Source organism: Thermoanaerobacter kivui, from assembly GCF_000763575.1.
Taxonomy (GTDB): Bacteria; Bacillota; Thermoanaerobacteria; order Thermoanaerobacterales; family Thermoanaerobacteraceae; genus Thermoanaerobacter; species Thermoanaerobacter kivui.
Map to the genome: position 1 here is coordinate 1,947,501 of NZ_CP009170.1, position 115,343 is coordinate 2,062,843.

The following is a 115,343-nucleotide window of genomic DNA, read 5'->3' on the forward strand; positions in this document are numbered from 1 at the left end:
TCTTAACGCCATAAATACGGCGAGTTTTAGTCCGGCTGTAGTGATTTTTAGAGGTCCTAAGGTGTATAATGCCACCCCTCCGGGAGTAAAAAACATATTCAATCCTACTGTAAGCAAAAGAATTATAATTATAGGCCTTAACCCTTTTAAGACATAGCCAAACGGTATTTTTGATATTGAAACTATTAAATATATATATACTAATACAAAGATATACCCTGAAAAGTTACTAATAAGAAAGATTGCTATTATGAATATAAAGGTAATTATCAATTTTATCCTAGGGTCTAAATTGTGCACAATAGAATCGCCCGGAATATACTGGCCAATTGTAATGTTTCTAAACATTTTTAATCCCCCTGAGATAACGGGCTATATACTCTTTTGCTTCTTCCACAGTCAAAACATCCTCTGGCACATCTATGCCTTTTTTTCGCAATTCTCTCGCAAGGTAAGTTATTTGTGGCACCCCTAAACCTATTTTTTCTAATTTCTCTGCTTGCTTAAAAACCTCCCGTGGAGTTCCAATAAGTTCTATTCTACCTTTGTTCATAACTATGATTTTATCTGCAAATTTAGCTATATCTTCCATGCTATGGGAAACTAAAATTGTTATCATGTTGTATTTGTCATGTATCTCTTTAATTTTATTCAATATCTCTTCTTTCCCTTTAGGATCAAGTCCCGCAGTCGGTTCATCTAATATCAAAATTTTGGGCTTCATCGCCAGTATCCCTGCTATAGCAATTCTCCGCCTTTGACCGCCTGACACTTCAAAGGGGGATTTATCAGCTAATTCTCTGCTAACCCCAACAATATCCATTGCTTCATATACTCTTTCTTCTATCTCCTCTTCACTTAAGCCTAAATTGATAGGTCCAAAAGCTATGTCTTTAAAAATAGTTTCTTCAAAAAGCTGATACTCTGGATACTGAAATACCAATCCTACTTCTTTTCTTACATCTTTTAGGCTTACACTCTTATCTGTTATATCTATTCCATTTATATATATTTTACCAGAAGTAGGTTTTAAAAGACCGTTGAGATGCTGTATAAGTGTAGATTTTCCCGAACCTGTGTGCCCTATTATCCCTACAAACTCTTTGTCCTGGATTTCAAAATTTATATCTTTTAAGGCTACTGTTTCATACGGCGTCCCCTCATTATACACAAAGCGCAAATTTTCTACGCGTATTGGCATAAAAATCTCACCATTTCCTCCACAGTCAAGATATCGGTAGGGACGTCAAAGCCTTCTTCTTTTAGTTGATAAGCCAATTCTGTAACCTGGGGCACACTAAGGCCGATTTTTTTTAAAAGTTTTACTTCTTTAAAAACCTCCCTCGGAGTACCATCTAAGATTACTTTGCCATCATCCATCACAATGACCCTATCGGCATTTACAGCTTCCTCCATGAAATGTGTTATTAATATTACAGTAATTCCTTCTTCTTTATTAAGTTTTTTGATTGTGGAGATGACTTCTCTTCTGCCAATAGGGTCAAGCATTGCAGTAGGCTCGTCTAAGACTATGCACTCCGGCTTCATTGCAATAATGCCGGCAATTGCTACTCTTTGCTTTTGTCCCCCTGAAAGCATATGAGGAGCATAATCTTTATATTGCAGCATATCTACAACTTTTAGAGCATATTCTACTCTTTCTCTTATCTCATCTGGAGGAATCCCTAAGTTTTCGGGACCAAAAGCAATATCCTCTTCTACTATAGCTGCTACTATTTGGTTATCAGGGTTTTGAAATACCAAACCTGCTGTCTGTCTTATGTCCCACAAAAGATTTTTGTCTTTTGTATCCATGCCTTTTACGTATACTTTCCCTTCTGTAGGCAATAACAGAGCATTAAAATGCTTAGCCAATGTTGATTTGCCAGAACCATTATGCCCTATTATAGCGATAAATTGCCCCTTTTCAAATTCCAAATTCAAATTTTTTAAGACTAATTGCTGCGTATCCTCGGATGACTGATACTTAAAGGACAAGTTTTTCGTAGTTATTATGTGTTCCATAGGGACACCTTCTTTGCATTGTGAACTTATCTATGAAAAATAGGGATTAAGTTCCGGCCACCAAACTTAACCCCTTTAATTTCTACACCAATTCAATAATTACCAGTGGTGCGCCATCTCCTCTGCGAGGCCCAAGCTTTAGAATTCTTGTGTATCCACCTTGTCTATCTTTATATTTTGGGGCTATTTCGTCAAACAATTTTTTTACAACACTTTCATCTAAGATATAAGCCAATGCCTGTCTTCTTGCGTGTAAATCGCCTCTTTTACCAAGAGTAATCATTTTTTCAGAAATGCTGCGAACTTCCTTCGCTCTAGCTTCTGTTGTTGTTATTCTTCCGTATTTTAAGAAATCTGTTACTAAATTTCTAAGCATGGCTCTCCTTTGGTCAGAAGGACGCCCTAATTTTCTGTAGCCCATATTCAACCCTCCTTCATTCGTCTGCCTTTTTTAAGCTGAGTCCTAATGCTTCAAGTTTTTGTTTAACTTCCTCAAGAGATTTTTTTCCTAAGTTTCTCACCTTCATCATTTCTTCCTCTGTCTTTTGAGTCAATTCCTGCACTGTATTTATACCAGCTCTTTTTAAACAATTATATGACCTGACAGATAGGTCCAATTCCTCAATCGTCATGTCAAGAGGCTTTTCGATTTTTTTTTCCGGCTTATCTACAAAAATATCTGAACTTTTGTACTCTCCAGTAAAAGATATAAATTTTTGGAAGTATTTAATTAACATGTCAGAGGCCATACTAATAGCCTCTTTAGGAGTTACTGTTCCATTAGTCCATATTTCTAGTGTAAGTTTGTCATAATCTGTAACATGTCCCACACGGGTATTTTCTACGTTATAGCTTACCCTTTTTACTGGCGTGAAAATAGAGTCTACTGGAATAACCCCAATTGGCTGATTTGGCTCTTTGTTCTTATCAGAAGGTACATATCCTTTGCCTTTTACAAATACAATTTCCATGTGGAGCTTACCATCATCACTTAAAGTAGCAATATGGTGATTGGGGTTTAAAATTTCCAAATCCCCACCACCTACTATATGACCTGCAGTAACTTCTCCTTTACCTTCAACATCAATTCTTGCAACTACAGGTTCGTCAGAATGTAATTTTGCAGCTACCTCTTTAAGGTTCAATATAATTTCTACTACATCTTCTTTTACTCCTGGTAATGTAGAAAACTCATGTAACACTCCATCTATTTTTACAGATTTAGGAGCAGCTCCAGGAAGCGAAGACAAAAGTACACGCCTTAAAGAATTACCTAAAGTTATTCCATAACCCCTCTCCAGAGGTTCTACTACAAATTTACCGTACGTCCCATCTTCCGTCTGTTCAACAATCTCTATTTTTGGTTCAATCATTTCAAACATAGTGAACCCTCCTTTTGGCTATTTTATGAGGGTAACCGATTATTATTTTACTTAGAATAAAGCTCAACAATCAAGTGCTCTTGGATAGGTAGATCTATATGTTCTCTTCTTGGCATTGATACTACTCTACCTTCGAAGGCATCTTTATCGAGCTCCAGCCAATCTGGCACAGTTCGAGATACTTCTAAATTATTCTTTATTAATTCCATTGAGCGGCTTTTTTCTCTCACTGCTATGACGTCACCTGGTTTTACTAAATAAGATGGTATGTCAACCTTTTTGCCATTTACCTCTATGTGTCCTTGACTTACAAGCTGTCTCGCTTGTGGACGAGATGCTGCAAATCCAAGTCTAAATACTACATTATCAAGACGCCTTTCTAAAAGTTGCAGCAAGTTTTCGCCAGTGATTCCCTTCATTCTTTCTGCTTCTTCATAATATCTGACAAATTGTCTCTCTAAAACGCCATAATACCTTTTTAATTTTTGCTTTTCTCTCAATTGCATAGCGTAGTTTGTAAGCTTCTTTTTGTTTTGTCCGTGTTGGCCTGGAGCATATGCCCTCCTTGTAAAAGGACATTTATCTGTATAACATTTATCACCTTTCAAATATAATTTCATACCTTCTCTTCTGCATAATCTGCATGTAGGTCCTGTGTATCTTCCCATATTTGCACCTCCTCATACTCTTCTTCTCTTTGGCGGTCTGCAACCGTTGTGTGGAATTGGTGTTACGTCTTTTATAAGACTTACTTCAAGGCCAGCCGCCTGTAAAGCTCTTATTGCTGCTTCTCTACCTGCACCAGGTCCTTTTACATACACATCGACAGTCTTCATACCGTGTTCCATGGCTGATTTTGCAGCCGACTCTGCAGCCATTTGTGCCGCAAAAGGTGTAGATTTTCTTGAACCTTTAAATCCTATTGTACCAGCACTTGCCCAAGAAATTGTATTTCCGGCAGGGTCTGTTATGGTTACAATTGTATTATTAAACGTAGAATGGATATGTGCCACTCCGCGCTCTACGTGTTTTTTCTCACGCCTTCTTGTAGCTCTTTTAACTTTTTTAGCCATTAATTTCCCTCCTTATTTTACTTCTTCTTTTTAGCCACAGTCTTTCTTGGCCCTTTTCTCGTTCTAGCATTTGTTCTTGTCCTTTGGCCTCTTACAGGTAAACCTCTTTTATGCCTTATGCCTCTGTAGCATCCTATATCCATTAATCTTTTTATGTTTAAAGCTACTTCTTTTCTTAGGTCACCTTCAACTTTGTATTCTTTATCAATTATCTCTCTGAGCCTTGAAACTTCTTCTTCTGTCAAGTCCTTAACCCTTGTATCGGGGTTTACTCCTGCTTTAGCAAGAATCTCATTTGAACGGGAACGGCCTATGCCATATATATATGTCAACGCAATTTCTATTCTTTTGTCCCTTGGTAAGTCAACACCTGCTATTCTCGCCATTTTTACACCTCCTAACCTTGTTTTTGCTTATGTTTTGGATTCTCACAAATTACCATAACTCTACCTTTTCTTTTTATAACTTTACATTTTTCACAAATAGGTTTTACAGATGGCCTTACTTTCATTTCCAAACACCCTCCTTATCACTTTCCACGCCATACAATTCTTCCTCGACTTAAATCATAAGGAGACAATTCTACTGTTACTCTGTCTCCAGGAAGTATCCGTATAAAATTCATTCTAAGTTTTCCAGAAACATGAGCTAGTACTTTGTGCCCATTATCTAATTGTACTTGAAACATGGCATTCGGTAAAGCCTCTACAACTGTGCCCTCAACTTCAATAACATCATCTTTTGCCAAGGATATCCATTCCTCCTTATTGACTCAGGATTTATAAGGTTCTAAAGCTTTCTTTATTTCTTTATTAGTCAAGTTATCCCCTTTGAGGATTTTGTCTTTAATTTGCGTAAGAACCTCGTTATATCGTTGAAGATGCTTAATCTTTTTCTTTTTTGGTTTTTCTATTTTCCTTAAATCCCCATCTGATATAAGCACATGATTATCGTCAAATTTTCCCACTACTACAAAAACTCTACCTTTATCCCGTCCAGCCTTGCTGCGCACAATCTGACCAATTTGCAAGTCATCCATTAATAAATTCACCTCTTATAAAATGGTCAGTATTTCTGGGTCCCCATCCGTAATAACAATAGTATTTTCGTAATGGGCTGATAAACTGCCATCAACAGTCACTACTGTCCAATTATCTTCTAATGTTCTTACTGCATAATGTCCCGCATTTACCATCGGTTCTATAGCAAGGCACATACCTCTTTTTAATCTAGGCCCTCTTCCAGGGGGACCAAAATTAGGAATCTGTGGATCTTCATGCATTTTTATGCCTATCCCATGTCCAACATATTCTCTTACTACTGAAAAGCCATGACTTTCTACATAAGTTTGTATTGCGTGAGAAATATCAGATAACCTATTCCCTTCTCTCGCGTATTTTATACCCTCAAAAAAGCTGTTTTTGGTTACTTCTATGAGTTTTTGAGCCTCAGCAGAAATCTCCCCTACAGCAAAGGTCCTGGCAGCATCTGCATTATAACCGTTATACGAGGCTCCCACGTCTATACTTATAATATCGCCTTCTTTGAGCTTTCTTAAACTTGGTATACCATGAACTACTTCTTCATTCACTGAGGCGCAAATAGTAGCAGGAAAACCATACAACCCCTTAAAGGCAGGTTTGCAACTATTTTTTATGATAAACTCCTCTGCAATCTTATCCAATTCAATGGTCGTTATCCCTGGCTTAATCTGTTTTTCAAGAATTTCAAACAACTTAGCAATTACCTTGCCAGCTATCCGCATCAATTCAATTTCGTGGTTAGATTTAATATATATCATCTACTGTCGTCTCCTAAAGATCTTTTAATGCTTTCAAACACTTCTTCTACAGATTTGTTTCCATCAATATTTATTAAAATTTTCTTTCTGGTGTAATATTCAATCAACGGTTTTGTTTGACTGTCATAAACTTCCAATCTTTTTAAAACAGATTCTATTTTATCATCCGAACGCTGTATCAATTGAGTACCACATTTGTCGCATACATTGTCCACAGCTGGAGGAGAATTTTTTATATGATATGTCGCACCACAGTTGGGACAAATTCTTCTGCCCGTAATCCTTTCAATTAATACATCTCTATCAACCTCAATATTTAACACACAATTCAAAGAATTGCCTTGCTTTTCCAGGAATCTATCTAATTCTTCCGCTTGAGAAACATTCCTGGGATAGCCGTCCAACAAAAACCCTTTTTTACAGTCTTCTTTTTCTAATCTATCTTCTACTATTCTGTTAGTAACTTCATCGGGGACCAATAATCCTTTATCCATATACTCTTTTGCTAGTTTTCCCAAATCAGTATTGTCTCTTAAGTTTTGTCTGAAAATATCTCCTGTTGATATATGAGGAATGTTAAACTCCTTAGCAATTTTCACGGCTTGTGTTCCTTTGCCAGCACCTGGGGGTCCCAAAAGTATTACTCTCATAACACTTCCCCCTTATTTATTTTAAAAATCCTTGATAGTTTCTCATAATAAGGTGACCTTCAATTTGTTTCATAGTATCGAGGGCCACACCTACTGCAATCAAAAGCGCTGTACCACCAAAGTAAAGCTGTAAACCCGTAATGTTCATCAAAATTACAGGCATTGTAGCAATAAACGCTAAAAACACAGCTCCTACGAAAGTAACTCTGTTTAACACTCTTGTAATATAATCCGTGGTAGGTTTCCCCGGCCTTATTCCTGGTATAAAACCACCATATTTTTTCAAGTTATCTGAAATTTCTACTGGATTAAATATTACTGCCGTGTAGAAATACGTAAAACCTATAATTAGTAAGATATCCAAAATATTGTATATCAAACCATTGGTGCTAAGCCATTTTTGTACAAAGTTGTAAAACGTTGAGCGTGGGAAAAAGGCAGCCACTTGTTGTGGAAATTGTAGTAGTGACAAAGCAAATATAATAGGTATAACCCCTGCCATATTTATTCTTATAGGTATGTGAGTACTCTGACCACCATAAACTCTTCTTCCTACAACTCTTTTAGCATATTGCACAGGAATCCTTCTCTGGCCTTCTGTAGCCAGTATTATCAGCACTATCATCACAAGCTCTGCCAGCACAAAAGCAATAGCCCCAAAAATATTTGCTGTTCCAGCATGTATATACTCTACAGTGAGATAAACCATATTAGGAATTCTTGATACTATCCCTGCAAAAATTATCAGTGAACTCCCATTACCTATTCCATTTTCTGTTATTCTTTCGCCTAGCCACATGAGAAAAGCTGTACCTGCCGTCAAGGTTATAACAATTACGGACAAGTTAAAAAATGTCGGATTGATAACTGCAGCCCTAAGCCCAAAAGTCATTCCTATAGCCTGTATCAAAGCAAGTACTACCGTTAAATACCTAGTATACTGAGCAATTTTCTTTCTTCCTTCTTCTCCTTCCTTTGCTAATTGCTCAAGTGATGGAATAGCTATTGTAAGTAGCTGCATTATAATCGAGGCATTGATGTAAGGTATAATGCTCATCGCAAAAATGGTAAATTCGCGAAAAGCACCACCTGATATTATGTCAAAAAATCCAAACAATTGACCTTGACCAAGTATGTGAGCAATCTGCTTTGGGTCAACTCCTGGCACAGGAATATGAGACCCAAGCCTGAATATTACAAGCATGCCTACTGTATAAAGTATCCTTTTTCTTATATCATCGACCTTCCACGCGCTGACAAGGGTTTGAAACACTCTATATCACCTCTGCCTTTCCCCCAACGGCTTGTATTTTTTCAATGGCACTTTGACTGAATTTATGAGCCCTAACAGTGAATTTTTTGCTTAAATCTCCGTCACCTAATATTTTAACCCCATCTTTTACATCTTTAATTATACCACTTTCTATTAAAATTTCAGGAGTAATTACCGCTCCATCCTCAAACCTTTCTTCTAAAGTTCCAACATTTACAATTGCATATTCTTTTTTGAATATGTTAGTAAAACCTCTTTTTGGGAGTCTTCTTGTAAGTGGCATTTGGCCTCCTTCAAAGCCTGGACGCACTCCACCGCCACTTCTCGCTTTTTGACCTTTTTGTCCTCTGCCTGATGTTTTACCGTGCCCTGAACCGATTCCTCTACCTACTCTTTTTCTCTCACGTCTTGCTCCTTCTGCTGGTTTTAAATCGTGGAGTCTCATCTTTGCACCTCCTACATAAAGTTTGTCGATTTATTCAAACAATTGGCTTACTGGAATTCCGCGTAATCTTGCTACTTCTTCAGCTGTTCTCAATTTTTTCAGCCCTTCTATTGTCGCATAAACCATATTAGTTGCATTAGAAGAACCGAGTGACTTTGTCAAAACGTCTTTTATACCTGCGGACTCAAGAACGGCACGCACAGGTCCTCCTGCAATAACTCCAGTACCTTCTTTAGCAGGTTTTAAAAGTACTTTTCCAGCGCCAAATTCCCCTATGACTTCATGGGGAATAGTAGTACCTACAATTGGAACCTTAATTAAGTGTTTTTTTGCATCCTCTATAGCTTTTCTAATTGCGTCTGGAATTTCTACAGCTTTACCTCTTCCTACTCCTACATAGCCCTTTTCTGCATCGCCAACTACAACTGTGACGCTAAATCTAAAATTTCTTCCGCCCTTCACAACTTTTGCAACACGATTTATGCTTACGACTCTTTCTTTTAAATCGAGCTTAGTCCAATCAACTCGAGCCATTCATTTCCCTCCTCGTTTAGAAATTTAACCCTGCTTCTCTTGCAGCATCAGCCAATTCTTTAACTACACCGTGGTAGAGGTATCCGCCTCTATCAAAAACTACATCTTTTATACCTTTTTCTAAAGCCCTCTTAGCAATTAATTGACCTACCAATTTTGCAGATTGCTTATTTGCTCCTTTAGCAATGCCTCTTAGTTCAGGGTCCAAAGTAGATGCATGAACAAGAGTATGCCCTTTAGTATCATCGATAATTTGCACATAAATGTGTTTCAGACTTCTAAATACATTAAGTCGCGGCCTTTCCGGTGTACCAAAGACCTTTTTTCTAACTCTTAAATGACGTCTTTTTCTTAATTCGTTCCTATTTGGTTTTATAATCATCATCTCACCCCTTACTTCTTGCCAGTTTTACCTTCTTTTAGTCTTACAACTTCGCCTACATATCTAATGCCCTTGCCTTGATAAGCATCAGGCTCACGGACTCTTCTAATATTTGCAGCAACTTGCCCAACTTTTTCCTTGTCACAACCCCTTACGATTATCTTGTTATTCCCTTCCACTATAATTTCAATACCTAGTTCTTCTTCTATTTCTACGGGATGGGAATATCCTACATTTAAGACCAATTTTTTTCCTTGCTTAGCAGCACGGTATCCAACGCCTACTATTTCTAAAGCCTTTTCAAAGCCTTCACTTACACCTTTTACCATATTTGCAATTATCGCTCTTGTCGTTCCGTGAAGGGCTCTTTCTTCTTTATCATCACCATTTCTTGTCACAATGACTTTATTATCTTTTACATCTATATTAACAAGCGGTGAAAATTTCTTCTCTAATGTACCTTTGCTCCCCTTAACAACAACTACATTACCCGGATTTACTTTAACTTCTACTCCTTTTGGTATTTCTATAGGTAATCTTCCTATTCTAGACACTATTCACACCTCCTTACTGAAATTACCAGATGTAGCAAATGACTTCTCCTCCAACTCCTGCTTTTCTTGCTTCTTTATCTGTCATTATCCCTTTGGAAGTTGAAATGATAGCTATACCTAAACCTCCTAATACACGGGGCAATTCGTCGTGTCTTGCATATACTCTCAAGCCAGGCTTACTTATTCTCTTTAAGCCAGATATAACTCTTTCTTTATTTGGTCCGTACTTCAATGTCAATTTGAGGATGCCTTGTTTTCCATCATCTATTTCTTCCACTGCTTTTATAAAACCTTCTTTTAGCATAATCATTGCAATGGCTCTTTTCACATTTGAAGCAGGTATTTCTACGGTCTCATGTCTTGCAATATTTGCATTTCTAATGCGAGTAAGCATATCTGCTATAGGATCTGTCATTACCATTGTACTACCTCCCCTCTTTTACCAACTTGCTTTTTTAACGCCTGGTATCATCCCTTGATGGGCATATTTTCTAAAACATATACGGCACATGCCAAACTTCCTCAAATATGCACGGGGTCTACCACAAATTTTGCATCTGTTATATTCTCTTGTCTTATATTTTTGGGGTTTTTGCTGCTTTACTATCAAGGCCTTTCTTGCCATGTAATTTTACCCTCCTTTACTTTGCAAATGGCATACCTAAAAGTTCTAGTAATCCCTTAGCCTCTTCATCTGTCTTTGCTGTGGTTACAAAGATTATATCCATTCCTCTTATCTTGTCTATTTTGTCATAATCAATTTCCGGGAAAATTAGCTGTTCTTTTATTCCCAACGCATAATTTCCTCTTCCGTCAAAAGACTTCGGAGAAACTCCTTTAAAGTCTCTGACACGTGGCAAAGCTATATTAAAAAGCTTATCCATAAATTCGTACATTCTTTCGCCTCTTAAAGTCACTTTTACCCCAATCGGCATTCCTTGACGAATTTTAAAATTGGCAATTGATTTTTTAGCGCGTGTAATTACTGGTTTTTGTCCTGCAATCAAAGTTAAATCATTAACTGCAGCTTCCAGCGCTTTAGGGTTTTCCTTTGCTTCTCCCACACCTATATTTATAACTATTTTTTCCATTTTGGGAACTTGCATTATGTTTTTATATCCAAAGCGCTCCATCAGCGCTGGTACAACTTCTTTTTCGTACTTTTCTCTCAGCCTTGACATAATTAGCCTCCTTCCCTTTCATATTATAGCGTTTCGTTACACCTCTTGCAGTAACGAACTTTTTCTCCGTTTTCGAGTATTTTTATGCCATAACGAACTCCTCTGCCGCAATTTTCACAATAGAGCATAGCTTTTGAACTGTAAATAGGTGCTTCTTGATGGATTATGCCACCAGGTTTTTGTGGATTAGTTGATTTTCTGTGTTTTGTTACAATATTAACACCTTCAACAATTATTTTACCTTCTTTAGGAAAAGCTTGTAATACTTTGCCCTTTTTGCCTTTATCTTTACCAGAAATTATAACGACCATGTCTCCTTTTTTTACGTGCAATTTATTTCGTGCCATTTTTCAACCCTCCCTTAAAGCACTTCAGGAGCCAAAGATATAATTTTCATGAAGTCTTTTTCTCTTAATTCCCTAGCTACTGGTCCAAAAATACGAGTACCTCTAGGTTGTTTATCATCTCTTATTATTACTGCCGCATTGTCATCAAACCTTATATAAGTGCCATCTTTTCGAGCAATACCTTTTTTTGTTCTGACAATTACAGCTTTAACAACCTCACCTTTTTTCACAACACCACCGGGTGTTGCACTTTTTACAGAAGCGACTATTACATCACCTATATTAGAGAACTTTCTATTTGAACCGCCTTCAAGACGAATGCACATGATTTCCTTTGCACCTGTGTTATCTGCTACTTTTAATCGTGTTTGAGGTTGAATCATGTTAATTACCTCCTTTCAAGTTATTCAGCTTTTTTAATTATTTCAACAAGCCTCCATCTTTTTTCTTTGCTGAGTGGTCTTGTTTCCATTATTTTAACTACATCTCCAACATTGCATATATTATTTTCATCATGAACCTTAAATTTTTTAGTCCTTTTCATCGTCTTTCCGTAAAGAGGATGTCTTACTCTGTCTTCTACAGCAACTACAATGGTTTTTTGCATTTTATTGCTGACAACCGTACCTATTCTAACTTTTCTATGGCCTCTTTCCAATTGAATGCCCTCCTTCCATATGCTTTATTTTACCTAATACCTAATTCACGTTCTCTCAGAATAGTTTTTATTCTGGCAATTGTTTTTCTTACATCTCTTATCCTCATAGGATTATCCAGTTGACCGGTAGCAAGCTGAAACCTCAAATTAAAAAGCTCTGTCTTTAACTCTGAAAGCTTTTGTAACAATTCTTCACTAGTAAGCTCTCTAATCTCTTTAGCTTTCATTCTCTTCACCACCCAATTCTTCACGTTTTAAAAACTTTGTCTTTATAGGCAGTTTATGCTTTGCAAGCCTTAAAGCCTCTTTTGCTACTTCTTCCGAAACACCACCTATTTCAAAAAGCACTCTACCAGGTTTTACAACTGCTACCCAAAATTCAGGAGACCCTTTTCCAGAACCCATACGTGTTTCAGCCGGCTTTTTAGTGACAGGTTTATCAGGAAAAATTTTTATCCAAACCTTTCCGCCTCTTTTTATAAACCTCGTCATAGCAACCCTTGCCGCCTCAATTTGGGTGGCGGTAATCCATCCTGGTTCCAACGCTTGCAAACCATACTCTCCATAAGTTAATGTATTACCACGTGTAGCATTGCCTTTTATTCTGCCTCTCTGCTGTTTTCTGTATTTTACTCTTTTTGGCATTAACATGTTTTTACTTACCTCCTTCCGCGGTTACCTGCTTTTTAGGCTGTGGCAGTATCTCTCCTTTATTTATCCATACTTTAACTCCAATCTTGCCGTAAGTAGTATTTGCTTCTGCAAAACCGTAATCAATGTCTGCTCTCAATGTTTGAAGTGGTACAACACCTTCATGATACCTTTCAGTACGAGCAATTTCCGCTCCAGCCAACCTTCCTGAACATGCAATTTTTATACCTTTTGCGCCTAATTTCATAGCTCTTGCTATAGCTTGTTTCATCGCTCTCCTGTAGGATATTCTCTTTTCAATTTGAGCTGCTATATTTTCCGCTACCAGTTGTGCACTAAGTTCTGGAGTTTTAACTTCAACTATGTTTAAAATAACTGTTTTGTTTGTCATCTTCTCTAATTCTTCTCTCAATTTTTCAATTCCAGCTCCACCTTTTCCAATAACCATTCCAGGTTTTGCAGCATGAATATCTATCTTTATCCTGTTAGAAGCTCTTTCAATTACAATTTTAGGAATTCCAGCTGAATACAACTTCTCTTTTATATAATTTCTTATCTTAATATCTTCTACCAGAGTTTTGGCAAAGTCTTTGTCATCAGCATACCACTTAGCTACCCAGTCTTGAGTAACACCTACTCTTAGTCCATATGGGTGTACTTTTTGGCCCACGCATATCCCTCCTTTATTCTCTTTCCTTAACGACTATTGTAATGTGGCTAGTTCTTTTTCTTATTATATCCGCCCTACCCATCGCTCTTGGAAAAAGTCTTTTCATCATAGGGCCTTCATCTGCCACAGCCTTAGCAACATACAGATTATCTCTGTTCATGCCGTGGTTATTTTCCGCATTAGCAATAGCTGACTTTAACACTTTTTCCACTATACCTGCTGCCCTCTTAGGCGTAAACCTCAAAATGGTCAGCGCTTCATCTACGTGTTTCCCGCGTATCAAGTCAAGGACTAATCTGACTTTTCGTGGGGAAATTCTTACATACCTAGCAATAGCCCTTGCTTCCACACTATCTCCTCCTTCGCCTATTTAACTTTGGAAGTTTTCTCTGTATCAGCATGGCCGCGGAACGTTCGTGTAGGAGCAAATTCCCCTAATTTATGACCCACCATCGCTTCTGTTATATAAATAGGCACATGTTTTCTTCCATCGTGTACCGCTATTGTATGGCCTACCATTTCAGGAAATATAGTTGAACTCCTTGACCATGTCTTGATAACTTTCTTTTCATTCTTTTTGTTCATCTCGATAATTTTCTTAAGAAGTTTTTGGTCGACATAAGGACCCTTTTTTAAAGACCTGCTCAAAGCATTAGCCTCCTTTCCCTAAATTATTTGCGTCTCTTAATAATAAATTTATCCGATGCCTTATGTTTCTTACGTGTCTTGTAACCCAATGCAGGTTTACCCCATGGTGTAAGTGGTCCTGGATGACCAATTGGAGCTTTACCTTCACCACCGCCATGTGGATGGTCAACAGGATTCATCGCCGAACCTCTAACAGTGGGTCTTATTCCAAGCCATCTTGACCTTCCTGCTTTTCCTATTTTAACATTCTCATGGTCTAAATTTGACACCTGTCCAATTGTAGCACGACAGTCTGCACGAATTAGTCTAATCTCGCCGGAAGGCATTCTAACTTGAACATAATCTCCTTCTTTAGCCATAAGCTGTGCAGCCGCACCAGCAGCTCTTACTAACTGTCCACCTTTTCCCGGTGTAAGCTCGATATTGTGAATTATCGTTCCTACAGGAATATTTCTCAAAGGCAAAGCATTACCAATTTTTATATCTACATTTTCGCCGGACTCTATTACATCTCCTACTTTTAAGCCATGAGGAGCTATTATATATCTTTTTTCGCCGTCAACATAATGAATAAGTGCAATATACGCAGTTCTGTTTGGATCGTACTCTATAGCAGCAACCTTACCTGGTATTCCGTCTTTGTCTCTTTTAAAATCTATAATTCTATATTTTCTCTTATGTCCACCGCCACGATGTCTCACTGTAATTCTTCCATACACATTTCTTCCGCCGGATTTGGTCAAAGAAACAACTAAGGATTTTTCTGGTTTGTCCTTAGTGACTTCTTCAAAAGTTAATACCGTCATCTGACGTCTTCCGGGAGATGTCGGCTTAAATGTTTTTATTCCCATTTCTTTCCCTCCTTAACAGAAATTATGCCTGCAATCCCTCAAAGAACTCTATTCCCTTACTATCAGGCGTGAGTTTTACTATCGCTTTTTTATAACTATTTGTCCTACCTTCGTATTTTCCCATCCTTTTGGGTTTCCCTTTGTAATTCATAGTATAAACTTTTTCTACTTTGACTCCAAAAATATCTTCTACTGCTTTTTTTATTTGAATTTTGTTAGCATTTTTGTTGACTATGAAGGTGTATTTCCTCTCACCCATAAGATTCATGCTTTTTTCTGTTATAACTGGTCTTATTATGATATCGCGAGCTTCCATCAAGCATACACCTCCTCGACTATGCCCACGGCGTCTTTCGTTATAATGAACTTGTCATACTTTAAAATATCATAAGTATTCAGGGAATTAGCATATAAAGTCTTGACACCAGGTATATTTCTCGCTGACAATTCAATATTCTTTTCTCCTTCAGGTATTACTATCAAGGCATTGTCAACATTGAAATTTTTAAGAACCTCAACAACTTTCTTTGTCTTTGGTTGCTCTAGCTTAAACTCATCTAATACTATAATTTCATTATCTCTCACCTTAGAAGAAAGTGCAGACTTCAAAGCCAATCTTTTTACTTTCTTAGGTAGTTTGTAGCTATAATCTCTCGGTTTTGGACCAAAGACAACACCACCTTTAATCCATTGTGGTGCTCTTATACTTCCCTGACGAGCTCTTCCTGTGCCTTTTTGTCTCCAAGGCTTTCTTCCGCCTCCACGAACTTCGCCGCGGGTTTTAGTCGAATGAGTGCCTTGTCTTTGATTTGCCAAATAGTTTAACACTGCCTCGTGCATTACAGGAACATTTACAGGGACGCCAAAAACTGAATCTTTTAATTCAATCTCTCCTACTTTTTCCCCTTTTATATTATAAACCGCTACTTTAGGCATCCTTTTTCCTCCTTTCATCACTTGCTCTTCACTGAGTCTTTTATGATAAGCAACGATCCCTTTGGCCCTGGCACCGATCCTTTCACTAACATCAAATTCAAAGACGGATCAACTTTTACAACTTCGAGATTTTGTATAGTAACTCTCTTGTGCCCCATATGACCAGGCATAATTTTGCCCTTAAAGGTCCTTCCAGGGTCTGTAGTAGCACCCATTGAACCTACTCTTCTGTGATATTTAGAACCGTGGGACATAGGTCCTCTGTTAGCACCAAACCTTTTTACAACACCAGCAAAGCCTTTACCTTTTGAAATACCTGTCACATCTACTCTATCTCCTGGCTTGAATATATCTACTTTTATTTCGTTGCCTACTTCATAACCACTTATATCATCAAGCCTAAATTCCCTGAGATATCTCTTGACAGGTACTCCTGCCTTTTTAAAATGTCCTTTTAAAGGCTTTATCACCCTTTTTTCTTTGATATCTCCAAAACCAACTTGGATAGCGTTGTATCCATCTGTTTCAACTGTCTTTTTTTGCACAACAACACAAGGACCTGCCTCAATTACAGTTACTGGAATTACTTCTCCTTTTTCATCAAAAATTTGAGTCATACCGTGTTTTCTGCCTAAAATACCTTTCTTCACCTTTATCAACCTCCTGAAATCAGCGGACGCTTCTGCGTCTTAATTTCTTATAATTTTATTTCAATATCAACACCAGATGGTAAATCAAGTCTCATAAGAGCATCTACCGTTTTAGGTGTAGGATTTAAAATATCTATTAGCCTTTTATGTGTTCTCATTTCAAACTGCTCTCTTGAATCTTTGTACTTATGAGGAGCTCTTAAAATTGTTATAATATCTTTCTCGGTTGGCAATGGAATCGGTCCTGAAACTTCAGCACCTGTCCTTTTTGCAGCTTCCACTATTTTTTGAGCTGATTGATCTAAAACAACATGGTCAAAAGCCTTTAAACGTATGCGAATTTTTTGCTTGGGCATTTTATTTTCCCTCCTTTTATCCATCATAAATCACTTTTATCTATACACATATCCGGGCGTTTAATAGTCAAAAAAAAATCCTAACTTCCTCAACCAACTTTAATATTTTATACTAACTCTCAAATCATTACAAGTCTTGACATACCAATAGTTTTGTGCTAATAGCAAAGGCTATTAGCACAAAATCTTGGTTTTACTCTTCAATTGCTGACACAACGCCAGCACCTACTGTACGGCCGCCTTCTCTTATAGCAAACTTCAAACCTTCCTCCATCGCTATCGGTGTTATTAACTCTACTTTTATCGTTACATGGTCCCCTGGCATTACCATCTCTACTCCCTCTGGCAGGTGTATTACCCCTGTCACGTCTGTCGTCCTGAAGTAAAATTGTGGCCTGTATCCGTCAAAAAATGGTGTGTGCCTTCCTCCTTCTTCCTTCGTCAATACGTACACCTGTGCCTCAAACTTGGTGTGCGGCTTTATCGTCCCTGGCTTCGCCAATACTTGCCCTCTCTCTACTTCGTCCCTCTGTATTCCTCTTAATAACACTCCTATGTTGTCTCCCGCTTGCGCTTCGTCCATCGTCTTCCTGAACATCTCTACACCTGTCACTACTGTCTTCCTTAACTCCGTTGTAAGTCCTATTATCTCTACTTCGTCTCCTACCTTTATCTTCCCTCTCTCTACTCTACCTGTCGCTACTGTCCCTCTTCCTGTTATCGTAAATACATCCTCTACTGGCATTAAGAACGGTTTGTCTATATCCCTCTCTGGTGTCGGTATATAATTGTCTACTTCATCCATTAACTCCCATATCTTGCCGCACCATTGACATTCTCTCTTGCCACATCCGCATTCTAATGCCTTTAATGCTGACCCTACTACTATCGGTGTGTCATCTCCTGGAAAATCATATTCGTTCAACAATTCCCTTACTTCCATCTCTACTAATTCTATTAACTCCTCGTCGTCTACCATGTCCGCTTTGTTTAAAAATACTACTATATATGGCACTCCTACCTGCCTCGCTAATAGTATGTGCTCCCTCGTCTGTGGCATTGGACCGTCTGCCGCTGATACTACAAGTATTGCTCCATCCATCTGTGCTGCCCCTGTTATCATGTTCTTTACGTAGTCTGCGTGCCCTGGACAGTCTACGTGCGCATAGTGCCTCTTCTCTGTCTCATATTCTACGTGGGTCGTGTTTATTGTTATTCCTCTTGCCTTCTCCTCTGGCGCTTTGTCTATTTCATCATATCCCTTCGCTTCTGCCAATCCTATCTTTGATAATACCATCGTTATCGCTGATGTCAATGTCGTCTTCCCATGGTCTACGTGCCCTATCGTCCCTATGTTTACATGGGGTTTCTTCCTCTCAAATTTTTGCTTCGCCATCTTTATCCTCCTTTACTTTTTTTGTAATATTTGATCAGCAATATTTTTTGGCACTTCTTCATAATGATGGAACTGCATAGTGTAAGTTCCTCTTCCTTGAGTTTTTGACCTTAAATCAGTGGCATACCCAAACATTTCAGCAAGTGGCACAAATGCTCTAATAACCTGGGCTCCAGCTCTTGCTTCCATTCCTTCAACTCTTCCACGACGTGAATTTATATCTCCTATTATATCTCCCATGTATTCTTCTGGAACCACAACCTCCACTTTCATAATAGGTTCCAAAAGAACAGGATTTGCCTTTTTCATGCCTTCCTTAAATGCTATAGACCCAGCTATTTTAAATGCCATATCTGAGGAGTCAACTTCATGGTAAGAACCATCTACCAATGCCACTTTTACATCGATAACAGGGTATCCTCCAAGAACACCGTTTTGCATAGCTTCTTGAACACCTGCGTCAACTGCAGGAATATATTCTTTCGGAATAACTCCTCCTACAATGCGATTTTCAAATGTATAGCCTTCTCCACGAGGAGCTGGTTCCATCTCCAACCAAACATGACCATACTGACCGCGTCCGCCGGATTGCCTAATAAATTTCCCTTCAATTTTAACCGGTTTAGTAATAGTCTCTTTGTAAGCAACTTGAGGCTTACCTACATTGCAATCAACATTAAACTCTCTTCTTAGCCTATCAACAATTATCTCTAAGTGCAATTCTCCCATACCAGCTATTATTGTCTGTCCTGTCTCTTGGTCAGTATATGTCTTAAAAGTAGGGTCTTCTTCAGCTAGTTTCAATAAAGCCATAGTCATTTTTTCTTGAGCAGCTTTAGTCTTAGGCTCTATAGCAACAGAAATAACTGGTTCTGGAAAATCCATTGATTCTAAAAGTATTGGATGATTCTCATCACAGAGCGTATCTCCTGTTGTAGTATCTTTTAGTCCAACGGCTGCAACTATATCACCTGTGTATACAGCATCAATTTCTTCTCTGTGATTTGCATGCATTCGCAGGATTCTTCCTACTCTTTCTTTTTTACCTTTTGTAGAATTCAACACATATGACCCCGCATTCAAAGTACCAGAATATACTCTAAAAAAAGCAAGCTTACCTACATAAGGGTCCGCCATAATTTTAAATGCTAACGCTGAAAAAGGCTCTGAATCATCGGCTTTTCTCTCAATCTCCTCACCAGTCCCTAAAGCCATGCCTTTTACAGGCGGTATATCTACCGGTGAAGGGAGATATCTCACTATAGCATCCAACATGGGTTGGATTCCTTTGTTTTTATAAGAAGAACCACAGACTACCGGAACTAATTCACCATTTATTGTACCCTTTCTTAATGCTTTGTGAATCTCTTCTTCTGTTATTTCTTCCCCTTCTAAATACTTTTCCAAAATAATCTCATCTTGTTCGGAAATTGCTTCTAATAACTTTTCTCTATATTCTTGAGCCAAATCCTTTAGGTCATCTGGTATTTCAGCTTCATCCATAACAGTACCTAAGTCGTCTTCATATATTATGGCTTCCATTTTAATTAAATCTACAATGCCTCTGAAGGTATCTTCTTTTCCAATAGGAATTTGTATAGCTACAGGATTAGCTCCCAATCTTTCCTTTATCATTTTTATTACATTGAAAAAGTCAGCACCTATTATATCCATTTTATTTACATAGGCAATTCTTGGAACATGATATTTGTCAGCCTGTCTCCACACAGTTTCAGATTGAGGCTCAACACCCTCTTTTGCAGAAAAAACCGCAACAGCTCCATCTAATATTCTAAGAGACCTTTCAACTTCTACAGTAAAGTCCACGTGTCCCGGCGTATCAATAATGTTTATTTTATGTCCTTTCCAATAACAAGTAGTAGCCGCAGAAGTTATAGTTATACCTCTTTCCTGCTCTTGTACCATCCAATCCATTGTAGCAGTACCTTCGTGGACTTCTCCTAACTTATGAACTTTCCCTGTATAAAAAAGTATTCGCTCGGTAGTAGTGGTTTTCCCTGCATCTATATGCGCCATAATACCAATGTTCCTAACTTTATCTAAGCTGTAGTCTCTTGGCATCTTCCATCCTCCTTTCTTGTACCCTAGATTCACTACCCCCTATAAACAATTACCATCTATAATGAGCAAAAGCTTTATTAGCTTCGGCCATTTTATGAGTATCTTCTTTCTTCTTAACACTTCCGCCAGTATTATTTGCAGCATCCATTATCTCCAACGCTAATTTTTCCATCATAGATTTGCCACTTCTTTGCCTTGCATACTCTACAAGCCATCTTATTCCAAGAGAAAGCCTTCTTTCAGGCCTTACTTCCATAGGAACTTGGTAAGTGGCACCACCTACTCTTCGAGGCCTTACTTCAAGAACAGGCATAACATTATTTAAAGCTTCTTCAAAAACTTCAAGAGGATCTCTTCCTGTCTTTTCTCTTATTATGTCAAAAGCTCCATAACAAATCTTTTGAGCTAAACTCTTTTTGCCATCCCACATTACCTTATTAATTAGTTTGGAAACTTTTTTGCTATTATATACAGGATCAGGAAGGACCTCTCTTCTTTCCACATGACCTTTCCTTGGCATCCTTTTCCCTCCTTTTGTGTAAAAACTTTACAATAATTAACTCTACTAGATACATTATAGTTCCATTTCATCTTTTTTTACTTTTTAGGCTTTTTAGCGCCATACCTTGAACGAGCTTGCTTTCTATTGGCAACACCCGCAGCATCAAGGGCTCCTCTGATAATCTTGTACCTTACACCTGGGAGGTCTTTAACCCTTCCACCTCTTACTAAAACTACAGAGTGTTCCTGCAAATTGTGACCTATACCAGGGATGTACGCTGTAACCTCTGTACCATTTGTTAGCCTTACCCTTGCTATTTTTCTCAATGCTGAATTTGGCTTCTTAGGAGTTGTAGTCTTTACTACAACACAAACTCCTCTCTTTTGAGGATTACCCTCTAAAGCTGGAGCAGCAGATTTAGCTTTCACAGGTTTTCTTCCTTGTCTTACTAACTGATTTATTGTTGGCATTTTTGCACCTCCTTCCAAATAAATCAAGAAATAATTACCCCCTCAAAGGGGTAATTATTTCTTTTCACCTATAATATCCGCAGCAGCGGCAGCATTTACATCAATACCACACATTACCCCAAGTTCCTTCATAGTATCGACGTACACTATTCTAATTGATTTTTCCTCACATAGTTCTTTTATTTTTTTAGTAACATGTTCTTCCGCATCTTTTGCAATGTAGACCTGAAGTACATTGCAATTCATTATTGCTTTTAGAGTCTGCTTCGCTCCAACCACCCGCTTAGAAGGGCAATCTTGTCCCGCCATTCGCCTTCCTCCCATCAGGACAGCGGTTTTTAACACACTTAATAATTTTATCATTAAGCAGTTTAGCTGTCAACAGTAGAATTTCGTTTCAATCTTTAGTTGCTTGCCTTTACTTCTGTTTCTTCTTTTTCTTTATCTTGTCTTTCCTGTTGGTCATTCACTTTTTTTACAACAGAAATATTTCTATAGCGTGACAAACCTGTTCCAGCAGGAATTAGTTTACCTATTATCACATTTTCTTTTAATCCTAAGAGCGGGTCTACTTTACCTTTTATAGCCGCATCTGTAAGCACTCTTGTCGTCTCTTGGAAAGAAGCAGCTGATAAGAAAGAATCTGTTGCCAAAGCCGCCTTTGTAATTCCCAAAAGAGCTCTTCTTCCAGTAGCGGGTCTTAATCCTTTTTCAATTGCTTTTTTGTTTTCATCTTCGAATTTAAACATATCTATAAGCTCTCCAGGAAGCATTGAAGTATCTCCTGGGTCTTCTACTTTTACTTTTCTCATCATTTGTCTTATTATTACTTCAATATGCTTATCATTTATTTCAACACCTTGTAATCTGTAAACTTTTTGGACCTCTTGTAGCAAATAAGTTTGTACAGCAAATATACCCTTTATTTTCAAAAGGTCATGAGGATTTACAGACCCTTCTGTCAGTTCATCTCCTGCCTGTATCACTTGACCGTCATGAACTTTAAGCCTGGAACCATACGGAATAAGGTATGTTTTGGAAATATTATTTTCTTCGTCTGTAACGATGACCTCACGCCTTTTTTTGGATTCATTGATTTTAACAACACCAGAAATTTCAGATATTACAGCAAGTCCTTTTGGTTTTCTCGCCTCAAAAAGTTCCTCCACTCTTGGAAGACCTTGAGTGATATCTGCACCAGCTACACCACCAGTGTGGAAAGTTCTCATGGTAAGCTGTGTACCAGGTTCTCCTATTGCCTGGGCTGCGATAATACCTACCGCTTCACCTATATCAACTGGTTCACCAGTTGCAAGGTTTCTTCCATAGCACATTCTGCATACGCCGTGTCTAGACCTACATGTCAAAAGTGACCTTATTTTAACTCTTGTAATACCTGCTTTTTCAATTCTTTCAGCCTCTTCTTCATTTATCATCTCATTCCTTCTAACAATTATATTGCCTTCGCTGTCTACTATATCCTCTGCTGCAACTCTTCCAATTATTCTGTCTACCAATTTTTCAATGACTTCGTTTCCTTCTCTTATTTCTTCTACATAAATGCCTTCATCAGTGCCACAATCATCCTCTCTAACTATCACGTCTTGGCTAACATCTACAAGCCTTCTGGTCAAATAACCAGAGTCGGCAGTTCTTAAAGCTGTATCTGCAAGACCTTTTCTTGCACCGTGAGTAGATATGAAGAATTCCAAAACATTGAGACCTTCTCTAAAGTTAGACCTTATAGGCAGCTCTATAATTCTTCCTGAAGGGTCTGCCATGAGGCCTCTCATTCCTGCCAGTTGCCTTATCTGATTTTTGCTTCCTCTTGCTCCAGAGTGAGCCATCATAAATATCGGGTTGAACTTATCAAGGCTTGCCATAAGAGCCTCTGTTACTTTTTCTGTAGTCATATTCCATGTCCTTATGACGCTTTCATATCTCTCTTCTTCAGATATGAGACCGCGTCTGAATTGGCTTTCAATTTTACTTACCATTTCATCTGCTTCTTTTAGCAGCTGTTCCTTTTCTTTAGGTATTACCATGTCAGATACGCTTACTGTAATAGCTGCTTTTGTAGAATATCTAAATCCTAATTCTTTAATTTTATCAAGAGTTTCTGCTGTCTTTGTAGGTCCGTGTAATCTATAGACTCTATCAAGAATTTTTCCCAATTTAGATTTATCGACTAAATCATTGACTTCAAGGTCAAAAGCGGTTTCTGGGTTTGTCCTGTCGACATAGCCCAAATTTTGAGGTATAGCCTCGTTAAAAATGATTTTACCGACCGTCGTCTCAATTATCTTCGACCTTTTCACCCCGTCAATTTCTCTTGTCATTTTTACTTTTATTTTTGCGTGGATGTGAATATATCCTAATTGGTATGCCATAATAGCTTCTTCTGGGCTGGAGAAATATTTACCTTCACCCAATACCCCATCCTCATCTGCAGTTAAATAATAACATCCCAAAACCATGTCTTGCGTAGGTGTCATGACAGGTTTTCCATCTTGCGGCTTTAATATGTTGTTTGCTGCCAACATTAAAAACCTTGCTTCGGCTTGAGCTTCCACTGACAGCGGTATGTGAACAGCCATCTGGTCACCGTCAAAGTCTGCGTTATAAGCCGTACACACAAGAGGATGAAGCTTTATAGCTCTTCCTTCTACCAGCACTGGTTCAAAAGCTTGGATACCGAGTCTGTGAAGTGTCGGAGCTCTATTTAAAAGAACAGGATGTTCTTTTATAACTTCCTCCAATACATCCCACACTTCAGGCTTTACTTTTTCAACCATTCTCTTAGCGCTTTTTATGTGCTGTGCCAAACCTTCATCAACTAATTTTTTCATCACAAAAGGCTTAAAAAGCTCTAATGCCATTTCTTTTGGCAAACCACACTGATAAACTTTGAGTTCAGGTCCTACAACTATAACAGAACGACCTGAATAGTCTACCCTTTTACCCAAAAGATTTTGACGGAATCTTCCCTGTTTACCTTTTAGCATGTCTGAAAGAGACTTTAAAGGTCTGTTGCCTGGCCCTGTGACAGGTCTTCCTCTTCTTCCATTATCTATTAAAGCGTCTACTGCTTCTTGAAGCATTCTCTTCTCATTTCTAACTATGATGTCAGGAGCACCGAGGTCTAAAAGCCTTTTTAATCTATTGTTTCTGTTTATAACTCTTCTATATAAGTCATTGAGGTCTGAAGTAGCAAAGCGTCCGCCATCCAACTGCACCATAGGCCTTAAATCAGGTGGTATAACAGGAATAACCTCTAAAATCATCCACTCCGGTCTGTTACCCGAATCTATAAAAGCCTGCACTACTTCTAATCTTCTTATAGCCCTTACCCTTTTTTGGCCTGTAGATTCTCTTATCTCCGCTTTCAGTTCTTTGCTCAATTTTTCAAGGTCAATCTCTTGCAACAACTCTTTTATAGCTTCTGCTCCCATTCCTGCTCTAAACCTATTACCATATTTGTCCAAATATTCTCTGTACTCTTTCTCTGACAATAACTGCTTTTTGGTAAGAGGAGTGTCACCTGGGTCAATTACTACATAGGAAGCAAAGTATAAAACTTTTTCTAAAGCTCTTGGAGACATGTCGAGAAGGAGTCCCATGCGGCTGGGTATACCTTTAAAATACCATATATGGGAAACTGGGGCAGCAAGTTCAATATGCCCCATTCTTTCTCTTCTAACTTTAGAACGTGTAACCTCAACACCGCACCTATCACAGACAACACCTTTGTATCTAACTCTTTTATACTTACCACAGTGGCATTCCCAGTCTTTTGTAGGTCCAAAAATTCGCTCACAGAAAAGCCCATCTTTTTCTGGTTTTAACGTCCTGTAGTTTATAGTTTCAGGCTTTTTTACTTCCCCCCTTGACCATTCTCTTATTTTTTCAGGTGATGCCAAACCGATCTTAATAGCTTCAAAGTTTTTCAACTCAAACAAGGAGTGTCGCTCCTTTCATTAATAAATTTTGATTTTTAGACATCAAAGTCATCATCAAACATTAAGTCATCATTTTCTATCTCAAAGCTGTCCGGCTCAAAATCGATGTCTTCTGGAAGTTCTTCACTTTCTTCGTATCCTTCTTCATAGCCTTCTTCATAAACTTCTTCTGGCGGTGCATCTTCTCTTCCTTCTATATTGATATTAAGAGTAGCCTCTGGCACATCGGAGTCATCTTCATCTTCAAATTCTTTTAAGGCAATCTCTTGATTGTCTTCTGTAATAACTTTCACGTCAAGACATAAGCTCTGTAGCTCTTTTACCAACACCTTAAAGGACTCTGGTATACCCGGTTCAGGTATGTTTTCGCCTTTTACTATAGCCTCATAGGTTTTGACACGACCAGAGACGTCGTCTGATTTTACTGTTAAAATCTCTTGCAAAGTATGAGCTGCACCATAAGCTTCCAGTGCCCACACTTCCATTTCACCAAATCTCTGACCGCCAAATTGTGCTTTTCCGCCCAACGGCTGCTGAGTAACCAGAGAATAAGGTCCTGTAGACCTTGCGTGCATCTTATCATCGACAAGGTGATGCAATTTCAACATGTACATGTAACCTACTGTAACCTTGTTATCAAAGGGCTCTCCTGTCCTTCCATCGTATAGTTGCACTTTCCCATCTGGTGAAAAACCGGATTTAGCTAAAAGCTCCTGTATATCTTCTTCTGTGGCTCCATCAAAAACAGGAGTAGCAATATGCCATCCAAGTGCTTTTGCAGCAAGACCTAAGTGAACTTCCAAAACCTGACCTATATTCATACGGGAAGGAACGCCTAATGGGTTTAAACATATCTGAAGAGGTGTACCATCCGGCAAAAATGGCATATCTTCAACAGGAAGTATTCTCGAAATAACACCCTTGTTACCGTGTCTTCCCGCCATCTTATCGCCGACAGAAATTTTCCTCTTTTGGGCAACAAATACCCTCACCATCTGGTTGACACCGGGTGGCAATTCATCTCCATTTTCTCTAGAGTAAACTTTGACATCCACTACAATACCTGATTCACCGTGAGGAACGCGTAAAGATGTATCCCTTACTTCTCTAGCTTTTTCACCAAATATCGCTCTTAAAAGTCTTTCTTCTGCTGTAAGCTCTGTTTCCCCTTTTGGCGTTACTTTACCTACTAATATGTCTCCAGCTGTAACCTCTGCACCTATTCTTATTATCCCGCGCTCATCCAAATCCTTTAAAGCGTCTTCCCCCACATTTGGAATTTCTCTTGTTATCTCTTCGGGTCCTAGTTTTGTATCTCTCGCTTCTGCATCGTACTCTTCAATGTGAATAGAGGTTAATGAGTCGTCTCTTACTAATTCCTCACTTATTAAAATAGCGTCCTCGTAGTTATAACCTTCCCAAGGCATAAATCCTACCAAAACATTTCTCCCAAGGGCAATTTCACCTTGGTCAGTGGAAGGTCCGTCACATATTACTTGTCCTTTCTTTACCTCATCTCCTTCATTCACAATGGGCCTTTGATTTATGCAAGTACCCTGGTTTGACCTTTTAAACTTCAATAAATTGTATTCATCACGTCTTCCATCTTTTGTTCTTATCACAACTTTATCAGCAGTAACTTTTTCCACTATTCCGTCGTTTTTAGCAATGACAACTACTCCTGAATCTCTTGCAGCTTTATACTCTATACCCGTTGCTATAATAGGCGCTTCTGGCTTTATCAGCGGAACTGCCTGCCTTTGCATGTTAGACCCCATCAAAGCCCTATTAGCATCGTCATTCTCCAAAAAAGGTATCATTGCAGTGGCAACCGACACAATCTGCTTCGGTGAAACGTCCATGAAGTCTACTTCAGTAGGCGGAACAGCTATTATTTCCTCTTTTAATCGACATACAACTTTTTCATTGACAAATCTATTGTTTTCATCCAATGGCTCGTTAGCCTGTGCAATTATATACTCATCTTCCGCATCTGCTGTCATATAGACAATTTCATCTGTTACCTTTCCTGTCGTCTTATCAACTTTTCTATATGGAGCCTCAATAAACCCATACTCATTCACTCTCGCATAAGTTGTCAAAGAGCCAATAAGACCAATGTTTGGTCCTTCAGGAGTCTCAATCGGGCAAATTCTGCCGTAGTGAGAATAGTGAACGTCTCTTACTTCAAAACCTGCTCTTTCTCTGCTTAGTCCACCAGGACCTAATGCGCTGACTCTTCTTTTGTGAGTAAGTTCTGCTAAAGGATTTGTCTGGTCCATAAATTGTGAAAGTTGTGAACTGCCAAAAAACTCTTTAATTGCCGCAACCACAGGGCGAATATTTATCAGGTTTTGAGGTGTTATTTCATTGACATCTTGAATTGTCATTCTTTCTTTAACTACTCGTTCTAATCTCGCAAGACCAATTCTAAATTGATTTTGCAATAGTTCCCCTACAGACCTTAATCTTCTATTACCTAAATGGTCTATATCATCAACTGAACCTATACCATGGGATAAATTCAAGTTGTAGTTTATACTAGCTATTATGTCATCTTTGGTGATATGCTTAGGTATGAGTTCATCCATTCTGTTTTTAATCTCATTTATGATAGCTTCCTCGTCAGAGAAGTTATTGAGAATCTCTTTCAACACATTTAAATTTACTTTTTCCTTAATGTTCAAACTGGAAACGTCATAAGGCATAGGATATTTATTTATATCAACAGTATTATTTCCTATTACTTTTACTACTTTTCCTTCTACCAAAACCTCTACTTCATTTATTCCGCAATTTTGAATTTCTTCTGCTTTTTCTTTGGAAATCTTTTCTCCTTCTTCTACTAAAACTTCGCCCGTAACAGGATTGACAATTTTTTTCGCGCTTTTTAAATTTGCAATTCTCGCTTTTAGAGCAAGCTTTTTGTTAAACTTATAGCGTCCTACCTTTGCTAAATCATATCTTTTGGGGTCAAAGAATAGCGCATAAAGAAGATTTCTCGCACTTTCAACAGTAGGGGGTTCTCCCGGTCTTAACCTTTTATAAATTTCTATAAGGGCTTCTTCTTCAGATTTAGTCGTGTCTTTATCTAAAGTAGTTTTGATTTTTTCTTCTTCACCTAAAAGTTCAAGTATTTGAACGTCAGTGCTATAGCCTAATGCCCTTAACAACACAGTTATTGGGACTTTTCTGGTTCTATCAATTCTTACATAAAATATATCATTAGAGTCTTCTTCGTATTCCAACCATGCTCCCCTATTTGGAATGACAGTAGCAAAAATCAGCTTTTTCCCAAACTTATCAAATTGCTGTTCATAATACACCCCTGGAGACCTGACTAACTGGCTGACAATTAGACGCTCTGCACCATTTATAATAAAAGTACCCTTTTCCGTCATTAAAGGGAAATCTCCCATGAAAACTTCAGATTCTTTGATTTCCCCTGTTTCCCTGTTGGTAAGGCGTACTTTGACTTTCATCGGTACAGCATATGTAGTGTCTCTGTCTTTGCATTCTTCTACAGAATATTTGGGGTTGTTTTCTAATCTGTAATCGACAAATTCTAATGCCAAATTCCCCGTAAAGCTCTCTATTGGGGAAATTTCTCTAAAGACTTCTCTCAATCCCTCCTCTAAAAACCATTTGTAGGACTTCTTTTGAACTTCAATAAGGTCGGGCATTTCTAATACTTCGTCGATCTTGGCAAAGCTCATTCTTGTCTTGTTGCCCACTTGTACAGGACGTATCATCCATTTCACCCCTTAAAAAATGTAAATTACCAAAAGTTTTCAACTTTTGGATTGCGCACAAAAGAACCCTATTTTACCATTATTATTCACCAACAGTCGTCCTCTTATACATATACATATATTAACAAATAAAAAAGGCCACTATTAATGCAATTTATTATAATAGCACAAGTGAAGATTTATGTCAACAATTCCCCATAAAAAAATAAGGGCAAAATTTTTGCCCTTATTTTATTTCTACTTTTGCACCAACTTCTTCGAATTTTGCTTTGATTTGATTTGCTTCGTCTTTGCTTACTCCTTCTTTAACTGGCTTTGGAGCACTTTCTACTAAATCTTTTGCTTCTTTTAGTCCTAAGCCTGTTACTTCTCTCACAACCTTGATAACTTTTATCTTGTCGCTACCTACTTCTTGTAAAATAACATCAAATTCTGTTTTTTCTTCAGCTGGTGCTGCTGCTGGTGCTCCAGCTGCTGGAGCTGCTGCAACTGCTACAGGAGCTGCCGCAGATACGCCAAATTCCTCCTCTAAAGCTTTTACCAATTCAGCTAATTCTAGAACTGTCATATTTTTTATGGCTTCCAAAATTTCCTCTTTGTTCATTTTCTCTACCTCCATCTTAAAATTTTTATTTTTGTTTTCAAGCTTCAGCTTGCTTTTTCTCTTTCACTGCATTCAAAGCATATAACAAACTTCTCAATGTACCAGACAGCACAAAAACGAGATTTGTAATAGGAGCTTTCATGCTGCCCAAAGCTTTCGCCACAAGCTCTTCCCTTGAAGGAAGCTCTGCCAAAGCCTTAATTTCTTCAACTGTCACTAACTTCCCATTTACAAGACCTGCTTTTAACTCAATTCCCTTGTGATCTTTCATAAATTCCACAAGAACTTTAGCAGGCGCAACAGGGTCATCGTATCCAAAAGCTACAGAAGTTGGCCCTTCAAAATATTTAATTAAATCATCTCCATAGCCTAGTTCCTTAGCTGCAATAGTCATTAAAGTATTTTTGTAGACTTTGTACTCAGAATTAGCTTCTCTAAATTTGCGTCTTAATATAGTATCATCTTCTACAGTCAAGCCACTAAAGTTTGAAAAAATCACTGTTTGTGCTCGTGACAATTTGTCTTTAAACTCTGCTACGATTTGTTGCTTTTTCTCTTTTGCTGTGCCCACCTTCCCACCTCCTTAAAAAATTTAAAAAGGATCCCGTAGACACGAGGATCCCTTTTGGGAATTTATTTCTAAAAACCTCGGTGGGATTTACGTGCAAAAGCACACCCACTGTCTACGGTCTTTTTATTCAATTTCAACGTCACTTATTATACCTTACATCTTTTTGTCTGTCAACAACTTTTATTAAAAAATCTTTAAAGGATTAACCTTCACACCTGGTCCCATTGTAGAAGATAACACTACACTTTTGATGTATTGTCCTTTTGCGGCTGCTGGTTTGGACTTGATTATAGCATCCATAACTGCTCTGAAGTTTTCTAATAACTTCTCTTTCCCAAAGGATTTTTTCCCTATAGGAACGTGAATTATACCTGCTTTATCCACCCTGTACTCAATCTTACCAGCTTTAATTTCTTTAATAGCTTTTTCTAAATCAAAAGTCACAGTACCTGATTTAGGGTTTGGCATTAATCCTTTTGGACCTAATATTTTACCTAATCTCCCTACAGCTGCCATCATATCAGGAGTTGCAACTACAACATCATAATCAAACCAATTTTCATTTTGAATTTTTGCAACTAATTCTTCTGCTCCCACATAATCAGCGCCTGCTGCTTCTGCTTCTTTAGCTTTTTCCCCTTTTGCAAAAACTAATACTTTCACACTTTTTCCTGTTCCGTGAGGAAGCACTACTGTACCTCTTACCTGTTGGTCAGCATGTCTTGGGTCAACACCTAGTCTTACAGCTAAATCAATTGTTTCGTCAAAATTTGCCTTTGCAGTTTTCAAAACAATATCTATTGCTTCATCACTGGAATACTGCTGTGTTTTGTCATATAACTTTAAGCTCTCTAAATATTTTTTCCCACGTTTCATTTTCTAACCTCCTTGTGGTATTATCGGACTTTCCTCCCACTTATTTTTATACAATCTCTATACCCATGCTTCTTGCAGTACCTGCTATCATCCGCATAGCAGCCTCTATATCAGAAGCATTTAAGTCTTTCATCTTGATTTCAGCAATTTCTCTAAGCTGCTCCCTTGTAATTTTTCCTACTTTTTGTTTGTTAGGTTGCGGAGAACCTGACTCTATTCCAGCTGCCTTTTTGAGTAGCACAGCTGCTGGTGGAGTTTTAGTTATAAAACTAAATGACCTGTCTGCATATATTGTAATAACAACAGGAATTATTAGCCCTGCGTCTTTGGCTGTCCTTTCATTGAACTCTTTACAAAAAGCCATTATATTAACACCGTGAGGTCCTAAAGCAGTACCTACTGGTGGCGCAGGAGTAGCTTTTCCCGCTGGCAACTGTATTTTTACAACTGCTGCCACTTTCTTTGCCATGATTACACCTCCTTACCAAATTAAAATAGCTTATGAGTTTCTACTTTTATATTTTTTGAAGTTGTACAAGGTCAAATTCAACCGGTGTCTCTCTCCCAAACATGGAAATTAAAACTTTCGCCTTTTGTCTTTCTGGATAAATCTCTTGAACTACTCCAATAAAATTCTCAAAAGGCCCAGAAATAACCCTGACAGTATCTTTTACATTAAGGTCAACTGCAGTTGGAATCTCTTTTATACCTAAAGCTCTAACTTCCGCTTCAGTTAATGGTACAGGTTTAGATCCAGGGCCTACAAATCCTGTAACACCCCTGGTATTTCGCACAACGTACCAAGTATCATCTGTCATAACCATTTTCACCAAAACGTAACCCGGGAAAATCTTTCTCTCGACAGTTTTCTTTTTACCGTCTTTAATCTCAACAACTTTTTCCGTAGGTACGATGATTTGGTGAATTAAATGCTGCAAATTCCTATTCTCTACAATTTTCTCTAAATTAGCCTTAACTTTGTTTTCATATCCAGAATAGGTATGAACCACATACCACTTTGCATTTTCTTTTTCTGGCATAGTCAACCTCTGGGGACTCGCCCCAACCTCCTTTAAACTTTAATAATGAGCTTTAATAGATAACTAAAAACTGAGTCAATCAAAAAAATGAATACTGTAAAAAGAGCTACTACTATTAATACAATTTCCGTATAAGTTATCATAGTTTCTCTGCTTGGCCATGTCACCTTTTTCATTTCTGCCCTTACATCTTTGAAAAACTTGACAATTTTTCTTCCTTCACCGGCCATTTCCTCACATCCTCTTAAAGTTTTAAAAACTACTTAGTCTCTCTATGCAAGGTATGCTTTTTGCAGAATTTGCAGTATTTCATTAATTCTAACCTATCAGGGTCATTCTTCTTATTTTTTGTTGTATGATAGTTTCTATTCTTACACTCAGTACATGCCAATGTAATTTTTACTCTCAATTATTACACCTCCCGGTGATTCGACTGCTTAGTCAAATTTATCATAAATATAACTTCTTGTCAATCACCAAAAACAAAAAGTCTGTGTCAAAGATTTGTAGGTAGCTCATTAGTTGACATTTTGCACAGTTTGCTAAAGCATTGATTTAACTCAAAAGAAGCCAGGTTTGAACCCGGCTTCTTTTTTACTCTTCAATTGCTGACACAACGCCAGCACCTACTGTACGGCCGCCTTCTCTTATAGCAAACTTCAAACCTTCCTCCATCGCTATCGGTGTTATTAACTCTACTTTTATCGTTACATGGTCCCCTGGCATTACCATCTCTACTCCCTCTGGCAGGTGTATTACCCCTGTCACGTCTGTCGTCCTGAAGTAAAATTGTGGCCTGTATCCGTCAAAAAATGGTGTGTGCCTTCCTCCTTCTTCCTTCGTCAATACGTACACCTGTGCCTCAAACTTGGTGTGCGGCTTTATCGTCCCTGGCTTCGCCAATACTTGCCCTCTCTCTACTTCGTCCCTCTGTATTCCTCTTAATAACACTCCTATGTTGTCTCCCGCTTGCGCTTCGTCCATCGTCTTCCTGAACATCTCTACACCTGTCACTACTGTCTTCCTTAACTCCGTTGTAAGTCCTATTATCTCTACTTCGTCTCCTACCTTTATCTTCCCTCTCTCTACTCTACCTGTCGCTACTGTCCCTCTTCCTGTTATCGTAAATACATCCTCTACTGGCATTAAGAACGGTTTGTCTATATCCCTCTCTGGTGTCGGTATATAATTGTCTACTTCATCCATTAACTCCCATATCTTGCCGCACCATTGACATTCTCTCTTGCCACATCCGCATTCTAATGCCTTTAATGCTGACCCTACTACTATCGGTGTGTCATCTCCTGGAAAATCATATTCGTTCAACAATTCCCTTACTTCCATCTCTACTAATTCTATTAACTCCTCGTCGTCTACCATGTCCGCTTTGTTTAAAAATACTACTATATATGGCACTCCTACCTGCCTCGCTAATAGTATGTGCTCCCTCGTCTGTGGCATTGGACCGTCTGCCGCTGATACTACAAGTATTGCTCCATCCATCTGTGCTGCCCCTGTTATCATGTTCTTTACGTAGTCTGCGTGCCCTGGACAGTCTACGTGCGCATAGTGCCTCTTCTCTGTCTCATATTCTACGTGGGTCGTGTTTATTGTTATTCCTCTTGCCTTCTCCTCTGGCGCTTTGTCTATTTCATCATATCCCTTCGCTTCTGCCAATCCTATCTTTGATAATACCATCGTTATCGCTGATGTCAATGTCGTCTTCCCATGGTCTACGTGCCCTATCGTCCCTATGTTTACATGGGGTTTCTTCCTCTCAAATTTTTGCTTCGCCATCTTTATCCTCCTTTACAATAAACTTATCCTGGTGTTTCTTAAACCATGTCGCAAAAGCGACATTTTAATCTGTTGACAAAGTTCTATTTGTTGGCATTTTGCATCGTTCGTTCCAGTAACATCGCAGACTAAACTATCGCTCGACCTCGGGCTCAAGCGGGGTTCCGGGCACATTCGGCTCCGTGCCTCAGGTGCCCGCCTCCGCCATCCTTGGCTTCGGCCCCCCTTTCGCCTCTCGGTCTCGCTAAGTTTAGTTACTGCTCTGTTAAGTCACTCACTTATGCAAAATGCCAACATATCATAATGAGTTTGTCTACAGTCTGACATGTCGCAAAAGCGACATTTTATACATTTTGCGCTATGTACTTAAGCAAGCAACATATCCTCTACCCTCTATGATAAAAAAAAACATCAACAAGAAAATTGGAGCCCGCGACCGGGATCGAACCGGTGACCTCCGCCTTACCAAGGCGACGCTCTGCCTACTGAGCTACGTGGGCAAAAGGAGTATCACAACTCCGATTTTTGATTTTACTATAAAGTTTTCTAAATGTCAATAGTTAGCTGTTCCTCATTTCAAGATATCTTTCTAATTTTCTTTTGACCCTTTGCAGAGCATTATCTATGGATTTCACATGTCTGCTTAAATCTTCAGCGATTTCTTGATATGATTTACCATCTAAATATGATACCAAAACTTCCCACTCTAAGCCACTTAACAACTCTTCCATTTTGCTCTCAATATTAACGTATTCCTCTTTGCTTATTATTAATTCTTCAGGGTCAGAAATACATTCATTGGAGACAATATCCATAAGCGTTCTGTCAGACTCTTCATCAAAGATCGGCTTATTGAGGGAAACATAAGAATTCAAAGGTATGTGTTTTTGCCTTGTGGCAGTTTTGATAGCGGTGATAATTTGACGAGTTATGCATAATTCCGCAAAAGCCTTAAAAGAGGTGAGCTTATCACTTTTGTAATCGCGAATTGCCTTATAAAGCCCTATCATTCCTTCTTGCACAATGTCCTCTCTGTCTGCGCCGACTAAAAAATACGCTCGTGCTTTAGTTTTTACAAAGCTCTTATACCTATCGATAAGATACTCTAAGGCAGCCTCATCCCCCTTTTGAGCTTTAAAAACAATTTCTTCCTCCTGCATGTGGTCGTATGGTTCATAGTAGTCCTGCTGCGTCCCAGATTTCACCAATACCGCCCCATTTAATATTCAGGCAACTTTATACGTTATAATTATACATTACATTGGTAAAAGTAGTCAAGCTAATTTTAGCTGCTTTCTGACATTTTGCGCAACTTTTTTACGATTTCATCATCAAGGCGAGATTCCAAATTGTCTTTATAAATATTATTCACATAACTTTTCTTGTGACTTTCAATATATTTATTCATTTCTTCATAAAGCTCTCTGGCAGACATCCTTATTGCACCATGGGCTAAAACCACCTGTTGAATAGTCCAATCGGAACTCACCACAACCACCTGTTCCTTTTTAGACAATTCCACTACTTTTGACTCTATAAAATAATCCGCCGATTCTCCTTCTTTTGTATAAACTACCTCAATCCCATTAATTTCTTCGTGTTTTTCTAAACTTCCCTTTACATACATAGCATCAAAAACCAATATTATGTTTATACCTGAATACCCCTTAAAGTCAGCCAGCATATCAATCAATTTACTTCTTGCATCTTCCAAGCTTTTTTGTGCTTCCTCTTTAAGGACCTGCCAGTTGTTTATGACATTGTAACCATCTACAAGCATGTACATCTAATCACGCCTTACTTAATTCTTTTTGATACAATTTGATAAATCATCAGAGAAGCTGCAACAGAGGCATTGAGAGAATTTATATGCCCCCACATAGGAATTTTAACTACAAAATCGCAGTTTTGTAAAATTAATTTGGAAATCCCTTCTCCTTCACTTCCAATGACAAGCGCAAGGGGAATATCATAATCTAAATCTCCAAAACTTTTCTCTGCATTTGCTTCTGTGCCAACAATCCACAATCCTTTTTCCTTAAGTTTTTTTATAGTTTTATTTATATTAGATACCTTTGCAATTTTTACGTACTCAACTGCTCCTGCTGAAGTTTTCACCACAGTAGCATTAACGCCAACAGCTCGTCTTTTGGGAATTATGATCCCGTGAACTCCAAAAGCTTCTGCACTCCTTATGATCGCACCTAAATTATGGGGGTCTGTTATGCCATCAAGTATTACTAAAAAAGGCTTCTCTCCCTTTTGCTCAGCATATTCTAAAAGGTCTTCTACGTCAAAATATTTGTACAGAGCACATAAAGCTACAACTCCTTGATGATTCTGAAAATTAGAGAGTTTATCCAGCGTTTCATTATCAGTAGTTGAAACTACAATACCATTTTCTTTTGCAAGGTTTATTATTTTTGAAATATTTCCACCTGCAGTTTTAGAAACATAAATCTTTTCAATTTCTCTACCGCCTCTTATAGCTTCTATCACTGGATTTCTTCCAAAAATTATATTTTGTTCTTCCATAATTCCCACCTTATTCTTCATTGAATTGTACAGAAAGCTTGAGTATCTCTTCTAACCTTTTAAAATCTTTTGTAAGATACAAATAGCCAATTAAAGCCTCAAAAGCTGTAGCATATCTGTAATCTTGTACATCGGCGTTTTTAGGTATTGTAGCAGACTTTACATTTCTTCCTCTTTTTACAATGTCTTTTTCTTCTTCAGTGAGAAAATCGTAAATTCTTTTTATGGCGTTAGCTTGAGATTTGGCTTTAACATACTTGACCGTCTCTTTGTTCAAAAAGTGGACTGGACGATTGCTTTTGTTAACTGTCATTGTACGAATATAAAGGTCATAAACGCTATCTCCTATAAAAGCCAAAACGAGGGGTGATAGACTTAAAACCCCCTTTTTGTAAAAAATCCCTTATCTTCAAAATGTTTCATCAAACCTTTTTCCACCTTACTCCTTCTGGGGTATCTTCTAGTATTATTCCCCGTTCTTTTAATTTATCTCTTATCTCGTCAGCCAGTTTCCAATTCTTTTCTTTCCTTGCTTTTTGCCTTTCCTCTATTAAAGCCATTATTTCTTCATCATTTAGTTGTACTTCTGTGCCTTTATAAAAAAGCCCGAGAATTTCTGACGACTTTAAAAACACTTCTAAAATATATTCTATCAATTTCTTTGAAGAATTTCCACTAATATTTGTATTAGCTGTTTTTGCCATTTCAAATAAAACTGAAATAGCATCTGCTGTATTAAAATCGTCATCCATCGCTCTTTCAAATTCCTTTTTATATTCCTCAAATTTTTCAATCAACTGTTTCTCTTGTTCATTTAATTCCCTATCCTTGCACACATTAAGTAGATGTTTTAAATTACTTACAGCATTTGTCAACCTTTCATGAGCAGAATTTGCCTGCTCCATAAGGTCTAAGCTAAAATTAATAGGGCTTCTGTAATGAGCCATAAGCATAAAAAGTCTTAACACTTCAGGATTGTATTTTTCGGTCAGATCTCTTACTGTAAAGAAATTGCCTTTTGATTTTGACATTTTTTCATTGTTTATATTCAGATATCCTATGTGCATCCAATATTTAGAAAATGGAACTCCATAGGCTGCTTCACTTTGAGCAATTTCATTTTCGTGATGAGGAAAAATCAAATCAGGACCTCCTGCATGGATATCCAATGTTTTCCCCAAATATTTTGTAGACATAACAGAGCATTCTATATGCCAACCAGGCCTGCCTTTACCCCACGGGCTCTCCCAAGCCGGTTCACCGGGTTTTTGCGCTTTCCACAGCACAAAATCCATGGGGTTTTTCTTTTCCTCATTTACTTCTATCCTTGCTCCTGCCTCTAATTCTTCTATATTTTTGTGAGAAAGTTTGCCATAGTCCTTAAATTTAGCCGTTTCAAAATAAACATTGCCATTTACCACATAGGCATATCCTTTATCAATGAGAATTTTTATAAACTCAATTATGTCTTCTATATGCTCTGTAGCTTTGGGATGAACTGTGGCTCTCTTTATCCCTAAATTATCAGCATCTTTAAAATACTCTTCTATATACTTTTCCGCTACTTCTTTTGTAGTGATGTTTTCTTCCTGTGCTCTTTTAATTATTTTATCGTCAATATCAGTAAAATTTTGAACGTAATTCACCTTATATCCTTTGTACTCCAAATACCTTCTTACAGTGTCAAACACAATGAAAGCCCTAGCATTTCCTATGTGAATGTAATTGTAAACCGTTGGTCCGCATACATACATGTTGACTATTTTATCATTTAAAGGTTCAAAATCCTCTTTTGTCCGTGAAAGAGTATTATACAGCTTCATCCTTCTCTTCCTCCTTTTCACTTATAATTTGCTCTAATCTCTCAATTCTTTTTCTTAACTTTTCTAATTCTTCTTCAATAGGGTCAGGAAGCTTCCCGTGTTCCAAATCTACAGTATATGGTGAAGCTATGCGCACATTGTTTCTTTTGACACAACGCCCAGGCACTCCTACTACAGTGCTGCCAGGTGGTACATCTTTTAAAACAACAGCTCCTGCCCCAATTTTTGAATTTTCGCCTACTACTATAGGACCTAGTACTTTTGCACCACTGCCTATAACAACATTGTCCTTTATAGTAGGATGCCTTTTCCCCTTTTCTTTACCTGTTCCGCCTAAAGTCACTCCTTGATAGATAGTGACATTGTCTCCAATCTCAGTAGTTTCACCTATTACAACTCCCATACCATGGTCAATAAAGAACCCTTTCCCTATTTTAGCTCCGGGGTGTATTTCAATACCTGTTATAAACCTATTAAATTGAGAGATAAGTCTTGGCAATAAAATCAAGCCTTTTTTATATAAATAATGGGCAATTCTGTGCAATATTATGGCATGGAGCCCAGGGTAACACAATATGACCTCCAATACACTTTTAGCTGCAGGGTCTCTTTCAAAAATAACTCTTATGTCTTCTTTGAGAGTCTTAAACATATTACTACCTCCCTAAAAAATTATCCCCCTCATCTCAGAGACGAGGGGGGACTCCCGTGGTTCCACTCTGCTTGAGTTTAACACTCCACTCATTTTGGATAACGGCACAGGCCGGTAACCCCCTACTCAAAGTTCAGGGATACAGCTTAGAGACGCACTTCTTATAACATATCCTCGAGCTACTCGCAGCCTATGGTAGCTCTTCTCTGAAGGCTTATGCTATAATACTCTTCTCCTCATCGCCTTTTTAATTTATTAAATTTAGCGCTTTATTAAGCCTATATAAAACCTTCTGTTTCCCCAACAGAGGAATAATTTTTACAATTTCAGGTCCGTGGTCTTCTCCTGTTATTGCTATTCTAACAGGCATGAAAAACTCTTTGCCCTTCACATTTGTTTCTTTCTGTAACTTTTTCAGCAAATCTTTCACATAGTCTTCTGTCAATTCATTAACTTCATCTATAGCTTTTTTAAGAGCCTCTAACACTGTTTTACTGTTTGGATTATTTAATATTTCCATTGCTCTATCTGAGTATTCTACTTCTTCCACGAAAAACATTCTGGCTTTTTCTGTTATTTGAGCTACATATTGAAGTCCATCTTTGTAAAGAGATATTACACCCTTTAGCCAATTATACATCACATTGTCTATTTCGTCAATGTATCCTGCCTTTTTTAAATGAGGAATAGCCAAATCTACAATCCTTTCAACAGGGCTTTTTTGTATATATTGTTGGTTCATCCAGTTAAGCTTCTCAATGTCAAAGATAGGATTGGCACTGTGAATCCTTTTGAAATTAAATTTTTTGATAATTTCTTCCTTTGACATAATCTCTACATTGTCTTCTGGGGACCAGCTTAAAAGGGAGAGGAAATTAAACATCGCTTCTGGTAAATATCCTATCTCCCTGTACTGGCCTATATAAGTATTGCCATGCCTTTTAGAAAGCTTAGTCCTGTCTGGTCCCAATATTAAAGGTGCATGGGCAAACTTAGGAATTTCAAAACCTAAAGCTTTGTAAATCAATATCTGCTTAGGGGTATTGTATATATGGTCTTCTCCTCTTATGACATGGGTAATCTTCATAAGGGCATCGTCCACTACGACCGCAAAATTGTATGTAGGCATGCCATCTGATTTGACAATTACCATATCTCCTCCTAAAGTATCGGATTTTATCGTGATTTTCCCTTTAATCATGTCCTCGAATTCTATCACTTCATCATCAGGAATGATAAACCTTATAACAGGCTTTCGTCCCTCTCTAATAAACGCCTCTTCTTGTTCCTTTGTAAGATACCTGCACCTTCCTGAATAGCGGGGTATATCTCCTCTTTCTACTGCCTTTCTTCTATCTTCTTCTAATTCCTCCGGAGTGCAATAGCATCTATATGCCTTTTTTTCTTCAATAAGTTTCTGGGCAAGTTTATGATAAATTTCAAGTCTTTCACTTTGCCTATAAGGACCATAGGGACCTGGTTTGTCTGGCCCTTCGTCCCATTCTATGCCTAACCACTCCAATTCTTTGAAAATCAACTCTTCAAACTCTTTGGAAGACCTTTCAAGGTCTGTATCCTCAATCCTCAACACAAAAGTAGCTCCTTCACTACGTGAAAAAAGATAATTAAAAAGAGCAGTTCTTATATTACCTATGTGTATAGCGCCAGTAGGACTGGGAGCAAATCTAACCCTCAAATTGCTCATGTGTGTCACTCCATCCTTTTTTTAGTTAATGCTACTGTACTAGATTTAATTATAACAAATTTTGCGCTTTTTAAATAGATGAAATGACAATTGTGTGTATCAAAATTTTGTAGATTAGGTGACGTTTTGACGCAAAGCGCGCGACTTGACTGCCCTGCACTCTAATAAACTTGCTATTACTTTGCTTTGTGATTATATAACATGTTTATTTGAGTGCCGGGAAACTTAGCGAGACCGAAAGATGAAGGCGGGGCCGAAGGCAAGGATGCCGGGGTATGGCCCCTGAGACAAGGAGGCCGAATGGGCCAGGAACCCCGCCGGAATCTGAGGTCGAGCGTTAGTTTGGCCTGTGAGGTCACCGGAGCAAGCAGCGCAAAACGTCAGCTTTAAAAAACTTTATTTTAAACTCATGTACTTGACTGTAACTGTAGGAATAGCACTTAATTCCTCCGCCAATTCCTCCATAAATTTTTCTTCTCCTCTCACATTTAAAGTTATAAGCCCGCTGCCGTTTTCCGCATCATGTATTCCAAACCTAGCAATTATACGGTCTCCGTGCCTTGTCAAAATTTCTTGCACTTTTGGACCAAATTCGCTTCTTTTTTCTACACTTATGCCCATTACATAAATGTTCATAAAATTCCCTCCTGCATTATCAATCTTTTGACAAATATTCTTTCACATAAAAACTTTCTTTATGCAAAATAAGGGACTTCCCTTAGGAAATCCCTTATTTCATCTCCTCTTTTATTATATTCTTAACTCTTTCAACTACCTCAGAAACTTTTACCTCTTCTGCTTCTTCTTTTGCCCTCAGCTTAATTTCAACTATATCACCGTCAACCTTTTTGCCAACAGTAATCCTTATTGGTATACCTAATAAATCCGCATCGTTAAATTTGACACCTGCTCTTAAATCTCTGTCATCTATCAAAACTTCTATTCCCTCTTTTTGAAGTGCTTGATATATATCCTCTGACACCTGTTTTTGCGCTTCATTAGCCACATTTACAGGTACCACAATCACGTGGTAAGGAGCCACACTCATAGGCCATATAATTCCTTTGTCGTCATGGTGTTGTTCTATGATGGCTGCAACTGTCCTGTTGATTCCTATGCCATAGCATCCCATTACAATAGGCTTTTCATTTCCTTCTTCGTCCACATATTTAGCTCCTAATGCATCGCTGTATTTTGTCCCCAGTTTAAAAATATGTCCTACTTCTATGCCTCTATCAATTTTAAGCGGTGACCCACATTTTGGACACCTGTCTCCTTCAACCACGCTTTTTATATCCGCTACAATATCCCCTTTAAAATCTCTGCCGTAATTTACGTTTATAAAGTGATAATCCGTTTCATTAGCTCCCACTATGAAATTTCTCATCTGTGGAATCTCATTATCCACTATGACCATGACTTCTCCTTTTAAGCCTATAGGACCTGCAAATCCCACTTTGGCTCCAGTGACCTTTTCCACAAGAGAAGCGTCTGCCAACTCCAAATCTTCTTCTCTTATTCCTAAAATGTTGAGAAGTTTTGTCTCATTTAAATCCCTATTTCCTCTTACCAAAGCTGCCACAACCTTATCTTTTGCTTTATATATGAGAGTTTTTACAAATCTGTCAGAAGTGACGCCCAGAAAGTTTACCAATTCCTCAATTGTGCGTACCTCAGGGGTTTCCACTTTTTCTTTAAGTAACATCTCTTTTTCTGCGCTTTGGTTAATGAGGCATTCTGCTTTTTCTTCATTAGCCGCATATCCGCAATTTTCACAATAAGCTATTACTGCCTCACCCACACTTGATGTCACCATGAATTCTTTAGAATCTTTGCCACCCATAGCTCCTGAATCTGCTTCTACCACAATGTATTTTAATCCGCACCTGTCAAATATTTTACAATATGCCTCATACATCTTATTAAAAGACACATCTAAGCCTTCCCAATCAACATCAAAACTATAGGCATCTTTCATTATAAACTCTCTACTTCTCATGACACCAAAACGAGGTCGTCTTTCATCCCTGAACTTAGTCTGTATCTGGTAAAGTATAATAGGCAACTGCCTGTAAGACTTTATCTCATTCCTGACAAGGTCTGTAAAAACTTCTTCGTGGGTGGGACCTAAACAAAAATCTCTTTCATTTCTGTCTTTAAGCTTAAACATTTCTGGACCAAAGACATCCCATCTTCCACTTTCTTTTAAAAGCTCCGCGGGAATAAGAGCAGACATCAACACTTCTTGAGAACCAGCTCTATCCATCTCTTCCCTTACAATCTGCTCTACCTTTTTTAACACCCTTTGTCCCAATGGCAAATAAATATATACCCCCGAAGCCAGTTTTCTCATCAAAGCTGCCTTTAACATGAGAATATGACTGGGAATCTCAGCTTCGGCAGGGATTTCTCTTAAAGTCGGAACTAATAATTGCGATAACCTCATCTCCATCCTCCTAAGTATAGATAATTTTAAATAAATTTTATTTTACCTAATTATCCATGTCAACACTTAATTCTTTCAAACTTACAATTACATAAGCTTTTATTCCCTCTTCTTTACCGGTAAAACCTAATCCTTCTTCAGTCTTCGCTTTTACATTTACTCTTTTTTCATCAATGTTCAGCAAATCAGCTAACCTTTTTTTAATTTTATCCTTATAGGGCGACAGCTTAGGCTGTTGGGCCACAATAATGCAGTCTATATTATTGACAGCAAATTTGCCTTTTATCATATCTAACACTTTAGAAAGCAAAACTGAACTTTCAATGCCTTTATAAGCCATATCTATATCAGGAAAATGTTCGCCTATGTCCCCCAATCCCGCAGCTCCCAAAATAGCATCTATGAGGGCATGTATCAAAGCATCTGCATCAGAATGGCCAGCAAGCCCTTTAACATATGGAATCTCCACACCGCCTAAAACAAGTTTTCTTCCCTCTTGAAATTTGTGAACATCATATCCTAATCCAACTCTCATGTCAACCATCCTTTACTCTAAAGTTCCCCTCTTTATCCACTTCCAATGTTAAACCACTACTTCTTGCAAAGCGAGAGGGTTTAATCTTTTTAGCAAAACTACTTTTATTTGTTTCAATATATATTTCTGAAAGGAAGGGTTCTCTTATAGAAATGCGATACTGCCCTTCTGGCTTTAAATTTAAATGCCAAGTCAATTTTCCAAATATGTCATAGCTTACAGTGTTTTTACTTCTATCCAGTACTACTATTTTTTTATCTGTTATCATGCTTAGATAAGACACAATCTTCTCAAGAATTGAAACAGCTGGTTTTTCCCTTACGCCTAAAATATTTTGTAAATCTGGTATAGAATCATTGAGGATTCCTATATGTCCTGTCTTAAGCACAAAATTCTCGCCTTCTACTCCCAATGCGCTCTTTTTAAGGACGGTCCCATCTCCTTTATTATCTCTTATGACACCTATCGGCTTTCCATCCGGCCATACCACTTCACTTAAAGAATTCTCCACTTGTATAAAATTATTGGTGTATATGCCATCTCCCGAAAAAACGTATATATTTTTTATCCTGTCGTATAAAATTTGAACCTCTTCGTTTAGATGATTCAAAAAATCATTCATAACCTTCATATATTCTACATTTTTAAACACAATTTTATCATATCTGGTAGGATACATAAAAAGATAATTTCCGTATTCTTTAGAGGGCATGAGGTCTTTAATAGAAGGAATATATTTTCGAATGATAGTTATCGCATCCTTATCCCCTTTAATTTTTGAAAAAACCCACAAAAACCCTTTAAACAGCATGTTTAAAAAATCTTCATCATCAGGTGGAACAGTTCCACCTTCCCAACCATAATAGGCATTTGCTGACCCAAAGTGAGGTGTAGCTAAAAAAATCAATTTATCTACATCAAACTGATACTTGTCACTTTGGATATAACTTCTTGCCAAAAGCCCTCCCATGCTGTGGCATATCAAATCCACTTTAGAACTACCAGTTTTAGCCTTTGCTTGCTCAATTGTCAATTTGAGTGTGTCAATTGAATCAGGAACACTTTTCCACCATTCATAATAGCATACAAACAAATTTTTTCCCTCGACAAAACCTAACTTGTTCAAGTTTTCTATAAAGGGATTATATACATAGGCAGCAGGTCCAAAACTCCACATTTTTCCCAAAGGAGTTGGTGTAAAAACAGAACCAAATATTCCATGAACAAACACAACCGGGTTATTCATAGAATCACCCTCATATAATTTAATACGGAAATAAAATCCTATACTAAATTATATGAGGATGTAAAAAAAACGTTATTTTTTGAGAAATGCCTCTGCCACAATTAAGTCCTCTGGTGTAGTTATTTTTATATTTTTGTAATTTCCTTCAACTACTTTTACTTTATAGTCCAATCTTTCTACTAAAACTGAGTCGTCAGTGCCAATAAATCCTTCTTTTATAGCCTTTTGGTGTGCATCGATAATCAGACCCCTTTCAAAAACTTGGGGAGTCTGAATAGCCCACAGAAATTTTCTGTCAGGAGTGCTTACTATGAAATTATCCTCATCGACAATTTTTATTGTATCCTTAACAGGCACTCCAACTGCTGCCGCTTTATACACATAAGCCTGTTCCAAAGTATTTAAAACTATCTCTTTGTCAATAAGAGGCCTTGCTCCATCGTGAATTGCCACAATTTCCGAATGTTTGCTTGTATTTATAAGACCATTATATACTGAATGCTGCCTTTCACTTCCACCTTCTACTAATTTTATAGGCTTTTTAAAACTATATTTTTTAATAACATTTTGCTGGCAGTATCCCATTTCTTCTTTAGAGACAACAACAATAATTTCCTTAATACAATCAATATCATCAAAAACCTTAAGAGAATAATACAGTACTGGTTTGCCGCCTAAATGGATATACACTTTATTTACCGTCTGTCCCATTCTTGTGCCTTTCCCTGCCGCAACGACAACCGCGCTCGCAATCATCTTATCTACCTCACAAATAACTTATTACATACTCCAATTATAACACGTCGACACAAAAAAACACAGGTTTCCCTGCGTTTTTTATATAGCTTTTTCTTGTTCTGTTTGCTTAGGCTTCGCAAATATCATTCTTCCAGCCGCTGTTTGTAGCACACTTGTTACAAGCACTTCTATGGTACTTCCTATAAACTTTTTGCCTCCATCCACTACAATCATAGTGCCATCGTCCAGATATGCAACACCTTGTCCTGACTCTTTCCCGTCTTTAATGACTTGAACCACCATTTCCTCTCCAGGAAGAACAATTGGTTTTACTGCATTTGAAAGCTCATTTATATTCAAAACAGGCACCCTGTGAAACTCTGCTACTTTATTTAAATTATAATCATTGGTGATTATTTTACCTTTGAGCATTTGGGCAAGCCTCAAAAGCTTAGTATCTACTTCTGCTGCATCAATGTCTTTATCTACAATTTCCACCTTAATGTTCAATTCATTTTGTATCTTGTTTAACACATCAAGGCCGCGCCTTCCTCTATTTCTCTTCAAAGAATCTGAAGAATCCGCAATATGCCGCAACTCCTCCAAAACAAAACTTGGAATTACCAAAGGTCCCTCAATAAATCCTGTCTTACATATGTCAAATATTCTTCCATCTATAATAACACTTGTATCCAAAATTTTAGGTATTCCATTGTATTCATTTTTAGTATTTTTTTGTGGCCCCAACTTTTTCATAAAAGAGAACAAATTTAAAAACTCTTCCTTCTTTTTTAAAGAAATCTTAATTCCCAAATAGCCTAAAAACACACCCAAAAGAATAGGAACCACTTTGCCTACAATGAAAATAGAATAAAGAGGCGCACTTATCAAATTTGCTACAATAAGCCCCACTATAAGCCCAAAGGCTGCTATCAAAATATCCGACATCGGCATATTTTGAAGCCTCGACTCTAACCATACTTCAAAGTCTTTCCCCCACTTTATCAGTTTAGGAGAAATGACAAAAAATATAATTCCGCCTATCAACATACCTACCACATAGATTATAATAGTTGAGAGATAATTTACCTGCAAACTTACAAAACTTTGAAGTTTTAAAAGATTTAGAAAAATTATTGACATTTCAAAACCAGTAACAAAACCAATTAACGTGATAACACCCTTTATAATTTTATCTAACATATTCTCACCTCCTATCTCTATTATTGGCTATTTTTCACATTATTATAAGTATTAGTGGGGGAATAATTAAAAATATTGCATAGTTTTTACATGTATATCCTGCTGTCAATTACAGTATACTACTTATGTGTAGCGATTGTCAATTTAGTTGAAGATTAAAATTACATTAATGCTATATAATGTATTTAAATGCCATTCTAAATATTGACATTGTATGAGTTTAAGTCTATAATAAAAGCAAAAGAAGTTATAAAAACTTAGTGGACGGGAGTGGACTAAAAAATGAAGGATATTATTGTAGATGACCTCCAAAACACAGTAGATGAATACCTTCTTCGCCACAGAAGTATTATGGATATAATGACAAAAATACAAGAGAGCAGCGCCCGTATAAACAGAGCCGTTGCAAAATCTGTAACTGAATGCGGATGTATAAGGATAAATGCCACCAAACAAGAAACTCCCCCTGATGCAAATTTAAAAGAAGCCCATAAATATTTTAAATCTCACTTAGAAGGTCAACTGTGTGACAATTGCAAAGAGGTTATAGAAACAGAAATAGGCAACAACATATTCTACATAATCGCCTTGTGCAATGTTTTAGGCCTTAATTTTTACGATATACTTCTTAAAAAGCACAAAGAATTAAACATACTGGGAATATTCAACATGCTGTAAAATAAAGGCGTCCTTTTTCAAAGAGACGCTCTTTCTTGTCTTTGTAATTGCTTTAAAAAATCAAGGATTTCTTTTATATCTTTCACCTTTATCACTTTTATGTTCTCAAACTTTTTTATTTCCTTCGTTTTCATATCCGGAATAAAAACTTGTGAAAAACCCATTTTTTGTGCTTCTCCAATCCGTTTATCTATGTTACTTACTCCTCTCACTTCCCCTGTCAGCCCCACTTCTCCTATAAAACACACATCATGCGGAATAGGAATATTAAAATATCCAGAAAGAGAAGATGCTATTACTCCAAGGTCAGCAGCGGGTTCTTGAATTTTCATGCCTCCTGCGACATTTATATAGGCATCAAATTGAGAAAGATTTATTCCAAGCCTTTTCTCTATAACCGCAAGAAGTAGTACAGAGCGATTATAATCAAACCCTGTAGCCATCCTGCGGGGAACTCCAAAATTAGTGCGGCATAGCAAAGACTGAACCTCCATTAAAATAGGCCTTGTTCCTTGTATAGAACACACTACAGTGGTTCCTGGAACATTTTTGGGCCTATTTGAAAGAATGAATTCAGAAGGATTGCGAATTTCTCTTAGTCCATTCTCTTCCATGTCAAAAACACCTATTTCATTTGTAGACCCAAACCTGTTTTTAACAGCCCGCAATATCCTAAAAGACTGGGTTCTATCCCCTTCAAAATACAAAACTGTGTCTACCATGTGTTCTAACACTTTAGGACCTGCAATCGCCCCTTCCTTGGTAACATGCCCTATTATGAAAATGCTTATACCTTTTTGCTTAGCAATTTCCATGAGTCGCTGTGTAACCTGCCTTACTTGAGATATACTGCCTGGTATAGTGGGGCTTTCTTCTGTATACATAGTCTGTATAGAATCAATAATAACAAAACCTGGCATAACATTTTCAATTTTCCTTTCTATCTCTTCAATGTTCGTCTCACAGAGCAAATATATTTCTTGTTTTTCCTTTAAAATTCTATCCGCCCGCAATTTAATCTGTTGAAGTGATTCTTCTCCTGAAACATAAAGCACTTTCATGGACTTAGAAATATTGCCTGCAACTTGCAGCAAAAGTGTAGATTTACCTATACCGGGGTCTCCTCCAATTAAAACAAGAGAACCTCTTATAATTCCTCCTCCTAAAACCCTGTCAAACTCCTCAATACCTGTCTTTACCCTTTTATCTTCTTGAATTATTACATCCTTTAAAAGAAATACTTCCGACTTTTTCTTTTCCTTTACCGATGTTTTTAAGACTTCTACTACTTTTTCCTCTTCAAAAGAATTCCACGTATCACAATTAGGACATCTGCCTAACCATTTACTGCTTTCAAAGCCGCATTCCCGGCATACAAACTTTGTCGTTGGTTTTGCCATAACTCCACCATCTTTCTTAAAAATCCTCTTTTTTAAATTATATCACAAACTTAAGCCATACCTGCAAAAGTAAAATAGAGCAGCAACCCATTCAAAGTAATTATAACTAATGTAACTATCACTCCCGTAATCTTTTCTATAGGTTTATTTACAAATTCCCCCATAAACTTTTTTTGAGAAGTAATTATAAGCATAGGAATTATTGCCATAGGCAGTTCAAGACTTAAAATCACTTGGCTTATAATGAGAGTTTTTATGGGGTCTATCCCCAGCGAAATAATTATCAAAGCAGGCATCATAGTAATAAGCCTTCTCAAATTAAGAGGGATATTAAGCCCTACAAAACCTTTCATTATAGTTTGCCCTGCCATTGTACTTACTGCGGAAGAAGATAAACCAGAGGCCAAAAGCGCAATACCAAAAGCCCAACTGGATAAAGGACCTAACAATGGTTTTAATGACATATGAGCTTCTTCAATGGATTCTACCACCATGCCGTTTTTATAAAAAACCGCTGCTGAAACTATGAGCATAGCTGCATTTATTATAAAAGCGATATTCATCGCCACTATAATATCCAACTTTTCCATCTTCAAATGTTCTTTTTTCTCTTCAATAGTCATTCCTGTATTCCTATATTGTACAAGTTGCGAATGTAGATAAATTACGTGAGGCATCACAGTAGCTCCTAATATACCTACTGCTATTAACAAAGCTTCTCCATTAGGTATAGAAGGAACAATAGTGTGAAAAAACACTTTCCCCCAATCAGGTTTTGCTAAAAACAACTCAAAAGCATAAGAAAGGCTTATAACTGATACCAATACAAAAATCACCATTTCAACTATTTTTTGCCCATACTTTTCTAAATACACAATTATAAAAGTGATCACTCCTGTCAAAAGCCCTGCATATACGAGAGGAATGTGAAAAAGCAAATATAATCCCAAAGTACCTCCCAAAAATTCTGCTAAATCTGTCGCCATTGCCGCCAGTTCTGCCGCTATCCACAAAAACCAATTAACTTTTCTTTTAAAGATTAAGCCACACATTTCTGGCAAATTGTGGCCTGTTGCAATTCCCAATTTTGCAGACATGATTTGCAAAAAAATAGCCATAATATTGCTCCAAAGTATCACCCATATTAAATGATAATTAAATATTGAACCGCCGCTTATGTTCGTAGCAAAATTCCCAGGGTCAATATAAGCTACGCTTATAACAAAAGCAGGGCCAAAATATTTTAAAATTTTCTTTAAACTGCGTTTAATAGATAAAAAATTTCTATTATCGAATAATGATTTTAATTGTGTGCGGTTTTCCAAAAAAATCCCTCCTGTTTTAGACAAAGCTAATTTTATTCGCCTTATTTAAAATATGTGATTTCTTGCCCTTTTGTTACATAAAAAAAGAACCTCTTGGGTTCATTTCATTTTTTTAAATCTTTCTACAACATCGGGATTTCGCGATAGAAATTTATTAAACAATTTAATCCTTTCCAATGTATCCTTAGAAATATTGTGTTCAATTAACTCAGTCTGTACCAGTAATTCCTCTTTAACTCCTAAATTTTTTAAAAATGTCTCTATTATAGAGTGCCTCTCTAATAGGAATTTGCCCATCTCTTTCCCTTTCTCAGTCAAATTTATAATCCCGTACTTTTTATATTCTACAAGCCCCAACTCCTTTAACTTTTGAAGCATTTTTGTAGTAGAAGGTGCTTTTACATTTAGCAATTCAGAAAGAACATTTACCCTTATATAAGAACTTTTCAAACTTTCTCTGTAAATCATCTCAACATAGTCTTCCATAGCAGGTGTTAGACGTTTTTCCTTTTTTGAAAGAATTTGGTAGCCTCTCACAGTATAAAATTTGTCCCTTTCCATATCATCACAACCTTTTATATTTAGAATCTCTAATAGCATATATACTCTCTTTTAACAAAAAAAAGACTTAGCCGATGGCTAAGTCTCAGACTGTACACAAACTTTCGGAAATAGGATATTTTGCATAAGGAACGACTTGTGACAAAGCGGCAACAAAACTTAGCAAGACCAAGGGTGGAGGCAGGGCCGAAGCCAAGGATGGCGGAGGCGGTCACTAAGACAGGACGTCGAATGTGCCCGGAACCCTGCCGGAACCCGAAGGTCGAGTTTAGTTTTGTCGCTTTGGAACATCGGAGTGACGATGCAAAATATCCTATTTAAAAAATTTTTTTACTTTGTCAACAAGCTGAGACTTAGCCGATGGCTAAGTCTTTTTTACTAAATCTTTCTTAATAAATTCTAATTTCCCATCTTTTGCAGTTACTATAAGTTCATCTCCTGGTTTAACTTCTCCCTGTAACATCAACTCTGACAGTTGATTTTCCACAATTCTTTGTATAGCTCTTCTTAAAGGTCTTGCGCCGTAATTTGGGTCATATCCTTGTTTTATTATTTCTTCTTTAGCTTCAGGAGTAAATTCCAGCTTAATATTGTTTTCTTTCAACCTGTTGTTCAATTCTTCAATCATTATATCAGCAATTTTTTCAATATCTTCTTTAGAGAGTTGATGGAATACAATTATTTCATCAACCCTGTTCAAAAACTCCGGTCTAAACGTCTTCCTTAATTCTGCCATTAGCGTTTCTTTTATCTTTTCATGAGAAGCCTTATCTTCTTTCTCTTGAGGCATAAAACCTAAGGTAGATTGTTTTTTAAGTAATTCTGCACCTACGTTTGATGTCATGATAATAACAGTGTTTTTAAAGTCCACAGTCCTTCCTTTGGAGTCTGTAAGACGCCCATCTTCTAATATTTGAAGGAGTATATTAAACACCTCTGGATGGGCTTTCTCAATTTCATCCAGCAAAATTACTGAATAAGGTTTCCTTCTTACTTTTTCTGTTAGTTGTCCTCCTTCTTCAAAGCCTACATATCCTGGAGGCGAACCGATAAGCTTTGATACAGTATGTCTTTCCATGTATTCAGACATGTCTAGTCTTATCATGGCATTTTCGTCACCAAAGAGCGCCTCTGCCAACGCCTTTGTAAGCTCTGTCTTACCTACTCCTGTAGGACCTAAGAATATGAAAGAACCAATAGGCCTTTTGGGGTCCTTAAGCCCTACTCTTGCCCTTCTTATAGCTCGAGCAACTGCCTCAACAGCTTCGTCCTGTCCTATAACTCTTTCATGCAATACTTCTTCTAAGTGAAGCAGCCTTTCAGATTCTTCTTGAGCCAATTTTTTGACAGGTATTCCTGTCCACAAAGACACTACTTGAGCAATTTCCTCTGGTCCAACACTTTTTTCATCAGAGAATGAATTTTGCTGCCATTTAGCCTTTAATTTTTCTAGCTCTTCCCTCAATTTTTGTTCTTCATCTCTTATTTTTGCCGCTTTTTCGTATTCTTGAGTCCTTATAGCCTCTTCTTTTTCTTTTATAAGGTCATTAATTTTCTCTTCTAACTCTTTAATCTCTGGAGGAGCTGTGACTGTTTTTAATCTCACACGGGACGCCGCCTCATCTATTAAGTCAATAGCCTTGTCTGGCAAAAACCTGTCTGCAATGTATCTATGTGAGAGTTTGGCAGCTGCTTCAATCGCTTCATCAGTGATTTTGACTCTATGATGTGCTTCGTATTTATCTCTCAAACCTTTCAATATCTCAATTGTCTCTTCCACCGTAGGCTCTTCTACAATAATAGGCTGGAATCTTCTCTCTAACGCTGGGTCTCTTTCTACGTACTTTCTATATTCGTCTAAAGTAGTCGCACCTATTACTTGTATTTCACCTCTTGCTAATGCTGGCTTTAAAATATTTGAAGCGTCTATAGCTCCTTCTGCAGCACCTGCTCCTATTAAAGTGTGCATTTCATCTATAAAAAGTATTACATTCCCAGCTTTTATGACTTCATTCAACACAGTTTTTAACCTGTCCTCAAATTCACCTCTGTATTTTGTACCAGCCACCATAGAAGCCATATCCAAAGTCACAACTCTTTTGTCCTTTAAAATTTCTGGAATTTCACCTTCTACAATCTTTTGCGCAAGGCCTTCAGCAATAGCTGTTTTACCAACACCTGGTTCCCCTATTAAAACAGGATTGTTTTTTGTCCTCCTGCTGAGTATTTGTATAACTCTTTCAATCTCTTTCTCTCTTCCTATGACAGGGTCAAGTTTCCCGTCCCTTGCAAGCTCTGTCAAATCTCTTCCAAATTGGTTGAGAGTTGGAGTGTTGGTATTTTTAGCTTTAGCAGCTTTTGCAGGACCTCCAGTTGGCTCTTCGCTCAACATCTTCACAATCTCCTCTCTCACCCTGTTAAAATCTATACCTTGTTCCATCAAAATTCTAACAGCAACACCTTCGCCTTCTCTCAAAAGTCCCAACAGAATATGCTCTGTTCCAATGTAACTGGTGTTGAACCTTCTTGCTTCGCTAAAGCTCAACTCCAATACTCTTTTTGCCCTCGGAGTATATCCTACAACATCTCCTGGAACATTTCCCATTCCAATTAATGACAATACCTTTTCTCTGGTGGCTTCATAAGTGACTCCCAATTTCTTTAAAGTTCTTGCTGCTATTCCTTCATCTTCTCTTAGTAGTCCTAATAAAATATGCTCTGTTCCCACATAATTGTGATAAAAAGACCTTGCCTCCTCTTGCGCTAAGTAAAGCGCCTTTTGTGCCCTTTCAGTAAATCTTCCAAACATAGCCATATTATCCACCTCCTACAAGTTATCTTTCTTATTAATTTGTCTCACTACATACTCAGCTCTTTTAATATCTCTATTGTATGGGTCTAATTGCATCCCGTATATTTTTTGCAAATTGGCAGGCTGTATACTGGTAGTGAGCTTATCAATTTTCTGTATCTCGACGTCTAATATTCCTAAAACTGCTCCTAATCTTACATCAGACATTAAAGTCATGTATTCTTTTGTAGACATCACTTTTGCATGGGAAAGAATACCAAAGGCTCTTCCTACTCTGTCTTCAATCTGAATCTTTTGCTTGTTGTATAAATCCTCTCTTGCTTTTCTTTCGCTGAAAATTATCTGTCTCGCCACTCCTTCAACATTTTCAATTATTTCTCTTTCGCTCTGTCCAAGAGTTATTTGGTTAGAAATTTGATAAATATCTCCTAAGGCTTGAGTACCTTCGCCGTATATACCTCTTACTGCAATTCCTATTTTTGATACAGAATTTAGTATGTTACTTATCTGTCCCGTTATGGTAAGTGCGGGAAGATGAACCATGACAGATGCTCTTATTCCTGTCCCTACATTGGTAGGACAAGAAGTCAAGTAACCTATTTTTTCATCATAGGCATAATCTATTGTCTCTTCAATCAAATCGTCAATCTTGTCAGCAATATCCCAGCTTTCATTGAGCCTTAAGCCCTCTAATATACATTGGATTCTAAGATGGTCTTCTTCATTCACCATTATGCTTACTGTGTTGTCGTTCTTTATAAGTGCATAACCATTTTTTGTGTTTTGTGAAAGGTCAGGACTTATGAGGTGCTTTTCTACAAGAGATTGTCTGTCAATAGGACTCAACCTTTTCATGTCATATTCCACAAACTGGGTAGACAAAATAGTATTGCTGCCCAGTATGGCTTTTTTAACCAAATCTATAACTTTTTGTCCTTGCTCTTCAGTCATGACGGAAGGAAAGGGAATGTCTTTTATATTTCGAGCAAGTCGAATTCTACTGGATAACACAACATCATTATCGTATCTGAACACCCTTCTCACCTACTTTCCCAATTCTTTCTCCAATTCTCTGATTTTATCTCTTAATTCTGCTGCTTTTTCATAGGCTTCTTCTTTAATAGCTTTTTCTAACTGGTATTTCAATTCCTCAATTTCTCTTTTGACTCTCATTTTTCCGCCGGCTTTTTTAGGAATTTTCCCTCTATGTTCAGTGCTGCCATGTATTCTTCTCATCAAAGGATTTAGTTCTTCTGAAAAGGCGTTATAACAATGGCTGCATCCTAGTCTTCCAATCTTCTTGAAGTCTTCATAAGTCATGCCACAATAACTGCATTTTAGAGGCTGCTTTGTAAATTCATCTATGCCAGGCAAAAAGTCCATCAACCCTGACAGCAAATTTTGAACTGAGAAGGGCGTAAAAGTTGGAAATACCTCAGTGTTTAAAAGTCCTTCTTCAGCTGCACATTGCTGACACAGGTGCATTTCAGTTTTTACACCATTCACTATTTGTGTATAATGGACTGTGGCAGGTCTTATTTTGCATTTATCACACATCATAATTATTACCTCCTTCATTTGTTGCGAGCCAATTCAATCAACATCGCTTTAAATAACACAGCCCGCAACGTATTTTTCTCCTCCTGGGGAAGCGGAATCACTTTGTCATTTACTATCGCCTTCATCAAAGCAGCTTCCCTGCGAGTTATCATATTGTGGTCTAATAGTGCATCAATGTAATACCTTGCTTTACTTTCAGATAGACTATCTCCTATGTTTTCTATTATTTTATCTATCCAATTATTGGAGATGGAGGTCTTGTAAATTTTTATATACCCACCACCACCTCTTTTGCTTTCTATAATATAACCCCTATCGATGGTAAAACGCGTCTCTAACACATAATTTATCTGAGAAGGAGCACAATTAAATACATTTGCCAACTCGTTTCTCTGTATTTCTATATAATGCTTGCCTGCTTCCTCCATGAGGTCTTTTATGAAATTTTCGATCAAATCACTCAACCTTGCCATCGCCATCACCACAACTTTTACTTTGACTTTCTTTGACCTTCAAATATATTTTTACATTTTTTCTTTCTGCCGTCAATAACTTTTTCGCACTAAAGTCGGTGATATTTCCTAATATTTTCATCAAATAATAAAAATATCTCTCAAATTCTAAAATTTTCACCCATTTTCATTCATTTTCATATTCCTCAGCCTCTATCTCCTGCAAATCTTGCTGGTCCCCTTGATTTAGAAGAGAAGAAAAACTACTTTTTTCTTTTAAATTTTTATTATCATGTTCCTCATAAGCTTCTTCTTCAAAGAAATTTCCCCTGACTGACTTATACAATTTACCTTTAAAAAACCTCGGACTTTTGTACATTTCAAACCACCCCTCTAACTCTTTTCATAAGAAATTTTTTTCAAATTCTTCTAAGCTTATTTTTACTTTTGCTACTCCTGTCTCCATAGCAGCTTTTGCAACATTTAAGGCGACATTTTTAAGCACTCTTTTATCAAAAGCTTTTGGAATTATGTATTCTGGATTAAGTTCTTTTTCTGATACAGTTTGCGCAATAGCGTACGCAGCTTGGATTTTCATTTCCTCATTGATTTTAGTCGCTCTAACCTCAAGTGCACCTCTAAATATACCCGGAAAAGCAAGCACATTGTTTATTTGATTGGCAAAATCTGACCTTCCTGTCCCCACTACATAAGCCCCTGCTTCTTTTGCCTCCTCAGGATATATCTCAGGAACAGGATTTGCCAGAGCAAAGACAATGGGTTTTTTAGCCATTGATTTTATCATATCTCCATCTACCACTTGAGGTGCTGAAACTCCGATAAACACATCTGCCCCTTTTAACGCATCTTTTAAAGTTCCTTTTAACCTTCCTTTGTTTGATATTTCAGCAATTTCTATTTTAGAAACATCTTTATCTTCTCTTCCTTCATATATGATGCCACTTCTATCGCAAACTATTACATCTTTTATCCCTGCTTTTATTAAAAATTTAGCTATAGCAATGCCTGCTGCTCCAGCTCCATTTACAACAGCAGTCACCTCTTTTAACTCTTTTTCTACAATTTTTAAAGCATTGATAAGAGCAGCAAGAGTCACAATTGCTGTACCATGCTGGTCATCATGAAAAACCGGTATATCCAGAATATCGTCTAATTTCCTTTCTATTTCAAAACACCTGGGAGCAGAGATATCTTCTAGGTTAATACCTCCAAAAGGAGGGGAAATATTCACAACAGTTTTTACAATTTCATCAACATCTTGAATAGCAAGGCATATAGGTACTGCATCAACGCCTCCAAATTCTTTAAACAAAACTGCTTTGCCTTCCATTACAGGCAGTGCCGCTTGTGGACCTATATTTCCCAGCCCTAAAACAGCTGACCCATCTGTGACAATCGCAATCATGTGGCTTTTTGTAGTATATTCATATACCAATTCTCTATTTTTATGTATTTCTTTACAAGGTTCTGCAACCCCTGGCGTATAGGCTAAAGCTAAATCTTTGTCGTTTTTTACTTCCACTTTGCTTACAATTTCAAGTTTGCCTCTATTTTCTCTGTGAAGTTTTAGCGCTTCTTCTCTTATATTCATATGTTTAAAAAATCCTCCTTAAAATACGTGTTTTCTTATATTATACCTTAGATGCTTAACAGAAAAAAGCCATAGCATTGCATAATTATTCAATCTTACTTAATTCATAAGAATAAGCCTGCTTTTGCAGGCTTATTCTTCTTTTTCTTTTAACTTTTTCCTTTCTTCTATTATCTTTTGAGCAACATTAGGTGGAGCTTCTTCATATCTTGCAAAAGTCATTTTGAAGTCTCCTCTTGCTTGTGTCAAAGACCTCAAATCCGTCGCATATCTATTCATTTCAGCTAAAGGTACCTCCGCTGTTATCACTTCCATGTTGTCTTTTGATTCCATTCCCAAAATTCTTCCTCTTCTCTTATTCAAATCCCCAATAATATCTCCCATGTATTCCTCTGGCACAATGACCTCCACTCTCACAATAGGCTCAAGTAAAACAGGATTTGCTTGTTCCATTCCCTTTTTAAAAGCAATAGAGGCTGCAATTTTAAAAGCCATTTCAGAAGAATCAACAGGATGGTAAGAGCCATCTACCAACGTCGCTTTAATGTTTACTACAGGATATCGAGCAAGTACTCCTTCTTTCAAGCTTTCTCTCAACCCTTTTTCAACTGCTGGAATATACTGTTTTGGAACAGCTCCTCCAAAGATTTTATCTTCAAACTCAAATTCGCTGTTGGGATTAGGCTCAAATTCAATCCACACATGACCGTATTGGCCATGTCCTCCTGTCTGCTTTTTGTGTTTACCTTCTACCTTCACCTTGCCTTTTATTGTCTCTCTATAAGGAACAATAGGGTCTATCAAGGTACACTCCACGCCAAATTTATTCATTAATTTCTTTGAAATAACCTCTATATGTTGTTCTCCCATTCCATAAACTATCATCTGGCCTGTCTCTAAATTCTTTTCAACTTTAAAGGTGGGGTCTTCTTCCTGTAATCTTTGAAGTCCATTGCTGATTTTTTCCTCATCCCCTTTGGATTTAGGTTCAATAGCAAGTGCAAGTGTGGGCTGCGGAAAATCGATAGGTGTTAGTGTAACGGAATTAGAAGGGTCACATAAAGTATCTCCTGTCATAGTATATTGAAGCTTTGCAACTGCTCCTATATCTCCTGCTACAAGCTTTAATACAGGTATTTGTTTTTTGCCTCTTAATAGGTAAAGCTGGCTTATTTTTTCTGTCATCTGCTTATTTGAATTAAACAGCGAAGAATCAGAAGTTACACTTCCTGAAATAACTTTAAAAATAGATAATCTTCCTACATAAGGATCTGCAATAGTTTTAAACACAAAGGCCACTGTCGGACCATTTTCATTGACCTTTTCTCCTTCTCTTTCTACCTCCACTGGAGAGGGCAAAAACTCTACAATAGCATCCAATAATCTTTCTATCCCAATATTTTTAAGACTGGAGCCACATAAAACGGGCATTAATTCTCTCATTTTTACACTATTTTTTATTCCTTCAATTAATTCCTCTTGTGTAAATTCTTCTCCGCCAAAAAATTTTTCCATTAATGTTTCATCGTTTTCAGCAATATTTTCAACTAACTCTTCTTTAGCAGATAAAACTTTATCCATCAAATCAGCAGGTATTTCTGCTTCCTTTACTCCTTTTTCTTCGTAAACGTATGCTTTTTGAGTAATAACGTCTACATATCCCTTAAAACTTTGTTCGCTTCCAATGGGAAGTGTTAAAGGAATTACTTTATTACCAAATTTTTCTCTTAATTGATTCAACGTCTTGAAATAGTCCGCATTTTCCCTATCCATTTTGTTAATAAAGAACATCACTGGCATTTTATTTCTTTCAGCCAAATTAAACACTTTTTCAGTACCTACCTCTACGCCTGAAGCAGCACATACAGGTATTACAGCGCTGTCTACAACTCGCAAGCCACTTACCACTTCGCCAAAGAAATCAAAATATCCTGGCATATCTAAAATATTGATTTTATAATCTTTCCATTCAACAGGAATTATAGATGTTGAGATAGATATTTGTCTAGCGATCTCCTCCGGGTCATAATCAGATACCGTTGTGCCATTCTCCACACGGCCCATTCTATCAGTGACCTTTGTGTTGAAAAGAAATGCTTCAATTAATGTAGTTTTACCGGCTCCCCCATGGGAAACCAATCCTACATTTCTTATTTGACTAGTTTTGTAATCCTTCATATATATCCCCCTATCTTATCGCAAATAATCCTTAATATTATTATTCTATACGTTTTAAAATTTTCCTTTATTTTTTTGAGATTTTTAATAAAAAAATCTCTGACATAAGCCAGAGATTTATAGTTTGTTGACAAACCTCTTGATATAAATTAAAGTCTCTCGCTTTTATGCTCAAGTCCAGGCTCACGTATCTAAGTCGTGTCATAGGCTTTCTTTGGGCATCTTCCGAATTCGCTTTCTTCCTTTCATGGGTCATCCTGAGGAGTGCGCAGCAAAAGCCTGAGAGAAGCCAATACACACTAAGATACTCCCGCGATGCATTTTACGCATAAAAGCAGAGACTTCCTTGTTTAACTTAGTCTACAGTGTGGCCAGAAAGCTAATCAATGTTTTTAATAATATCTTCCATCATTTTCTGTATTTCCTCAGCTTCAGCCATATTAAGGACTTTTTCTACTATTTCTTTCGCTTTTTCATATTCTGTATTTCTTATTATATCCTTAATTGTAGGGATAGAAGTCGAACTCATTGAAAATTCATCCAGCCCAAGCCCCAACAATATAACTGTAGCTAACGGGTCACCCGCCATTTCACCGCACATAGCCGCAAACTTCCCCTCTTTATGAGCTGCGTCAATTACAAGCTTTATAAGCCTTAAAATAGCGGGATTAAACGGCTGATAATAATCTTTTACATGCTCATCCATCCTGTCAACAGCAAGAGTGTACTGACACAAATCATTAGTTCCTATGCTAAAAAAGTCTACTTCTTTAGCCAATATATCTGCAGTTATTGCAGCAGAAGGTATTTCCACCATTATACCTACCTTTACGTTTTTATCGTACTTTATTCCCTCTTTATCAAGTTCAGCTTTCACTTCATTCAAAACCGCATTTGCCCTTCTTACATCAGTAATTGAAGATATCATAGGATACATTATGTGAATATTTCCATAAGCGCTTGCTCTCAAAAGCGCCCTTAATTGCGTCTTAAATATGTCTTTTCTGTCAAGGCATAACCTTATAGCCCTATATCCTAAAAATGGATTCATCTCTTTTTGCATATTAAGGTATGGGAGTTCTTTGTCTCCACCTATATCCAAAGTCCTTATGGTAACAGGCCTACCCTCCATTTTCTCTGCAACTTCTTTATAGGCTTCAAATTGCTCTTCTTCTGTGGGAAGAGTAGTTCTATCCATATACAAAAATTCGGTTCTAAAAAGTCCAACTCCTTCTGCTCCATTCGCCAGTGCACTTTTTACGTCTTTTGGAGTTCCTATATTCGCCACCAACATGACTTTTTTGCCATCAGGAGTTACTGCAGGTAAGTCTTTTAATTTTCTTAACTTCTCCACCTTTTTATCATAATTCTCTTTTTTGGTCTTATACTCGTTTATTGTATTTTCGTGAGGATTTACAATTACTACTCCTTCCAAGCCATCTACTATTATGGTATCTCCTTCAGAAACCAGAGAAGTAACATTTCCTAATCCTACTACAGCAGGAATCTCTAAAGAGCGGGCCATTATAGCTGTATGAGAAGTCCTCCCCCCCACATCTGTAGCAAAACCTAAAACCATCTCTTTTTTCATTGTGGCTGTATCTGAAGGAGTCAAATCTTTTGCTATAATTATCACCTGTTCTTCAAGGTCAGAAAGACTCATGCTTTTTACCCCTAAAAGATTATTTATTATGCGACTCCCTACATCTCTTAAATCTACCGCTCTCTCTTTTAGATACTCATCATTTAAACTTTCCATCACAGAGGCATTTTGTTCTATTACCTTATTTACAGCGTTATCAGCAGTTATGCGTTCATTCTTTATCATGCTTTCTACCCCTTCAATAAGTTCGGGGTCACTTGCCAGCATAAAATGAGCTTCAAATATTTCCGCTTTATCCGGACCAAACTCTCTTAATGCGTCTTCTTTAATCTTTTTTATTTGTTGCTGTGTAACTTGCAATGCTTTTTTAAACCTTTCAATTTCATATTCTACTTTTGACTCATCTATATTTTGCACATTGATTACTGCTTTTTCTTTAGTATATAAAAAAACTTTGCCAATCGCTATCCCCGGGGATGCTGCAACTCCCTTTAACATTTGTTAACCCTCCTTAAAATTATTCTAACGTCTATTATAGCATAGTTTTCAGTACAACGTGAAACTTTTGCACAATAATAAAATAAAAAAATAAAGCAAACAAAAAAGACTAGGAAAATATTTTCCCAGTATTTTTTTTCTTAATCCTTTTCACACCTCATATATTGCAATTCTGTTTCTTCCTTTACTTTTACCACCTGCATACAAAGCTCTATCCGCATGGCTTATAAGTTTTTCTGCAGAATCAGCTTTTTCGGGGTAATCAGCTACTCCTCCGGATATGGTTACATATATATCTCCTTTGCTTGTCTTAATTGGCTTTGATGACACTTCATTTCTTATTCTCTCTGCAATCATATACGCCTGCTCAGCAGTAAGTTTTGGCAAAATCACGGCGAATTCTTCTCCACCAAATCGAGCTACAATATCATCACTTCTTACATTGTTTTTGATGCGCAGTGCAACTTCTTTGAGCACTTCATCGCCAATTAAATGACCGGAAGTGTCGTTTATCAATTTAAAATTGTCCAAGTCAAACATTATAAGACTGACAGGTTCGCTGGTTTCATCCGACCTCATAATACTCTCTGTTAAAGCATCATTAAAATACCTTCTATTGTAAGTCTTTGTCAAAGGGTCAGTAATAGATTTTTTACTCACTTCATAATAGCGTTTAGCATTTGTTATAGCAACAGAAGCTTGGTCTACAATTGTTTCTACAATCTTCACAGAATCATCATCAAATACATTTGTTTCTACATGCAATATCATTAAACATCCAATGACAGAACCTGAAAACCTTAAAGGAGCTACCATAACGCTTCCGTAGTCATTTAAAAACTTTTCACTTGAAAACCTTTTGTCCTGTTTTAAATCTCTAATTGCTATTGTTTTATTCAGAGATATACATTTACCAACAATGCCTTCATCTTTAAAATAGTTTTCCTTAAATACTTCCTTAGACTCTTTACTACTAACAGATTTTGCCAAAATAGCAATCCCATTTGAATCCACCAGATATATAGCCGCTGCAGATATAGAAACAACTTGAGAAATAACTTCTATAATAGCATCTAAAATCTGATTTAATTCCAGTTTTGAATTTATTACTTTAACCATTTCGTATATGGCGTTAAGCCTCTTGTTCGCTTTAATCAAATCTCTAACCATTCTAAAAACATACGCTATAAATATCAAAGGAGTTAAAGATAACACAAAAAATATTAAACTGTGTTTAAAATAAATATATGCAAGTAATATAGCTGCGGGAAACATTACTATGTAGGTTCCCAGCTCTAAAAGGACACTTTCATTCCAATACTCCTTAAATAAAATTTTGCCTTGTGCCTTTAAAGCATAGTATAATATAAAATTGTTTAAAAGAAAACTCATTATAACATAACTTAGGATATATTTGACTTGAGAAAAAGATATTACTCCTGTCTTTCCTCCTATAAACTCATAAAACCATCCTGGTATCAAATATGCAATTGAAAACATCGCACCATTTAAAAGGCCATTTTTAATTTTCTTTCTAATTACAATAGTGTCAAACATTACTGATGATACCATAAGCATTGCTGCCGCAACCGTTCCAAAAATTAAAAAAGTAGCCATGCCTATAGTAGGGCTTAAAGATAATTTTATATCCGTATACATTATGCCAAGATTGTCAAGGATTATTGCAAAAGCAAACAATATTAAAAAAATTTTCCAATCTATTCCAACCCCACAGCAATAAAGCGCCCCTACAAATAATACAGTTCCTACTGTAATCAACGTTACATTAAAAACCTGTTCCCTATACTTCCCCATACTAATCCCCTCATTTTTTACAATCAAATTAATATTCTACATTTAAGTCAAAAATCCTTCTTAAGATGACAAATGTTTATTAAATTTACTACTTCTTATGATAAAAGTAATTATACCACAAATCTCCATCATAATATGTCGAATTTTGTAATTTCTTTTAAATATTTAAAAACCTTCTGCAGCAATCGCCGCAGAAGGTTTTTAATAAAGTATTAACCGCATTTTGAATAGCCACAGTTTTTACATACAACACAACCGCCTTCATGCTCTATTGGACTTCCACATTCAGGACAAAATCTTTCTTCGTCTAATAGGTCAACTTCACTTAAAACAACCTCTTCTTTAGGGTCATCTTCATCGTTATTGTGATTATTTTCATATATAGGTATATCAATAGGTGCAAATTGTTGTTCCTCTTCCACTCGGATTTTCATCACTTTTTCAATAACCTTGCCAATAGCATCAGGACAAGACAATACTTTTATTTCTTTGTTTGTAGCCATCTGTCTTAAGGTAGAATGACATCTTATTCCTTTTAACTGTTCCACAATTGTTTTTGCATCAATACCTGATCGTAATGCTATAGATATAAGTCTACTAGTAGCTTCTGACTGTGAAGGGCATCCTCCTGCTCTTCCAAGATTTGTAAATACTTCACATATACCTTGGTCATCATAGTTAACTGTTATATAAAGATTACCACAGCCTATTCTAACTTTTTCAGTTATTCCTCTTGTTACAGGAGGTCTAGGTCTTGGTCTTAATGGCTCTTTTTTTGAAGGATTTTCATTTGCTTTTGCTTCTTCTTTTTTCTCTTTTATACCTAAATTCAAAACCTGTGACTCACGACTGCCATCTCTGTATATGGTAACGCCTTTGCAACCTAATTTATACGCGAGAAGATATACCTTTCTTACATCATCTACTGTCGCATCATGTCTAAAGTTAACCGTCTTAGATACAGCATTGTCAACATGTTTTTGAAAAGCTGCCTGCATTTTGACATGCCATTCTGGATCAATATCATGGGCTATCACAAAGACTCTTTTGACATCTTCTAGTATACCCTTTATATCTTTTAGACTTCCTTTTTGAGCAATTTCTTTCATTAGCTCTTCTGAATAAAATCCTCTTTCAATAGCAACTTCTTTAAATACAGGATTTACTTCCACAAGCTCTGTATTATCCATGACATTTCGCGTCATAGCTATAGCGAATATAGGCTCTATCCCACTGGAAGTGCCAGCAATGATTGATATGGTACCAGTTGGAGCAATAGTAGTAGTCGTAGCATTTCTAATTTTTATGCCCATTTTTTTGTAAATACTCTTGTCATAAAACCCAAAAGTTCCTCTCTTTTCTGCTAACTTAATCGAGGCTTCCTTAGAAGTTTCATCAATAAACTCCATCAATTCCTCTCCCAGCTCTATAGCCTCATCGGAATCATAAGGTATACCAAGTCTCAAGAGCATGTTAGCAAAACCCATTACGCCAAGCCCTATTTTCCGAGTTCCTTTTGTCATTTCTTCAATTTGTGGAAGAGGATATTTATTAGCATCTATTACATTGTCCAAAAAATGGACAGCATCATATACCGTTTCTTTAAGTTTGTCATAATCTATTACGTACCTATCCTCTACTTTTTTTAACATATTTTCAAGATTAATTGAACCTAAATTACAGGATTCATATGGCAAAAGTGGTTGTTCGCCACAGGGATTGGTAGATTCAATCTCTCCAACTTCAGGGGTAGGATTTTTCTCGTTTATTCTATCTAAAAATACAATACCCGGTTCCCCATTTCGCCAAGCCATTTCTACAATGAGGTCAAAGACCTCTCTTGCTCTTAATCTGTTTACAACCTTGTTAGTGTGAGGATCTATTAGATCGTATTCCCTATCTTCCTCAACAGCTTTCATAAACTCTTCTGTAATAGCCACACTTATATTAAAGTTTGTTATCTCGTTATTATCTTTTTTACACTGGATAAATTCCAATATATCAGGGTGGTCAACACGCAAAATCCCCATGTTTGCCCCACGTCGTGTTCCACCCTGTCTTACCGCCTCTGTTGCTGCATTAAAAACTTTCATGAAACTAACAGGACCAGAGGCAACTCCTCCAGTAGACCTAACTGTAGCTCCTTTAGGTCTTAATCTGGAAAAGCTAAATCCTGTACCCCCACCACTTTTGTGAATAATTGCCGCGTACTTTACCGCATCAAAAATCTCTTCCATAGAATCTCCCACAGGAAGAACAAAACATGCTGACAACTGCCCTAAAGGCCTACCTGCGTTCATCAATGTAGGGGAATTCGGCAAAAAATCGAGGTTTGTCATCATATCGTAAAACCTTTGTTTTAAAGCCTCTACATCTGCTTTTTTATCATATATAAGGTCCACTTCAGCAATAGTCTTTGCAACCCTTTCAAACATTTCCTCAACTGTCTCAATAGGCTTGCCATTTTCATCTTTAGCTAAATACCTTCTCTCCAGAACCTTCCTCGCATTCTCAGTAATTTTCACAGGAAATTCCTCCTCTTATGTAAAACCACAATATTTTGTATGTTACTTATTAAATTATACATTTTATTGTGGATTCTGCAACCTCCAAAACTATCCGATTAACTTTATTATCTCCCTTTACTATTAATTTTCGTTTAAAAGCTTAATAAATTAAACGAATTTAAAAAACCCGGCACAATTACCGGGACAAAATATTAACAATTTCCTCAATTATGTTTTTATCATATTTCCCTTTAAGATAATCTCTTTTCCACTCTCCTTCTCCACTTTTTGCAAGTTCTTTTACTATTTCAGGTCTTTCAATCCAATGACCAATTTCTTTAAAATCTTTATTCATAAATACAAAAGTGGGTATTTTAGCTTTACCATCTATATAATAAGGTTTCATGTGCTCTTCGTTACCTTCTCTTTTTAAAATTCTCAGTTTAAAATTTTTATTATAACTTGCGATTTTTGCAACTATAGGCACATTAACTTGAGAATCAGGACACCAACTCTCAGCAAATGCCAAAATATTTATCTCATCTTTAAATTTTATTTTCACTATCAAGTCTTCATCTAAGACTGTCTTTTCATATCTCTCTTTTATTCTTTTAGCAATGTTCTCCTCCGATTCTCTTACAAATTCCTCAAAAGTTATTCCTTTTTCAAACAATTCTCTCAAAGTTAATTCACCTCTTTCAATTTACTGCCTTTTAAATAACGATCCTAAAACAGTTTTTGCTCCCGAGACAGTAATCCCTAAGAAGCTACTATTTCTTGTGAGAATTTCATCTAAAGCATCTACAACTTTGTCAATTTGTTCTTTTGTCACAATTAAAGGTGGCTCTAATCTTATTACATTTGGGTTATTCAAAGTGTAAGCCGTTATAATTCTGTGTTTATTTTGAAGCTCTCCAGCAATTAAAGAGCCGAGGTATTCACTTGAAAGCTTTGAAATAGCTCCTCCAGAAATCTTGTCAAGAAGTCCACCTTCTGGTTGATTAAACTCTATTCCTATTAAAAGCCCCTTTCCTCTAACATCTTTTATAAGTTTTGGATGTTTTTCTTTTAATTCTTTCAGTCGACCTAAAAAGTATTCACCTTTTTCTTTTGCAGCATCAGGAAGCTTTTTCTCTATAATAGCTTGTATTGAAGCAATCGCAGCTGCACAAGCATAGGTATTACCGCCAAAAGTAGAAGTATGTAAAAGAGCTTTTTCCATAGTCCCATAAGCTTTTTGCCATATTTCTTCTGTGGTTATATAAGCACCTATAGGCATGACTCCTCCGCCCAAAGACTTAGCAAGGCACATTATATCAGGAACTACTCCTTCGTACTCACAAGCAAACATCTTTCCTGTTCTTCCAAAGCCAGTCTGAACTTCATCTAAAATTAAATACGCATCGTACTTAGTGCACAATTCCCTTACCTTTTTTAAATAACCTTCAGGTGGAACAATAACTCCTCCTTCCCCTTGTATAGGCTCTACTATAAATGCAGCAACATCCCTATTTTTAAGCACTTCTTCTAATGCTTTATCATCTCCAAAAGGAATAGGTATAGTATCAGGTACAAGAGGTTTAAAATACCTTTGATACTTTTCTCTTCCCGTCACTGAAAGTGCTCCCATGGATTTGCCATGAAAGGAATTGTGACAGTAAACTATTTTGTGTTTCCCTGAAGCAATTTTGGCAAGCTTTAAAGCTCCTTCCACTGCCTCGGCTCCACTGTTACAGAAAAAACTCCTTTTAAGATTTCCTGGAGTTATCATGGCAAGGTTGTGAGCAAGAACTCCTGGTAAATTTCCTATAGAAGCCTGCAATATATTAGGCATATATTTTACTTTTTCTACAGCTTCAATGACTTCATCAGGGTTATGCCCCAAATTTAAAGCACCATATCCTCCTAAAAAATCATAATACTCATTTCCTTCATTGTCCCATACTGAAACTCCCTTAGCTCTTACAAAAAGTTTATCAAACTGAAGCATTGAAAGCATAGAGACAAACACTGAATTTATGTATTCTTTGTAATTTTCTCTGACTTGATTTTTGTTCAAAGTAAGTGCCTCTTCTAAAGTGATATATTCTGGAATGTCGTCTTTCACTTTCCCCTTTGTTACTTCATACATTTTTCATCTCTCCTTTATCTTTAATGTCTGTGGTGGTGATGATGGTGATTATGGTCATGTCCACAATGGTTGCAACTATTTTCAGCATATTTAATACTATCCAACTCTCTTTTAACCCTTTCCCGTATTTCCTTAACATATTCTTGCCTTAACCTCTTCTGCTCTTCCTTCTCTTCTTCAGTCAGTCCTTCTGTTTGTGATTTGTGATAAAGGAAATTTATTCTATCTATCATCTCTTTTGTTATCATTGCTTCACCTCGTCGAATAAATTTTGACAAATATATTATATTCCTTTTTCCCAAAAAACAAAAGAATTTTTATAAAGTAATGGATATGACCATCACTTTTATGATATTATAACAATATAGTAGCAAATATTTAAGGAGGTTTTTGTAATGCCTTTAATTTGGATACTTTCCCTAATATTGTTGTTTCCTTTTTTGATATTTACATTTTTTGTGCAGGCAACAACTTTTTCTTTTGCAAAATTGGGATTATCTCCCCAAATGGCAGTTTTTGTTTTTAGTTTATCTTTAATAGGAAGTGTGATCAACATTCCTATATCTCGAAAAAAAATTATTGTCCATGAAGAAGAGCGGTATTTTTCCCCATTCCTTTTTTACTATCCCCCACGAGTGCAAGAACAAATAATTGCTGTAAACGTGGGAGGAGCTATAGTTCCCGTTATTCTCAGTTTGTACCTTTTGCCGAGGGCACCACTACTCCCAACTATAATAGCTACTATAATAGTTACAATTGTAGCAAAAGCACTAGCTAAACCTGTGCCAGGAGTAGGTATTACCCTTCCTGCCTTTATACCACCTCTTGTGGCAGCTGCCGCTGCGATCCTCTTATCTCCTAGTAATGCAGCTCCTGTAGCATACATTTCAGGGGTTTTAGGTACATTAATCGGAGCAGACCTTTTAAATTTGCCCCATTTTAAAGACCTAAACTCTCATGCCATAAGTATAGGAGGAGCGGGCATATTTGACGGAATTTTTTTAGTTGGTGTAGTCGCCGCTTTATTAGCTTAATAAAATGTCAAATAGCACCCTACCTTGACTGTAGAGTGCTATTTTACTTCAAATGCAATCTCTTTTAAGCCTTCTTATTCTGTGTTTGGGTTTACCGCTTCTTGAAAGTTCGTGATTTTCACCATTAAAATAGTAGTCTATGTACGTAGTTCCAAAATCCGATATCCAGTTAGATATACTTTTTCAATTCTCATCATCTAATCACACAAAATCAGTCTCTTCATTAAAAGAGGTAAGTTGAAAATACCGGCCACTTTTTACTTCTAAAAGCCATAGATTTGAAAAATATTTATTTTCTTCCATATCCATCCTATGTACTGCGAAACCTGCATATCCTCCACTTGGAGAATATTTTAAACCTGACAAAAATTTAAATTTCGTAAAATCCTCTAACTTGATCTTTCCCATTAAAGCTCCCCCATTAAAAATGTTTACAACTTCATTATAACACATGTTGGCAAAAATAAAAAAACGCATCAATTATTTATATACTTGTAATTTTTTATAACTACAATAGGAGTTTGCTGCTCAGCATTGCCTGATGGGTTGTCGATAAATAGGCTTTCTACATATTTTTTATCAACCCCTTTTGATGCGCCAATACAATCAGCACGGCGCAAATCATTTGCATCTATTATAGCTGCATCAACTCCTGTTTTTTGTTTTATCTTCTCACAAACTACATCAGGGTCTTTAGGTCCCAAAACTATGTATCTATGATAAGGAGGCATTGTCCCTGCAACGTCGTCAATTAAAGCGACTTTTCTGCCAGCGATAATAAAAAACCACCCTTTTCTACCCAATAACTTGCCTAACCCTCCTATAATAGAAGCAATCAAAATCCTAAACCAACCCACTTCGTTGATAGCACATTGCATTGCTTGAGGAGAAGTGAGACTGCCATTCCTGTCGGTAAACCTACACAGTATCTTTGCAAGAAACCCCGGCTTTATATTTTCAGGAAGATATGCTCTCCCTTGTGTTATAGCCACAACGCTTTCTGCAATTGATATTAAATCTCCCGGCTCTCGTATATCTTTTGTGTAATTGTGCACAACTTCTACTATATCATCTTTTTCAGTTATAATATGAGTTTTTATTGGAATTTTTCCATACATAAAATTTGCCTCCAAATATCCTAAAAAGTGTAATAATAAAATTTTTAGTAAATATCTTTTATTTTTTTCTTGTTGTGGTAAAATATATTTGTCTTTCATTACAATTATATCACAATTTCATCACAATTATCTCACACTTTATCTTTTTTAATCTAATTTTAACAATTGGAGAGGATAAAAATGTTAAATAAATTAACAAATTTACGAATTGATTCTACTTCCAGCAATGAATCAATAAAAATTCATAAGTGCCTTATTGTATTTGAGTTTTCATTAAAAGTTCCAACATATCATGTAGAACAACAAAATACCTCAATACAAATCATTTTTGAGGATACTCCTTTAAACATGCCAGAAGGAAAATATAATGTTTTGGATGGAATAATCTCTTATGTAGAGATAAAAGCCACAGAACAACAAATAGTTGCAGAAATAGCACTTGACTTCCAAACAGATTTCGAAATTGAAATTATTGAAGGTATTCCAGCAAAATTTAAACTCTACATAAGCAGAAAACCTCTATTAGAGATATTGAAAGATAAAAAAATATTGATAAATCCAGGATTTGGTGAAAAAAACACAAGCCCCACAGGACTTCTTCAACATATACCAATGATGGCAATAGCAAAAAAACTTCACTTTTTACTCACTACATGTGGGGCACAAAGTAGACTTTCATGGGAAAAATCCCTTCAAGAAAAAGATTTGGAAAAATTTGAAGAAGGAGTATTTATAGATATATTTACAGAAGCTTCTTTAAAAAAAGAAAGTGGATTTAAGGTGTATTATTCCGATGGTGATGAAAACTCACTAAAACTTGCAAAATACATAAACGAGTGCATGTCTCAAAAACTTCAACTTGATAATCTTGGTATTTGTCCTAAATCCTATAATTATAAAGAAAATGTAATACCTATTGGTGTAGTACCTGCAATGGAAAATATGAGGCTTGATGATGCTCATTTGAGGGATTTAGACTATAGAAATAAAGTAGCTCAAGCTATATTTAACGGCTTAGTAAAATTCTATACCGACTAAAAATAAAAAGGACAGGGCTATAAGACCACTTCCACCCTGTCCTTTAAAAACACATAATTTTCTCCTACATTGCAAGTATAAGCATAGGCTTCTACCCCTAAATTAACAGCCTCCCTTAAAAATCCCCCAAATTCCGGATCTTGCTCGTCATTTGGGATAAAATATTTTATGTCATCCATTTGGATTAAAAAAATCACCGCTGCCCTCATACCATATTCTTTTACTTTTACAAGCTCTTTTATGTGTTTTTTACCTCTTTCTGTAGGAGCATCAGGAAATTTTGCAACACCTTCTATTTCCAGTGTCACTCCTTTGACTTCTAAATAACATATCTCTCCCTCTTTTGTAAGCTTTATATCAAACTTACTGTTCATAAAAGTTTTTTCTTTTTCTACAATTTGGTAGCCCTTAAATTCCTCTATAAGCCCCATTTTTATGCTTTCTAAAACCACTTTATTAGGCACTTGTGAATCAATAGATATAAGTCTTTTCCCCTTATAAGCAAAAGCCAACTCATAAGGTGTTTTCCTGCCTTGCCTATCTCTTACTTCAAGGATGACGTTTGCCCCCGGGACAAATATCTCTTTACACCTTCCCGTATTAGGCACGTGTACTAAAGTCTTTTCCCCATTCAACTCTACATAAGCTTCAAATCTGTTGATTCTTTTTATGAATTTTCCATAGACAATAGGATTTTTATAACCATTTTAATCAAAACATCCTTTATAAATCTTCTTCAGTGATTTCTGCAAAACTTGTAGAAGTCTCCCAGAGTTTTAATTTATAAAGACGATACCTGTCCTCTGTTAACACATCTTTTAACTCATTCCACATCCACAAAAGAATGTTTTCACAAGTAGTGTTAAACTCAAAGACCTCATTTAAATATTTATGGTCAAGCCTTTTTATCACTTTTTCACTTACTATTTCTTTCAATTTAACAAAATCTATGACCATCCCTTCTTCGTCAGGCTTCCCTTCTACTGTCACTTCAAGCTTATAAGTATGTCCGTGAAGTTCTTCACACTTTCCATTGTAATTTACAAGGTTATGGGCACTATCAAAAGTGAATATTTTTGTCACCTTCATCTTTTACACCTCTTTATACCAATCCTTTTTATACCGCGTAACTCCTTCTTTATCCGGTAACTTCTCTATCAAATCAGAAATATACACATCTCCCTTTTTTATGGCTGGATTTATGTCATTTAGAGGAATCAATACAAAAGCCCTTTCCCACATCCTCGGATGGGGAATAGTCAAAATTTCGCTACTTAGACTAATATTACCATAAAGCAATATATCAATGTCAATAGTTCTTGGTCCCCATCTTATAATCCTTTCCCTTTTAAGCTTTTTTTCTATTTCGTTTATGACTTTCAAAAAATCATAAGGCTCAATATCCGTCTCTACTTCTGCAGCAATGTTTAAAAACATACCTTGGTCCAAATATCCCACAGGTTTTGTCTCATATATGGGAGAAAGCTTTTTTAACGTTATGCCTTCCCAACGGGATAATTCATACACCGCTTTTTTTAAATTCTCTTCTCTATCCCCCAAATTTGAACCTAAGGATAAATATACTTTATTCATTTTCTCACCATCGCATCAGTCATTTTAGCAACTCTGTACATTTGCTTTACATCGTGAACGCGGACGATATCAACACCTTTTACAATTCCAACAGCAACTGTTGCAGCCGTCCCTTCTACTCTGTCATCCACATCGAGATTTAAAACCTTGCCAATCATCGACTTTCGAGAAGTTCCAAGAAGTACAGGAAGTCCCAACACCTTTAATTCTTCCAGCCTATTCATAACTTCAAGGTTGTGGTCTAAAGTCTTTCCAAAACCTATCCCTGGGTCTACAATCATATTACTTCTGTCAATTCCCGCTTTTTCTCCAATCTCTATGCTTTTTTCAAGAAATTTTATTATATCTTTTACAACATCCTCATATTCTGCTACATTGCTGTTATGCATCATTATTACACCGGCATTGTACTTTGCTACTATTTCTGCCATCTTTGGGTCTCTTTGAAGCCCCCATACGTCATTTACTATGTGGGCACCTGCCTCTAAAGCTCTTAATGCCACTCCTGATTTCATAGTATCTACAGAAATAATCACATCGGAAATTTTAGAAAGTCTCTCAATGACAGGTATTACTCTTCTTAGCTCTTCTTCCTCCTCAACAGGAGTATGACCTGGTCTTGTAGACTCTCCCCCTACGTCTATTATATCTGCTCCTTCTTCTATCATTTGAAGTGCTCTCTTTATTCCTTCCTCCAAATTGTTGTACTTGCCACCATCAGAAAAAGAATCGGGAGTCATATTTAAAATTCCCATTATGTAAGTTCTCTTTCCAATTTCCAAACTTTTGTCTCTGCACCTAAATAACATAGTCTTCCTCCCTATCTCTTAGAATTGATAAGAGACATGACTTCTGCTCTGGATTTTTGATCTGTTCTAAATACTCCTCTCAAAGCAGAAGTGACAGTTTTAGCCCCAGGTTTTTTAATGCCCCTCATTGTCATACACAGATGTTCTGCCTCAATGACAACAGCAACACCTAAAGGATTTACTGCTTCCATTATGGTATCTGCGATTTCGCTTGTCAACCTCTCTTGAAGCTGTGGCCTTTTCGCTAAAATGTCCACAATGCGCGCCAATTTTGAAAGGCCTAAAATTCTACCTTTCCTTGGCAAATATGCTACATGGGCAACTCCTATAAACGGCAAAAGGTGGTGTTCACACATAGAATACAATGATATGTCTTTTACAAGGATTATTTCCTGATGCTCATCTTCCTGAAAAAACTTTATAACATCCTTTACATCTGTATGAAGCCCTGCAAAAATTTCCTCGTACATTCTAGCTACTCTGTCAGGTGTCTCTAAAAGGCCCTCCCTATCCGGGTTTTCACCTATAGCTTCAAGTATGTCTCTTACAGCTTTTTTAATCTTTTCTTTATCTATCATATGCAATACCCCTTCTTTTTAAGTTAACAAGTCTATTATATTACGTTTATGGATAAAAAGCCACACCTTATAAAAAGCGAAAGGCCTTCCCTTTTAAATCAAATTTATAAAAAAGCATTCCTGCCACTGCTTTTTAAACTCATTCATTTTTAGGTTTCATAGTAGGGAAAAGTATTACATCCCTTATTGAATAAGCATCTGTCATAAACATGACAAGCCTGTCTACTCCTATTCCCAATCCTCCCGTTGGAGGCATACCAACCTCAAGAGCATTTATAAAATCTTCATCCATCATATGGGCTTCTTCGTCTCCAGCTTCCCTCTGCTTTAATTGTTCTAAAAATCTCTCTTTTTGGTCTATGGGGTCATTTAATTCAGAGAAAGCATTTGCCACTTCTCTTCCGTATATAAAAGCTTCAAATCTGGAGGTAAATTGAGGATTGTCGTGTTTTCTTTTAGCCAAAGGAGAAATCTCAACCGGATAATCCATTATAAACACTGGTTGTATCAGATGTTGTTCTACCAATTCGTCGAAAACAAGTGCTATTACTTCTCCCTTTTTCATTCCTTCTTTTGTCTCAAGATTCAATTTCTTTGCTATAGCTACCGCTTCTTCGTCAGTCTTTACTTCATTAAAGTCTACACCAACATATTCTTTTATTGCATCCACCATGGTAATTCTTCTCCACGGAGGAGTTAAGTCTATTTCTGTCCCCTGATATATTATCTTGGTGCTGCCATTGACTTTTTGAGCAACGTAAGCAAATAATTGTTCTGTAATTTCCATCATACCGTAATAATCCGTATAGGCTTCGTAAAGTTCCAACAAAGTAAATTCTGGATTGTGCCTTATATCCATTCCTTCATTTCTAAATACTCTGCCCATTTCATAGACTTTTTCCAGTCCTCCAACGATAAGCCTTTTTAAGTGAAGTTCTAACGCTATTCTTAAATACATGTCAATATCTAAAGCATTGTGATGAGTGATAAAAGGCCTTGCGGCAGCACCTCCTGCTATTGTGTGAAGAATAGGAGTTTCCACTTCTAAAAATCCTCTGTTGTCAAGAAATTCCCTTATAGCTTTTATTATCTGTGTCCTCTTTAAAAATACTTCTTTGACTTCAGGATTTATTATTAAATCTGTATATCTTTGCCTATATCGCAAATCAGGGTCTTTCAAACCATGCCATTTTTCTGGAAGTATTTGGAGAGATTTAGCCAAAAGCTTAAAATCTGTCACTCGAATAGTTATTTCTCCTGTTTTAGACTTAAAAACTTCTCCAGTAACACCTATTATATCGCCAATGTCAAGAATCTTAAAAACTTCGTAATTTTTCTCTCCTACAGTATCATACTTAACGTATATCTGTATCCTACCATCCCTGTCTTGAATATCTGCAAAAGAAGCTTTTCCATGTGTCCTTTTAGACATGATTCTTCCAGCAAGAGTGACTATTTTGCCTTCGAATTTTTCGTAATCGTTTTTAATGTCAGAGGATAAATTAGTTCTTTCAAACCTATCTATTCCGTAAGGTTCTATCCCCAAACTTTTTAAAATATCCAGTTTATTCCTTCTAATTCGCAAAAGTTCATTGAGGTCCTCAGTGTTGTTCAAAATGTTATCATTTGAATTAGACATATTATACCTCCATCACCCTTTATTTGCGTATTTCTAATATTTTTAAATTGATGATTCCGGCAGGAACTTCAACAGACACAACATCTCCCACTTTTTTCCCTAATAAAGCTTTTCCTATAGGAGATTCGTCAGATATTTTGTTGTTCATCGGATCTGCTTCTGCTGAACCTACAATCGTATACTCTACTTCTTCATTATAAGATTCATCATAGACTTTTACAGTACAGCCAATGCTAACCTGGTCAAGTTTTATGTCTTCTTCGTCAATCACTTTTGCATTTTTAAGCATGGCTTCTAAGGTAGCAATCCTACCTTCTATAAATGCTTGTTCATTTTTTGCTTCGTCATATTCTGAGTTTTCACTTAAATCTCCAAAAGCTCTCGCTTGTTTTATTTTTTCTGCCACCTCTGCTCTTTTTACAGTCTTTAGATATTCTAGTTCTTCTTCTAATTTTTTAAGTCCCTCATAAGTCAAAATTACCGGCTTACTCATAGACTATTCTCCTTTATCAAATTATTGAAAATTGTATTTTATTCTTATGTAATCACAGTGAATTTTATGTTAATATTAATACACAAGCACTGCTTAAGCAGTGCTTGTGTAATTTTCCATATGGGTTATTATAAATCAGTTAACATATAAAGTCAAGTTCAAATTATGCAAATTTCCACTCTTTTAATTTCTTTTTGGCGTTTTTTCTCACAGATTCTATCTTTTCCATTGTAACTTCTCGCTCGAAACTCCTAAATCCCGCTAATTTAAACCCATGCTTTTTAGCAAGTTTTGATATCTCATCCACTTGTTCTACAGTCAAATCTCGCCCTAAAGAATAATTTTCAATTCGCCCTTCCATAGCAAGAATCATGGTTTCTGCCATGCAAGCATAACTTGTTTTGGGAGGAAAACCAAAATTAAAGTGAAAATCCACATCCCCAGGAACTTCAACAACCCCGCCTTCTATGACCAAAACGTCATCTCTCTTATCAGCAACTTCTTTTGACACATCCCTTGGTCTTGCCACATCACACACAACAGCCCCTGGTTTTAAATATTCAGGCTTTATCACTGTATCCACAGCACTAGTGACAGTAATTATTATATCCGCATCTTCTAAAGCCTCTTTTACGTCTGAAGTGATATGGATAGACATGCCAGTCTTTGTTAGAAGATAATCTCTAAAATCTTGCAACTTTTCTTTGTTTCTTGCCACAAGAGTCATATATTTAGCATCTCTTGACAAAACTTCAGCACAAACTTTCCCTATTGAACCTGTGGCTCCTATCACTACTACATGGGAATCTCTTACATCTTTTCCCATCATTTCAGCGGCTTTTACCGCACCCTCTATTGCTGTAGCAACTGTGTAGCTGTTACCAGTAGTTACAGCAATGTTTGAATTTTTAGCAATTGTTATTCCTGCATCTCCCACAACAGATGTCATGGCACCTAAGCCAACAATTTCTGCCCCCAAATTTTCTGCAATTTTTACTGCTTTTATTATCTTGTTAAGAACATAGTCTTCAGGCAACTTTAACATTTGTTCAGATATAAGGGGAACAGCCACAAACCAACCTTCTGTTTCGGCATATTCACTTTTAACACCCGTTATCTCAGATACTTTCATTGGCGGAAGAAGCCTTGTGAAACCTTCAACAACCCTTCTCGGAAGCCTCTCCATTATTTTAAATTTGCGGCTTACATCTTCGTATTCTATAGGATGTATTATAAAAGCAAATTTATGCATAGAAATTACCTCCCTATTACTGTAAATATTCTATTCTAGGTTCAAAACCTATTTTATTTAAAAGTTCATCGTAGTCTTGTGGTGTCATTTCTTCTTGCTTTTTCCCTGCTATTGCCACAAGAACTCCTTCCATCACGTTTGTTCCAAAAGACCTACCACCTATATTCGGAGTAGTAGTAATTAGTATTTTTACCCCCCTCTCCTTCATCATATCTACATCTTCCTGTGTAACTGTGTTAGTCACTATTATCTTTCCATCAAGCCTTTCTGGCATGTATTTTTTGATAAAAAGAAAATCCCCTGCAATTATGTCTGCTTCTTTATAAAATCTTTCATATTTTTTACTATCTATTTTCAATTGCTTGTCTCCTGTGGGATAAATCATTTCAAAGGGAAGACGTACCACAATCGGCACAATGATAAAAGAAAGAAAATACACAACCTTTAAGGAATGCAAGGGTATAGGGATATTCAAAGCAAACATCAAATCCCCTATAATAAGTCGTGCACCCTCTTCATAAAAAGCTTGTGCCATGCCAAACCTGTCCATAACACTTGTCATAAGCACTTTTTTCCCTTTTAAATCAACTATTCCTTTTTTCTGTATGTATTTTATTACTTTTCTTTCAAGTGTATTTTTAAGCCCCGAGCCGTCCACAATTGGCGTAATCTTTGCTGCATTTTTTAACGGCAATGCATCTTTTATGATATATCTTTTATTGCCTGCTGAAAGGTATAAATCTATTCCTCCCATTCCAAAAGCGTCAACTTTTCCATCCAACTCTTTAATAAGTTCTATGGCTTTTTTCAAGTCCCCATCAGTTCCTATTCTTTCTATTATAAATTTTTCTCCTAAAATCTCTACCTCTGTTGTTTTATTTCTTCTGGAAGAACCTATGCTTATACTTACAACCCTCTTCATATTTTCACCCTTTCAATGAATTCAATATCTCTTTTACTACTTCAGGGTCAACATATACATCTTCTGTCAAAGGAGAATGTCCAATATTTATAGTTATGATATCTCTGTCAAATATAGCTTCTACCAATTGGCTCCTTTTGTCTGAACCTAAAAATATTATCACGTCGTGAGATTGAATTTTAGCAATCAAGTCCATTACCATGTTAAAAAGCTCCACACCACTCATGTTTTCAGCCAAGCTCAATCTCTCTTTCTCAGACAAAAGAAGTGTAAAATTAACTCCCCACTCTCTTAAAAGCTCTTCCAATTCCTCTTTATTTTTTATAGGAAAACCTACTACAGCAATATTTCCTCCTTTTCTAACCTCACCTAAACTTTCTAGTCTCGAGACAAAACTTCTGTCAACTTTAAAGCGAGAGGCAACCTCTTGCTGTGAAAGACCATTTTGTCTCATTTCAATTATTTTATCTATTATGCCGTGTAATTTCTCTAAATTTATAGTCTTATCACCAATTTTAATAAATTTCATTTGCACAACCTCCCGTGTGCACATTTTGTGCTCACATTAATTACAATTTTAATACTTTTTTAAATAAATTTCAATACCAAAAAGAAAAATAATCCAGATAAAATACTTTTATAAATTGCAATATTAAATGCAACACCTAATGAAAATCATGTAGATATAGGATTTGGAACAAATCATATATAACCTTAAGCCCATCTTAGTTAACAAATTGAGCGAAGGTCGTGATTTGTCAAGGGTTTAAGTCAGGCGAAGCCTGCCCCTTGACAAATCACGAACGAGCTCTATACTTTATAAGAGATGGGCTTAACAAATTTTTGCCAGTTCCTCATAAAAGCATTCTTTAGGTGTTTTATAATTTAACAATTTTCGTGGAAGGTTATTAAGCCAATTTTCTACTCTCTTTATCGTATCTATAGATAAATCTCTAATACTTTTTCCTTTAGGGATAAAACGTCGTATAAGACCATTATGTCGTTCATTTGTACCTCTTTCCCAAGATGAATATGGATGTGTATAATATACTTCTACGCCATATTCTAAAAGAGCACTTTCTAAATCACTAAACTCTGTACCATTATCAGATGTTATTGTTTTAAAGACCTTGCTTAAATTGTCACCAAACATATCTTTTAATTTTGATAGTGCATCTTTAACAGATTTACTGTCTTTTGTATCCAATAGTAATATTATTTCATGGCGAGTCTTACGCTCTATTAATGTTAAAAGGACCTTGTCATTAGACTTCTTGCCAATTAACGTATCTATTTCCCAATGTCCAAAAACTTCGCGGCTTTCAACTTCTTTAGGCCTAAAATCAATACTTTTACCCATAATACGTTTATTTTTACGGTTTTGTTTCTTCCTTGGTTTTAAGCGTAGTTTTAAAGGTAAATCAATGTTTTTAACTTTTAATAATCCTCTATCTATATAGTTGTAGAGTGTTTTAGTACAAACAATGGTTTTATTATTCCAACTTGGGTCCTTCTTACAATAACCTACAACTGCGTCTGGTGACCATTTTTCATTTAATATTTTATTTTCAGCATATTTCAAAAAATCTTCTGCTTTAGCTGCTTTAAATTTAGCTCCACAATTTGAACGATTTTTTTCGTAGACAGCCTGACCAGTTTCAGGAAAATAGCTTGTATAAGAAGACAAATCACTTCTAAGTTGTGTAGTAGTTCCACGTTTAATTTCACGGCTTATAGTACTTGGAGATCGATTAAGTTTTTTAGCAATATACCGAATGCTCCTTCCTTCCTTGAGTAATGCATAGATTTCTCCTCGTTCATAGCTACTTAAATGTTTAAAAGAACGCTTTTTTGTGGTACAATTATTATGAACCATAGTGAAAATCCTCCTTGTATGATGTTTAGTTGACACCTATATCATACACGATTTTCACTATGGTTTCTATTTTTTTATCTGTTGCATTTAATTATACAACTAACCGATAAAATACTTTTTCTGGATTATTGTCCCCAAAATTTTTCAATTGGTTTTAATAAAGATTGAACTATTTTATTAGTAGGGGTAATTTGTATATTTAAAAGGTAGAGCAAGTTTAATATGTACCCGATAATAAGAAAGGCAAAAATCACAATGACTTCTTTAATCTTTTTTTGTCTTACAAGACCTGGTACCTCAACCAATGAGATAATCATAAAAATCAATGTAAGAGCAAGTATTTTGATCATAAAATCACCTCGGGAGTATAGGCTTTGAAGATAGACCTGTCCTTCTTACTATTGATTTTACTGTCACATTAAACTTTACATCAGGATAAATTTTATCCCAATCTTGCTGAACTTTTTTCCACTCTTTAGGCTTTCTTTGATGAAGGATATTTATAAATCCTACTACATCAGCGTTATATTTCTTTTGAAGTATAAAAAGTGCACGATTTATTGCCTGCTTTATTTTGTCATTTATTAAAAGCTGAAGTTTTTCAAGATTTTGAGGTTCTGTCAAGTCATACTTTGTCTCTTGTTCATTCATATAAGCCTCTATATTGACTTTTATATCAAAAGAAATATCTTTGTCTTGGACTTTAGGAATAATGTCAGTGTGAGCCTTAGTAACTACAAGAGAAATATGTGCCTTTTCACCTTTTAATCCCTTGTCTAACGTCAATGTACTTCTTTTTAATTTGTTCATTAAAACCATGACAGCCTTTGTGTCTTGCTCCTCTAAAAATCCCACTAACTTGTCCTTGTTAAAAACAGCAGACCCTACCATTCTCAATCCTGTCGCTTTGCCGTCTTTTTTCACTATCTCCAGTCGCCCTGTTATAGGCGCCTTTTGGGGAATTTCCAACGTCTCAATAAACTCATTTAAATCGCATACATAGGAAGAAGAAGTATTTCGTTGGTTTGCTATTATTCCCAGCACTTCTTTGTAAGGATATCTTTCAAGCTCACTGGAACTTGGCAGATCAAAAAGCTCTTCTAAACTTCCTCCCGTTACTACTAATATATAGGCAGTTCTCCTGAATTCCGGATTTCTTGTCATAAAATCTAAAGTTTGGTAAATACCAGACGTTGCAAACTTTTCCTCCAAAAATATTATTTCGTTATACTGCAGAAAAAGAGACCTTGGCAATTCGTTATTTAAGTTAGAAAATGCTTTCGCAAAATCTACACCACTGGCCTGGAAAACAGCATAAGGTTTGCCAGCTGCACTTCCTCCCCCTGTACCTCCGGCACCACCTCCACCTGCTGTAAGAAGGCCCGGTTTTAAAATTTCTACAATGATATGTATCATGTCGTCTTTGCCTCTTTCAATACCTAATCCCTGGACAAATGCCAATTGATTTATTTCTCTCTTGTCCCAGCAACCCGTCAGTAAAATGGTAATTGTCAAAATTAATATTATAAATCTTTTCATGTTATCCTCTCGTATCCTCCTGCCTTACAATATTTTTTCTCTGTATAGTTCGAGGTCTTAATATCTTTGCCCACCATGGCACTCTTATCAACACATCGCTTAATTCTTGTGCTCTACTTGGAGTCAAAGGTGAAAGATATGGAACTCCAAAAGACTCCAATGATGCCATATGAGCAAGTATCATCATAACAACCATGATTATCCCAAAAAATCCAAGTGTGCCTGCCGCAATCATTATGATAAATCTTAAAAGCCTAAAAGTTATAGCTATATTAAAAGCTGGAATTGCAAAGGAAGCTATTCCCGTCAATGCCACCACAATAACCATTGCAGGCGATACAAGTCCTGCTTGCACAGCTGCTTGTCCTATTACAAGACCTCCAACAATGCTCACAGCCTGACCTACTTGCATAGGAAGCCTAATTCCTGCTTCTCTAAGTATTTCAAAAGTGACTTCCATGAATAAAGCCTCTAAAAGGGCAGGAAAAGGTACTCCCTCCCTCTGTGCAGCTACAGAAATAGCCAGTTGCGTCGGTATCATTTCCTGATGAAAAGTAGTCTCTGCGATGTATATTGAAGGAAATAACAAAGCCGTCAGCATAGCTATAATCCTCAAAACTCTAAGAGCTGAAGCTAAAAAATATCTCTCATAATAATCTTCCCCGGCTTGAAAAAATTGTGCAAATATTACAGGAACTGTAAGTACAAAAGGTGAACCATCTACCAATATTGCTACTTTCCCTTCTAAAATTTCTGCACTTACTTTGTCTGGCTTTTCAGAATGAGCAATTTGTGGGAAAGGCGAAAAGGGATTGTCTTCTATAAATTCCTCCAAATAACCGCTGTCAATGACTCCATCAATTTGCACTTTTTTAAGTCGTTTTTTGACCTCTTGTACCACTGTATCATCAGCAATGCTTTTTACATAGGCAATAGATACATCTGTTTTAGAATACTTTCCAATCTTTAGATTTTCAATTACAAAATCAGGATGTTTTATTCTTCTTCTCAACATAGAAGTGTTTATTCTTAAAGTTTCTACAAAAGCCTCTTTAGGACCTCTTACATAGGATTCTGTCGTGGATTCACTTATATTTCTTCCTTCCCAACCTTTTGTAGATATTACCATCGATTTGTCTATTCCGTCAATTATAACAGCAGTATCTCCCTCTAATATGCCGTCTAAAATATCCCCAATTTTATCTTTTTCTTTTACATCACAAGCAGTTATAAAATAATCTTTCATGTAATCAAAAAATTGCTTTTTTGTATATGTTACTTCATCAAGTTTTCTTGCTTCAATCATCATGGGTCTTAAAACATTTCTGTCAATAACAAATTTATCTATCATCCCATCTATGTACATCAAAAAACCTTTTACCTTTTTGTCACCTATATTAAACTCTCTAAAAACCACATCACTGCTTTCTTTTAAAAGTACTTGAAAAATATATATATTTTCCTCCAAATCTTTAGAAAGCATCATATATTGATAATTTTGTCTTATATATTCCGGGTTAGCAGCCTTATGAGGCATCTTACTCACCTCCCAGATATTATTATCCCAAGTTTTTTTTAGAATATTATCTTATTTTTGTACACATAATAAAAAAAATGCGTTTGGGAGTCGGATATGTTTAAAAGAACGGAACAACTGGAAAGGACATCAGAGAAAAAAATATCTACAAAGCAGCTAATCTTTCTGTTAGTTACAACTGTATTATCAACGGCGGACGTTTTTTTGCCTTCTTACGTCGCTTTAGCAGCAAAACAAGACTCATGGATTTCAGTGTTAATAGCATTTGTAATATCTGTCGCCATTTTTGTGTTTTATTACAAGCTGGCGATGCTTTTTAAGGAAAACACTTTGTTTTCCTATGTGGATAAAATAGCTGGAAAGTTTATAGGAAAGATAATAGCCATACTCTACTTACTCTTTCTTTTACATGGCATTTCTTTAGTCATGAGAGAACTTATAGAAATAATTGCAAATGCCTTTATGCCTCATACTCCTTCAATAGTATTTTACATTGTTTTAATGATAGCGGTTATGTATACAGTATCAAAGGGATTTTTAGCAATTGTAAAATTGAATGAAATGCTCTTTCCTTTTGGAATGCTGCTTTTAGCTTTTGTAATCACCCTTTCAATTCCAAAAGTAGACATGTCTAATTTTCTTCCAATACTTGAAAATGGCATAAAGCCGCCTATAATAGGAGCGATACCTATTCTTTCTTTTACACTTGAAAGTGTGATAATACTACTGATATTTCCTCACATTTCAGAAAAACAAAAAGCTTTAAAAGGCAGTATAATAAGCCATGGAATATTGGCTTTCAGCTTGATTTTAGGAGTGTTGGCAATAGGAATATTCGGCGCAAAGACTGCATCAAATTTCCAATTTACAGCTTTGGAAATGGTGAGAAATATGCGAATAAGCGATTACATACAGAGATTTGACTCGCTCGTCATGGCTTTGTGGATCATGGGCATTTACTTAAAAATAGTCATATTCACATATTTGTTTGCTAAAGGACTGGCAGAAACAATAAATTCTGTAGACTACCGATTTATCCTTTTACCTCTTGCAACCCTTTTAATACCCTTAGCACAAAATGTATCCGAAAGTTTGGACGGATTATACACGTACATACAGAGGTATTTCCCGTTTGAGGCTTTTTGGTTTGAAGTGTTTTTCCCTATAACCCTTTATATCATTGCAAAGATTAGAAAAATAAAATGAGAGGAATCAGTCTATATTCCTCTCATATATTATCCTTAAACCCTCTAAAGTAAGCATGTCATTTACTGTGTTTATAGTTTTAGACTCCTCTGCGATCATCTTTGCAAAGCCACCTGTTGCCACTACATACGCATCGGGAGCAAATTCTTCCTTCATTCTGCACACAATATAGTCTACCATGCCTACATGTCCATATATAATCCCTGATTGCATGCTGGCCACTGTGTTTTTGCAAATTACAGTTTTAGGCTTCGTCAAATCAATCTTTGGAAGCTTAGCAGTCCTCTGAAAAAGCGCATCAGCAGATATTGCTAAACCTGGTGCAATTATTCCACCTAAGTATTCGCAATTTTTAGATATTGCACAAAAAGTAGTAGCTGTACCAAAATCTATTACTATAACTGGCCCGCCGTATATCTCATAAGCAGCAACCGCATTTACAATTCTATCGGCCCCTACTTCTTTGGGATTATCGTATTTTATATTTATTCCCGTCTTTATCCCAGGTCCTACAATTAAAGGCTTGGTATTGCAATATTTTACAGTCATTGATTCAAGTGTGTGTATAATAGGTGGCACAACAGAAGAAATTATCACCGCATCTACATCTTTAAGTTTTAATCCATTGTATTCAAACAGCTGATTTATCAACATCCCATATTCATCAGAGGTTTTGCCTCTATCAGTAGATATTCTAAAAGAATGCAAAAGCTTTTTTCCTTTATAAATGCCCATTACGATATTTGTGTTCCCTACATCAAAGGCTAAAAGCAAAATTATCACCTTCTTAAAATTAAGCAGGCAATTGCCTGCTTTTAATCTTTATTTATTATACACTATTTATTATACACTTTTTTCAAAGACTTTACTATTATTGTTGTCAATATTACAGCGACAATAATTTCAAATATGCCGTTTTTCAGCGCGACAAACAAAGCAACTTTAAGTGGCAAATATTTTAGTAAAACTGCTAATCCTAAAACTCCGATGGTATTTGTCAAAGTTCCTGCTGCCGCTGCAACACCAGCGCTTTTAGTCAAGTTATACGCATAGTATGCTACAACTCCTATAAAAATCCTCGGCAATATGGCAATTACGGGGTCAGCAAAAAGGGGAGTGTTTTGCCTTATAAAGCTGGTCAATCCAAAAATCAAACCTATAAAAGCTCCTACAATAGGTCCTTCCAATACTCCTCCTATAATTGCCGGTATGTGCATTGTGGTCGCATTTGCAATGCCCAAAGGAATGTAACCCAAAATGGTGGTAGATAAAACGATGGATATTGCAGCAAGCATTCCTGCCACAGTTATTTGCCTTAATGAAATTTTTGACACTTTTCCTTCTCTTGCCGCTTTAATTTGCAATTCTACTCACCTCCGTTCCGGTTCCTTTTCAGGATACCGTTCCGAACTCCACTTTTTATAATTTAATAAATTGCTAAAAATTGTCCGGTTCGAACACGATACCCGCAATTGTATTTTACCAAAAACAGCCGTATCTATCAACAATTTTTTAATCCATAGTTACAAGCACATCTCCAGTGTTTACAGAAGACCCTTTTGAAACATGTATGCTTACAATAACCCCTTCTTCAGGTGCCATTATTTCGTTTTCCATCTTCATAGCCTCAAGAATTAGCACTACATCGCCTCTTTTCACTCTATCACCTTCTTTAACCTTCACATCAAGAATTGTACCTGGCATAGGAGCAGATATAACTTTTGAACCTTTAGCAGCGGGAGAAGGAGTATCAACTTTTGGAGCTGATTCCGCAGGTGCCTGTGTTGGCACTGCTTTAAGTTGTGAAACTGTAGTCGGTTTTATTACTTTAGAACCCCCATTATTTTCTTTTATCTCCTCCACTTCTACTTCATACACTTTTCCGTTTACCGTTACTTTAAATTTTTTCATGAAATTTCCTCCTTTTGTTCAAAGTCTTGCCCTCATCTGCTCTTGTCTTCCTACTTTAGCCCAAACAGGAGCAGTCTCTGGAAGTCTTATTATAGATTTTACATAAAAATTGCTTGTGTCACTTTCTAAATAACAAGATATCGCAGCAGTAATTGCAGCAATAAGTTCAGTATCCTCCTTATGTTCTACTTCATTTGTTTTTTTAACTTCTTCTTGTTGCCCTCGGTCATTAAAAAAATTTTTAAAATAGTCTAAAAGCCCTGCCATAAAAGCACCACCTTATAAAGGAATATTTCCGTGTTTTTTAGGAGGACGCGTTTCTCTTTTGCTGGAAAGCATGTCAAAAGCCGATATAAGCCTTGGCCTTGTTTCTGAAGGAATAATTACATCATCAACATAACCTCGTGCTGCAGCTCTATAAGGATTTGCAAAATTGTCCCTGTATTCATTTATCTTTTGCTGCCTCATTTCAGCAGGATTTTCTGCTTCGCTTATATCATTTTTAAAAACAATATTGGCTGCCCCTTCTGGCCCCATGACTGCAATCTCTGCTGTAGGCCATGCAAACACCATGTCAGCTCCTAAGTCTTTGCTGCACATAGCGAGATATGCTCCACCATAAGCCTTTCTTACAATCAAAGTGACTTTAGGAACAGTAGCTTCAGAATAAGCGTAAAGCATTTTTGCACCATGCCTTATTATGCCGCCGTATTCCTGATTTGTCCCTGGCAAAAATCCAGGTACATCAACTATGCTCAATATCGGTATATTAAAAGCATCGCAAAACCGGATAAACCTTGCCGCTTTGTCAGAAGCGTTTATATCAAGGACACCTGCCAATACCCTTGGCTGATTTGCTACAATGCCTATCGTCTTTCCATTGAGTCTTGCAAAAGCTGTGATGATATTTTCTGCGTACATCTCTTGTGATTCTAAAAATTCTCCATTGTCAACTATTTCTCTTATTAATTCTTTCATGTTATAAGGCTTGTTAGGAGTATCTGGAATTATCTCCATAAGCCTTTGAGAAACTCTATTGGGATTATCGCCGGTCTCGTATTGTGGGGGATCTTCTAAGTTGTTAGAAGGTAAATAACTCAATAAATTCCTCACCATCTTAAGAACTTCTTCATCGTTTGGACCCCTAAAATGAGCAACCCCACTCACTCTATTGTGAGTTATCGAACCCCCTAATTCTTCGGGGGTGACTTCTTCACCCGTAACCGCTTTTATCACCTGCGGACCTGTTATAAACATTTGACTGGTCTTATCTACCATAAAAATAAAATCTGTTAAAGCTGGAGAATACACTGCTCCCCCTGCACTTGGTCCCATTATCACTGAGATTTGTGGTATAACGCCAGAGGCCAAAGTGTTTCTGTAAAATATATTTCCATATCCAGAAAGCGCATCTACCCCTTCCTGTATACGAGCTCCTCCTGAATCATTAAGTCCTATGAGAGGTGCTCCCATTTTCACAGCCATATCCATTATTTTCGTTATCTTTTTTGCATGATACTCTCCTAATGACCCTCCTAATACTGTAAAGTCCTGCGCATATACATAAACTAGTCTTCCGTCTATTGTGCCGTATCCTGTCACAACCCCTTCTCCAGGGTACTTTTGCTTTTCCATGCCAAAGTCATAGCAGCGGTGCTCCACAAAAAGGTCTATTTCCACAAAACTGTCCTTATCAAGAAGCTTATGTATTCTTTCCCTTGCAGTCAATTTGCCTTTTTCGTGCTGAGCTGCTATCCTTTTAGATCCTCCACCTTCTAAAACTTTTTCTTTTCTCCTTTTGAGGTCCTCTATCATATCATACAAACTCATAATGATTTCCTCCTTACAACTTTACTGCGACTAAATAGTAGCAGTTATTATTAGTACCTACTAAAATAATATACCACATACCTTCCAAATACACAATAAAATTAATCTCTCTGACAAAGCTCTAAAAGTACCCCATTGGTACTTTTAGGACTCTATCTCACTATCACCTAATAAATGCCATCTTCACTTTTTGCCCTCCACTATTTCAATTCCTTTTATCTCAAGACCTTTTAAAAGCTTTGTTATTTTAGGAAACAAAGTGTTGTGAGTCCCCGACAAAATACTTAAAGCGACAACATCCACATCTTCTTGTATGGCTGCTTCTACGATTTGCTCAGGAGTTTGTCTGAGCCCTGTGTATATTACTTCCATTCCGGCATCTCTTAAAGCTCTTGCAATTATAGAAAGACAACCTTGGAGCAAATTCATCCACATCAAGACCTGCCTTTATAGCCGCCTCCCCATAAGCTATTCCATTAGCCAACGTAAAAGCCACTTCTTGTACTGCTGTGGCTCCTGCTTCCTTTTGCTACACCGACTTTTCCCACTTCTCCTTCAGCCATAGGATGGTCAGAATCATATCCTATCTGCGTAGGTAAGTCAAAAGCTACGCTAACATTATAGCACAATTTTTTAACAAATGTTTACTTTTTCATTGAAAATTTTTGGTTTAAAATAAAAAGCGGCAAAAGAGAAAACCTCTTTGCCGCACATACACCCTTTCACTACCCTGTCTACAAATTTTTATACTACTTTTTATTATATCACAAATATTTTTCTATGTAGACATTTCTTCTACAATGCTTTTTAACTGTTCTACCACCTCATTAAGTCCAAAATAACCCTTTTGCATTTTTAGTTTAGCCAAAAGCCTCTGATATTGCCTTAAAGTCCCCATTATTATAACATCTGACTTTTCAACGCTCATGTTAATGCATCCTCTCGCCACAGCTGCCTCTCCTCCTATAGATAACATTTCCTGCTTTATTATATTGGCAGCTGCTGGGTGCACATCAAAAAGCTTAACAACTCTAAAAACAGCTTTTGGTGCCATAATGTTTATGGAGATTTCTTCTATATCCAATTTACTAAGCTCTTTTTTTGCATCTGTGAGATTTTGTATGTTCAATATTTCTTTCTTCATCTACACTCCCTCAAAACAGTCCTGTTATCCTTCCGTTTTCATCAATGTCTATATTTTCTGCTGCAGGGTGTTGCAGAAGCTGTGTATTCCATATCATCTGCGCCATATATCTCTGTTACAATCTTAAATAATTTGTCTCTAATTGGCAATTTCATCGTACAAAACAAGGTTCTCTTAAAGCTATCATCGTTTTTTAGCCTATTTTAAAAGGCTATCTTCATCAATATCTAGTTTTTTGCAAGTTCCATTATGTGAAGCATTTTTGCTTCTTGAGCTATTTCAATATCAGATTTCATTTTTCCCCTCCAGCTTTTTAATTTTTATCTTTCATTTAAAATTATTTTGACAAGTGTACCTTCCCCTTTTTTGCTGAAAATTTTAATATCTCCATTGTACAATTCAACAATGCTTTTGCAAATTGCAAGCCCCAATCCTGTCCCCTCTTTTTTAGTAGTAAATAGCGGTTCAATCACTTTTTTTAGGTATTTTTTCTCTATACCACCTCCATTGTCTGCAACTCTTATTACCACCCTTTTTTTATGAGGGTGATACTTAGTATCTAATAATATTTTACCATTCTCTCCAATAGCATGGAGAGAATTTTGTACAATATTGAGAATAAGCTGTTTAACATGATTTTTGTCCATTTTTATAGGGGGGATTTCGCCAAACCTTTTTTCTATTTTAATCTTCTTGCAAACAGCTTCTGCCTCAAAAAGTAGTAAATATTGATTTATAACAGTATTTATATCTATTTCAGTTTCTCCACCTTCTTCGCTATTTCTCACTATTCCGAGATAATTTTTTATAAGATTTAAGACTCTGTCAACTTCATCTAAGATAGTTTCATAATAAGTAGAGCTATCTTTATGTTTAACTTGTAAAAGCTGTACAAAACCCTTTATAGAAGTCAAAGAATTTTTTATCTCATGAATAGTTATCGCCGCAAACTCACCCGCAACAGTGTATTTTTCAGTTTGCTCAATTAACCTCTGATACTTCAAATCCTCAGTTATGTCTCTTAGAATAACAGTTTTCCAGCAGTCACTATTTAATTTGCCATATTTCAACAAAAGCACTCTTTCATCAAAACTTCCCCTTGCTGGAACCGTTATTCTCTCCCCTTTAAGTAAACTATGCTCCGAAATATCAGGTTTATACTTTTTTATAATTTCCATAAACTTTGCATTTATAAATTTTGTATACTTAATACCGAATAAGTCACAAGCCCTGTGATTCGCATATACTACATTAAACTTGTTATCAACAATTATAAACCCTTCTTCTGTCATATTCATTATGTCCATTGGATGTTTAAATATGCTAATGCAACACTCCGGTCTATCCTTACAGTAGCCCTTTAATTTCATAAATCCCAAAGAAGCTATTTTCTCTCCAAAATTGTTAGTTATAGGGCTATATCTTATAGTAAAAGACATCCTTATATTGTACTTCGCGGTAAGTTCTACCACTAAGCTGTCTTCATAAGGACCTATTTCTTTGTATTTTAGTATTTGATAAAAAAAATAATTATAGTCTTCTATATCATTAGGCGTATAACCCAATATTTCAAGAAGTCTTTTATTAATATGCACCACTTTCCCTTTTAAATCCCTCAAGACAAAAAAATCACGTGCATTATCTAAAAGATTACATATCCACTGCAAAGAATTTTTATTGGCGGCAGAAGCTTTGTTAGTTTTCACAATTATCCCCCCTTGCGCTCCCTCATCTTTTGTTTAAAAGTTTTTGCTTCCACTATTATAATTAGACATTAAAGTAGAAAAATCCTCCTTCTTCCCAATAATTTTTTTATTGTTAACTAAAAATTTTAAAATACAAATAATGTATAAGTCTTCCGACTTATACATTATTTGTATTTTATGCAAACTGCACCCCCTCTATATCCTCTCCGTTAAAAACTTTTTCAAATTCCTCCCCATTAAGTTTTTCTTTCTCAATAAGGGCTTTTGCTACTCTGTGAAGTTTATCCATATTCTCCTTTAGCAATGATTCTGCTCTTTTATACGCTTCCTCAATTATTCTCTTTATTTCTCTATCAATTTCTGCAGCTACTTCTTCACTGTAATTTCTCGTTCTGCCTAAATCACGTCCTAAAAATACTTCTTCGCTTTTAGTGCCAAAAGTCATAGGCCCTAATCTTTCGCTCATGCCGTACTCCGTAACCATCTTTCTCGCGATATTTGTTGCTCTTTCAATGTCATTTTGAGCACCCGTACTTACGTCATTCAACACCAAACTTTCTGCAACGCGTCCCCCTAAAAGATGAACTATCTCATCCATCATCTCAGATTTTGACATGTAATATTTATCCTCCTCAGGAAGAAGCATGGTATAGCCTCCAGCTCTCCCTCTTGGGATTATCGTAACCTCATGGACAGGAGGAGTATTTGGCAGAAGCTTCGCTACAACGGCATGACCTGCTTCGTGGTATGCAACCAATTTCTTGTCTTTTTCAGACATAATCCTGCTTCTCTTTTCAGGTCCTGCTATCACTCTCGTTATAGCTTCTTCCAACTCTGCCATAGTTATCTGTTTAAGCCCTCTTCTTGCAGCTAAAAGGGCCGCCTCATTCATGAGGTTTTCAAGGTCTGCTCCTGTAAATCCAGGAGTTCTTCGTGCCAACACTTGCAATGACACGTCTGGAGCTAATGGTTTATTCCTTGAATGTATTTTTAATATCTCTTCTCTTCCTTTTATATCAGGAATTCCAACAGTAACATGTCTGTCAAATCTTCCAGGTCTTAAAAGAGCAGGGTCTAATATATCAGGTCTATTTGTAGCGGCAATCACAATTATGCCTTCATTGACGCTAAACCCGTCCATTTCAACTAATAGCTGGTTTAGTGTTTGCTCTCTTTCATCATGTCCGCCACCTAAACCTGCACCCCTTTGCCTTCCCACTGCATCTATCTCATCAATAAATACTATACAAGGTGCATTTTTCTTTGCCTGGTCAAACAAATCTCTTACTCTGGCAGCACCTACACCGACAAACATCTCCACAAAGTCGGAGCCGCTTATGCTGAAAAATGGCACTCCTGCTTCTCCAGCCACAGCTTTTGCAAGAAGGGTTTTACCAGTACCCGGAGGACCTACTAAAAGCACGCCTTTAGGTATTCTCGCTCCAAGTTCAAGAAACTTCTTGGGATATTTTAGAAATTCAACAATTTCCTGAAGCTCTTCTTTTTCTTCATCTGCACCCGCAACGTCATTAAAAGTTACTCTTTTTTCTTTGTCTGTAACCATTCTGGCTCTACTTTTGCCAAAAGACATAACCTTGCTTCCTCCCCCACCCTGTGCCTGTTGCATAAAAACATACCAAAATATAACAAAAATGACAATCAAAAATAGGGAAGGAAGCATTTGTACCCACCATGGCGGACCTACTTGTGGCTCACTTTTAAAATCCAGTTTCCCTTCTAAAATATAGGGATTTACAAAACTCATAAAGTTTGTTACATCTGGTACACGGCTCTTAAACTCGGTACCATTTTTTAATACACCTTTAACATCATTACCCACAAGGGTAATGCTTTTTACTTGATTGGCATCAATGTATTTTATTAGCTGTCCGTAATCAATATCGGTTATTGGTTCGGCGCTTTGAGAATACAATTGAACCATTGCGTAAATAGCTATAAATATTAATAAATAGAGCACCATGCTTCTAATTATCTTGTTATTATCGTTCAAATAAGGCCCCTCCTTCAAACAAGTCCCACTACTTTAATCTATAATATCATATCATCTCTAAAAAACCAAATCATTTGTACAGTTCTGGTTTTAAAACACCTATAAAAGGAAGGTTTCTGTATTTTTCACAAAAATCAAGCCCATAACCTACAACAAATTTATCTGGTATTTTAAAACCGCAATAATCCACTTTTACATCCGCTTCTCTTCTCTCAGGCTTATCGAGAATAGTGCAAATTTTTAAACTTTTAGGCTTTCTCCCTAACAAAGTTTCTCTCAAATATGAAAGAGTCAGACCGCTGTCTATAATGTCTTCCACTATAAGCACATCTTTGCCTTCAATGTTTATGTCAAGGTCTTTAATTATTTTCACTATACCTGAAGAACGAGTAGAATTACCATAACTGGACACAGCCATGAAATCTATTGCCAATGGCAAATCTATAGCACGGGATAAATCGGCCATAAACATTATGGCTCCTTTTAAAACTCCTATAAGAACAAGGTCCTTCCCTTCATAATCTTTTGTTATAATTTTTCCTAATTCATCCACTTTTTCTTTAATTTGTTCTTCTGTTATCAAAATTTCCTGTATATCTTGCTCAGGGCTCGCCATAACTTTACCTCCTACTTTTTAATATTTTGTATACTGTATGATGACAACTTTTTTTGTGTTTTCATCTACTTTAAATTTATCACTCATTCTGTACCCCACAACCCATACAATTTCATTGCCTATTGCTATTAGAGGAATTTCATCCCTTATTTCGCGAGGTATTTTCTCATCGACGAAAAACTCTTTCAATTTTTTACTACCTTTCATGTTAATAGGAGAAATGACATCTCCTGGCTGCCTGCTTCTAACTACAACTTCTCCCTGCATCTTATTATAGTCAAAAACCTTTTTGTATTTTCCTGTATTAAAATTTTTTACTTCATCTATCTCTGTAACAGTTGTCTCAAATCGTCCAATACCCTCTATTTCTGTAACTCCTGGAATACTTAATTTGTTCCAAAAAGGTTTTATCTCTTTTGGTTTTACTTTTCTCATTATAAGATTATTATAACTTTTTAGCACTTCAATTTCAAAGGGTAAGTCGACTTTTGAAGAAGTTTGTTTATCCAAAAGGCTTAACACATCTTCTACGTGAATATATTCCAATCCGTAGAAATCTCCCTTTAACTTTTGATACATAAGTCTTACTATTCTTCTTTGAATAGCAATGTGTTGGGATTTTAATTCCTCTATATCAGCCAAAACCTCATCCTGTTTGTGAGTGCAAACTTCATCAAAAAGTTTTTCACTCTCTTTTTCTAAGTACTCATTTTCCTCTAAAATAATTTTCGACATCCTATAAATATTTTCTACTATATCGACATCAAAAATTTTGTTTATGTAAGGAATTAAACTAAGCCTTATTTTGTTTCTTTTGTAAAATTCTTTATAATTTGTCACATCTATTACTGGTTGTAGACCTCTTTCTCTAAGGTAATTTTCTATTTCCTCTCTCTCTATCTTTATAAGAGGCCTTATAATATTGCCATTTACAGGCTTTATTCCAACAAGCCCTGTCACACCTGAACCCCTTATAATGTTTAAAAACACTGTCTCTACTAAATCGTTTTTATTATGGGCTACTGCTATTTTATTAGCTTTTACTTCCTTTAACACTTGATTAAAAGCTTCATACCTTACCAGACGGCCTGCCTCTTCCTCTGAATATCCCTTTTCTTTAGCAATTGATTTTACATCCCTTTCAAATAAAAAAAATGGGACGTTTAATTTGCGGCACAATTCTTCAACAAATCGCGCATCCCTCTTTGCATCCTCGCCTCTTATCATATGATTTACATGGACCACATACAACTTTACATGGAAAACATCTTTCAAGTTGTACAAAATGTCAAACATACAGAGGGAGTCAGGTCCTCCAGATACACCCATCACAATACCATCATCTTTTTCAATCATTTTGTATTTTTTAATAGTAGAGACAACTTTCTCAATCATTTTTATCCCCTTGTTACGATATTAGATATATTCCATGACTATATAATGATATACAATATTATATAATATCACATCCTCCAAATCAAATATCTTTAGCACAAAGCTTATATAAAGTTATATCATCTATTCAGCTTTGCTGTATTCACTTTCCAAAAAGCTAATGGCCTTTCTTATGGCAAAAGCAATAGAAGGATTTAAAGAAATAAGGTGTATGTCGGTTTTCCCCTTTCTTCCTTTAAGGGGTTTGAAAAGTTTTACTACACTTATTTTTGATTTGTCAAGCCTATTTTTCATAATGTTATTTGCATCCATTAAAATAGCAATCTTCAAATCTATATTATCAGTTAATCTTTCTATATAATCTACAATCTGTACCCTTACGTTCGGATTTATTTCTTCTAAGCTTTTTCCAAGAATATTTTTAAGTTCACTGTTAACAGCTTTATGTAAAGTCATTTGAACAGACTTTTGCGTCACCATCATCAAAGACTTTCGCAAAAACTCAATAGGAACAATGTCATAAGTACCTTCCCCATTTTTCGCTATTTCAATAATCTGTTGTGCACAAAGGCTGTTTTCTTCCGGCAATATGCCTATAGCATTTACAATTATCCCTTTTTCTCTCGCTTCTTTCACAGCCTCCGCCGAATTTTCATCAATGTTTGACTTGCCATCCGTCACAACTGTGATTTGTTTTAAAATTCTTGACACAAAAAATCCCTCCACAAATTGGTCATTTTTAGTTACTCACTATATTTTCTCCATTTTGTGGAAGGATTATTCAGATGCAGTGTCATTCTTAAATTTTTTTCCATATCTTTGAAACCAAAATTGTCATATCATCTTTAGGATTGTTATCACACAATTCAAGGCACCTTTTCATTAAAATTTCCGCCATGTCTTGAGAATTTCTCACAGAAATTTCACTGACTAACCTAGAAAAACCTATCTCTTTATCTTTTTCAAAACATTCCAAAACACCATCAGTAATCAATATTACAAAGTCTCCGTCTTTTAACTTTCTTTCATGTATGTCGGCATCAATATCCTCTAATATGCCTATTGGAAGAGAACTGGACTCAATAATTTCAACATCATTTCCTCTTTTAATGAAAGTAGCACAAGAGCCAATTTTGATAAACTCTGCTTCGCCAGTAAATTTGTCTAAAAACATTATATCAACCGTAGAAAACATCTCTTCAGCAGACCTCAAAGCTAATACAGAGTTCAACGTCTGAATGACTAAATGCTTGTCAAATCCTGCTTCTATAAATTTTTCAAGAAGTGAAATAGTAGTGCTGCTTTCAGAAGCAGCTTTATACCCAAATCCCATTCCATCGCTTAATGCGGCCATATATTTTCCGCCTTCCAACTCCATAAAAGAATAAGTGTCTCCAGAAATTTTGTTTTTTGATTTGCTGACCCTGCTTATACCCGTTGAAACCTGCAAGCTTTCTGCTCTTGTAAGCTTAAGTACACATCTTCCTGTATGGTCTATAGAACAAATCCTATTTTTCCTTTCGTACCTTTCCCCTATTATTTCAGAAACAATTGGCACAATTTTTTTATCGCATTCTCTTGTAGCATAACAAGCCTTTTTGTATATTTTTACATTAATATTTCCTTCTCCTGCATCATATATTATGACATCCTCTACCGGTATACCTTTTTTGTCCAGCTCCACCATCATTATTTGCTCTAATTCATCTTTAAAAGCAATGTTCATGCTGATGTCATCAGCTATGTTAGATATAGCATCAGAAACCCCTTTTAACTGGTTGGCAATCAACCCTTTTGCGTCTTTTAACCTTTCTCTCCACTGCATGTTTATTTTATAAATCCCTAAATAGTACTTGGTAGTGCTCATAAGCTCAGAAAATCTTATGCACTTTCTATACAATCTATTGTTTTCAAGGTTACCTGAACCCTCAAGATGTTCTATTATTTCAAACATACTTTTGTAAGTATTGTAAAATTCCTTGTCCCAACAGGTTTTGTACATCACACATTGGGTACAAGTTCTATTTGCAATCTCTTCAAACAAATAAGAAATGTCTTTGTGGTCAAGTACCTTTTCGTTCACCTGCTTAAAACTCTTAGAAAGTTCATCAAACACCTTGGAATACTCTTTTAACCTATCCGTCACCACTTCTTTTAACTTTTCATTGTAATTTCTGTGATTTAAGCGCCTATTTCCCTTTACTATCTCCTCTGCCTTTGTAAAATATTTTTTAGGAAGTGCGACAAACATCAACGAAGCTAAAGAAAGGTCATAAGGATTTACAAGAATATTCATATTAGTAGTTACATAAAATGTAATAATAAAGACGGCTGTCACAAATCCCAAAACTACCCCTAACCTATTTAATTTTTTTAAACTGCCAGATAGCAACCCCGCAAAACCAAATAACCCTATAGATACTGGCATTTGAAGAAAAGACAAACTGCCAATAAGCCCTATAGTTGTACCTACACTGGCTCCTACGCCAGCACCGCCTATATACGAACTTAAAAGTATTATAAAAACTCCAAATATACCATTTAAACTAAATTTCCACACATTTAAATGATTAAGTCCTAGTATGATAAGACCTACTAATATGCTTAAAGAGATTAACTCCTCATTTGATATAATTTTTCTGTTTGTGCTCAAAATCAGCGCAACAGCTTGACTAAATACAAACACCATCAGCATTGCAGTTACTGCTTCATATAAACTCATGATAATGTCAAAAAGTAAAAAACCATAAGTGTAGCTAAACAAAACGCCTGAAACAAAAAGAGAAACAAAAGTAATCAAAGAAACTTTTATGGTGTTTTGCGGTTTAATTTTAAAAATACTTTCCAGTAAAAAAATCAGTACAAGTGCTAAAAGATATTTAAAATTATTTACGTTGTGCAAAGTCAATACTCCTAACAAAATGCCAATTCCTACAAGGGAATACCTTTTTTTATGCATCATGGCAACAGCAAAAAAAGCAATCCCGAAAGGTAAAAGATTGTCAAAAATAGCAGCTCTCCCCATAAAAAAACCCACAATTGACAGCAAAATAATTTGGCGCACATCTTTAGATATGTTTCTCTCTTTATTTTCAGTTTGGTGAATTTTTGCAACTCGATTATAAGGTAAAACATTTGTGTTTTGCATAAATTAACCACCACCTCTTATTTTTTTCTTAATTATATCACCGAGGCGATGGATTAATTTGTTATTTTTTGTTATAAATGTAATTTTTCTTTCGACATAAAAAAATAATGCCGCAGCTTTGTGCGACATTTTATTCTAAAATTAAATGGTGACCCCGACGGGATTCGAACCCGTGTTGCCGCCGTGAAAGGGCGGTGTCTTAACCACTTGACCACGGGGCCCCAAAGACATTTCTTATTTTATCATATTTTGTTGGATTGTCAACAATAAATTTTTTCCCTTAAATTGTTGTTACTTCTTACACAAAAATATGTCTGCCTTTTCAGAATTTTTAATTTCGCCCGTCAATCCATAAGTGTTTTTCAAATATTCTTCAATATCTTCAATGCTTATTTTAGCTTCGTGATGTCCGCCCCTCTCTCGATGCCTTTCAGCCACTATTTCTTTTCCATATTCATTTAATTCTGATATAAGTATGCTTCCACCCTTTTTGCACACCCTCACCATCTCATCAAGCACTTTCTTATAATCTGTCATGTGGTGCATTGCATTGTATGTAGCCACAACATCGAAGGTCTCGTCTAAAAAAGGAAGGTTATGAGCATCACCGTGAATCAGCAACACATTTTCTAAATCTCCATTTTGGCGCAGATTTTGCTCCGCTCTTTTTAAAGCCTCCACATTGTACTCAATAGAAACCACTTGATATCCGTATTGAGATAAAGCAGCTGCCATGCGTCCACTTCCTGTGCCAATATCAAGAGCTTTGCCACTGCCCCTTCCCAACATTTCTACAGCATTTCTGACATCTATTTCCATAATATCACCCCAAAAAGCAACTGTGTAAGTATATTATATCTCATAATATCTTATTTTTACACTTTAACAAAAAATAAAAACATGTTATACTAATTAAAGTACAAATAAAATCACTCCTCTATAGTAAATGCGGTATTATTTACCGCATTCTTTTTATAATCCAATATGCCCCCATATGGTATGGGGTTATGTTAAAAGTATATCACATCTTTCCTCACATGTAAATACTCTCTTTAATGGATTTCTTCTGAAGGTATAGTCATTTCAGATACCCTTCCAAAATAGTTTGTTCCCCATACTCCTATCAATATCATAATAGCCCCTATCACATGATACCAATAAAAAGCTTCATGTCTTATAGTTATCCCCGCTATTATGGAAATCACCGTGGTCAAATTTGCGAAAACCGAAGCTTGAGACGCAGGCAATTTTGAAAGAGCGTAATTGTTTAAAAAATAGGCTACTATAGAAGATAAAATCCCTAAGTATAGCACAGGAATAAGTACTTTGTAATTAGTTAAATTGCTAAAATATTGAGAAAGAGAATATCCTTTTGACATTCTATCAATCAAATTTAAAATATTAAAAGCTATTGCTCCAAGCCACATCATCACAAAAGTTATCTCAATAGGTGAAAATTCCAAAGAAGACTTCCTTGCTAAAATACTGTAAAAAGCTGCAGATAAGACTGCTCCCAATAGGAATAAAAATCCCATGATTGAAGTATTACGGCTTTCTATTCCTGTCATAAAGATTATAAAGACAACGCCTGTGACAGATAAAAGAATAAATAAAAGCTGGTATAAAGAGGGCCTTTCCTTTAAAAATACCGCCGCCAAAGCGGTAACAGCAACAGGAATTAAAGCTATCATCAAACCAGAAAGAGAAGAGGATGTATATTTTACACCATATGTTTCAAATATAAAATACACAACAGGCTCTGATAGAGACAATAAAAACAATGGCCACAGATTTTTCCCTCTATAATTAAGTTTAATAATTCCAAATACCCACAAAAGAGTAATCATAAATGCTGCAAGTAAAAAACGATAAGCTATAAGCTCCATAGGAGATGCCACTTCAAGCCCCATCGCCGTAAACATAAAAGAAAAGCCAAAAATTGATGCCATTCCTATTCCTGCTAAATAAGGATAATAACTCTTTATTCTTTCCAAACTTAACACCTCCGCACCTTTTTAAAAACACCGATATAATTATATAGCACTTCCCACAAAAAATAAAATCCAGACGAAGGGGACGGTTCCTTTTATCTGAAAAATTCAGACAAGAGGAACCGTCCCCTTCGTCTGAAAAGTTTTTGTCACAAAATTGGTTTTAGATGTGTTATTATTAGTGAAAAGACATAGGGGAGGTGTTCAAAATAGAGGAAAGTTTCAAAGATATCTTTGAAAAATACTATCCAAAAGTCTTAAAACAAATTTCATGGATGATAAAAGACGAATTTAAAGCGGAGGACATCGCCCAAGAAGTTTTTATAAAATTTTTTAAAAACCCTCCCCGGTACAATGAAAATATAGGAGGTTGGTTATCCAAAGTGGCAATAAATCATGCCTTGAATTATATCCGCAGTGAAAAAAACACAAAAACAAGAGAACTGGAAGTTTTTAAAAACACGCAAGAGGAATTTTTTGAAGACCCTGAAGAAATAGCAATTAAAAGGTTTGAAAGAGCTAAAGTGAAAGAAGTCCTCCTAAAAATGAGTAAAAGAGATATGATGTGTCTAATACTTAAACATTCAGGATATAGTTACGAAGAAATAGCAATATCATTGGGAATTAAGAAAACCTCCGTCGGCACAACCATAGCAAGAGCACAAAAAAAGTTTAAAGAATTATATGAAAAGGAGGTGTAAGTATGTGCTACGATGAAGGAACTCTTCAAGCATATCTAGACAACGAACTTGATGAAATCACTGCAAAAAATGTAGAAGAACATTTAAAAACTTGCGATGTATGTAGAGAAAAACTTGAACAACTAAAATCCATAAATGAATTCACTTCAAAAGCTTTAAAAGCAAGCAATATAGATTTAAATGAAGCTTGGGCTACTCTAAATGAAAAATTGAGCAAAAATAATAATAAAGGAGGAATGTTTGCCATGTTTACAAAGTACAAAAAGGCTATTGCCGCCTTAGTCGTAGTGGCATTTGTAGTTTCCTCAATGCTTTTCCCGCCCCTTAAAAATGCAGAAGCAGAACTTTTAAATCTTCTAAGGCTAAATAAGATGCAGGTTATAACAATAACACCAGATGATATAAGGCAAATTCAAAATCAGTTCTACAACGCAGGTGTAAAAAATATAAGCATTAAAGACTATGGAGAGATTATAAAAGACGGATCTTTGGAAGGGCAGCAAATTTCCCCTGATGAGCTTGACAAAGTAGAATCCATACTCGGATATAAAATAAAACTTCCAGCAGATGAAAATTTTGAAATAAAACATGCATACATTTCAAAAAGTGAAGGCTTAGAATTTGTACTAAAAGTTGACAAAATAAATGAACTTATTAAAGCATTTGGCGGTACACACCTTTTCCCAAAAGAACTTGACAGAAAGCCTATTATTATAAATTTTGACAGGGAAATTAGTATGAATTTGCAGAAAAAAGGCAGTGAAATAGACACAGTTACCCTTAACATATTAAAAACTCCAGAAATAGTGGTGCCAGAAGGGGTAGATGTAGATAAAGTAATTGATGCTTTAGTAAACCTACCATTTTTACCTGAAAATATAAAAAGGCAAATCGCTGGTGTAACCGACTGGAAAGAGACATTGCCTGTACCACTGTCTACAGATAACAACACTGAAATTAAAGAAATAAGCGTACGAGGAAATAAAGGCATTCTCATTGTTGAAAAATCTGGGCCTCATTTTGTAGCTTTAGGTTGGATTGAAAATGGAGTAATGTACAACCTCACACTCTGGCCCAACCCAGCAGAAGACAAGCAGGATTTCATTACAAAAGAAGAGGCAATAAATACATTAATTCAAATTGCAAATTCAATGAGGTGATCAAATGGTTTTAGAAACACAAAATCTCACAAAACAGTTTAATGGAAAAGGCGGATTTAAAGAAGTCACTCTCTCTGTAGAAAAAGGTCAGGTCTTTGGATTCTTAGGTCCAAATGGTGCAGGAAAAAGCACTTTTGTAAAGACCATGGTGGGGCTTTTACACCCCACCTCTGGTTTTGCATGGATTTTAGGAAAGCCTATAGGTACAGTAGAGTCCAGAGAAAAAGTAGGATTTTTGCCTGAAAATTTTAGGTACCATGACTGGATGACAGGAAAAGAACTTTTGAAATTTCATGCCGAACTTCATAAAATAAAAAATCCTTCAAAAAAAATTGACGAACTTTTAGAACTTGTAAAACTCAAAGGTCACGAAAATAAACTTATCAAAAATTACAGCAAAGGAATGCAACAGAGAATTGGCATTGCAATAGCCCTCTTAAATGACCCCGAAATAGTGTTTTTAGATGAACCTACTTCAGCTTTAGACCCTGTTGGAAGAATTGAAGTAAGAGAAATCATAAAACAATTAAAATCGCAAGGCAAAACTGTTTTTCTAAACAGCCACCTCTTAAGTGAAGTGGAAATGGTATGCGATGAAGTAGCCATAATAAACCATGGCCGAATAATAGCCGAAGGAAAACTGGAAGAGCTATTAAAAGAACACACCCATGTAGAAATGATTGTATCAGACTATACTTCAGAGTTGATTGAAAAAATTTCTCGCTTATCAAAAGAATTTCAATTTAAAGAAGGTAAGCTCTCTTTTAAAGTAGAAGACAGAGAAAAAATACCAGTTATAGCTAAAATGGTAATAGAAGCCGGTGCCAAGTTATATCAATTAAATACTCAAACTTCTTCATTGGAAGACTTATTCATAAACTTAATTGGAAAGGATGAGGTTTCGTGATAACTATAATAAAATATACCTTTAAAGAGATGCTAAAAAAACGGGCTTTTCTATTAGTCTCCCTTTTGTCCCTCCTCTACCTTTCCATATATACTTTTGGCTTAAGTAAAATATTTGAGCGTCCCAACGATTCTATATATGACATCATCTTTCAATCTCAAATTTTGTCTGCCGGTCTATTTTTCGCAAATTTCATAGTGGCTTTTCTTGTAGTTTTGACATCAGTAAATGCTATATCAGGAGAAATAGAAAATGGCACCATATACGCCGTTTTATCGAAACCTATAAAAAGATATGAACTGGTGTTGGGAAAATTTATAGGCTTAGGCGCTATGATTGTAATATACAGCTCCATCATGTTTTTGTCTGTAGTAGGTTTAAACATCTTTATGGGGTCTAAAATAACCTTTGAAGCAAGCAATATTTTAAGAGGACTTTTTTTCTTCGACTTAGGACCGATTGTATTTTTAGCCCTTATAATAGCTTCCAGCTCAATTTTTTCGACTGTAAACACAGGAATAATCGCCATTATGGCCTATGGAATTGCCCTTGTTGGAGGCGTACTTGAACAAATTGGTTCAGCAATGCAGCAAAGTCAAGTCAGCGCTTTTGGCCTAAAAAGCGGAGAAAGTCTTATAAATGCAGGGATACTTACAAGTCTCATCCTTCCTACAGATGTCATATATAGAAAAATGACTGCAGAGCTTTTGACACAAAGTAGTGGGATAAGTTTTATGACACAAGGACTCTTTGGGGGCATGTCTCAACCCAGTATTTACATGTTCATATACATCTTTTTCTACGTGGTATTTCTCCTCTATTACGGTGCAAAGCGCTTTTCACAAAGAGACTTATAAAGGCGGCTTCAGCCGCCTTTTAACTTTTTAAGCCCTTCTAAACAATAACCCAGACCAAACCATTGACAGTTACTGCATATCTTTTCCATTTTTTCTTCAGTCATTTTCTCTTTAATTCTATTTGTGACTTCCCTATAGCTCAATATCTCCCCTGGTCTTATATCTAAAACTTCTAAAACTGCCCTATCTTTTCCTTTTACACTTCCTGGATACTCTTCCTCTGTACATTCTCCATTTACATTGTTTGGACACATGCTGCAAATGTTATCCACACTATCCACAGCTTTTATCAACATATCATGTTCATTATTCAATTTTCTAATAATTTCATCCATATTTTTAACAAATTTTTCATCATAACCAAGCCCTCTAAAACCTAATATACATAAAAAATGATGTCCTCTTATCTCCATTTCAATCTCTCCTCATCCCAGGATTACAACAATAATTATACTGCTAATTTGAACTGTAACCTAAGAAAGAAAAGAAATTTACATCCCTCAGTTTATCACAATAATAGTCATAATTTCTTCAATTATCGAAAATAATACATTTAAAGGAGTGATTGTATGACTAAAAAACCAAAAAAAACTCACAAAGTGCCAATAGAAAATCATAAGACTGCTTCCTGGGCAAATATACAAAATGTAAAAGAAGAATCAAATGTGCCTATCCCAAGTGAAAATGAAGTAATAAATGCAAAAGAATGGGTAGAAGAAAACAAAAAATAACAATTCCGGGCATACGCCCGGAATTGTTATTCTGCCAGCTTTCTATATCTTTCGTATCTCTCTTTTGCAGTATCTTCTGCCTTCTGATAAAGTTTTTCCGCAATGTGAGGAAATACGTTTTTAAGTGAGGAATATCGTATCTCCCCCTCAATAAATTCTCTGAAAGATTTTGTCGGCTCTTTAGAATCAAGTACAAATGGATTTTTGCCTTCTTTTTTAAGCTCTGGATTAAATCTATAAAGGTGCCAGTAACCAGACTCCACTGCTTTTTTCTCCTCCATTATACTTGTCCCCATGCCTGACTTTATGCCATGGTTTATACAAGGAGCGTATGCTATTATAAGTGAAGGCCCTTTGTATTTTTCTGCCTCCACAAAAGCCTTTATCGTCTGGTTCATATTTGCTCCCATCGCAATTTGTGCCACATACACGTATCCATAGCTCATAGCCATCAAACCTAAATCTTTCTTGCTTGTCCTCTTACCTGCTGCCGCAAATTTTGCAACTGCCCCTAATGGCGTAGATTTTGAGGATTGCCCTCCCGTATTGGAATACACCTCTGTGTCAAGCACTAGTACATTTACATCTTCTCCTGATGCTATAACATGGTCAAGCCCTCCAAAGCCAATGTCATACGCCCATCCATCTCCCCCTATTATCCACTGAGATTTTTTTACAAGAAAATCTTTTTTGTCAAGTATCTCTTTTATTATCTCATTCTCTGTATACCCGCCTCTATTTATAATATCTAAAATCTTTTTAGAAGCAATTTTAGATTTATCTCCATCCTCCATCCCATCAATCCACTCTTGGAATGCAGCTTTTAATTCATCGTCAATAGGGATATTTATAGCTTCTTTCATCAAATCTCTAAGCCTTTCCCTTATCTGCTTATTTGCTAAAAACATGCCGTAGCCAAATTCGGCATTGTCCTCAAAAAGTGAGTTAGCCCACGCAGGCCCTTTTCCCTCTTTATTAGTAGTATAAGGAATAGAGGGTGCACTTGCCCCATAAATAGATGAGCAGCCTGTAGCATTTGCTATCATCATCCTATCTCCAAAAAGCTGTGTCAAAAGCTTTATGTAAGGAGTCTCACCACAGCCAGGGCATGCGCCACTGAATTCAAACAGAGGCTTTGCAAATTGACTGCCTTTTAGAGTCGTCTTATCTACTAAATTATCTTTGACATCAAGAGTTACAGCATACTCCCAATTTCTCGCTTCTTTTTCTATTTGTTCTTCAGCGGGTTTCATTATAAGAGCTTTTGTAGGTGCTGGACAAACATCTGCACAATTGCCGCATCCTGTACAGTCTAAAGGACTTACCTGTATTCTATACCAAAGCCCTTCTAATCCTCTTCCTATTGCTTTTTTCAGTTTAAAAGTTGGAGGCGCTTTTTTCATTTCTTCCTCTGTTAATAAAAATGGCCGTATTACTGCATGGGGGCAAACATAAGAGCACTGGTTACACTGTATACAGTTGTCTATTTGCCATTCGGGTATCAATACTGCAATTCCTCTCTTTTCATAGGCAGTCGTGCCAGTAGGAAATGTGCCATCTTCCATGCCGACAAAAGCACTTACAGGAAGCAGGTCTCCTTCATTTCTTTCCATAGGTCTTTGTATATTTTTAACAAAATCAGGCTCTGGCTTTACAATTTTTTGCCCTTCTTTTGCGTTTTTCCACTCCTCAGGCACTTCTACTTTTACAAGAGCTTCTACGCTTCTGTCAACAGCCTTTAAGTTCATATCCACTATATCCTGACCCTTTTTGCCATAGGCCTTCTGTATAGAATCTTTTAAATACTTAACTGCTTCTTCAAAAGGTATTATATTTATAAGTTTAAAAAACACCGTCTGCATTATCATGTTTATTCTGCCACCCAAACCTACTTCTTGGGCAATTGATATGGCATCTATTGTATAAAAATTGATATTGTTTTTAGCTATATATCTTTTCATTGAAGCAGGTAACTTCTCCTCCAGCTCCTCTTTACTCCAAGGACAATTTAATACAAAAGTCCCACCATGTTTAAGTCCTTTTAAAACATCATAATTGTAAATAAAAGACTTATTGTGACAGGCAATATAATCAGCATGATTTACCAAATAAGAAGATTTAATCGGCTTTTTACCAAACCTCAAATGTGAAATAGTGGTGCCTCCTGATTTTTTGCTGTCATACTGAAAATATGCCTGCACATACAAGTCTGTGTTGTCCCCAATTATTTTAATAGCCGATTTATTCGCCCCAACCGTTCCATCAGAGCCTAATCCCCAAAACTTGCAGCTTACAGTGCCTTCAGGAGTAGTCTCTGCAAATTCACCTTCTTCTAATGATGTGTAAGTCACATCGTCTAAAATTCCTATGGTAAAACGGTCTTTGGGGGAGTCCTTTTTTAAATTGTCATAGACTGCAATAATCTGAGAAGGAGTTGTATCTTTTGAGCCCAGACCATATCTACCTCCTACTATGACAGGCTTTTTATCTTTGTTATAAAATAACTTAGCCACATCAAGGTACAAAGGCTCTCCTATTGAACCCGGCTCTTTTGTCCTGTCTAATACGGCAATCTTTTTAACTGTATCAGGTAAAACCTCAAAAAAGTGTTTTTCAGAAAATGGCCTGTAGAGATGTACTTTAATTAAACCCACTTTTTCTCCTTTTTTTGTTAAATAATCAATCGTCTCTTCTATCGTGTCACAAACAGAACCCATAGCTACAATTATATACTCTGCGTCCTTTGAACCGTAATAGTCAAAAAGGTGATATTCTCTTCCAGTCAGCTCTTTGTACCTCTTCATGTAATCTTCTACTATGTCAGGAACCTTTTCATAAAATTTATTAGCAGCTTCTCTTCCTTGAAAATAAATATCAGGATTTTGTGCAGTACCTCTTACAACAGGATGTTCAGGATTTAACGCTCTGTCCCTAAACTCTTTTGCTGCCCTTAAATCTAAAAGTTTCGCAATTTCCTCATATTCCACCACTTCTATTTTTTGCATCTCGTGAGAAGTCCTAAAGCCATCAAAAAAATGCAAAAATGGTACCCTAGATTTTATAGCAGAAAGATGGGCTATAAATGCCATATCCATGGCTTCCTGTACATTGGCAGAACAAAGAAGTGCAAAACCTGTTTGCCTTACTGCCATTACATCCTGATGGTCGCCAAATATAGAAAGTGCATGAGTAGAAATAGCGCGGGCACTTACATGAAACACCCCTGGCAAAAGCTCTCCTGCAATTTTATACATGTTTGGTATCATTAAAAGAAGCCCCTGTGATGCGGTATATGTGGTTGTCAAAGCGCCTGCAGTTAAAGAACCATGGACAGCACCTGCAGCACCTGCTTCTGACTGCATTTCAACAACCTTCACGGGTTGACCAAATATATTCTTCTTGCCATGGGCAGCCCATTCATCAACATTTTCAGCCATTGGAGAAGAAGGCGTAATAGGGTAAATTGCTGCAACCTCCGTAAAAGCATAAGAGGCATAAGCAGCAGCTGTATTTCCGTCCATTGTAGCCATTTTTCGCATAAAATAATCCTCCTTAACCCTTAACATGGTTTTTCTATCCAGATATATTATTTCATTAAAAAAGAATAATCATACATTTAGGCATTGAAGACAATTTTAAATATTTGTCTTCAGAGTTTTAATGATAGAACAGGTTTCTTTTTGCCTTTATAAAAAAATAGAGTCCATTAAAATTTTTTTGTAATGCAAGAAGGAATTTGTACAAATATATAGAATATATTATGTAGTAAGATGAGTGTACAAGTAAAGGAGATGTCCATTATGGAAGGATATATGACCGCTGTTGTTAAACAACATCCCAAAGAAGGTGCAGATATAATAAAAAAAGAAATACCAAAAATAGGACCTGATGAGGTACTAATAAAAGTCAAAGCCACATCTATTTGCGGCACAGACGTTCACATTTACGTTTGGAATGAATGGGCAAAAAGCCGGATAAAACCGCCTAAGATAATGGGACATGAATTTGTAGGAGAAGTTGTAGAAATAGGAGAAAATGTAACATCTGTAAAAGTTGGAGATTTAGTAAGTGCGGAGACTCACATAGTATGCGGAAAATGCAAAGCTTGCAGAACTGGAAATGCTCACATATGTGAAAATACGCTTATACTTGGTGTTGACACAGACGGTGCTTTTGCAGAATACATTAAAGTCCCCGAAAGCAATGTATGGCTAAACGATAAAGACATACCTTTAGAACTTCTCTCCATACAAGAACCCCTTGGAAACGCCGTTCACACAGTATTTTCTGGAGAGATAGTAGGAAAAACTGTCGCTGTAGTAGGTTGCGGCCCTATAGGCATGATGGCAATACCACTTCTTAAGACAACAGGTGCTTCAGCTATATTTGCAATAGAACCTGTCGAATACAGAATGGAACTTGCTCATAAATTAGGTGCAACACGAGTTATAAACCCACTTGAAGAAGACGTTGTCAATATAAAAAAGTGAAACAGAAGGCTACGGTGCAGATGTAGTATTGGACTTCTCTGGAAGCCCCACTGCAATTTTATTGTCTCTTTCCTTTTTTAAAAGGCCCGTTGAAGGGGGCTTTTTGTTGTAGACAAATAATATTTTGTATGCTATAATTGTAAAGAAAAAGTGAAAAAACCCTTTAATTTAGCCCAGTGAGGCTAAAAAGGAGGAAAATAAAATATCTATATTTGCATCCTCCTTTAGAGGGTTTTTTTGTAAACAAAAAACTCAAAGGAGGTTTTTTATGTCAAACAAAATATACGGAATTGAAGAAACCCCCCCTATAAAGCAGGCAATTCCACTATCTTTTCAGCACGTATTTGCCATGTTTGGTGCAACAATTCTAGTACCTCTTTTAACAGGTCTTGACCCAGCTGTTACCCTCTTCACATCAGGGCTTGGAACTTTAATATTCCACTTGATGACAAAAGGAAAAGTACCTGCGTATCTAGGTTCTTCCTTCGCCTTCATAGCACCTATAATAGCTGCAACTAAAGAATTCGGGGTACGCGGCGCATTTACCGGCATGGTAGCAGCTGGACTCGTCTATGTGGTAGTATTTATAATAATAAGCTTGACAGGCATCGATTGGTTAGAGAAATTGCTTCCCCCCGTTGTAGTAGGCCCTGTAGTTATGATAATAGGTCTAAGCCTTGCTCCTGTAGCAATAGCTCAAGCGCAAAAAGATTTAGCTACAGCTCTGTTTACAGCGGCATTAATAATCATATTCAGCATGTTTGGCAAAGGATTTATAAAAGTCATACCCATACTTTTAGGAACAATTGGCGGATATATATTCGCGATAACAAGAGGCCTTGTAGATTTCGGACCTGTTACAAAAGCCTCATGGATTGCAATTCCCAAATTCTCCTTCTTAACAGGACATACTCCGGAACTGGCATGGGGTGCTGTCTCTTTGGTTGCGCCGCTGGCCTTAGTCGCTATAATTGAAGACTTAGGGCACGTCCTCGTAATAGGAAATATCGTTGAAAAAGATTTAATAAAAGACCCTGGATTTCATAGAGTAATGCTAGGTAATGGCCTTGCAACATCAATTGCGGCACTTTTTGGCGGACCACCCAGCACAACTTATGGTGAAAACATTGGAGTCCTTGCAATAACAAGAGTCTATAGCTCAAAAGTTATTCAAGGTGCAGCTATAATAGCAATACTTTTAAGCTTTATACAAAAAATAGGCGCTTTGATAGAAGTAATTCCGCAACCTGTCATGGGCGGAGTGACAATAATACTCTTTGGAATGATTGCGGCAGCAGGTATGAGAACTCTGGTAGAAAATAAAGTTGATTTTTCTGACAGCAGAAATCTCATAATAGCTTCTGTAATACTGACTTTGGGTGTAGGCGGTATAAAAATAGCCTTCGGAAACTTCGTCTTTGAAGGCATAGGTCCTGCCACCTTAGCAGGAATACTTCTAAACCTTGTCTTGCCCAAAATCAACTCAGCAAAAGCAAAAAAGACAGAAAAAACTTCAACCTCAAAAGAAGCCGTTCACGAAGCATAAAAGAGGGGACTTGCCCCTCTTTTATGCGCTTTGAAGCAAACTCCACTCTTAACCAACACAGAAAAGTGGAGCTTGTTTAAAAAAAGAACCTATACAACTCTGTACAGGCTCTTTCAATTATTTACAATCTCCCATCAGTCTTATATAGTCCTCTAAACTTCCATCCTCTAAACATGTTTCAATAATCTTCTTACCAAGAGGGTCAAGTTCAGGTACTAAGAATTGCTTTAATTCTCTTTTGAAGAATTCATTTAACATCTCAGCACCTTTGTCATATCCATCATCCCCTACTTCGGGCTGCTTGTTAACTTGCAGCAATTCGCGAGGAATAAAACTTCCGTTTATTTTTAATGTATTTAAAGCATAACCGAGGAGACTGCTTCTCGCTGGTGTAACTTGATCTGGTCTAAATCTTACACTTCCTCTTCTTGCAAGATATTCACGAGCTATCCATTCGGGCATAAATCCTACTTTCCACACTCCTATATATTGATTTGGAACGAGAATGTATCGAGTACCCGGTGTATTTATAATCTGCTGCAATAAAAGATTAGCGTGAATTACTCTTTTACCCGTTGCAAAAGGCCAATAAGAACCTACACCTTCGCTTTCGAGTCCACTTGTTCCTACTATACTTGGATTAGCGTGACCTCTCGGTGCAACTAATCTCCACAGCCAAGCAAGAGTAGGAGGCAACAAGTGTAGCATGCCTATTATACCGTAGGAAGGCTTTTCTTTTGAAGAAGGGGGAGTCCTCACACCAAAACTCCTCACATCCACTTCTACAGCTTCATCAACTACATTTGGCATAAACCTTCTTGGCATAATTACACGAGGATTGGGACAAGGTTTGCCAGGTGCATCCATAACGTGTTCCCATATAAGACAAGTGGATTTAGGCACTCCGTCTATGTTTAAAAAGATTAAAGGCTCTTTAGGATAGATACATAACTTTTCAAAATGAGGGTCCGTTCCATATTCATTCATATGATCTACACGTATAAACCAACCTTTTTCTGCATCTTTTATCACTAATTTTTTACCTTGTTGCAAATCCGGATGGCATAATGCCATATCATCAGTTACAGGTTGTAATTCACAAGCTTCTTTAAGGTCTACGTATATTTCGTCACCTGTCACTAAATTGCGCCCTACTTTTATGCGCCCATCAGGCTCCCTGTGAATTTGCTCCAGCATTTCACTCTTTCCGCCACCGCTGGCACCCTCATGCATAATAGTCAATATATTGTCATAAGGAGTAATTATTCTCACTGCAGAAGCATGAGCAGTAATCCAACCTTCCTTTTCTCCTATTGTCAGAAGTACCCCATATATCCCTTTTTTTGCACTGGGTCCAAGATATAAATTGTAGGAAAAAAGTTCGTGTAAATTCTCTAAGCGATTGTGGACAACTACCTGTTTGCCATTAAAATGAGTATGCCTAAAAGGAGGCGCTAAGTATACAATCGCTCGAGGTGTAAATCCCTGCGGAATTTCCTTTTCTGGTATAAAACCTTGAATATCAGCAAGTGCAGTAGCGAAAAAACCTGCATTGTCTGGTGCCAACAAAAGAGAGGGATAACCGTATTCTTCTCCTCCTGACATAAAAGGCATCACAATTAAGATTTGTTTTTTTAACCATTCTAAAGTCTGCTTTCTCAATTCAGCAAAATCATAGCCATATCTATCTCTAAAACGCGGTTTATCTGTTTCCCCTTCATCAGCAACCACTAGACAGTCTGGCTCTCTCCTCCTCATATAAGGTTCTGGAAAATTTACAGCCAAACCATTTTTACATTTCGATACTGTTCCTTCCAAAACTTTACCTTTACCTGACACATCATAAAAAATTTCAAACAAATCCTCTTTTCCGCCCATAGAAATTTCTAGAAGATGCTGACGACTTTCTGGTATCACAACTTTCGGCGCTTCTTTTATTATCTCCATTACTTCTTTTGGCAAATTCATTTTATTTAGAAAGTCTATTGGTTTCTCACTTGCTGTAGCTAAAATGTCCATTTATACCACCTCACAATAATAAGTACAAGAATATTATACAAAAAAATTTTTGTATTTGCAATTTAAAAAATAAAATTTGCAAAACGTTTTTACACGTGTTTTATGATATCGAATTTTTAGCTGTAATGTCGCCATTCTAAAAACAAACTGGATGTAATCTTTTACATTGATGAAATTTTGAGACTGTAAACTTGCAATTTTTATTAGGACCAGCTCTTAAAAATAAAAGCACTCCTTTTTGGAGTGCCATATCTATTAATCATCTTTTTCACTTGCCTTCAAGCTTTGTCTTTTTAATCATTTTAAATCTAACACATAATTCATTTCAAAAACTGCCGCTTCAATCAATTTATCTATTTCTTCATCTGTCAACTTGTTCCCAATCACCTTTTTCAACAAATTAAAGACTTGAGTTTTTTTATCCGGTCCATTCCCTGGCCCCATCTGCTGTTCTACAGCTTGCACAAAAGTTTTAGCAATTTCATAATATCTCTTCAATTTTTCCATTCCAATTTTTGTGCTCAAATAATCGATTAAATACCCTAAAGCTACCATTATAATAAGCTGTACACCAGCTGTCAAAATAGTCATAATTAGATCTCTCATTTAATTCCCCTCCAATATTTTTATTATCACCGACGCAAATTCTCCCCAAGTAACATAACTTTGATGGTCATAATGTTTATCTATAATTCCTTTCATTTTTAGTTTTCAATATTATCCATTTGTTCATAATCTGTATTTCTTAAAAATTTTAATAGTCCATTTGTAATCGCCCGAGCAAAATCTTCCGGTTTTTGTAAAAGTAACTCTAAATTCCCAGGATTTGACATAAAAGCTGTCTCAACAAGTATTGCAGGCATAACCGTGTATTTTAGCACATAAAATTTTTCATACTTGACTCCTCTATCTTTAGTCTTTAGCATTTCTACTAATTCATTTTGTACGTATTGGTCCAAGTTTCTTCCAACAATACTTCCAGGATATGCATAAGTTTCTGTGCCATTTGCAGAAGGAACTGTAAAACTATTACAATGAATAGAGATAAAATAATTTACCTTGCTTTTATTGGCTATATCACATCTTTGCTGCAAGTCCACTGTTTCGTCCTTATCTCTTGTCATTATTACACTTATGTTTTCTTTTATTAAAATATCTCTTAACTTTAGCCCAATAGTTAGATTTATATCTTTTTCTTTATAATCGCCAACAACAGCTCCCGGGTCCTTTCCCCCATGACCAGGGTCAATAGCTATTAACATATCAATCACCACCATTGAAAAATTTTTCTAATTATTTCTCCCACCATATAATATGCTGAAAAAATTAACAAGTCTATGTAAAATTACCTTCTATCTATTTCCAGATCAAAAATAGCTCTTTCAATGTACCATTTTTCCGAATGGCTAGGATATTTTATTTTAAAACGATCTATCTGAAATTGAAACGACTTTTCAGCTTCCTCCATTGATGGCAAAAACATCAACTGCCCATATCTCTGCTTAAGGCGATAAATTAAATTCTCATTTTCTCCTTAATCCACTTTAAAATATCTTCAAACACCTCCTCACGATTAGATACTTCCTTAAAACAACAGTAAAAGAGATATTTTTATAAAGACAATAGTGAAGCTTGCCTGTAAACTGTTCCTAAATAAAGTATATCTTCTACTTGTCCTTCTAAAACAATGTCATGACCAAGAAAGAAGCGATGGCTATTGCAGACCAAGTGGTTGTGATGAATAGATGGAAAATAGAACATATGGGTACTCCAGAAGAGGTTTATAAAAAGCCAGCCAATTTGTTTGTAGCGGATTTTTTGGAAATATCAAATGCGTTGAATTGCTATGTAGATGGGAAGTCTTTGATAGTGGATGGAAAAGTATTTTCTTTAAATTTTCCCTTTGGGGAAGGGGACGTTAAACTAGTATTTCATTCAAATGATCCCTATTTAACATTGCAGCCTGAGAATAAGGAAAATCTTTTGCGCTCCTTTAACTCTAGCAATTATTACCGCATCGGTATTCGTACCTGTAAAATTGTAGCCTAGTTCAAACAAACTGCACTTTTCGCCTTAGTAACTGTGATAACAGCATTTATCATAGCTTCCTCTGGTATCTGAGCTTTTAAAATACCGCCCAACAAACCAGAACTCAATGAGTAAAAATCACCTTTAACAATGAGCGTGTCGTCTTTAACCCAAAATTTCATTTTTACACCTAATCCTCCTTCTAAATCTTTCGCTCAAATAAATAAAAGCAAGTCTATCACATTCACTTTACCTAGCCCCATTATACAGCTTTATACTTCTCTTTTTTGCACCTTTTCTTCGCAATAATTTTTTTCTGAATTTATCATAGTTTCCTAGTTTTTGATAACTTATTATCTATTATCTGGATAAACTCTCCAAGAAACC

127 protein-coding genes, 2 tRNA genes, 2 pseudogenes and 2 other annotated features (1 of these 133 only partly in view) are annotated in these 115,343 nt (G+C 36.4%); of the genes and pseudogenes, 12 read left to right on the forward strand and 119 right to left on the reverse strand.

The window, feature by feature from the left end; genetic code table 11:
* The 63 genes from TKV_RS09875 to TKV_RS10185 form a co-directional block, all read right to left on the reverse strand.
* Positions 1 to 348, reverse strand: partial view of an energy-coupling factor transporter transmembrane component T family protein gene (locus tag TKV_RS09875; protein ID WP_049685791.1) — the 5' portion only. 459 nt of this gene lie to the left of the window's left edge; only the first 348 of its 807 coding nucleotides appear in the window; the start codon lies at positions 346 to 348; its stop codon lies off the left edge, out of view.
* Entirely contained in the window at positions 341 to 1,201 is an 861-nt protein-coding gene (locus TKV_RS09880; RefSeq protein ID WP_049685792.1) for an energy-coupling factor transporter ATPase, read from the reverse strand. Before TKV_RS09880 ends, TKV_RS09875 begins: the two co-directional genes overlap by 8 nt.
* The gene (locus TKV_RS09885) at positions 1,186 to 2,025 is read right to left on the reverse strand and encodes an energy-coupling factor transporter ATPase (RefSeq protein WP_049685793.1); all 840 of its coding nucleotides are present in this window, start codon (positions 2,023 to 2,025) and stop codon (positions 1,186 to 1,188) included. Before TKV_RS09885 ends, TKV_RS09880 begins: the two co-directional genes overlap by 16 nt.
* An 82-nt stretch (positions 2,026 to 2,107) precedes the next feature.
* Positions 2,108 to 2,446 (reverse strand): 50S ribosomal protein L17, encoded by a 339-nt coding sequence (rplQ, locus tag TKV_RS09890; RefSeq protein ID WP_003868588.1) that lies wholly within the window; start codon positions 2,444 to 2,446, stop codon positions 2,108 to 2,110.
* A gap of 13 nt (positions 2,447 to 2,459) precedes the next feature.
* Entirely contained in the window at positions 2,460 to 3,407 is a 948-nt protein-coding gene (locus TKV_RS09895; RefSeq protein ID WP_049685794.1) for a DNA-directed RNA polymerase subunit alpha, read from the reverse strand.
* Between the two features lie 47 nt (positions 3,408 to 3,454).
* On the reverse strand, positions 3,455 to 4,075 hold the full coding sequence (gene rpsD / locus TKV_RS09900; RefSeq protein ID WP_049685795.1) for a 30S ribosomal protein S4: 621 nt from the start codon (positions 4,073 to 4,075) through the stop codon (positions 3,455 to 3,457).
* Between the two features lie 12 nt (positions 4,076 to 4,087).
* Positions 4,088 to 4,480, reverse strand: coding sequence for a 30S ribosomal protein S11 (gene rpsK, locus TKV_RS09905; protein ID WP_049685796.1), 393 nt, complete (start codon positions 4,478 to 4,480; stop codon positions 4,088 to 4,090).
* A gap of 17 nt (positions 4,481 to 4,497) precedes the next feature.
* Entirely contained in the window at positions 4,498 to 4,866 is a 369-nt protein-coding gene (gene rpsM, locus TKV_RS09910; protein WP_049685797.1) for a 30S ribosomal protein S13, read from the reverse strand.
* 11 nt (positions 4,867 to 4,877) lie between these two features.
* On the reverse strand, positions 4,878 to 4,991 hold the full coding sequence (gene rpmJ, locus TKV_RS09915) for a 50S ribosomal protein L36 (RefSeq protein WP_003373491.1): 114 nt from the start codon (positions 4,989 to 4,991) through the stop codon (positions 4,878 to 4,880).
* 18 nt (positions 4,992 to 5,009) lie between these two features.
* Positions 5,010 to 5,228, reverse strand: a complete 219-nt coding sequence (infA, locus tag TKV_RS09920) for a translation initiation factor IF-1 (RefSeq protein ID WP_049685798.1) — start codon at positions 5,226 to 5,228, stop codon at positions 5,010 to 5,012.
* 24 nt (positions 5,229 to 5,252) lie between these two features.
* Positions 5,253 to 5,519: a KOW domain-containing RNA-binding protein gene (locus tag TKV_RS09925; protein WP_049685799.1), complete on the reverse strand. Its 267-nt coding sequence runs from the start codon at positions 5,517 to 5,519 to the stop codon at positions 5,253 to 5,255.
* A gap of 15 nt (positions 5,520 to 5,534) precedes the next feature.
* Positions 5,535 to 6,281, reverse strand: a complete 747-nt coding sequence (gene map, locus TKV_RS09930) for a type I methionyl aminopeptidase (RefSeq protein WP_049685800.1) — start codon at positions 6,279 to 6,281, stop codon at positions 5,535 to 5,537.
* Positions 6,278 to 6,931, reverse strand: a complete 654-nt coding sequence (locus TKV_RS09935; protein WP_049685801.1) for an adenylate kinase — start codon at positions 6,929 to 6,931, stop codon at positions 6,278 to 6,280. The genes map and TKV_RS09935 overlap by 4 nt, the downstream gene beginning before the upstream one ends.
* A 16-nt stretch (positions 6,932 to 6,947) precedes the next feature.
* Positions 6,948 to 8,204: a preprotein translocase subunit SecY gene (gene secY / locus TKV_RS09940; protein WP_049685802.1), complete on the reverse strand. Its 1,257-nt coding sequence runs from the start codon at positions 8,202 to 8,204 to the stop codon at positions 6,948 to 6,950.
* A 1-nt stretch (position 8,205) separates the two neighbouring features.
* Positions 8,206 to 8,649: a 50S ribosomal protein L15 gene (rplO, locus tag TKV_RS09945; protein ID WP_049685803.1), complete on the reverse strand. Its 444-nt coding sequence runs from the start codon at positions 8,647 to 8,649 to the stop codon at positions 8,206 to 8,208.
* Positions 8,650 to 8,679: 30 nt separating this feature from the next.
* On the reverse strand, positions 8,680 to 9,183 hold the full coding sequence (gene rpsE / locus TKV_RS09950; protein WP_049685804.1) for a 30S ribosomal protein S5: 504 nt from the start codon (positions 9,181 to 9,183) through the stop codon (positions 8,680 to 8,682).
* Positions 9,184 to 9,199: 16 nt separating this feature from the next.
* Complete coding sequence (rplR, locus tag TKV_RS09955; RefSeq protein WP_049685805.1) at positions 9,200 to 9,565, reverse strand: 50S ribosomal protein L18; 366 nt, start codon at positions 9,563 to 9,565, stop codon at positions 9,200 to 9,202.
* 11 nt (positions 9,566 to 9,576) lie between these two features.
* Complete coding sequence (rplF, locus tag TKV_RS09960) at positions 9,577 to 10,119, reverse strand: 50S ribosomal protein L6 (RefSeq protein ID WP_049685806.1); 543 nt, start codon at positions 10,117 to 10,119, stop codon at positions 9,577 to 9,579.
* A 22-nt stretch (positions 10,120 to 10,141) separates the two neighbouring features.
* Positions 10,142 to 10,540: a 30S ribosomal protein S8 gene (rpsH, locus tag TKV_RS09965; protein WP_049685807.1), complete on the reverse strand. Its 399-nt coding sequence runs from the start codon at positions 10,538 to 10,540 to the stop codon at positions 10,142 to 10,144.
* Positions 10,541 to 10,558: 18 nt separating this feature from the next.
* Positions 10,559 to 10,744, reverse strand: coding sequence for a type Z 30S ribosomal protein S14 (locus TKV_RS09970; protein ID WP_012995899.1), 186 nt, complete (start codon positions 10,742 to 10,744; stop codon positions 10,559 to 10,561).
* Between the two features lie 16 nt (positions 10,745 to 10,760).
* Positions 10,761 to 11,300 (reverse strand): 50S ribosomal protein L5, encoded by a 540-nt coding sequence (gene rplE, locus TKV_RS09975; RefSeq protein WP_049685808.1) that lies wholly within the window; start codon positions 11,298 to 11,300, stop codon positions 10,761 to 10,763.
* 23 nt (positions 11,301 to 11,323) lie between these two features.
* On the reverse strand, positions 11,324 to 11,647 hold the full coding sequence (rplX, locus tag TKV_RS09980) for a 50S ribosomal protein L24 (RefSeq protein ID WP_049685809.1): 324 nt from the start codon (positions 11,645 to 11,647) through the stop codon (positions 11,324 to 11,326).
* Positions 11,648 to 11,661: 14 nt separating this feature from the next.
* Entirely contained in the window at positions 11,662 to 12,030 is a 369-nt protein-coding gene (gene rplN / locus TKV_RS09985) for a 50S ribosomal protein L14 (protein WP_049685810.1), read from the reverse strand.
* Between the two features lie 20 nt (positions 12,031 to 12,050).
* Positions 12,051 to 12,305 carry a 30S ribosomal protein S17 gene (gene rpsQ, locus TKV_RS09990; protein WP_049685811.1) on the reverse strand — a complete coding sequence of 85 codons (255 nt, stop codon included), beginning with the start codon at positions 12,303 to 12,305 and terminating at the stop codon, positions 12,051 to 12,053.
* Between the two features lie 29 nt (positions 12,306 to 12,334).
* Complete coding sequence (gene rpmC, locus TKV_RS09995; RefSeq protein WP_049685812.1) at positions 12,335 to 12,532, reverse strand: 50S ribosomal protein L29; 198 nt, start codon at positions 12,530 to 12,532, stop codon at positions 12,335 to 12,337.
* On the reverse strand, positions 12,522 to 12,956 hold the full coding sequence (gene rplP / locus TKV_RS10000; RefSeq protein WP_049685813.1) for a 50S ribosomal protein L16: 435 nt from the start codon (positions 12,954 to 12,956) through the stop codon (positions 12,522 to 12,524). The genes rpmC and rplP overlap by 11 nt, the downstream gene beginning before the upstream one ends.
* Before the next feature lie 4 nt (positions 12,957 to 12,960).
* Positions 12,961 to 13,626 carry a 30S ribosomal protein S3 gene (gene rpsC, locus TKV_RS10005; RefSeq protein WP_049685814.1) on the reverse strand — a complete coding sequence of 222 codons (666 nt, stop codon included), beginning with the start codon at positions 13,624 to 13,626 and terminating at the stop codon, positions 12,961 to 12,963.
* Between the two features lie 13 nt (positions 13,627 to 13,639).
* Positions 13,640 to 13,975, reverse strand: coding sequence for a 50S ribosomal protein L22 (gene rplV / locus TKV_RS10010; RefSeq protein WP_049685815.1), 336 nt, complete (start codon positions 13,973 to 13,975; stop codon positions 13,640 to 13,642).
* A 17-nt stretch (positions 13,976 to 13,992) separates the two neighbouring features.
* Complete coding sequence (gene rpsS, locus TKV_RS10015) at positions 13,993 to 14,274, reverse strand: 30S ribosomal protein S19 (protein ID WP_049685816.1); 282 nt, start codon at positions 14,272 to 14,274, stop codon at positions 13,993 to 13,995.
* Between the two features lie 23 nt (positions 14,275 to 14,297).
* Positions 14,298 to 15,125, reverse strand: a complete 828-nt coding sequence (gene rplB, locus TKV_RS10020; protein ID WP_049685817.1) for a 50S ribosomal protein L2 — start codon at positions 15,123 to 15,125, stop codon at positions 14,298 to 14,300.
* Positions 15,126 to 15,147: 22 nt separating this feature from the next.
* Entirely contained in the window at positions 15,148 to 15,441 is a 294-nt protein-coding gene (gene rplW / locus TKV_RS10025; RefSeq protein ID WP_049685818.1) for a 50S ribosomal protein L23, read from the reverse strand.
* Positions 15,441 to 16,061, reverse strand: a complete 621-nt coding sequence (rplD, locus tag TKV_RS10030; RefSeq protein WP_049685819.1) for a 50S ribosomal protein L4 — start codon at positions 16,059 to 16,061, stop codon at positions 15,441 to 15,443. Before rplD ends, rplW begins: the two co-directional genes overlap by 1 nt.
* Before the next feature lie 17 nt (positions 16,062 to 16,078).
* Entirely contained in the window at positions 16,079 to 16,711 is a 633-nt protein-coding gene (rplC, locus tag TKV_RS10035; protein ID WP_049685820.1) for a 50S ribosomal protein L3, read from the reverse strand.
* A 47-nt stretch (positions 16,712 to 16,758) separates the two neighbouring features.
* A complete protein-coding gene (gene rpsJ / locus TKV_RS10040) occupies positions 16,759 to 17,067 on the reverse strand; it encodes a 30S ribosomal protein S10 (protein ID WP_049685821.1) in 309 nt (102 codons plus the stop codon).
* A 193-nt stretch (positions 17,068 to 17,260) separates the two neighbouring features.
* Positions 17,261 to 18,463, reverse strand: coding sequence for an elongation factor Tu (gene tuf, locus TKV_RS10045; RefSeq protein WP_049685822.1), 1,203 nt, complete (start codon positions 18,461 to 18,463; stop codon positions 17,261 to 17,263).
* Positions 18,464 to 18,475: 12 nt separating this feature from the next.
* Positions 18,476 to 20,545: an elongation factor G gene (gene fusA, locus TKV_RS10050; protein WP_049685823.1), complete on the reverse strand. Its 2,070-nt coding sequence runs from the start codon at positions 20,543 to 20,545 to the stop codon at positions 18,476 to 18,478.
* Positions 20,546 to 20,594: 49 nt separating this feature from the next.
* On the reverse strand, positions 20,595 to 21,065 hold the full coding sequence (gene rpsG, locus TKV_RS10055) for a 30S ribosomal protein S7 (RefSeq protein WP_049685824.1): 471 nt from the start codon (positions 21,063 to 21,065) through the stop codon (positions 20,595 to 20,597).
* A 77-nt stretch (positions 21,066 to 21,142) separates the two neighbouring features.
* A complete protein-coding gene (rpsL, locus tag TKV_RS10060; RefSeq protein WP_049686276.1) occupies positions 21,143 to 21,517 on the reverse strand; it encodes a 30S ribosomal protein S12 in 375 nt (124 codons plus the stop codon).
* 54 nt (positions 21,518 to 21,571) lie between these two features.
* Positions 21,572 to 21,826 (reverse strand): ribosomal L7Ae/L30e/S12e/Gadd45 family protein, encoded by a 255-nt coding sequence (locus tag TKV_RS10065; protein ID WP_003870268.1) that lies wholly within the window; start codon positions 21,824 to 21,826, stop codon positions 21,572 to 21,574.
* Between the two features lie 95 nt (positions 21,827 to 21,921).
* Positions 21,922 to 25,476 carry a DNA-directed RNA polymerase subunit beta' gene (gene rpoC / locus TKV_RS10070; RefSeq protein ID WP_049685825.1) on the reverse strand — a complete coding sequence of 1,185 codons (3,555 nt, stop codon included), beginning with the start codon at positions 25,474 to 25,476 and terminating at the stop codon, positions 21,922 to 21,924.
* Between the two features lie 35 nt (positions 25,477 to 25,511).
* The gene (gene rpoB, locus TKV_RS10075; protein WP_049685826.1) at positions 25,512 to 29,228 is read right to left on the reverse strand and encodes a DNA-directed RNA polymerase subunit beta; all 3,717 of its coding nucleotides are present in this window, start codon (positions 29,226 to 29,228) and stop codon (positions 25,512 to 25,514) included.
* A gap of 226 nt (positions 29,229 to 29,454) precedes the next feature.
* Positions 29,455 to 29,832 (reverse strand): 50S ribosomal protein L7/L12, encoded by a 378-nt coding sequence (gene rplL / locus TKV_RS10080; protein ID WP_003870271.1) that lies wholly within the window; start codon positions 29,830 to 29,832, stop codon positions 29,455 to 29,457.
* Between the two features lie 37 nt (positions 29,833 to 29,869).
* Positions 29,870 to 30,403 carry a 50S ribosomal protein L10 gene (gene rplJ, locus TKV_RS10085; RefSeq protein ID WP_003868697.1) on the reverse strand — a complete coding sequence of 178 codons (534 nt, stop codon included), beginning with the start codon at positions 30,401 to 30,403 and terminating at the stop codon, positions 29,870 to 29,872.
* A 13-nt stretch (positions 30,404 to 30,416) separates the two neighbouring features.
* Positions 30,417 to 30,539: a sequence feature (ribosomal protein L10 leader region), on the reverse strand.
* 47 nt (positions 30,540 to 30,586) lie between these two features.
* Positions 30,587 to 31,279: a 50S ribosomal protein L1 gene (gene rplA, locus TKV_RS10090; RefSeq protein WP_006569571.1), complete on the reverse strand. Its 693-nt coding sequence runs from the start codon at positions 31,277 to 31,279 to the stop codon at positions 30,587 to 30,589.
* Between the two features lie 46 nt (positions 31,280 to 31,325).
* Positions 31,326 to 31,748 carry a 50S ribosomal protein L11 gene (gene rplK / locus TKV_RS10095; RefSeq protein ID WP_003868695.1) on the reverse strand — a complete coding sequence of 141 codons (423 nt, stop codon included), beginning with the start codon at positions 31,746 to 31,748 and terminating at the stop codon, positions 31,326 to 31,328.
* Between the two features lie 46 nt (positions 31,749 to 31,794).
* Entirely contained in the window at positions 31,795 to 32,319 is a 525-nt protein-coding gene (gene nusG / locus TKV_RS10100; protein ID WP_003868694.1) for a transcription termination/antitermination protein NusG, read from the reverse strand.
* A 32-nt stretch (positions 32,320 to 32,351) separates the two neighbouring features.
* A complete protein-coding gene (secE, locus tag TKV_RS10105) occupies positions 32,352 to 32,549 on the reverse strand; it encodes a preprotein translocase subunit SecE (protein ID WP_003870275.1) in 198 nt (65 codons plus the stop codon).
* A gap of 29 nt (positions 32,550 to 32,578) precedes the next feature.
* Positions 32,579 to 32,728, reverse strand: a complete 150-nt coding sequence (gene rpmG, locus TKV_RS10110; protein WP_004402360.1) for a 50S ribosomal protein L33 — start codon at positions 32,726 to 32,728, stop codon at positions 32,579 to 32,581.
* Between the two features lie 185 nt (positions 32,729 to 32,913).
* Positions 32,914 to 34,116: an elongation factor Tu gene (gene tuf / locus TKV_RS10115; protein WP_049685822.1), complete on the reverse strand. Its 1,203-nt coding sequence runs from the start codon at positions 34,114 to 34,116 to the stop codon at positions 32,914 to 32,916.
* 424 nt (positions 34,117 to 34,540) lie between these two features.
* Positions 34,541 to 34,616, reverse strand: a tRNA-Thr gene (locus TKV_RS10120).
* Between the two features lie 60 nt (positions 34,617 to 34,676).
* Complete coding sequence (gene sigH / locus TKV_RS10125) at positions 34,677 to 35,321, reverse strand: RNA polymerase sporulation sigma factor SigH (protein ID WP_049685827.1); 645 nt, start codon at positions 35,319 to 35,321, stop codon at positions 34,677 to 34,679.
* A gap of 80 nt (positions 35,322 to 35,401) precedes the next feature.
* Positions 35,402 to 35,902 carry an NYN domain-containing protein gene (locus TKV_RS10130; RefSeq protein ID WP_049685828.1) on the reverse strand — a complete coding sequence of 167 codons (501 nt, stop codon included), beginning with the start codon at positions 35,900 to 35,902 and terminating at the stop codon, positions 35,402 to 35,404.
* Between the two features lie 11 nt (positions 35,903 to 35,913).
* Positions 35,914 to 36,651 (reverse strand): 23S rRNA (guanosine(2251)-2'-O)-methyltransferase RlmB, encoded by a 738-nt coding sequence (rlmB, locus tag TKV_RS10135; protein ID WP_049685829.1) that lies wholly within the window; start codon positions 36,649 to 36,651, stop codon positions 35,914 to 35,916.
* A gap of 10 nt (positions 36,652 to 36,661) precedes the next feature.
* Positions 36,662 to 37,051, reverse strand: coding sequence for a Mini-ribonuclease 3 (locus tag TKV_RS10140; protein WP_049685830.1), 390 nt, complete (start codon positions 37,049 to 37,051; stop codon positions 36,662 to 36,664).
* A 22-nt stretch (positions 37,052 to 37,073) separates the two neighbouring features.
* Complete coding sequence (cysS, locus tag TKV_RS10145; protein WP_049685831.1) at positions 37,074 to 38,474, reverse strand: cysteine--tRNA ligase; 1,401 nt, start codon at positions 38,472 to 38,474, stop codon at positions 37,074 to 37,076.
* On the reverse strand, positions 38,461 to 39,126 hold the full coding sequence (cysE, locus tag TKV_RS10150; RefSeq protein ID WP_049685832.1) for a serine O-acetyltransferase: 666 nt from the start codon (positions 39,124 to 39,126) through the stop codon (positions 38,461 to 38,463). Before cysE ends, cysS begins: the two co-directional genes overlap by 14 nt.
* A 33-nt stretch (positions 39,127 to 39,159) precedes the next feature.
* Positions 39,160 to 39,375, reverse strand: a binding site (T-box leader).
* Complete coding sequence (gene gltX, locus TKV_RS10155) at positions 39,374 to 40,831, reverse strand: glutamate--tRNA ligase (RefSeq protein ID WP_049685833.1); 1,458 nt, start codon at positions 40,829 to 40,831, stop codon at positions 39,374 to 39,376. It overlaps the preceding feature by 2 nt.
* Positions 40,832 to 41,227: 396 nt before the next feature.
* Complete coding sequence (locus TKV_RS10160; protein WP_049685834.1) at positions 41,228 to 41,467, reverse strand: hypothetical protein; 240 nt, start codon at positions 41,465 to 41,467, stop codon at positions 41,228 to 41,230.
* A gap of 94 nt (positions 41,468 to 41,561) precedes the next feature.
* Positions 41,562 to 43,277, reverse strand: coding sequence for a proline--tRNA ligase (locus TKV_RS10165; RefSeq protein WP_049685835.1), 1,716 nt, complete (start codon positions 43,275 to 43,277; stop codon positions 41,562 to 41,564).
* A gap of 46 nt (positions 43,278 to 43,323) precedes the next feature.
* Positions 43,324 to 43,812, reverse strand: a complete 489-nt coding sequence (ispF, locus tag TKV_RS10170; RefSeq protein WP_049685836.1) for a 2-C-methyl-D-erythritol 2,4-cyclodiphosphate synthase — start codon at positions 43,810 to 43,812, stop codon at positions 43,324 to 43,326.
* A 1-nt stretch (position 43,813) separates the two neighbouring features.
* Complete coding sequence (locus tag TKV_RS10175; RefSeq protein WP_049685837.1) at positions 43,814 to 45,058, reverse strand: lipase family alpha/beta hydrolase; 1,245 nt, start codon at positions 45,056 to 45,058, stop codon at positions 43,814 to 43,816.
* A gap of 72 nt (positions 45,059 to 45,130) precedes the next feature.
* The gene (ispD, locus tag TKV_RS10180) at positions 45,131 to 45,814 is read right to left on the reverse strand and encodes a 2-C-methyl-D-erythritol 4-phosphate cytidylyltransferase (protein WP_049685838.1); all 684 of its coding nucleotides are present in this window, start codon (positions 45,812 to 45,814) and stop codon (positions 45,131 to 45,133) included.
* Positions 45,815 to 45,895: 81 nt separating this feature from the next.
* The gene (locus TKV_RS10185) at positions 45,896 to 46,999 is read right to left on the reverse strand and encodes a PIN/TRAM domain-containing protein (protein ID WP_049685839.1); all 1,104 of its coding nucleotides are present in this window, start codon (positions 46,997 to 46,999) and stop codon (positions 45,896 to 45,898) included.
* Between the two features lie 282 nt (positions 47,000 to 47,281).
* Here TKV_RS10185 and TKV_RS10190 point away from each other — a divergent pair, with 282 nt between their 5' ends.
* Positions 47,282 to 47,677 (forward strand): nucleoside triphosphate pyrophosphohydrolase family protein, encoded by a 396-nt coding sequence (locus TKV_RS10190; protein ID WP_049685840.1) that lies wholly within the window; start codon positions 47,282 to 47,284, stop codon positions 47,675 to 47,677.
* A 17-nt stretch (positions 47,678 to 47,694) separates the two neighbouring features.
* On the opposite strand, the gene radA is transcribed toward TKV_RS10190, so the two are convergent.
* The 17 genes from radA to TKV_RS12530 all read right to left on the reverse strand — a co-directional run bounded on the left by radA (position 47,695) and on the right by TKV_RS12530 (position 68,379).
* Complete coding sequence (gene radA / locus TKV_RS10195; protein WP_049685841.1) at positions 47,695 to 49,077, reverse strand: DNA repair protein RadA; 1,383 nt, start codon at positions 49,075 to 49,077, stop codon at positions 47,695 to 47,697.
* Between the two features lie 50 nt (positions 49,078 to 49,127).
* Complete coding sequence (locus TKV_RS10200; protein WP_394214536.1) at positions 49,128 to 50,348, reverse strand: Nramp family divalent metal transporter; 1,221 nt, start codon at positions 50,346 to 50,348, stop codon at positions 49,128 to 49,130.
* Positions 50,349 to 50,501: 153 nt separating this feature from the next.
* On the reverse strand, positions 50,502 to 50,963 hold the full coding sequence (locus tag TKV_RS10205; protein ID WP_049686277.1) for a metal-dependent transcriptional regulator: 462 nt from the start codon (positions 50,961 to 50,963) through the stop codon (positions 50,502 to 50,504).
* Between the two features lie 364 nt (positions 50,964 to 51,327).
* Complete coding sequence (locus TKV_RS10210) at positions 51,328 to 53,778, reverse strand: ATP-dependent Clp protease ATP-binding subunit (RefSeq protein WP_049685843.1); 2,451 nt, start codon at positions 53,776 to 53,778, stop codon at positions 51,328 to 51,330.
* A gap of 12 nt (positions 53,779 to 53,790) precedes the next feature.
* Positions 53,791 to 54,810, reverse strand: a complete 1,020-nt coding sequence (locus tag TKV_RS10215; RefSeq protein ID WP_049686278.1) for a protein arginine kinase — start codon at positions 54,808 to 54,810, stop codon at positions 53,791 to 53,793.
* A gap of 9 nt (positions 54,811 to 54,819) precedes the next feature.
* The gene (locus tag TKV_RS10220) at positions 54,820 to 55,335 is read right to left on the reverse strand and encodes a UvrB/UvrC motif-containing protein (RefSeq protein ID WP_049685844.1); all 516 of its coding nucleotides are present in this window, start codon (positions 55,333 to 55,335) and stop codon (positions 54,820 to 54,822) included.
* A 14-nt stretch (positions 55,336 to 55,349) separates the two neighbouring features.
* On the reverse strand, positions 55,350 to 55,814 hold the full coding sequence (locus tag TKV_RS10225) for a CtsR family transcriptional regulator (RefSeq protein ID WP_049685845.1): 465 nt from the start codon (positions 55,812 to 55,814) through the stop codon (positions 55,350 to 55,352).
* Positions 55,792 to 55,968 (reverse strand): hypothetical protein, encoded by a 177-nt coding sequence (locus TKV_RS13035; RefSeq protein ID WP_158506609.1) that lies wholly within the window; start codon positions 55,966 to 55,968, stop codon positions 55,792 to 55,794. Before TKV_RS13035 ends, TKV_RS10225 begins: the two co-directional genes overlap by 23 nt.
* Before the next feature lie 6 nt (positions 55,969 to 55,974).
* Positions 55,975 to 56,166 carry a hypothetical protein gene (locus TKV_RS10230; protein WP_049685846.1) on the reverse strand — a complete coding sequence of 64 codons (192 nt, stop codon included), beginning with the start codon at positions 56,164 to 56,166 and terminating at the stop codon, positions 55,975 to 55,977.
* A gap of 24 nt (positions 56,167 to 56,190) precedes the next feature.
* Entirely contained in the window at positions 56,191 to 57,399 is a 1,209-nt protein-coding gene (locus TKV_RS10235; protein ID WP_049685847.1) for an NAD(P)-dependent malic enzyme, read from the reverse strand.
* 132 nt (positions 57,400 to 57,531) lie between these two features.
* Entirely contained in the window at positions 57,532 to 59,577 is a 2,046-nt protein-coding gene (gene fusA, locus TKV_RS10240) for an elongation factor G (protein ID WP_049685848.1), read from the reverse strand.
* 379 nt (positions 59,578 to 59,956) lie between these two features.
* Positions 59,957 to 61,678 (reverse strand): phosphoenolpyruvate--protein phosphotransferase, encoded by a 1,722-nt coding sequence (gene ptsP / locus TKV_RS10245; RefSeq protein WP_049685849.1) that lies wholly within the window; start codon positions 61,676 to 61,678, stop codon positions 59,957 to 59,959.
* Between the two features lie 150 nt (positions 61,679 to 61,828).
* Entirely contained in the window at positions 61,829 to 63,493 is a 1,665-nt protein-coding gene (locus TKV_RS10250) for a sensor domain-containing diguanylate cyclase (protein WP_049685850.1), read from the reverse strand.
* Positions 63,494 to 63,705: 212 nt separating this feature from the next.
* On the reverse strand, positions 63,706 to 66,018 hold the full coding sequence (locus tag TKV_RS10255) for a vitamin B12-dependent ribonucleotide reductase (protein WP_049685851.1): 2,313 nt from the start codon (positions 66,016 to 66,018) through the stop codon (positions 63,706 to 63,708).
* A gap of 178 nt (positions 66,019 to 66,196) precedes the next feature.
* Complete coding sequence (locus TKV_RS10260) at positions 66,197 to 66,682, reverse strand: thioredoxin family protein (protein ID WP_003871311.1); 486 nt, start codon at positions 66,680 to 66,682, stop codon at positions 66,197 to 66,199.
* 21 nt (positions 66,683 to 66,703) lie between these two features.
* Positions 66,704 to 68,131 (reverse strand): aspartate aminotransferase family protein, encoded by a 1,428-nt coding sequence (locus TKV_RS10265; protein ID WP_049685852.1) that lies wholly within the window; start codon positions 68,129 to 68,131, stop codon positions 66,704 to 66,706.
* 20 nt (positions 68,132 to 68,151) lie between these two features.
* Entirely contained in the window at positions 68,152 to 68,379 is a 228-nt protein-coding gene (locus tag TKV_RS12530) for a DUF896 domain-containing protein (RefSeq protein WP_003871309.1), read from the reverse strand.
* Positions 68,380 to 68,526: 147 nt separating this feature from the next.
* Here TKV_RS12530 and TKV_RS10270 point away from each other — a divergent pair, with 147 nt between their 5' ends.
* Positions 68,527 to 69,165, forward strand: coding sequence for a DUF1614 domain-containing protein (locus TKV_RS10270; RefSeq protein WP_049685853.1), 639 nt, complete (start codon positions 68,527 to 68,529; stop codon positions 69,163 to 69,165).
* A 201-nt stretch (positions 69,166 to 69,366) separates the two neighbouring features.
* Here the strand turns inward: TKV_RS10270 and TKV_RS10275 are convergent, their stop codons facing one another.
* Both TKV_RS10275 and TKV_RS10280 read right to left on the reverse strand, forming a co-directional pair.
* Positions 69,367 to 69,573, reverse strand: coding sequence for a hypothetical protein (locus TKV_RS10275; RefSeq protein WP_049685854.1), 207 nt, complete (start codon positions 69,571 to 69,573; stop codon positions 69,367 to 69,369).
* A 68-nt stretch (positions 69,574 to 69,641) separates the two neighbouring features.
* The gene (locus TKV_RS10280) at positions 69,642 to 70,283 is read right to left on the reverse strand and encodes a coenzyme F420-0:L-glutamate ligase (protein WP_049685855.1); all 642 of its coding nucleotides are present in this window, start codon (positions 70,281 to 70,283) and stop codon (positions 69,642 to 69,644) included.
* Positions 70,284 to 70,463: 180 nt separating this feature from the next.
* Here TKV_RS10280 and TKV_RS10285 point away from each other — a divergent pair, with 180 nt between their 5' ends.
* Positions 70,464 to 71,321: an N-acetylmuramoyl-L-alanine amidase family protein gene (locus TKV_RS10285; RefSeq protein ID WP_049685856.1), complete on the forward strand. Its 858-nt coding sequence runs from the start codon at positions 70,464 to 70,466 to the stop codon at positions 71,319 to 71,321.
* Positions 71,322 to 71,338: 17 nt separating this feature from the next.
* Here the strand turns inward: TKV_RS10285 and sfsA are convergent, their stop codons facing one another.
* The 14 genes from sfsA to TKV_RS10355 form a co-directional block, all read right to left on the reverse strand.
* Positions 71,339 to 72,010: a DNA/RNA nuclease SfsA gene (gene sfsA, locus TKV_RS10290; RefSeq protein WP_049685857.1), complete on the reverse strand. Its 672-nt coding sequence runs from the start codon at positions 72,008 to 72,010 to the stop codon at positions 71,339 to 71,341.
* 34 nt (positions 72,011 to 72,044) lie between these two features.
* Positions 72,045 to 72,410, reverse strand: a complete 366-nt coding sequence (queD, locus tag TKV_RS10295; protein ID WP_049685858.1) for a 6-carboxytetrahydropterin synthase QueD — start codon at positions 72,408 to 72,410, stop codon at positions 72,045 to 72,047.
* Positions 72,411 to 72,413: 3 nt separating this feature from the next.
* Positions 72,414 to 72,914: a 2-amino-4-hydroxy-6-hydroxymethyldihydropteridine diphosphokinase gene (gene folK / locus TKV_RS10300; protein ID WP_049685859.1), complete on the reverse strand. Its 501-nt coding sequence runs from the start codon at positions 72,912 to 72,914 to the stop codon at positions 72,414 to 72,416.
* Positions 72,911 to 73,723 carry a dihydropteroate synthase gene (folP, locus tag TKV_RS10305; protein WP_049685860.1) on the reverse strand — a complete coding sequence of 271 codons (813 nt, stop codon included), beginning with the start codon at positions 73,721 to 73,723 and terminating at the stop codon, positions 72,911 to 72,913. Before folP ends, folK begins: the two co-directional genes overlap by 4 nt.
* Before the next feature lie 11 nt (positions 73,724 to 73,734).
* Entirely contained in the window at positions 73,735 to 74,301 is a 567-nt protein-coding gene (folE, locus tag TKV_RS10310) for a GTP cyclohydrolase I FolE (RefSeq protein ID WP_049685861.1), read from the reverse strand.
* A 139-nt stretch (positions 74,302 to 74,440) separates the two neighbouring features.
* Positions 74,441 to 75,940 carry a lysine--tRNA ligase gene (gene lysS / locus TKV_RS10315; RefSeq protein ID WP_049685862.1) on the reverse strand — a complete coding sequence of 500 codons (1,500 nt, stop codon included), beginning with the start codon at positions 75,938 to 75,940 and terminating at the stop codon, positions 74,441 to 74,443.
* 19 nt (positions 75,941 to 75,959) lie between these two features.
* A complete protein-coding gene (greA, locus tag TKV_RS10320) occupies positions 75,960 to 76,433 on the reverse strand; it encodes a transcription elongation factor GreA (protein ID WP_012995973.1) in 474 nt (157 codons plus the stop codon).
* A gap of 163 nt (positions 76,434 to 76,596) precedes the next feature.
* Positions 76,597 to 77,685, reverse strand: coding sequence for an NAD(P)H-binding protein (locus TKV_RS10325; protein ID WP_049685863.1), 1,089 nt, complete (start codon positions 77,683 to 77,685; stop codon positions 76,597 to 76,599).
* A 16-nt stretch (positions 77,686 to 77,701) separates the two neighbouring features.
* Entirely contained in the window at positions 77,702 to 78,607 is a 906-nt protein-coding gene (locus TKV_RS10330; protein ID WP_049685864.1) for a hypothetical protein, read from the reverse strand.
* Positions 78,608 to 78,611: 4 nt separating this feature from the next.
* On the reverse strand, positions 78,612 to 79,136 hold the full coding sequence (locus tag TKV_RS10335; protein ID WP_003871472.1) for a helix-turn-helix domain-containing protein: 525 nt from the start codon (positions 79,134 to 79,136) through the stop codon (positions 78,612 to 78,614).
* Between the two features lie 303 nt (positions 79,137 to 79,439).
* Positions 79,440 to 80,483, reverse strand: coding sequence for an IS30 family transposase (locus TKV_RS10340; RefSeq protein WP_049685865.1), 1,044 nt, complete (start codon positions 80,481 to 80,483; stop codon positions 79,440 to 79,442).
* 125 nt (positions 80,484 to 80,608) lie between these two features.
* Positions 80,609 to 80,833 (reverse strand): hypothetical protein, encoded by a 225-nt coding sequence (locus tag TKV_RS10345; protein WP_049685866.1) that lies wholly within the window; start codon positions 80,831 to 80,833, stop codon positions 80,609 to 80,611.
* Between the two features lie 4 nt (positions 80,834 to 80,837).
* Positions 80,838 to 82,022 carry a Ger(x)C family spore germination protein gene (locus TKV_RS10350; RefSeq protein ID WP_049685867.1) on the reverse strand — a complete coding sequence of 395 codons (1,185 nt, stop codon included), beginning with the start codon at positions 82,020 to 82,022 and terminating at the stop codon, positions 80,838 to 80,840.
* A gap of 1 nt (position 82,023) precedes the next feature.
* Positions 82,024 to 83,559 carry a spore germination protein gene (locus TKV_RS10355; protein ID WP_049685868.1) on the reverse strand — a complete coding sequence of 512 codons (1,536 nt, stop codon included), beginning with the start codon at positions 83,557 to 83,559 and terminating at the stop codon, positions 82,024 to 82,026.
* 96 nt (positions 83,560 to 83,655) lie between these two features.
* Here TKV_RS10355 and TKV_RS10360 point away from each other — a divergent pair, with 96 nt between their 5' ends.
* On the forward strand, positions 83,656 to 84,765 hold the full coding sequence (locus TKV_RS10360; RefSeq protein WP_049685869.1) for a GerAB/ArcD/ProY family transporter: 1,110 nt from the start codon (positions 83,656 to 83,658) through the stop codon (positions 84,763 to 84,765).
* A 6-nt stretch (positions 84,766 to 84,771) separates the two neighbouring features.
* Here TKV_RS10360 and TKV_RS10365 read toward each other — a convergent pair whose 3' ends face one another.
* From TKV_RS10365 to TKV_RS10440, 17 genes are all read right to left on the reverse strand, one after another.
* A complete protein-coding gene (locus TKV_RS10365; protein WP_049685870.1) occupies positions 84,772 to 85,539 on the reverse strand; it encodes a type III pantothenate kinase in 768 nt (255 codons plus the stop codon).
* A 62-nt stretch (positions 85,540 to 85,601) separates the two neighbouring features.
* A complete protein-coding gene (locus TKV_RS10370) occupies positions 85,602 to 86,129 on the reverse strand; it encodes an ECF transporter S component (RefSeq protein ID WP_049685871.1) in 528 nt (175 codons plus the stop codon).
* Positions 86,130 to 86,277: 148 nt separating this feature from the next.
* Positions 86,278 to 86,676, reverse strand: coding sequence for a DUF2118 domain-containing protein (locus TKV_RS10375; RefSeq protein WP_049685872.1), 399 nt, complete (start codon positions 86,674 to 86,676; stop codon positions 86,278 to 86,280).
* A gap of 18 nt (positions 86,677 to 86,694) precedes the next feature.
* The gene (locus TKV_RS10380) at positions 86,695 to 86,943 is read right to left on the reverse strand and encodes a sodium pump decarboxylase subunit gamma (RefSeq protein ID WP_049685873.1); all 249 of its coding nucleotides are present in this window, start codon (positions 86,941 to 86,943) and stop codon (positions 86,695 to 86,697) included.
* 12 nt (positions 86,944 to 86,955) lie between these two features.
* Positions 86,956 to 88,506, reverse strand: coding sequence for an acyl-CoA carboxylase subunit beta (locus TKV_RS10385; RefSeq protein ID WP_049685874.1), 1,551 nt, complete (start codon positions 88,504 to 88,506; stop codon positions 86,956 to 86,958).
* Positions 88,507 to 88,689: 183 nt separating this feature from the next.
* A complete protein-coding gene (locus tag TKV_RS10390; RefSeq protein ID WP_236617250.1) occupies positions 88,690 to 88,935 on the reverse strand; it encodes a cobalamin-dependent protein in 246 nt (81 codons plus the stop codon).
* A 47-nt stretch (positions 88,936 to 88,982) separates the two neighbouring features.
* Positions 88,983 to 89,135, reverse strand: coding sequence for a methylmalonyl-CoA mutase family protein (locus TKV_RS14290; RefSeq protein ID WP_236617251.1), 153 nt, complete (start codon positions 89,133 to 89,135; stop codon positions 88,983 to 88,985).
* Positions 89,136 to 89,284: 149 nt separating this feature from the next.
* Positions 89,285 to 89,650 (reverse strand): hypothetical protein, encoded by a 366-nt coding sequence (locus TKV_RS10395; protein ID WP_049685875.1) that lies wholly within the window; start codon positions 89,648 to 89,650, stop codon positions 89,285 to 89,287.
* Between the two features lie 320 nt (positions 89,651 to 89,970).
* Positions 89,971 to 91,356: a PAS domain-containing sensor histidine kinase gene (locus tag TKV_RS10400; RefSeq protein WP_049685876.1), complete on the reverse strand. Its 1,386-nt coding sequence runs from the start codon at positions 91,354 to 91,356 to the stop codon at positions 89,971 to 89,973.
* A gap of 175 nt (positions 91,357 to 91,531) precedes the next feature.
* On the reverse strand, positions 91,532 to 93,367 hold the full coding sequence (ftsH, locus tag TKV_RS10405) for an ATP-dependent zinc metalloprotease FtsH (protein ID WP_049685877.1): 1,836 nt from the start codon (positions 93,365 to 93,367) through the stop codon (positions 91,532 to 91,534).
* A gap of 70 nt (positions 93,368 to 93,437) precedes the next feature.
* Complete coding sequence (hpt, locus tag TKV_RS10410; protein WP_049685878.1) at positions 93,438 to 93,983, reverse strand: hypoxanthine phosphoribosyltransferase; 546 nt, start codon at positions 93,981 to 93,983, stop codon at positions 93,438 to 93,440.
* Positions 93,984 to 94,001: 18 nt separating this feature from the next.
* Positions 94,002 to 95,378 carry a tRNA lysidine(34) synthetase TilS gene (gene tilS, locus TKV_RS10415; RefSeq protein ID WP_049685879.1) on the reverse strand — a complete coding sequence of 459 codons (1,377 nt, stop codon included), beginning with the start codon at positions 95,376 to 95,378 and terminating at the stop codon, positions 94,002 to 94,004.
* A 123-nt stretch (positions 95,379 to 95,501) separates the two neighbouring features.
* A complete protein-coding gene (locus TKV_RS10420; protein WP_049685880.1) occupies positions 95,502 to 96,089 on the reverse strand; it encodes a vWA domain-containing protein in 588 nt (195 codons plus the stop codon).
* 88 nt (positions 96,090 to 96,177) lie between these two features.
* Entirely contained in the window at positions 96,178 to 98,526 is a 2,349-nt protein-coding gene (spoIIE, locus tag TKV_RS10425; protein WP_049685881.1) for a stage II sporulation protein E, read from the reverse strand.
* Between the two features lie 146 nt (positions 98,527 to 98,672).
* A tRNA-Glu gene (locus TKV_RS10430) sits at positions 98,673 to 98,747 on the reverse strand.
* Positions 98,748 to 98,817: 70 nt separating this feature from the next.
* Positions 98,818 to 99,345: a class I SAM-dependent methyltransferase gene (locus TKV_RS10435; protein WP_049685882.1), complete on the reverse strand. Its 528-nt coding sequence runs from the start codon at positions 99,343 to 99,345 to the stop codon at positions 98,818 to 98,820.
* Between the two features lie 233 nt (positions 99,346 to 99,578).
* Positions 99,579 to 100,520 carry a DMT family transporter gene (locus TKV_RS10440; protein WP_049685883.1) on the reverse strand — a complete coding sequence of 314 codons (942 nt, stop codon included), beginning with the start codon at positions 100,518 to 100,520 and terminating at the stop codon, positions 99,579 to 99,581.
* A gap of 197 nt (positions 100,521 to 100,717) precedes the next feature.
* Here TKV_RS10440 and TKV_RS10445 point away from each other — a divergent pair, with 197 nt between their 5' ends.
* The 4 genes from TKV_RS10445 to TKV_RS10460 are packed head-to-tail and all read left to right on the forward strand — an operon-like array spanning position 100,718 to position 104,142.
* On the forward strand, positions 100,718 to 101,218 hold the full coding sequence (locus tag TKV_RS10445; protein ID WP_049685884.1) for an RNA polymerase sigma factor SigX: 501 nt from the start codon (positions 100,718 to 100,720) through the stop codon (positions 101,216 to 101,218).
* Positions 101,219 to 101,220: 2 nt separating this feature from the next.
* Entirely contained in the window at positions 101,221 to 102,378 is a 1,158-nt protein-coding gene (locus tag TKV_RS10450; protein ID WP_049685885.1) for a DUF2275 domain-containing protein, read from the forward strand.
* A 4-nt stretch (positions 102,379 to 102,382) separates the two neighbouring features.
* Complete coding sequence (locus TKV_RS10455; RefSeq protein ID WP_049685886.1) at positions 102,383 to 103,285, forward strand: ABC transporter ATP-binding protein; 903 nt, start codon at positions 102,383 to 102,385, stop codon at positions 103,283 to 103,285.
* Positions 103,282 to 104,142 carry an ABC transporter permease gene (locus TKV_RS10460; RefSeq protein WP_049685887.1) on the forward strand — a complete coding sequence of 287 codons (861 nt, stop codon included), beginning with the start codon at positions 103,282 to 103,284 and terminating at the stop codon, positions 104,140 to 104,142. Before TKV_RS10455 ends, TKV_RS10460 begins: the two co-directional genes overlap by 4 nt.
* 8 nt (positions 104,143 to 104,150) lie before the next feature.
* Here TKV_RS10460 and TKV_RS10465 read toward each other — a convergent pair whose 3' ends face one another.
* Positions 104,151 to 104,555, reverse strand: a complete 405-nt coding sequence (locus tag TKV_RS10465; RefSeq protein ID WP_049685888.1) for a DUF1284 domain-containing protein — start codon at positions 104,553 to 104,555, stop codon at positions 104,151 to 104,153.
* 156 nt (positions 104,556 to 104,711) lie between these two features.
* On the opposite strand from TKV_RS10465, the gene TKV_RS12540 reads away from it, so the two are divergent.
* The gene (locus tag TKV_RS12540) at positions 104,712 to 104,873 is read left to right on the forward strand and encodes a CDIF630_02480 family spore surface protein (protein WP_084574261.1); all 162 of its coding nucleotides are present in this window, start codon (positions 104,712 to 104,714) and stop codon (positions 104,871 to 104,873) included.
* A gap of 26 nt (positions 104,874 to 104,899) precedes the next feature.
* Here TKV_RS12540 and nifJ read toward each other — a convergent pair whose 3' ends face one another.
* Positions 104,900 to 108,412 carry a pyruvate:ferredoxin (flavodoxin) oxidoreductase gene (nifJ, locus tag TKV_RS10470; RefSeq protein ID WP_049685889.1) on the reverse strand — a complete coding sequence of 1,171 codons (3,513 nt, stop codon included), beginning with the start codon at positions 108,410 to 108,412 and terminating at the stop codon, positions 104,900 to 104,902.
* Between the two features lie 261 nt (positions 108,413 to 108,673).
* Between nifJ and TKV_RS10475 the strand changes: the two are divergent.
* Together TKV_RS10475 and TKV_RS10480 are read left to right on the forward strand one after the other, a co-directional pair.
* Positions 108,674 to 109,448: pseudogene (locus tag TKV_RS10475) on the forward strand (alcohol dehydrogenase catalytic domain-containing protein); the annotation flags it as partial.
* 183 nt (positions 109,449 to 109,631) lie between these two features.
* Entirely contained in the window at positions 109,632 to 110,909 is a 1,278-nt protein-coding gene (locus TKV_RS10480) for a solute carrier family 23 protein (RefSeq protein ID WP_049685890.1), read from the forward strand.
* A gap of 117 nt (positions 110,910 to 111,026) precedes the next feature.
* Here the strand turns inward: TKV_RS10480 and TKV_RS10485 are convergent, their stop codons facing one another.
* The 3 genes and pseudogenes from TKV_RS10485 to TKV_RS10495 all read right to left on the reverse strand — a co-directional run bounded on the left by TKV_RS10485 (position 111,027) and on the right by TKV_RS10495 (position 114,190).
* Positions 111,027 to 112,928: a DUF4914 family protein gene (locus TKV_RS10485; protein WP_049685891.1), complete on the reverse strand. Its 1,902-nt coding sequence runs from the start codon at positions 112,926 to 112,928 to the stop codon at positions 111,027 to 111,029.
* Between the two features lie 297 nt (positions 112,929 to 113,225).
* Entirely contained in the window at positions 113,226 to 113,534 is a 309-nt protein-coding gene (locus tag TKV_RS10490; protein WP_049685892.1) for a phage holin, read from the reverse strand.
* Positions 113,535 to 114,190 (reverse strand): annotated as a pseudogene (locus TKV_RS10495) (N-acetylmuramoyl-L-alanine amidase family protein).
* A gap of 430 nt (positions 114,191 to 114,620) precedes the next feature.
* Between TKV_RS10495 and TKV_RS13985 the strand changes: the two are divergent.
* Positions 114,621 to 114,977, forward strand: coding sequence for an ATP-binding cassette domain-containing protein (locus tag TKV_RS13985; RefSeq protein WP_148307266.1), 357 nt, complete (start codon positions 114,621 to 114,623; stop codon positions 114,975 to 114,977).
* On the opposite strand, the gene TKV_RS13040 is transcribed toward TKV_RS13985, so the two are convergent.
* Positions 114,974 to 115,138 (reverse strand): hypothetical protein, encoded by a 165-nt coding sequence (locus TKV_RS13040; RefSeq protein WP_158506610.1) that lies wholly within the window; start codon positions 115,136 to 115,138, stop codon positions 114,974 to 114,976. The genes TKV_RS13985 and TKV_RS13040 overlap by 4 nt on opposite strands.
* Positions 115,139 to 115,343 lie beyond the last annotated feature (205 nt).

Excerpts from the sequence above, each read along its gene's own strand:
- TKV_RS09880 (WP_049685792.1), bottom strand. The coding sequence starts at position 1,201 with ATGCCAATACGCGTAGAAAATTTGCGCTTTGTGTATAATGAGGGGACG.
- TKV_RS09885 (WP_049685793.1), bottom strand. The coding sequence starts at position 2,025 with ATGGAACACATAATAACTACGAAAAACTTGTCCTTTAAGTATCAGTCA.
- rplQ (WP_003868588.1), bottom strand. The coding sequence starts at position 2,446 with ATGGGCTACAGAAAATTAGGGCGTCCTTCTGACCAAAGGAGAGCCATG.
- TKV_RS09895 (WP_049685794.1), bottom strand. The coding sequence starts at position 3,407 with ATGTTTGAAATGATTGAACCAAAAATAGAGATTGTTGAACAGACGGAA.
- rpsD (WP_049685795.1), bottom strand. The coding sequence starts at position 4,075 with ATGGGAAGATACACAGGACCTACATGCAGATTATGCAGAAGAGAAGGT.
- rpsK (WP_049685796.1), bottom strand. The coding sequence starts at position 4,480 with ATGGCTAAAAAAGTTAAAAGAGCTACAAGAAGGCGTGAGAAAAAACAC.
- rpsM (WP_049685797.1), bottom strand. The coding sequence starts at position 4,866 with ATGGCGAGAATAGCAGGTGTTGACTTACCAAGGGACAAAAGAATAGAA.
- rpmJ (WP_003373491.1), bottom strand. The coding sequence starts at position 4,991 with ATGAAAGTAAGGCCATCTGTAAAACCTATTTGTGAAAAATGTAAAGTT.
- TKV_RS09925 (WP_049685799.1), bottom strand. The coding sequence starts at position 5,519 with ATGGATGACTTGCAAATTGGTCAGATTGTGCGCAGCAAGGCTGGACGG.
- map (WP_049685800.1), bottom strand. The coding sequence starts at position 6,281 with ATGATATATATTAAATCTAACCACGAAATTGAATTGATGCGGATAGCT.
- TKV_RS09935 (WP_049685801.1), bottom strand. The coding sequence starts at position 6,931 with ATGAGAGTAATACTTTTGGGACCCCCAGGTGCTGGCAAAGGAACACAA.
- rplO (WP_049685803.1), bottom strand. The coding sequence starts at position 8,649 with ATGAGACTCCACGATTTAAAACCAGCAGAAGGAGCAAGACGTGAGAGA.
- rpsE (WP_049685804.1), bottom strand. The coding sequence starts at position 9,183 with ATGGCTCGAGTTGATTGGACTAAGCTCGATTTAAAAGAAAGAGTCGTA.
- rplR (WP_049685805.1), bottom strand. The coding sequence starts at position 9,565 with ATGATTATAAAACCAAATAGGAACGAATTAAGAAAAAGACGTCATTTA.
- rpsH (WP_049685807.1), bottom strand. The coding sequence starts at position 10,540 with ATGGTAATGACAGATCCTATAGCAGATATGCTTACTCGCATTAGAAAT.
- TKV_RS09970 (WP_012995899.1), bottom strand. The coding sequence starts at position 10,744 with ATGGCAAGAAAGGCCTTGATAGTAAAGCAGCAAAAACCCCAAAAATAT.
- rplE (WP_049685808.1), bottom strand. The coding sequence starts at position 11,300 with ATGTCAAGGCTGAGAGAAAAGTACGAAAAAGAAGTTGTACCAGCGCTG.
- rplX (WP_049685809.1), bottom strand. The coding sequence starts at position 11,647 with ATGGCACGAAATAAATTGCACGTAAAAAAAGGAGACATGGTCGTTATA.
- rplN (WP_049685810.1), bottom strand. The coding sequence starts at position 12,030 with ATGATTCAACCTCAAACACGATTAAAAGTAGCAGATAACACAGGTGCA.
- rpmC (WP_049685812.1), bottom strand. The coding sequence starts at position 12,532 with ATGAAAGCTAAAGAGATTAGAGAGCTTACTAGTGAAGAATTGTTACAA.
- rplP (WP_049685813.1), bottom strand. The coding sequence starts at position 12,956 with ATGTTAATGCCAAAAAGAGTAAAATACAGAAAACAGCAGAGAGGCAGA.
- rplB (WP_049685817.1), bottom strand. The coding sequence starts at position 15,125 with ATGGGAATAAAAACATTTAAGCCGACATCTCCCGGAAGACGTCAGATG.
- rplW (WP_049685818.1), bottom strand. The coding sequence starts at position 15,441 with ATGGAAGCTCGCGATATCATAATAAGACCAGTTATAACAGAAAAAAGC.
- rplD (WP_049685819.1), bottom strand. The coding sequence starts at position 16,061 with ATGCCTAAAGTAGCGGTTTATAATATAAAAGGGGAAAAAGTAGGAGAG.
- rpsJ (WP_049685821.1), bottom strand. The coding sequence starts at position 17,067 with ATGCCCAAGCAAAAAATTCGCATACGTTTAAAGGCTTTTGACCATGTT.
- tuf (WP_049685822.1), bottom strand. The coding sequence starts at position 18,463 with ATGGCGAAGCAAAAATTTGAGAGGAAGAAACCCCATGTAAACATAGGG.
- fusA (WP_049685823.1), bottom strand. The coding sequence starts at position 20,545 with ATGCCAAGAGACTACAGCTTAGATAAAGTTAGGAACATTGGTATTATG.
- rpsG (WP_049685824.1), bottom strand. The coding sequence starts at position 21,065 with ATGCCAAGGAAAGGTCATGTGGAAAGAAGAGAGGTCCTTCCTGATCCT.
- rpsL (WP_049686276.1), bottom strand. The coding sequence starts at position 21,517 with ATGCCAACAATAAATCAGTTAGTAAGACAAGGAAGAAAACCTGTGAAA.
- TKV_RS10065 (WP_003870268.1), bottom strand. The coding sequence starts at position 21,826 with ATGGCGGGACAAGATTGCCCTTCTAAGCGGGTGGTTGGAGCGAAGCAG.
- rpoB (WP_049685826.1), bottom strand. The coding sequence starts at position 29,228 with ATGATACGTCCTGTACAAGTGGGCAACAAGACAAGAATGAGCTTTGCC.
- rplL (WP_003870271.1), bottom strand. The coding sequence starts at position 29,832 with ATGAACAAAGAGGAAATTTTGGAAGCCATAAAAAATATGACAGTTCTA.
- rplA (WP_006569571.1), bottom strand. The coding sequence starts at position 31,279 with ATGAAACGTGGGAAAAAATATTTAGAGAGCTTAAAGTTATATGACAAA.
- rplK (WP_003868695.1), bottom strand. The coding sequence starts at position 31,748 with ATGGCAAAGAAAGTGGCAGCAGTTGTAAAAATACAGTTGCCAGCGGGA.
- nusG (WP_003868694.1), bottom strand. The coding sequence starts at position 32,319 with ATGCCAGAAAAAGAAAATGCAAAGTGGTATGTGGTTCATACCTATTCT.
- secE (WP_003870275.1), bottom strand. The coding sequence starts at position 32,549 with ATGGCCGGTGAAGGAAGAAAAATTGTCAAGTTTTTCAAAGATGTAAGG.
- tuf (WP_049685822.1), bottom strand. The coding sequence starts at position 34,116 with ATGGCGAAGCAAAAATTTGAGAGGAAGAAACCCCATGTAAACATAGGG.
- TKV_RS10130 (WP_049685828.1), bottom strand. The coding sequence starts at position 35,902 with ATGTACATGCTTGTAGATGGTTACAATGTCATAAACAACTGGCAGGTC.
- rlmB (WP_049685829.1), bottom strand. The coding sequence starts at position 36,651 with ATGGAAGAACAAAATATAATTTTTGGAAGAAATCCAGTGATAGAAGCT.
- cysS (WP_049685831.1), bottom strand. The coding sequence starts at position 38,474 with ATGAAGCTGTATAATACTCTTTCACGGACAAAAGAGGATTTTGAACCT.
- cysE (WP_049685832.1), bottom strand. The coding sequence starts at position 39,126 with ATGTTTAAGACTCTCAAAGAAGACATAAGAGTTATTTTTGAAAGAGAC.
- gltX (WP_049685833.1), bottom strand. The coding sequence starts at position 40,831 with ATGAGCAATTTGAGGGTTAGATTTGCTCCCAGTCCTACTGGCGCTATA.
- TKV_RS10160 (WP_049685834.1), bottom strand. The coding sequence starts at position 41,467 with ATGAACATTTATGTAATGGGCATAAGTGTAGAAAAAAGAAGCGAATTT.
- TKV_RS10165 (WP_049685835.1), bottom strand. The coding sequence starts at position 43,277 with ATGAGGTTATCGCAATTATTAGTTCCGACTTTAAGAGAAATCCCTGCC.
- ispF (WP_049685836.1), bottom strand. The coding sequence starts at position 43,812 with ATGAGAGTTGGATTAGGATATGATGTTCACAAATTTCAAGAGGGAAGA.
- TKV_RS10175 (WP_049685837.1), bottom strand. The coding sequence starts at position 45,058 with ATGAATAACCCGGTTGTGTTTGTTCATGGAATATTTGGTTCTGTTTTT.
- ispD (WP_049685838.1), bottom strand. The coding sequence starts at position 45,814 with ATGATTGCGAGCGCGGTTGTCGTTGCGGCAGGGAAAGGCACAAGAATG.
- TKV_RS10185 (WP_049685839.1), bottom strand. The coding sequence starts at position 46,999 with ATGTTAGATAAAATTATAAAGGGTGTTATCACGTTAATTGGTTTTGTT.
- TKV_RS10190 (WP_049685840.1), top strand. The coding sequence starts at position 47,282 with ATGAAGGATATTATTGTAGATGACCTCCAAAACACAGTAGATGAATAC.
- radA (WP_049685841.1), bottom strand. The coding sequence starts at position 49,077 with ATGGCAAAACCAACGACAAAGTTTGTATGCCGGGAATGCGGCTTTGAA.
- TKV_RS10205 (WP_049686277.1), bottom strand. The coding sequence starts at position 50,963 with ATGGAAAGGGACAAATTTTATACTGTGAGAGGCTACCAAATTCTTTCA.
- TKV_RS10210 (WP_049685843.1), bottom strand. The coding sequence starts at position 53,778 with ATGGCTATGTTTGGAAGATTTACTGAAAGGGCACAAAAGGCGCTTTAC.
- TKV_RS10220 (WP_049685844.1), bottom strand. The coding sequence starts at position 55,335 with ATGATGTGTGATAAATGCAAAATAAGACCTGCCACAGTCCATTATACA.
- TKV_RS10225 (WP_049685845.1), bottom strand. The coding sequence starts at position 55,814 with ATGGCGATGGCAAGGTTGAGTGATTTGATCGAAAATTTCATAAAAGAC.
- TKV_RS10230 (WP_049685846.1), bottom strand. The coding sequence starts at position 56,166 with ATGTACAAAAGTCCGAGGTTTTTTAAAGGTAAATTGTATAAGTCAGTC.
- TKV_RS10235 (WP_049685847.1), bottom strand. The coding sequence starts at position 57,399 with ATGAATATAAGAGAAGAAGCGCTAAAACTTCACAGAGAAAATAGAGGC.
- fusA (WP_049685848.1), bottom strand. The coding sequence starts at position 59,577 with ATGAAGGATTACAAAACTAGTCAAATAAGAAATGTAGGATTGGTTTCC.
- ptsP (WP_049685849.1), bottom strand. The coding sequence starts at position 61,678 with ATGTTAAAGGGAGTTGCAGCATCCCCGGGGATAGCGATTGGCAAAGTT.
- TKV_RS10250 (WP_049685850.1), bottom strand. The coding sequence starts at position 63,493 with ATGGGGAAGTATAGGGAACAGGTTTTTAATGTAACGTTGATTACAGTA.
- TKV_RS10265 (WP_049685852.1), bottom strand. The coding sequence starts at position 68,131 with ATGTATGAAGTAACAAAGGGGAAAGTGAAAGACGACATTCCAGAATAT.
- TKV_RS12530 (WP_003871309.1), bottom strand. The coding sequence starts at position 68,379 with ATGATAACAAAAGAGATGATAGATAGAATAAATTTCCTTTATCACAAA.
- TKV_RS10270 (WP_049685853.1), top strand. The coding sequence starts at position 68,527 with ATGCCTTTAATTTGGATACTTTCCCTAATATTGTTGTTTCCTTTTTTG.
- TKV_RS10275 (WP_049685854.1), bottom strand. The coding sequence starts at position 69,573 with ATGGGAAAGATCAAGTTAGAGGATTTTACGAAATTTAAATTTTTGTCA.
- TKV_RS10280 (WP_049685855.1), bottom strand. The coding sequence starts at position 70,283 with ATGTATGGAAAAATTCCAATAAAAACTCATATTATAACTGAAAAAGAT.
- TKV_RS10285 (WP_049685856.1), top strand. The coding sequence starts at position 70,464 with ATGTTAAATAAATTAACAAATTTACGAATTGATTCTACTTCCAGCAAT.
- queD (WP_049685858.1), bottom strand. The coding sequence starts at position 72,410 with ATGAAGGTGACAAAAATATTCACTTTTGATAGTGCCCATAACCTTGTA.
- folK (WP_049685859.1), bottom strand. The coding sequence starts at position 72,914 with ATGAATAAAGTATATTTATCCTTAGGTTCAAATTTGGGGGATAGAGAA.
- folP (WP_049685860.1), bottom strand. The coding sequence starts at position 73,723 with ATGTTATTTAGGTGCAGAGACAAAAGTTTGGAAATTGGAAAGAGAACT.
- folE (WP_049685861.1), bottom strand. The coding sequence starts at position 74,301 with ATGATAGATAAAGAAAAGATTAAAAAAGCTGTAAGAGACATACTTGAA.
- lysS (WP_049685862.1), bottom strand. The coding sequence starts at position 75,940 with ATGTCTAATTCAAATGATAACATTTTGAACAACACTGAGGACCTCAAT.
- greA (WP_012995973.1), bottom strand. The coding sequence starts at position 76,433 with ATGAGTAAGCCGGTAATTTTGACTTATGAGGGACTTAAAAAATTAGAA.
- TKV_RS10325 (WP_049685863.1), bottom strand. The coding sequence starts at position 77,685 with ATGCATAAATTTGCTTTTATAATACATCCTATAGAATACGAAGATGTA.
- TKV_RS10330 (WP_049685864.1), bottom strand. The coding sequence starts at position 78,607 with ATGAAGAGGGTTGTAAGTATAAGCATAGGTTCTTCCAGAAGAAATAAA.
- TKV_RS10335 (WP_003871472.1), bottom strand. The coding sequence starts at position 79,136 with ATGAAATTTATTAAAATTGGTGATAAGACTATAAATTTAGAGAAATTA.
- TKV_RS10340 (WP_049685865.1), bottom strand. The coding sequence starts at position 80,483 with ATGGTTCATAATAATTGTACCACAAAAAAGCGTTCTTTTAAACATTTA.
- TKV_RS10345 (WP_049685866.1), bottom strand. The coding sequence starts at position 80,833 with ATGATCAAAATACTTGCTCTTACATTGATTTTTATGATTATCTCATTG.
- TKV_RS10350 (WP_049685867.1), bottom strand. The coding sequence starts at position 82,022 with ATGAAAAGATTTATAATATTAATTTTGACAATTACCATTTTACTGACG.
- TKV_RS10355 (WP_049685868.1), bottom strand. The coding sequence starts at position 83,559 with ATGCCTCATAAGGCTGCTAACCCGGAATATATAAGACAAAATTATCAA.
- TKV_RS10360 (WP_049685869.1), top strand. The coding sequence starts at position 83,656 with ATGTTTAAAAGAACGGAACAACTGGAAAGGACATCAGAGAAAAAAATA.
- TKV_RS10375 (WP_049685872.1), bottom strand. The coding sequence starts at position 86,676 with ATGAAAAAATTTAAAGTAACGGTAAACGGAAAAGTGTATGAAGTAGAA.
- TKV_RS10380 (WP_049685873.1), bottom strand. The coding sequence starts at position 86,943 with ATGGCAGGGCTTTTAGACTATTTTAAAAATTTTTTTAATGACCGAGGG.
- TKV_RS10385 (WP_049685874.1), bottom strand. The coding sequence starts at position 88,506 with ATGAGTTTGTATGATATGATAGAGGACCTCAAAAGGAGAAAAGAAAAA.
- TKV_RS10390 (WP_236617250.1), bottom strand. The coding sequence starts at position 88,935 with ATGAATTTGCTCCAAGGTTGTCTTTCTATAATTGCAAGAGCTTTAAGA.
- TKV_RS10395 (WP_049685875.1), bottom strand. The coding sequence starts at position 89,650 with ATGAAGAAAGAAATATTGAACATACAAAATCTCACAGATGCAAAAAAA.
- hpt (WP_049685878.1), bottom strand. The coding sequence starts at position 93,983 with ATGGCGAGCCCTGAGCAAGATATACAGGAAATTTTGATAACAGAAGAA.
- tilS (WP_049685879.1), bottom strand. The coding sequence starts at position 95,378 with ATGATTGAGAAAGTTGTCTCTACTATTAAAAAATACAAAATGATTGAA.
- spoIIE (WP_049685881.1), bottom strand. The coding sequence starts at position 98,526 with ATGCAAAACACAAATGTTTTACCTTATAATCGAGTTGCAAAAATTCAC.
- TKV_RS10435 (WP_049685882.1), bottom strand. The coding sequence starts at position 99,345 with ATGGAAATAGATGTCAGAAATGCTGTAGAAATGTTGGGAAGGGGCAGT.
- TKV_RS10450 (WP_049685885.1), top strand. The coding sequence starts at position 101,221 with ATGTGCTACGATGAAGGAACTCTTCAAGCATATCTAGACAACGAACTT.
- TKV_RS10455 (WP_049685886.1), top strand. The coding sequence starts at position 102,383 with ATGGTTTTAGAAACACAAAATCTCACAAAACAGTTTAATGGAAAAGGC.
- TKV_RS10465 (WP_049685888.1), bottom strand. The coding sequence starts at position 104,555 with ATGGAGATAAGAGGACATCATTTTTTATGTATATTAGGTTTTAGAGGG.
- TKV_RS12540 (WP_084574261.1), top strand. The coding sequence starts at position 104,712 with ATGACTAAAAAACCAAAAAAAACTCACAAAGTGCCAATAGAAAATCAT.
- nifJ (WP_049685889.1), bottom strand. The coding sequence starts at position 108,412 with ATGCGAAAAATGGCTACAATGGACGGAAATACAGCTGCTGCTTATGCC.
- TKV_RS10480 (WP_049685890.1), top strand. The coding sequence starts at position 109,632 with ATGTCAAACAAAATATACGGAATTGAAGAAACCCCCCCTATAAAGCAG.
- TKV_RS10485 (WP_049685891.1), bottom strand. The coding sequence starts at position 112,928 with ATGGACATTTTAGCTACAGCAAGTGAGAAACCAATAGACTTTCTAAAT.
- TKV_RS10490 (WP_049685892.1), bottom strand. The coding sequence starts at position 113,534 with ATGAGAGATCTAATTATGACTATTTTGACAGCTGGTGTACAGCTTATT.
- TKV_RS13985 (WP_148307266.1), top strand. The coding sequence starts at position 114,621 with ATGACCAAGAAAGAAGCGATGGCTATTGCAGACCAAGTGGTTGTGATG.
- TKV_RS13040 (WP_158506610.1), bottom strand. The coding sequence starts at position 115,138 with ATGAAATTTTGGGTTAAAGACGACACGCTCATTGTTAAAGGTGATTTT.